The organism is Motilimonas cestriensis (assembly GCF_021295315.1).
GTDB classification, from domain to species: domain Bacteria; phylum Pseudomonadota; class Gammaproteobacteria; order Enterobacterales; family CBDFNC01; genus Motilimonas; species Motilimonas cestriensis.
Window position 1 is genome coordinate 1 of the sequence record NZ_JAIMJA010000003.1, and the last position, 115,343, is coordinate 115,343.

Genomic DNA, 115,343 nt, shown 5'->3' on the forward strand with positions numbered 1-115,343 from the left:
AACAGCCAGCGGATGCATTCATACCTAAATTATCAAAGTCCTAATGAATTTGAACGTATGGATAAGTCGGTAAAAGAAGTAGCTTAACGAACTTAACTAGGGTGACCGAATTCAGTTGACCAGGTCAGATTGATATTAATTGTTGTTTGATTTTTTTGTGATTTTAACATGGAATGATAAAAAGCAAATCCTAGGGGAGGCGTTTTGTAAAATAAAAAGTTAGGGGACCCATTCAATCTTGTGCAAGCTTGCATCATCTAAAGGAAGGCGGCTCACATGATGTTCTTCTTTGGAGCATATTCTGGATATATCCACGAAAAAAATTGGCTAGGCTATGACAATTTCGGAATTTAGCTAAAAACTCGGCGAGCGAGTACTCGGCGAATAATCGAGCAAGTTAAGTATTCTTTATTAAGCTTAGAGTAGTGTAGGCAGAGTGGGCTTTGAGATTTGATGCAAGATGGCTCGATGGATCAGGCTCAGCCTGTTGAACGATTTTTTTCGACTTCGACCCCCTTGTTGGCGATTGTTTTCTCCTTGTCTGCCTGTTTATTTACGTATCTATCATTCTTATCTTTAGCTGCTGTGCAACAATCTCAGTCAGAGGAGGATCAGTCATATTTGTTGGCCGAGCAATTGCGACAAAGCTCTGATCATTTAACCTTAATGGCAAGAAGTTACGCGGTAACTGGGCAGCGAAAATTTGACAATTATTACCAGAATATTCTTGCTATTCGCGATGGATCAGCCCCTCTTCCTGCTAATTATCATTTGGCTTATTGGGACTTCTTGTTACCTCGATATGGCAAGGCCCCTTCCTACCAAGGCGAGGTAACGTCATTTCAGCAGGGCCTGCAGCCTTTGCATTTAAGTCAGGATGAATCCGGCTTGCTGTTGTCAGCTGAGAAGGCATCGAATGATTTAAGTAAAATAGAGCTGCAAGCTCTGCGGTTGACCCGCTTGGCACTTACTGAGGTTGACTTTGAGCACTCACCTTCGCGTTTGAAAGCTATTGAACTGCTTTATAGCAACCAGTACTTTATTGCCAAGGCAAAAATAATGGCGCAAATAAACCAATTCTACTTTTTAAATCAGTCATTAACCGATGCAAATCAAGCCGCGAAACTATCACGTCATTATATTTACTCTGGGTTGGCGGTTAGCTCGTTTTTGGGGTTGATTTTGGTGCTTGTGTATAGCCTGTATCGCACTAACCAAAGTCGTAAGCACTTCGCGGTGCGGTTTCAGAATGAGGTGGCGCTTCGTACTCGTGAGATATTTGAAAAGCAGGAGCAGCTAAAAGCGGTAATAAAAGAGATGGAGCTAACCAAGCAGCAATTGGTGGAGTCGGAGAAAATGGCTTCATTAGGGAACTTGGTTTGTGGTGTCGCCCATGAAGTGAATACACCTTTAGGTATTTGTGTCACGCTCGCTTCGTACATGCAAGAAGAGTCAAATAAGCTACTAACTCATTTTGAATCGGGCAACATTAAGCGTTCTACTTTTGTCGACTTTTGCCAACAAAGCCGTGAAAATTATCAGATCTTACTCGAAAATTTACAGCGGGCGGCGGCTCTGGTGAAAAGCTTTAAGCAAATTGCTGTTGATCAGCAAGCTGAAGAAGCCAGAACCATCCGAATCAGCGCTTATCTTAAAGATGTGTTATTGAGTTTAGAGCCTGAATTGAATAAAGGTGACGTGCTGGTGAGTGTATCCGCGCCTGATGATGAGCCTGAGGTTTTTACTTTTCCGGGAGTGATCGCACAAATAGCGACGCACTTAGCTTTAAATGCCTTTATTCATGGTTTTGCTCGAGGCGCTCAAAGTGGCCATGTGGATTTTTCACTTGTTTATGATAAACAGCAGGTTAATTTGACGGTGAGTGATGACGGTAGGGGGATTGATACTGCCATTATCGGTAAAATTTTTGAGCCCTTTTTCACCACTGACCGAGGGCTGGGCGGTGCAGGGTTGGGTTTAAGTATTGTTTATAATTTGGTGGTACATAAGCTAAATGGCCATATTCAATGTGAGTCTGAAACCGGCCATGGGGCTGAGTTTATGATTGAGTTTCCCATTCAATCTCAGAGCGCTCAATAGCTTGAGCCAAGTTGCTCCTTTATTTCCAAAGTGCGAGGAGTGCGGTCATGCTGCACGGCTCATGATTGGTTGTGTTATGGCAGATAATTAGCTATAACCTTCGCAATTAGTTTGTAATAAAAAAGTAAGTATTATGAAAAGTGCATCGACACATAAACCTCGCCCGATGGTTGACCTGATTGTCAGTATCATCATTCCGTCTTTTATTTTAATGAAATTAAGTGGTGACAGTGAGTTGGGCGCGAGTGGTGGCCTAGTCGCTGCGTTGGCCTTTCCACTTGGTTGGGGTCTGTTTGAATTAATTAAATATCGTAAGTTTAATTTTATCGCGCTGTTAGGGTTGCTGAGTGTGTCGCTAACTGGCGGTATTGGCTTATTTGAACTAGATACAAAATGGCTAGCGATTAAAGAAGCGGCCATTCCTGCGATTATCGGTATCGCGGTGTTGGTGTCTACTTTTACCCCTTACCCTTTAGTTAGAGCCTTGCTGTTTAATCCTGATGTAATGGATGTGGAAAAAATTAAGCAGAAATTAGTTGAGCATAACAGCACCGCCGCCTTTGAAAAGCGCTTAATGAAAGCCACTTATTTGGTCGCTGGCTCTTTCGTTTTTTCTGCCACAATGAATTACGTGTTGGCTAAGTGGTTGGTAACGAGTCCTGCGGGGACGCCTGAATTTAATGAGCAATTGGGACAATTAACCTTATACAGTTACCCTATGATTGCGTTGCCATCTATGTTGATGTTGTTAGGGGTTTTTTATTACTTGTGGCGCGCTATTCGTGATTTGACTGGGCTAACCTTGGAAGATGTGATGGCGACCAAAAAGTAATTTGTTATGTTTTTCTGTACAGAATGGCTGTCATTAGACGGCCATTTTTTTATTCAGGAGTTGTGGTTTTAGCTGTTGGCTTTATTAAAATAATGGCTAATTAGCTGATGAAATCGCCCGATATGGATTGGTTTTTCACCGTGATATTGGTGCAAGAAATAAAACTGCCATGCTCTACCTTGAAGCTCTGGTAGCACCCTTTTTAGCCTTTCGTTACTTAGTTCTTCAGTTGCTAAAAACGCAGGAAACAGCGCCACGCCCATATCATGTTGGACCATTTCTAATACCGTATTTAGAGTATTGGTTTTTGCGTAATGTGCGATTTTGAGTCGTTGTTCATTGTTTTGTTTGTTATCAAATAACCGCAGTTCATCATGTTGCCAAGGTGTAGCAATAAATCGGTGCGAAGTTAATTGCTCGAGGTTGGTTAAGTTTCCGTGTTGTTTGAGGTAGCGTGGTGAAGCGCAGAATATTTCAGCAACTTTGCCTATCGACAATGCGCGGTAGTTGCTGTCTTTTAAATCACCACCAAAAATGGCGACATCTAGGTTGTGCTCCCTCAGATCTTGCCACTTTCCGGTCACGATAATTTCGGGGCTTAGCTTTGGAAACTCCACACATAACTGCTGCAATGCGGGAATAACGATATGTTGTTCAAAAAAGGGCGGTACCGATACTTTAAACTGGCCGCTGGGCTGTGCTTTTGCGCTATTCAGCTCGGTTAACGTGAGGCTTAATTGTTGGCTCAGCAGCTCACTGCGGGCGAGCAATGTTTCTCCCACTGCGGTGAGTGTTACACCACGGGTGTTGCGCGCTAATAGCTGCTGCCCCGTGGCTTGCTCAAGGCGTTTTATTTGCTGGCTAATAGCAGATTTGCTCATACCGAGTTTTTTTGCTGCGGCGGTAAAAGAGCGCTTATTCGCCACTTCTACAAAAATTAACAGCAGCGGGGCTAGCTTTACACTGTTCATATTTTTAAACAATCAGTTTATTTTTGGTCTGTTGTTAAATTTTTATCACAATAATAAGCTGTGTCAACTGAATCGGGTCGTGCAAATAAGTGGCTCACAGTTAATGAGTTAATCACAATAAGGAGAAAGCAAATGACAAGTTTAGTGATTGTCGATCTAACACCATTAGATAAGGTACAACTCGCGCAATATAGTGAACAAGCGGCGGTCATCGTGGCTGAATTTGGCGGTCAGTTCATTGCCAAAGGGGAAGTAGAGGTGTTGCATGGCGATGCCACTCACTCAAAAAAAGCGGTGATCCAGTTTCCCGATAAAGTCACGGCGAAAAGCTGGTATAACAGTGCGGCATATCAAGCCATTATTCCGCTACGCGAACAGGGCATGCAAAGCCAGTTTCATCTGGTCTAGGTAGTTGTTTCTCAATTTATTAGAGATAAAAAATAGGCTAGGGCGTGTTGCTTTGTACAACACGCCTGTTGCTAGGGGGTTAGACCCATCGCTTATCGCAGTATGCGTTTCAATTAATGGCCATCAGAAAGTAAATCAGGGTTTACAACTAGATTTCGCACGCCGTGAGCGTGATCTTCATTAAAGTCATTACCTTTAAGCCATTGTGCTACGGTGGCGATGTTTACCTTAGCAACTTGTGGGCGAACGCTCCATGTTACTTGAAATGGCGAGCCTTTTTCGTTGTAGCTAGGGCCAGTGGTAGAGCCTGCATATTGGATTGCTTCGCCTGTATTGGTTGGAATATTGATTGCCTGGTAAAGGCCATCTTTTAGACCGTATTCAGTTTGCTTAACGAAATCGAGTGCATTTTTGTCATTGACCACTACGTACACTTGGGTTTCTACACGTAGCTGTGGGTTGCCTATCGCATCATTTAAACATGAGCCAAGGGTTGGCCCCGGTTTTACTTGCGCAGTTGAGTGTACGAAATGCACTTCGATGGTATCGCCTGACTGCAGTTTATTGTGCTCTCCTGCGCCCACTTCTTGGTTAAAAGGCGCTAGCTCTGCAGCAGTTAGCTTACCAGTGTATACATAACCACTGTTGTAACCATGGCCGTCACCATTACCTGCGTATTTGTTGAATTCGCCGCCTTTGTGCTCAGCATTTTTATGAAAATGAATATTACATAAGTTCATTGCTGTGTAAGGCGGTGCCATGCCAAATTCTCTGGTATTGGTACCCGCTAAAGTATCAATGTCGCGCGGTGCTTGCGGGCCATAGCCTTTATCTTTGGTGCTCTCTGCTAGCGCGGCGCGTTGCTGTGCTATCACGCTGTCTGCTACGGCGTGGTGGGAGTCGTTGGCGGCAAGTGCCAACGCGGGCATGATTGCAATACCAGTAAATAACATCAGGATATTTTTGTTCATTATTAACTTCCATTTATGGTTAGAGAAAGGGGTGAGAGATGCCAACGATGTATTTAGCTTATTCGAAAATGATAACTTTTGTATTTTTTATTAGTTTTTTTAACCCCCTTTTTGTGACCATTGCGTTAATAGAGTCAGTTCTATGCAGCGGCTTAGACCCATAATTAGCAATAGAATCAATATATTGAGATTTTTTCTCTGACCCTTTTTTTAATTAATTGAATAAGTGAAATTCAATAAGGACTATTGATGACAACGGCAACTAAAAATAGCATTGAAGTATTACTCGGCTCACTACAGGCAACAGAATTTAAACCTGATATTCCCTTTGAACTGGGGGGAGACCAACCTCTTGATATGATTGCGGCTTATAAGATGAGTGAGCCAGAATCGCACTGGTTGTTTTTAACCACAGGTTTTAAAAAATACGGCTTTGAGCTTAGCTTCCGTGTTAAAAGTGATGATGAAGCAGCGCCAGTTTGGGCGGTAGAGTTTATTAAATCGCTGGCTAAGTTTGCTTTTAATCGTGACAACGGCTTTGTTGTTGGAGATATGGTGGCGATCAATCGTCCCTTGGTAAGCTTTGTTGATTGTTTCTTAGATACGGTGTTGTTTGTTGAAGACCCTGCTATTGAAGCGTTAGATAATGGCGATGACAAAATTGAATTTATTCAGGTCATGCCAATTACCGCCGATGAAGCCATGGCGGCGCGTAGTTGGACCATGGAAAAATTCATGCAAGTGCTGTCTTATCAAACCCCCGCTGGTTTAGTCGACCTAGGCCGTTTTAGTATTTTGAAAAATGAAAACATTGCGCAAGCCATACGTCGCGGTGCTGAAAATGATGGTTCAGACACGGAATGCGTTCCTTGTGGCAAAATCTTGTTTAATGTTAGCGATGCAAGCTCCGCTTATATTGAGATTGATGCGTTAGCTGCCGAGTATTTATTGGCTATTTTACCGGGGCGCATTCCACATGGTCGCAGTATTGAGGTGATTAGTCCTGAGCATAATGTGAAGTTAATGGCGGGTGATGAGGGCATGATCCGTGGTGTTAGTGACTCTTGGGTCGAAATCACCCTAACACCGAATATGTATAACCAAATGATGGAAAACCTACAGCTGAAGCGTAAGCGTTTCTTCTTTGACGAATTTGAAAATGTGTCGTTCTCGGTTAACGACTACTACATCAAAGATATGGAAAACCGTACTGTTGGCGTGAAACAGTGGCGCTAATTTAACCTCCCTTTTTTATGATACCCATTGTGTGTTTTGGCTGCATGCGCTTAGCGCAGCAGCCCTTTTTATAGGTAAGGAATAAGTAAATGAGAAATATAATGCTAGCAGGTGTATTAACTTGTGTGTCGATGACAAGTTGGGCGGGCGTAGCTGAAACGAAGGCGAAGCGCGGTGCTGATGAAGTTATCTCACAGTCAGCGAATAAAATGCAGCAAGCTTGTGGTAACACGGCTTTGACAGTAACGGTTAATTGGGATGAGTTTGATAGCATGCTTGCGGCGAACAAAGCACAACTGGCCGAGAAGAAATACCAAGATGCATGGGTACTTAATCATGCCGGTGAGCGCACCAGTGCTTTATTGGATTCGATTGCCGCTATTTGCAACGATGATGCGGATTATCAAGCAGAAATAGCCAAGTTAACAGCTGTTGTCGTGATGCCAAAAGGGGATTTTGCTGATACCAAAACAGATCTCGCCTTAGCGGATACCAGCTTAACCGTACAGTCAGGCCACTACATGCGCCGTACTGCGTCTGACTTTACGGCTCGAATTAAAGCCTTGTATTAGGGGCTGTTGATCTTTCGTGATTATTTTTGCAGCGAAATGTTAGCAAGATCATAACTGTGAACCGGGATGGCAAGTTGAACTTAGTCGCAGATTGACGTTTTTTGGCGTTTGCCTCACAGTAATGCTTCGATTAATGGCACCGGGTAAAGTATGAAAACAATCGGCATTATTGGCGGCATGAGCTGGGAGTCGACTCAGCTTTATTATCAGCAAATTAACCAACTGATCAAAACAGAGTTGGGTGGCTTACACTCGGCTAAGTTGGTTCTGTTCAGTGTGGATTTTGCGGAAATAGCAGCACTGCAACAGCAGGGGGATTGGTATCAAGCTGGCTTTATCTTAGCTGAGGCGGCTAAATCCCTTGAGATGGCTGGGGCTGACTTTATTGTCATTGCGACTAATACCATGCATAAAGTTGCCGATCAGGTGATGGCCAATATTAATTTACCCTTGTTACATATTGCCGATGCGACGGCAAAACAACTGCAACAAGCGAACATCACTAAAGTTGGTTTACTCGGTACTGCGTTTACCATGGAGCAAGACTTTTATAAAGGCCGCTTAGCTGACCGTTTTGATATTGACGTCGTTACGCCTAATGCGACGCAGCGCGCGATGATCCATAAAGTAATCTTTGAGCAACTTTGTTTAGGTCAGTTTAGCGCACAAGCTAAGGCTGATTTTTTAGCTGTGATGGCCGACTTACGTGAGCAGGGCGCGCAAGGAATCATCTTAGGCTGCACTGAAATTGCGTTATTGGTTAATCAATCAGATATGGAGTTGCCCTTATTTGACACCACGGCAATTCATTGTGAAGCGATTGTTGAGTTAGCCCTGCTTGCTTAAAGCTGTTCGAGAAACAGATCTCTTATTCAGTTCGGTATAAACTGAACCTATTAAACTCGAGTTTTGGGTAAGCAGAATAGTAAAAACATGCTTTATCCTCTCATAATCAGCTTAAGCAAAACTGAGGTTATTTAATAATGGAGATGAAAAATGAGTATTGGCCATCAAGAAGATGAGTTGCAAGGCACTTTTTATACTGAGCCTTTATCAGTTGATAGCGCGGTGATGACGTATATAAAGCAGGGCCAGATCATTTATGTTAACAGTACTCGGGTACCTGAGCAGTTTCGTGGTCAAGGTGTGGCTATGCAATTAATGGAAGCCATGGTTGCCTTTGCTCAAGAGCAGCAATTTAAAGTGGTGCCAGAGTGTAGCTATGTTGAGGTGATGTTTAAACGCCAGCCACATTGGCAGCACTTGCTAGCCGAGACAAGCAAATGAATGTTAGTGACGCGCTAGCATGAAAAAATACCACGTGCCAGGAGCCGAGACTAAACCTATTAATAAAGCCAAACTGCTTATTCTATTGGCGCTAGTGCCTTATTGTTTGTGGCTAGCTTTTGCTTATCGCTATCATTTTATTGATGGCGTTAATTTGGCTTTTCATGAGGCGGGACACCTGTTTTTTATCCCATTTGGCGATACCCTGCATTTATTAGGTGGCACGTTTTTACAGTTACTAGTACCTGCTTTATGTGCGGCTCATTTCTACCGTTTAAAGCAACGCTTTTCTGCGGCCTTATGTGGTATTTGGCTGGCTGAAAGTATGATGTATATGGCTGAATATATGGGCGATGCAAATGCCCGTGTATTGCCTTTAGTGGGTGGCGGTCGCCATGATTGGTATGCTTTGTTTGGTTCAGTTGGTTGGTTGAGCAAGGCAGAGAAAATAGCCGCATTTAGTCACTTTTTAGCAATTATTTTGTTACTTGTTTGTTGGATATGGGCGTTTAAACTGGTGCGACAGGGTGAAGAATAAACAATCGGCGCTCATCATTTGCAGGCCAACCTGGCGCGGTAAGCCTGCTGTGTTAGTTAAGCCGTTAGCATTCGCCACCACAATCCTGGCAAGCTTGTAAAGCCGGTGGTGTAGTATACGACTTGATTGTTTTTGACCACGAGAATAGTGGGGGTGACACTGATGTTCCAAGACTGTACAAGTGAGTTGTTAGGATCATTAAGCACGGTAAAATCATATTGATGGTGGTAGAGGTATTGGTTCATGCGATTGTCATCACCTGAGCCTAGGGCCACGGTCACCGTTGGGTAGTGCGTTGCCATGCTATTGACTGCTGGGCTGACGTAATTACATACGTGACACCAAGTGCCCCAAAAATACACCAGTACCGCTTGATCTTGGCTTAAGCTGGCAAGATCAATCGGCACTTTTTTTAGGCTGGTGCCAACTAACGGTGGCAGGTTGGTTCTATCTATATCTTTACTGCGCCACCAGTCTATTGCGCCACTTAATACTATCGCGACAACCAGTAACAACAGGGCCTGCTTGGCCCAGCTTAATAATCTTTTTACCACTAACTAATTACTCCTGCGCGGCTAATGCTTTTTCAACACCCGCTTTGAGTTGATCGTAATCGACTAAGCCGGGTACGATTTGGTCGGCAAACACTAAGCTTGGTGTGCCGCGTAGCCCGAGCGCGCGCATTAAATTCATATTGTTATTAATGGTGGTCGCGGTGGTCGCATCGGCTTTACCTAGCCATTGTTCTGTGCCTGTTGCCTTCGCTGCTTGGGCAATGCTGGCACTGTCCAAACGAGTAGGTTTTGCCATTAAGGTTTTCTTTAACTTAAGGTATTTTTCTGGCTCATGCTGCCATACGGTTTGCGCTAAATCTACTGCTTCTTTCGAGCTTTCGCCCAGTAAAGGCACCATTTTTATCTTGATTTGTAGCTCGGGAAATTCTTCTACCAGTTTGGCTAAATGAGGCTCGATGCGTTTGCAGTATGGGCAGTTAAAGTCGGTGAAATAAGTCATCACTAGTTTCGGGTTTTCGGCGCCAAACCAAGGGTCGTTGGGACTTTCGAAAATGGCTTTCGCTTGTTTTTCAAGTAACCCTACTTGAGACGCTTTGGCTTGCTCTTCTTCATATTGCTGTAACGCCACTACGGCTTCTTTTAAGATCTCTGGGTCTTCAACTAACGCTTGTTTGATCAATACCTTAAGTTCGGCCTGCTGCTCGGGTGTAAAGCTTGATGGTGCGGCAAAGGCCAACGGGCTTGCGAGCATTAAGGCGGCAAGGGGTAACAGTTTCATATGTTTATTCCTATTGAGTAAGAGAGGTGGCAGATGCGCGATTAATGGCGCTGATAACATCTTCACTATTGAGTATCACTGGTAAGGCAATACCTTCAGGTGCATTGGGCCCGTAAACAATGTTAAAAGGCACGCCATAGCGACCATTTTGTTGTAAGTAATCACTAATATGCGGTGCAGGTTTGGTCCAGTCGCCTTTCATTAAATAAATATTCGGTTGCTGCAAGGCATCATAGACCGGCTGCTGTAGTAGCACGCCAACTTTGTTGGCTTTACAGGTGATGCACCAGTCGGCAGTAATATCAACAAACACGGTTTTACCTTGCGCTACTTGTTGGTCAATATCTTGTTGATCTAACATGTGCCAAGCCAGTTCGGGGTTTAACGGCGAAGCCCATTGCTCACTGGTTAGTGCAGCCGTAATGCCAATTGCGCCTAAGCCAATAAAGCTCAAACTAATACAAATCAAGGCTATTTTAGCGCCGTATTTTTGTTTGATTAGGATACAAAGGCCAATAGCAAGGACGCCAAAGATCACCCATAACCAGCCGCCGACAAAACTGTGCAATAAGCTAATTAACCAAATCGAGGTGGCAAGCAGCAACACCGAGAAGAAAATTTTAATCTGTTGCATCCAGCGGCCCGGGCGTGGCAAATAACGAGCCAGCTGTGGAGCCGTGGCGATTACCAACCAAGGCAGGGCCATGCCGACTCCCAAGGCGGTGAAGATAATAAACAGACTTAAGGTATTGGCACCCAATGCAAAGGCAACAGCGGTGCCTAAAAAGGGCGCGCTACATGGCGTTGCTAATAGGGTGGCAAACATGCCTTGCACATAGTGGCCGAGATAAGAATGACCACCGCTAGTGGCGAGCTTAGTTTGTAGCGCGCTGGGCAGTTGAATTTCAAATAAGCCCAGCATGTTTAATGCAAATAGCGTGGTAATTAACGCCATAAAGCCAATAAACCAAGGTTGCTGAAACTGAATGCCCCAGCCAATGCTTTGGCCACTGACCTTTAATAACAATACCGCTAAAGCAAGCAACCAAAATGAGCTAATAATGCCAAAAGCAGAAGCAATAAACTGTTTTCTAATTTGCCCTTGGCTTTGATTTTTTGCCGTGAGCACGGTGCTGAGCTTCATTCCTAACACGGGTAAAACACAAGGCATAATGTTTAAGATCAAGCCACCTAGTAAGGCGATAAGCAGCATACTTGGCCAGCCAATGGTGTTTTGTTTAAAAGCACTGAAATCGATGTTGCCGGCTTGGGCGAGTTTACTTACTTCGATAGCCAACTCTTTGTCGGCTACCACTAAGGTTAATAACTGTTGCTCTAAGTTGACTTCGCCGAGCCAACCTTTAACGGATATTAGCCCTTTTAACTGGTTTTGTTCAGGTTGTAGCTGTTCAATTTTGAAGTAAGTGTCGGGGTCGCCAATGATAAAAACATCGGGTTTGTCCCAAGTTTTACCGGTAATCGTAAAGCTGATCTGTTGCTGAGCCTGATCCCAAGTTAACTGACTTAGCTGGGCTTGTTGTGGCTGAGTTTGCGGCACTTGTACCATGGCTTTATTGTACAAATACATGGCATTACTATCGCCGGTCAGGTCTGTAGCATTAAAGTCGAGCGCTAACTCATAGTCTGTTAGCACACACACAGTGGTGCAGCTTGAAAGGGTAAACTTACCGCGCAGTTGAGTTTCACGGTCTAATTGCGCCAACTGGATCTGTAATGGAAAGGTGACTTCATCTTGATAGCCTAAGGTTTCTAGTCCTAATGTGTTAAAGCGCTTAGGGACGGGCCAAAACCAATCAACTTGTTTGACATTGCTTGATTGCTGCCAATCTACGCTAGGCGCTATGCCTCCTTCACCGGGCGCGCGCCAGTAGGTTTTCCAATCGCCATCGAGTTTCACTTGCAATATTGCTGCAAGGGTTTGGCTGGAAACATCCTTTTCACCAGTCAGGGTAAGCTGCACTTGTATTGGAGGATGCTGCGGATTGGTCAGCCAGCCAGTACTGGCGGCAGATAATGAAAAAGAACAAAGCAGAGATAAGCACAAGCTAACTAAGGTAAATATCCGAGATTTCAAGTGTGACTCCAACAAGTAACAATCACTTAATAAGACCGTGAAACGCTGCTTTTCTTTCAACCCCATTGAGAAAAATGGATTGAGTAGGTCAGGCATCGATGAGACTAATTAGCCCTTTCTAATGCTGAGTTATTCAAATTACAAGTAATTGGCCCGAAACTTACTTAGCTTTACATTACCTTCTTGCTGATTAAGCCAAATTTTAGATAAGCGAATAGTGTGCTTTTTCGCAACAATGTTGTGGATAGGCCAAACAAGGCCCTGTAAATAGCGCTGAACCCTGCAACTTAGGCTTTCTTGGGTGTAACAGGCTTTACGTTTTCATTTTGAAAACGAAATTTTACCGCTAACACACCCTATTTGGCTGCAATGGGCTTAAGCAGAGTGGGCATTTTCCTTAAGCCATTGCTTAATTTTCGTTACTTGGTCAGCTAAATCGGCTAACTCAGCTTCAGTGGCAAATTGTCCTTCTTTTGAGCCGTTCAGCTCTAGTTTTCTATTAAGTGCTGAAAATTCATTAAAACCAAAATTGGCACTGGCTGACTTCATACTATGAACTTCACGAACATATGTCTTTAAGTCATTGTCTTGTATGCTTTTTGGTAAGTTAATAAGTTGCTCATCTAGGCTGGTTATAAATGCGTCAATTAACATGTTAAAGTTGTTGCCCATGGCATTTTTAAGCATTTCAAAGGTACTTAATTCAACTAAATTGTCACTTTTTTTGGTGATCGTGTTGTTTTCCATCGTTAACTCCTGAATGTTCGATGTTGGCTCTAGATGATGTGGTTCAGGTTTAGTTTTACTAAGCCAGTAATTGAGTAAATTAGCCAGTGCTTGTTGCTCAAATGGCTTAGGTAGAAAGTCATCCATTCCCACGTTAAAACAGCGCTCTCGATCAGCGGGGAGCGCGTTGGCTGTTAACGCGATAATGGGGGTTGTTTTGCTTGGGTCTTCGGCTAAGATCCTTGCGGTCGCCTGATAGCCATCTAATATCGGCATCTGGCAGTCCATTAAAATTAACTGATAGTGGCCATTGCGCCATTTTTCTAACGCTTCTAAGCCATTATTGGCGATATCAACCGTTAAACCAAGTTGCTCCAACATGGCGGTCGCGACCAGTTGGTTAGTAACCACATCTTCGGCTAATAATATGTGTCCTGACAGTCGCTCTACTTTAGCGTGAGTACTATTGGCACTTGAAAATATTGGTTTTTGATTGTTGTTGCGACAAACCGAATCGATAGCTGAAAAAAGGATATTACGGATGACAGGTTTACTGAGAATTTTATTGGCTCTTGCTTGTTGTAATTTTTGGCTATCATCAAGGTGGCAAGATGAAGACAGGACGAGTATCGGAATGTCTCGGTATTTCTCTATGTTACGCACGCTTGTTACTAGCTCAGCGCCGTCCATTGCTGGCATTTTATAGTCAGAAATAAGCAATTGAAACGGTTTCGTGTTGGCTGATTTTGTTAGTCGATCTAAGGCAATGATAGGATCAGAGCAAAAGCTAATATTCATCTCAAGTGGCTGTAACATGCGCTTTAGTATGTCTAGGTTGAGTTGGTTATCATCCACTACCAACACTTTCTTGCCGTTTAGTGGCTGATGATTATTTAAGGCCTGAGTACTGTGGATCCCCAAAGGTAAACTTACGGTAAAAGTTGAGCCTTTACCTTCAACACTTTGTAGGTTGATTTGACCTCCCATTAACTCACAGAGCTGCTTACAAATAGCCAGTCCGAGTCCGGTGCCACCATATTTACGTGTAGTAGACGAGTCCGCTTGCGTGAAAGAAGAAAATAGGTGGGGTTGAATATGTTTAGGAATACCGATGCCCGTATCAATCACGGCTAAAGAAAAGATGTTGAGCCCATTTTGATCTTGTTCACTACTAACTTTGACACTGATACTACCTTGTTGAGTGAATTTAATTGCGTTTCCAATCAAGTTTACTAGCAGCTGGCGGATCCGCAACGCATCGCCAATCACTGTGGTTGGGCAGTTAATATCGTAATCCAGTAACAACTCAAGCCCTTTATCATCGGCTTGCAGTGATAATGATTGGCAGGTTTCATGGCATTCTTTTTCTAGATCAAAAGGCAGCTTATCTAAGCTAAGTTGACCGGCTTCAATTTTTGAAAAGTCGAGAATGTCGTTAATGATGATCAGCAGTGATGAACCCGATTGGTAAATAATATCGGCATATTCTTTTTGTCTGTCGTTTAAATCTGAATTTTGCAGTAGTTGTGTCATGCCGAGCACACCATTCATAGGTGTGCGAATTTCATGACTCATGGCCGCTAAAAACTCACTTTTGGCTTTGGCGCTGGCCTCTGCCTTTTTATTGGCCACCTCTAATTCTTGGGTGCGATCCAAAATTCTTTGATCTAAGGTTTGTTTTTCATGCTCAAGCTGGGCTTTTGAATGGGCTAAACCCTCTGCTAATTGGTTGAATGCTATGCCGAGTTTACCTAATTCATCTTGACCTAAATTGGGCAGGCGGTAGTCAAAGTTTCCGTTATCGAGCTGCTCGGTGCCTTGCTGTAAAATAGCTATTCGATTAAATAAGTAGCGCTGTAGCCCCCAATATAAAGCTATTATGAGCATTAGCGTCATTACGATAACCATGCCCAATAGTAATCTTTCGGAATAATTGATAGCGGCATTGAGCTGCGCTTTATCATGGACAAGATAGATATCCATCACTTGGTTTGCGACCTTTATTTGCTGGCTGACAACACGCATTTTGTCATTGGCTAAAAAGGGCTTACCCTCTTGCGAAGTGCTTGAGCTCACTATGACGATGTTATTTTTATTGGTTATCAGAGCATCAACGATTGCTGAGCCTTGGCTATTTTGTTCTTTTGTTAATTGCAATAGGGTCGCTTCACTGGCGGTTTGCCAATCAAATGATAATACGACCCAGCCAAGTTGGTCACCTTCTTGTATGACTGGTGCCATGATCCATTGTTGCAATCTATTTTGTTGTGGCAGCCAAGGATCAATACCTGGATTGCTGATAAGAGTTTGAGTGGACGAGGATCCCGGAAACAGAGGATGATTTAAGCTACTTTCACCTAGCCAGGTGAAAGTGTTAAAAGCGGAGCCAGAGCTATCTCTATCACTTGCGGCAAGAATATCTGCATCCATGTCTATCACTAAAATGTAAGTTAAGTAGGGGTAGAGGGCGACGATATTATTGAGTTGAGTGGCAATATCTTGTGGTTGATAGCGCTGCAGGACACCTTGTACGTCAGGGTTTTGCGCCGTGACAATAGCGTTATGGATCAAAAACTCGGCCCGATCGTTAAAGCGTGCCTCGGCCAAGTTTAAGTAACTGTGCAATAACCGTTGCACTTGCTCATTATCGATCTTTTTTACATTCTGAATAATATAAAAGCCCATAATAAGCATTACCGAAAGTACAATTGCACTGATCAGCAATAACAATTTAGTGACTAAAGACATATATTCCTTTTATTAACGGATAATAAAGTCGGTAGGAAGATCGAAAATGATCTATTTAATAAATAGTTAGAATCAGTGTAGTTGAGATTGGTGGTGCTGTGGAAGTGGGTTTTATATAAACAAAAAATAAATTTGAAGCGGCTCACTTGTCATAATTATTAACGTTCAAACAGGATGCGACCCTTATCCCCATAAGCGCGAATCCTTAACCGATCATGAGCAAGTGAGCTCTATTTATATTGCACAGAGAGTAACCGTAAAATCTCTCTGTCTGCCCAAATCCAGTGTAGCTGAGAAAAGTAGAATTTCAGTCGTTTTTATCGATGTTACACCAGCCTAATTATTCATATCACCTTGTTTTAATTGTGTTTGATGTTTTTTTATTAACTATATTTCATGCATAATTCATGCTGAGTCAATCTAGCACTCATTTTTTATTGCAAATGTATGACATTTGGCTGTTTATTTTGTCTACCGCTATCTGTGGGTAATTGCTGGAGTGGTGGCGCGGCATCAAGTAAACTAGCGGCCTAGTCAGGAATTTAAGGATACACGATGACGGAGCAGGTTGATAAAACAGCCCACGAAGACGCTAAGCAGGACGAAACGACGCACTTTGGCTACCAAACTATCGCTAAGACGGAAAAAGTCGAGAAAGTTGCTGAAGTTTTTCATTCAGTAGCGGCTAAATACGACGTAATGAATGATTTTATGTCTTTCGGTATTCATCGTATTTGGAAACGTTTTGCTATTGACTGTTCGGGTATTCGCCCCGGCCAAAAGGTACTGGATTTGGCTGGTGGTACCGGCGACTTAACCGCTAAATTCTCTCGAGTGGTGGGTGAGCAGGGCCATGTAGTACTCGCTGATATTAACGATTCCATGTTAAAGGTGGGTCGAGCTAAGTTACGCGACCTCGGTATTGAAGGTAATGTTGAATATGTACAAGCCAATGCCGAAGCGTTGCCTTTCCCTGATAACCATTTTGATTTGATCACCATTGCCTTTGGTTTGCGCAATGTCACTGATAAAGATAAAGCTATTCGCTCTATGTATCGGGTATTAAAGCCAGGTGGCCGACTCTTAGTGTTGGAATTCTCTAAGACAGATCAGCCAATGCTGAGTAAACTGTACGATTTTTATTCCTTTAATATTCTTCCTGCAATGGGCAAACTTGTGGCCAATGACGCTGAAAGTTATCGTTATTTAGCCGAAAGTATTCGCATGCATCCAGATCAAGAAACCTTGAAAGGCATGATGGAAGACGCCGGTTTTGAAGGGGTTGAATATTTTAATATGACCGGCGGTATTGTTGCACTGCACCGTGGTTATAAATTCTAGGAGTAAGCTATGCCTTTATTGAGCCTGATCAGCGCCGGCGTTGAAACCGGTATTAATTCGCTGCAATTATGGGATCGGCAAGGGCAAGCTCGACGTAAAAAACTCGCAGGTAAGGTATTTTCAATTGAATTGAAAGAGCTACCTTGTCCTTTCTACTTTGTTATTAACGCGCAACAAGTTGATGTGTTGGGTGAATATGAAGGTGAACCAGATGTACAGGTTAAACTTTCAGTAACGGCACTCGATGAGTTAAAGGACAGCGCTAAAACCACCTCGTTAATCAAACAAGAAAAGCTCGAAGTTGAGGGTGATATTCAGTTATTACAACAATTTGCGCAGTTGTTAACGGAAATGGATATCGATTGGGAAGACGAGTTATCACGTTATTTGGGCGATGTGTTAGCCCATAAGCTTTGTTACGGACTGTGGCAAGTTAAACGCTTAGCAGGCCAGCAACTTTGTCGATTGCAGCAAAATATTGGCGAAGTGATTACCGAAGAATACCGCTTAGCACCGGGACCACTCGAAGTGGCTTATTTTTGTGATGAAGTAAGCGCCCTTGAAAAACGCACTCATGCTGCCTTGGCACGGCTAGAGCAACTGGCAGAGCAAATAACTAAATGATGAAGTTCGCAGAGATTGGTCGTTTTTATGCGATCACCAAAACCTTTTTAAAATATGGTTTAGATGAGTTAGTGCCCTACGAACACTTACCTTTAGGCAGTCGCTTTGGCCGTAAAGCCTTATTTTGGATAGAAAATGAGTATCCTGAAATGGCGTTGCCAGAGCGTTGTCGCCTAGCGCTGCAAGAGCTCGGACCGGTTTACATCAAGCTGGGTCAAATGTTGTCTACTAGGCGTGATTTGTTGCCGCCTGAGTTTGCCGAGCAGTTGGCTTTATTACAAGATCAAGTGAAGCCCTTCTGCGGTGAGCTGGCCATTGAGCAAATTGAGCGCTATTTAGGTGACAAGGTTGAAAATATATTTGATGACTTTGACGTCACGCCGCTGGCTTCTGCCTCTATTGCTCAAGTGCATACCGCTACGCTAAAACAAGATGGTCGCGCTGTGGTGGTGAAAGTTATTCGCCCCGGCATCGGTCAAGTGATTCAAGCGGATGTGCAATTAATGAAACTGTTGGCGCAAATTGTGGCCAAATATGCACCTGAAGCAGATCGCTTACGTCCGGTTGAAGTGGTTGAAGAATACGAAAAAACCATTATTGATGAACTGGATTTGATGCGTGAAGGCGCTAATGCCATTCAGTTGCGGCGTAATTTTGAAGGCTCAAAGGAATTATACGTACCTGAAATTTATAGTGATTACTGCACTCATAAAGTGTTAGTGATGGAGCGTATTTACGGCATTCCGGTTTCTGATATCGCGGCACTTGAAGCGCAAGGCACCAATATGAAATTGTTGGCAGAGCGCGGTGTTGAAACTTTTTTTGCACAAGTGTTTCGTGACAGCTTTTTTCATGCCGATATGCATCCGGGTAATGTTTTTGTTTCGCGCGAACACCCTGAAGATCCGATGTGGATAGGCATTGATTGCGGCATTGTTGGTACGTTAAACAAAGAAGATCAGCGCTATTTAGCTGAAAACTTCTTGGCCTTTTTTAATCGAGATTACCGTAAAGTGGCGCAACTGCATGTGGATTCAGGTTGGGTGCCCATCGAAACCAAAGTGGAAGAATTTGAGTTTGCGATACGCGCTGTGTGTGAACCGATTTTTGAAAAACCGTTATCAGAAATCTCATTTGGTCATGTATTGCTTAATCTGTTTAATACCGCACGTCGTTTTAATATGAAAGTGCAGCCGCAGTTGGTATTGCTGCAAAAAACGTTATTGTATATCGAAGGTTTAGGGCGTCAGCTTTATCCTCAGCTCGATTTATGGAAAACCGCTAAACCGTTTCTTGAGAAATGGATGACGGAGCAGGTTGGCCCTAAGTCTGTGATTAACGCAGTGAAAGATAAAGCGCCATTTTGGGCGGAGAAATTACCTGAATTTCCTGAGCTAATTTATGACGGGCTAAAACAATTTAGAAACCAGCAACATCAATTAAACAAGATGCAGCAAGCTTTTCAGCAACATAGCCGAAACATGGCAAAAAGCCGCTTTTGGGGAATATTGGGCGGCGCATTATTAGTGGCTGGTGCTGTGCTATATGGTGAGCAAGATACGCTGGCAAAAGTAGCGGCCGTATTAGGGGCGCTGTCTTGTGTTAAAGCTTATTTACACACTGCAAAAGAGTAACATTGTTTGGTACTACTTTAGAGTAAACTAAGCATAAGAGAGCGTTATTGCTCAGTGGTTTTAAACTTATATTAATCATCTAACTTTTATAAACAGGATAACATTATGGGTGGCATTAGCATTTGGCAGTTACTGATCATTGCGGCAATTGTGATTTTATTATTCGGCACAAAAAAATTGCGTAACATGGGTGGCGATATTGGCGGCGCAGTAAAAGGGTTTAAAAAAGCCATGAGTGACGATGAAACGGCTGAAAGTACCAAAAACCTGGCTGATCCTGCACAGCAGAAAGCAGCAGACTTGGATCCAAAAGACGAAAAAAGCAAGCAAAAAGAGCAGGATTAACTCGCTATGTTTGATATCGGTTTTTGGGAAATCGTACTTATTTCGGTGATTGGTTTGATTGTATTGGGTCCTGAGCGTTTGCCTGTTGCGATACGAACGGTATTGAAATGGGTGCGCACCGTAAAGGGGACCGCCAACACAATGAAGAATGAGCTATCCCAAGAGCTGAAAATTCATGAACTACATGAAAATTTACGTAAGGCTGAGCAACAGGGCCTGAAAGATATTTCACCCGAGTTGCATGAATCGGTAGAAAGCTTAAAGCAAGCGGCTGAGTCGGTCACTCGACCTTATGCAAAAAAGCCAGCCTCTTCTGATTCTGAGTCGAGTACGGCAAGTAATGATGTCTCCCCGCCTGCTGACATCAAGGGCGACGAGCAGGAAAAGAAATAAATGTCTGAAGTAAAACCTGAGCAGTCTGCGGCGCCTTTAATTAGTCATTTAATGGAGTTACGTAACCGTTTATTACAAGCTGTAATGGCGGTGGCAGTAATTTTTCTTGGCTTAGTCTACTTTGCCAATGATATTTACTATTTTGTTGCTGAGCCGTTGACCAGTCGCCTCCCTGAAGGCACCAGTATGATTGCAACCGACGTCGCGACGCCTTTTTTCACCCCCATTAAATTAACCATAGTGCTAAGTATTTTCTTAGCGATGCCGTATTTGTTGTATCAAGCTTGGGGGTTTATTGCGCCAGGTTTGTATCAACATGAAAAAAGACTGATAGCTCCCTTAGTCTTTTTTAGTGCGGTGCTGTTTTATGGCGGTATTGCGTTTGCTTACTATGTGGTCTTTCCCCTTGCGTTTCAGTTTTTTACCTCGGTTGCGCCAGAAGGTGTCACCATTGCCACCGATATCAGTAGTTATTTAGACTTTGTCCTTAAACTGTTCTTTGCTTTTGGCTTGGCGTTTGAAATTCCCATTGCGACCTTATTGCTGTGCTGGACCGGCGCGACGACTCCGGCACAATTGAAAGCGAAGCGCCCATATATTGTGGTGGCGGCTTTTGTGATTGGCATGTTATTAACCCCGCCTGATATTATTTCACAGACTATGCTCGCCATTCCTATGTTGTTATTGTTTGAACTCGGCTTGCTGTTTTCTCGTTTCTACGTGAAAAAATCAACGGAAGATGAAGACGCGAGCGAAGTACAATGATCGATATCGGCATTAATTTAACCAATAAGCGCTTTGATAAAGATCGCGCGCAAGTTATCGCACAAGCCCAAGAAGCGGGCGTAACAGGTATGATGGTTACTGGTACTAATTTAGCCGAAAGCCAAGCTGCCGCTGAGCTCGCTGCGGAGTATCCGGATTATTTATATGCTACTGCGGGGGTGCATCCTCATGATGCAATAAGTGTGTCAGAATCAACTTGGGTATCGTTACGTAAATTATGGGCTTTGCCTCATGTTAAAGCCGTGGGAGAGTGCGGCTTAGACTACAACCGCGACTTCTCACCAAGACCAATACAAGATAACGTATTTGAGCAGCAGTTAGAGCTAGCTGTCGAGCTACAATTGCCGGTGTTTATGCATGAACGTGATGCTAGGGCGCGATTTATTGACATTCTTAAGCCTTATCGCGATCGCTTGCCTGCAGCAGTATTACACTGTTTTACCGGTGAGGTAGATGATTTAAAAGCTTACCTAGATCTTGATTTACACATTGGCATTACCGGCTGGATTTGCGATGAACGCCGTGGCCTACATTTACAGCAAGCGGTTAAGTTAATTCCTGATGACCGCTTGATGATTGAAACCGATAGCCCGTATTTACTGCCTCGAACCTTACGGCCTAAACCCAAGTCGAGCCGTAACTTACCGCAATATTTGCCTCATATTGCGCAAGCTATCGCTGATGCGCGTGGACAACGTTTAGCGGCATTGATTGAGCAAACGGCTGCGACCAGCCGTCGATTTTTTTCCCTTTAAGCTTATCGCTCTCAAGTTGAAATAAGGCAAGTGTAAACAAGCCCTAGTACTCTGATTTAAGCTTAAACTCGCCGACCTGAGAGCGCATGTTAACAGCGACCTCATTAAGTTGGCTCACCGATATTTCTAATTCTTGCGCCGCGGTACTGGCTGTTTTAGCGATATCGCTGATAGCAAGTATGCTTTGATTGATGGCTTCAGCAACGCTACTTTGTTCTTCGGCCGCTGTCGCGATGTGCGTGTTCATGTCGCTGATCACATCAACTGAGTTTACTATTTTAATTAAGGCGTCACCCGCTTGAATGGTATGCTCATTGGCATCTTTTACATCATGAGTGCCAAGCTCCATTGATGTCACGGCTTCTTTAACCCCTGATTGTAATTTTTCAATCATCGACTCAATTTCTAACGTCGATTTTTGTGTTCGTTGTGCCAAGGTTCTGACTTCATCGGCGACGACAGCAAACCCTCGACCCTGCTCACCGGCGCGGGCAGCTTCAATAGCGGCGTTAAGGGCTAGTAGGTTGGTTTGTTCGGCAATCCCTTTAATTACTTCAAGTACTTGCCCAATATTTTGACTCTCTACATTCAATCTGTTGATGACAACTGATGTTTGTTCAATTTGTGCTGATAGTTTTGACATACTTTGAATGGATTTTTGCACAATTTCGTTACCGGAAGTTGCTGTGCTATCAGCTTCTCTTGCCGAGTCTGCCGCCGAGTTGGCACTCTGAGCTACTTCTTGAACGGTGGCGGTCATTTGGTTCATCGCGGTGGCGGTTTGCTCAGTTTCGTTTTGTTGTAACGACATTCGTTCGTTAGTTTGTTGCGTAAAGCGGCTAAGTTCGTCACTTGACTCATTGATTGTCATAGCTGCTTGGTTAATGCCGTTTAAAATCTTGCCTAGGTGTTGGATTACGCCGGTCAGGCCTCTTGATATTTGGCCCAATTCATCATTGTTGTAAACTTTAAAATCTACCCTGAGATCAAGGTTTTCTCTTACAACTCTAAGTGTGCTGAGAATGTTGGTGATTGGTCTCATGACGCTGCGATTAACCCAAATACCCAATACAATGCTAGCTAGTAGCGCGCAAATCGTCAGTGCAACAAACCATTTAGTTGAGGTAGCGTAAGCCTGATGCGCCGCTCCTTTTTCTTCTTTTGCGACATTAAGCTGCAGGCTAATCAATTCAGAGATCTTACTGCTTATGGGATCGATAACTTTGTATAAAGGTATAATATCTTGAGTAAGCTGCCCTGAAATGTTGCCATTCAATGAGGCAATTTTACTGTTGAGGTTTGATATAGCGTTATTGGCAGGTGTAAATAACTCATCGGCTTCTTGTGTGAGTTGTTGCTCTTTGGATGTTAATGTTGTTGATAGGTATTTATCCCAGCGTTGTTTAATTGTTTGTGTTGCACTTTGTAAGGCGATAGCCGTTTCTTGTGCACTCATGCCTCCTGCATTGGCTTTATTAATTGCGTCGATAACAGAAACGGCGTATTCATCAGCAATGATTTTTAGGTCTTCGAGTGGGACAACTCTGTCCTCATATAAACTATTAAGGCTGTTATCTATTTTTCCCATCACGTTAACTGCTAATACGCTGATAGAAGCTAACAGTAATAATGGCACGAGTAAGGCTAATATCATTTTGTGCTTAATTTGTAGATCCATATACACTCTCTCTTACAGGCAAATTTCCTCTATTTACTGAGTATAGCGATGCTTGTTTTTTTTTATGGTGATGGGTGTCTATTTACCGTGGGTAGGTGGGGAAGGTCTTGGTTTGTAATGCTTAAGTTATTTATTTTTATTACTTTTTTAAATGATAATACGTCAATCATAATTTAGTCATTTTTACATGGCGCTAAATTTATCCAGTCTTGCTGTGGTTGGGCTTCGGCTAATTTAAACTTACTAATACTATCAAGGCGAAATGCTTGCGGGTGACCATTTTCTTCAGTTTCCAGCCACTCCCCTCGGTCAGATTTAATCCGCAAAGTATGAGGAACCACTAAATGGCAACTTTGATCTATCAGCACTAAATGTAGCGGTTGCTGCTTTAAGCATGCTAGCTCTAGGTAGTCATACTTATCACAGGCAATGGGCTGATAAGGGTTCAAATCACTCATTGGCTCTTCCTTTATCTCACAACTTAACGCTTTAGTAGGCTACAAGTATAGCGGCATATGAGGCCGAAAGGGTATATGCAGTTGCTGCTGGCATTAATTCTGCTTTTAGCTGCGATAGAGTATTTTAATAAGGTGATAACCAAATTTGGTTTTGATAGGGCCATGCACCTTGTAGAGTTCTTGCTTAAAGACAACATCATCAAAGGCTTTAACCATAGTGCCTTTACGGAATTCGCCTAAAAATCCTCCTTTTTTGCCTGAAGGGCAAACAGAGTGAAGTTTGGCGAGTTTGGCGAAATCGGCACCTTTATCGAGCTGTTGTTTCAGCTTTTCACATTTATCACGTTGCTTAACTAAGATATGGACGGCGCTGGCTTTCATGCTGGTGTTCCTGATATAAGTGGAAGTGTGCATGTTACCTTAGCTAGGTAGAGAGGAAAAGCTCACCTAAAGGGATAAGGGTAGGTGAGCTTAGTGATATTAATAAGATCAAGATAATAGCGCGGCGGTGATTTTTATTGGGTCGCGATAGCTAGTATCTCAATAGTGTGGGTTCTTTCTATTCCACTTCTAGTTCAAATGAGAAGAACTCGCTAGTACCGTCATCGTTATCGCTAACAAGTGCGCCAGAGATTTCCTCTTTGTCACTTTCTACAATAGCAATAGACTCAACTTTGGTGATGATTGGCTCACCTATTTCGTTTAGCAATGGTACAGAGGTAGCGGTTAAGTCAATGTTTTGCTGCTCTTTTTTGAATGCTTTTAATGGAATAAGGCCGATAAAGCTACCCAGAATTTCACCATCGTTATAAGCATCACCTGTTGCTTCAACTGAGGCTGTGTAGACAAGTGATTTACCTTCAACCCAGAATTCGCCACCAGATAGCCCAGCTTCAAAACCTGCCACGGTCGGTAGCGTTACGTTAAAGGTTTTTAGCTCAGTTACTTGAGTGGTTTTACCAACCATGTAATCAACTAGCTCAGCTTTATCTAGCATAAAGATCAAATTGCCGCCTGAGTTGCCACGGTTAAAGATGAACGCTTTGTCTTTGGCAATGGCTAAGCCTTCGATGTTCAACTCTTGGTCACCACTAAAACCACCTGCTTGGTATAATTGAGCGTATAAAGGCGCAAGTGATGTCTCAATCTGTTGCTTGGTGTTTTTGGCGATCATGTAACCCCATTCACGCACCTCCGCTTTGCTGCCTGAGCCCAAAACAAGGAACCAGTCTTTTAACTCGTGCTCTACCATTGCCATTGCTTCATAGTCAGGCTTAACTGCTTTGACAATGCGGCCGTCTTCGGTCATTGGATAGTCTTTGATTAGGTGTTTATCTTTAATATTAAAGCGTTGGTTGAGTTTAAATAACCAAGGTGAGTCATCACCTACCGCATATAGTGCTTTACCGTGAGAAACTAAACCAGAAGCAGAGGATAGTTCGGTATTGAGCACAGATGGGCCTAATTCTAGTGACAGGTTATCCATTGATTTGGCATTAACTTGTGCCATAGCACCTACTGCTAACATAGCAACAACAATCTTGTTAAACACTACAACTCCTTGATTAATATGAGGCGGAAAATTATTAAATAGCCTTTTGTGACACTTTTGTGACAAAATAAATTCTAAATTGAATGTATCTTCCCGTTGCCATAGGGTCAATTTCAATTTTACTAGAATGAGATCTATCGCATTCAAATGGGATTAAATTCCCAAATGTTGTCGGGGGTTTTTTCCCTTGAATAGCAGCAGTTTAAGTATGGAGCACGGCAAGTCATGGCAAGGGAGTTGTGGTCGTTGATAGTATTAGCTGGGTAGAAACGCGAGTGATTGATGCTTGTAACATTAATCCTATGGGCTGTCAGTTCACCACTGTGGTTGGATAAATTTAAGCCGCTTTTCATCTCTGCGCTGAAGTTTTCGAAAATACGTTAGCCGCTCAGTTTGCTTAGGTAACTCAGCTTTTTAGTCGGCGTATGATTTACTTATAGTCGTTTTAGTAGTAGGTAATCGCGTTGATATAGATCGTGATGAAAGCTAACCGTTTCACCACTTACGCTCACGGTCCAGTACATTAGAAATACATCGATGGGCCGTTTAATGTTAACTCGTGTCCGCTTTTCACTGGCGACAACATGGGCAATGTTTTGTGCTGACCAATTAGCATCATCATTGAGTAATAGTCGCGCTAGCTCCATGGGGTTTTCAACTCGAATACAACCATGGCTAAATGAGCGTTGTGCTGAGTTAAACAAACGTTTTTGCGGAGTATCGTGTAAAAAAACAGAGTGCCGATTAGGGAAAATAAACTTCACTTGTCCCAGGGCGTTATTTTTCCAAGGTTGCTGCACTAAGTGATAGGGAAAATTTCGTGCCGTATAGGCCTCCCAGTCAATTTCTGTTAACTCAACGGGACGGCTATTATTTTGCACCACTTGGTACTGCTGTTTTATTAGGTAATCAGGTTCATTAAGAATCTTATGCCACATTTCTTTTAAAATACTGCGCGGTACTGTCCAAGTCGGGTTGAACTCAAGATATTGCAGCTGCGATTTAAATACTGGAGTGGCATTGAGTGGAGTGCCTACCATTACTTTAGTTTGCCAGTTTAATTGACCGCTTTGATAAAAAAATAATTCAAATCCGGCTATATTGACGATGATAAACTCTTGGCTGAGATCAGTTGCCAGCCAGCGTGCTCGCTCTAAATTGATTTTGATCTTTTCCGCTCGCTGTTGATAGGGGATATTTAATGCCGCTAATGTCGCGGGGCCAATCACACCATCTGTGTCGAGATCATGGTGCTGCTGGAATTGCTTGATCGTTTCTACCCATGCAAGGTGATACGTTTGTTCACGTTCTAGGGAGCTTTCAAAGGCTTCATTAGTGATTTCGGGAAAGGAATAACCAAGTTGCTGCAAACGTTTTTTAAGCAGCGGGATGGCAGGGTGAAGCATTCCAGGCTTGATTGATTTTATGTCAATTGTGATCACTTCAAATGGATAGCGCTCAGCGATGGCACGGTAGCGTGCTAATGCCTGCTTAAGTTGACCGTATAAATCATATTGTGGGCGTTGCTGCTCGAATAGTTCGGCAATGGTTTGCAGTTGAATATGCTGCAATAGTTGCACCGAAGTCGCATTATGCTCAAGTGCGGCTGGATCATAATTCCAAGTAGGGTCAAGCTCTGCTGGGTTGAGTTTGCCATTATGGAGGTGATGGGCAAACGTCAGTACGGCATCGCTGAGCAATATATCAAATTGCGCTGCGCTGCTTTGGTCGTTGGGCTCGAGTGCTTGTTGATTCGCTTGTTGTAAATTTAAGTGCAAAGATTGCAGTGTGGCGAGATGATAGTCGTTAGGGTTTAACCCGTCTTGGTCAGCTTGCGCAAGTAGTTGGATCACTTGACCTGCGTATTGCTTATCGCGCCAGAGTATTTGGTATTGCTGTGTTTGATAAATAAAAGTGAGCAGGGGCATTTGACCGAGGGACTGGCCTAGCAGTTGGGGATTGGCGGCCTCTAACAAAGGGTTGATCAAACCAGCAATAGGTGTCGTCGGTATCTCGGTAGGTATTAAGGCTGCAGGTGTTTGATAGATTTGTTCTGTAGCCTCAACATGATTAGAAAAAACGAGAAAAGCCAAAATACTAAGTGACAGTTTTCTGCTGATACCTTTCATTGTTGACCTCGACAGCTGAAAAGATCTAAAACGCCTCGGTGACCGACAAGTACACAGCATCATCGTCATTAGATTTTGCGTAATCCACGCGTAAATTAATTCGTTGTGATTCTAACACCATGTAGCGAATTCCTACGCCATAGCTTGCAATAGCATCATGCTCACCAAGGCTGTTAATGGTTTTGGCATGCTCGCCAGCGCCAGCAAAACCAACAAATCCTAAGCTCTTCCAAGCACGCCATCGTAATTCAGCTTGGCTGGAAACACTGGTTTTATCAAGGTAGTTGGTGGCAGAAAATCCTCTTAGGCCGATGGTGCAGTAATCCCACAGCGGGGCATTACCTTTTTTGTTACAGCCTCTTGCTTCGAATGCAAAAATTAATGGCGTGAGTAATTGCTTATAAAAACGATAGCGTATTTGGTAGGACTGGTATGTATTGGTGCTACCAAGGGCTTGGTCGTTAAACATGGCGTCCAGTTCAAAGCGCTGACCATTATAAGCGTTGGTTTGATTATCGCGGCTGTCGTATTGTAGTAGTGCACCCGCTCCAATGGACTGCGTTTGTGATGCAAATAGCCAATCTTGGCGGTCTAATGAGGTAGAGAAAGTTTGCTCGTTCTCAATCCATTTTGCTTGTATGCCGAGGTACCAATTATCAGCAACACTTCGAAGTAATTGGGTTTTGGCAAAAATGCCGCTGATTTGCCAGCCCACTTTAAAAGGGACGTTGGCAATGTTTTCATCAAGTAGATCCAGTCGTAAATCTGCATAGGCTAAGGTGGCATTAAAACGCCACTTATCTTGTTGCCAATAATTCTGTTGATTGATGCCGACACCATAGCTTTTATTGTCTGTGTACATGCTAAAGAATTGTGTCACGTTGGGGGGTTGTTGTTGTTTTTCCTGTTCGGTTTGGCCGTAGTAATATGCTGCGACACCAACAATACCTGAGCCCAAGGTGGGATCTGACATCGGGATCGGAACCGCAACAAAATCCCCTTTTTGCACCTTGAATTTATACTCGGATGAACGGGTGTTTTCTGCCCATTCAGGTGTAAAGGAGTCGAGCCCGTAAGAATAGGTGTTACTGTTATCTTCGATACCCCAACAGGGGGCGGTGAAAACGAATAAAGTAATAAGTGTTAAGCGCAAGTCATGCCTCCTTTTAAAGCCGACAATATCTTGATAAAGAACAAGTACTAAGATATTGGAGCTCAGTGCAGCAGTATGATAACGGGTTCATCGACAAAAGACACAACATAAAGTAGTTCTGGCGCAGTGGATAAAAAATGGTTGCTGGGAATTTAGAGTAGGCTTGCGATTTTGCGATACAAGGCGATAGCTTGTTGCTCGGTAAGTGAGCCTTGTGCTGAGCTTTGGCCGGTTGATGCGCTGACCTTAACTGAATCACTGCCACTGCTTTCGCTTTGCTTATTTTGCTGAGCAAGACGCTCTGCTTGTTGTGATAGCTGTAAAAATTCTTTTTGTGGCGAGGGGGCTAAGGTTTCTGACGCAACTGCGTTGGCAGCATTAGGTTGCCCAATGGCTAGGGGGGTATTTAGGCTTGCTGTTCGTTCTATTTGCATCTTAACCTCCTCTAACAATTATAGTCCGAAATTGATAGTTGGCTAGAGGAGTGGTTGTTTTCTTAGCCTAAATAGGTTGAGATGAGCGGGATATTTTTATGGGCTGTTCTAAAGAGGATTAAGCCCCTTTAGAACAGCTATACCCAAGTTACCTCAAGATGCTTGTTCAGCGAGAATTTGCAGGCTGTTAGGCGCGACGCTGATTTGAGATAGAGTTATTCTACTTTGAAAATCAGTAACAAAGCATAACAGTCTACAAAACTCGCCCTTTGGGAGCGGCTCTGAATCCTGCATCTTAAGGTGTCTTGGGTATATGCATTAAAATTCGTATTGCAACGTAAACATCGGACCATGGAAATTAAAGTTCACATTTAAATCTGAAAGCTTCCCATCGACATCAACATCCACCTCGTAGTAGCTATAGCTTAAGCTAGCAGTAAAATTGTCGTTGAACTGATATTTCGCCCCACCATTAAAGTCTATCAAGCTGCCACTGATTTCATCGACTTTTAAGTAGAAGTATTGGCCGTGGCCAATCAAGCTCCATTGCTCGTTAATTTTATATTCAGCGACTAAGCCGATATCAGGTAATGGCGCTGTGGCATCTTTGTAAATACTGGTGTTTGGTGCAACGGTGACTGGACCACTACAGTTGTTATCGACACAGGCGCCTATTTCACCGCTAAATCCGATCTCCAACCACATAACATGGGCACCTAGCGTTGCAGTTAAGTCCCAATTGTTGTCTTCATAGAAGGTGTAACCGTAGCCTATACGCGCAATATCAATATTAAGGGTGGAATTGATTTTAGCACCCGCTTGGACTTGGTACTTTTGGTCGCCTCCTAAATCCGTTTCAAATGGTTTTGTCACCTTTTCTTTGGTGGCATTACGACGTAGGCTTTTCCAATCGAAGTAGACCGTATGTTTATCGTTGAAGGCGTAACTTAGATTTAGGTATGGCAGCAACTCTCTTTCCGAAAGTTCCAGATCTCGCTCAAAGTCGAGCTCGATGGATTTATCCGTTAAAGGAGAGGTGACATCCATGGTGGTGTTAGAGGTGGAATAAAATCCACCGACGGAAACTTGCCAATCACCGGCCGATGCTTGTGGAACAGCAACAAAAAGCGCAGAAGCGAGCAGTGTATGATGTAGTTTCATAGGTTTTCCTTAACTTAATTAAATTAAATCTCATTACTCACCGTGGTCTGATGGCCCTTGCGCTTGCTATGGCAGCTGCAAGCTAAGGTTACTAAATCATGATGTTGCTGGCATCTTTGTCATTCAATTGTTGTTGAACTTTGTGAGCTGTCATTGATCTTCGGGGTGTTGCAAGTAACGCTTGTTCGGAGTAGTTGCTTGGCGTATGCATCATAATGACGTAATTGACATAGTTGAGCTTTATTTGCACACTGAATTTTTAACGTTTTAAGCGAAGTTTATGTCAAAACAGCAAGGCAGTATTAGCGTTACTCAGGGTGCAGGCATGTTGTTGGCCACATTATTGGGCTCGGGGGTGTTATTGGTGCCGGCTTTGGTGGCTTCGGAATCTGGCGTGTATTCTTTGCTGGCCTGGCTACTAATGGCATTGGCTATTTTACCCATCGTATTTACCTTTGCTGTTTTGGGAAAGCGTTACCCCGATCAAGGCGGCACCGCGCATTTTGTAAAATTGGCTTTCGGTCGCAGAGCGTCGGCTAGTTTAGCTTGGTTATATGTGTCTATTGCACCGATAGGGCCGCCGGTGGTACTGATCACGGGGGCGGCATACCTTACCCAGCTGTTGGGCTTGTCTTTAAGCGTTGCCTTGCTGGTTGAGCTGTTAATGTTAGCGGTTATTTTGCTACTCAATGTGTTGAAGTTAACTACTTCGGTGCGCTTTCAAACCTTGCTTAGTTTTATTGTCACTGCGATCATTATTACCATTTGTAGCGTGGCACTGTGGCAGTCAGACCAGCCGTTACCTGCTGGAGAATTAGTGCCATGGCAAGTGGGGCAATCAATGGCAACGATCTTCTGGTGCTTTGTCGGCATTGAAGCTATTTGCCATGTTTCTAATGATTTTAAGCGGCCTGAAATTGATTTTCCACGCGCGGTATTACTGGGTGTGGTGATGGCTGGGGCTATCTATTTTGTGCTCAGTATTGCCGTGCTTAAGTATGGCGCTTATGGCTCTGAAGCCAAAAATTTGCTCTCAGTTTTGTTTGTTGCGCAATCCGCGTTGGGTTATTGGGGCCATAGGCTAATGGCTTTGGTGGGCTTTATTGCGTGTTTTTGTGCGGTTAATTTATATGTGTTGAGCTTTGCCAGAATGCTCGCAAGTATGGCTGAGCAAGGCCATGTACCAAAGCGGTTAGGGCAAACCAATGCTAATCTTAGCCCAGTACTAGCCGTGTTAGTGGTGGTGTTTGTTATCGCTTTTGTCTTGATTATTCGGGCATGGCTAGATTGGTCGTTTGCCAGTTTACTGGCGTATGCTAATGCTGTTTTTGTCTTGATTTATTTAGCGGCGGGGCTAGCGGCCATTAAATTATTATCAGGGATAGGGCGATATTGGGCTTGGTTCACCACCTTGTTTTGTGGTGGCGTTGCGTTGTTGATGGGCGTGGATGTGCTGTATGGTTTGGCCGTATTTTTTCTGACTTTTGTCGGTTACCACTTGCAGCAAAAGCGCCTCGCACGTAAACCGGCGACCGCCTTGTAATCACTGATAAAATCCTGCCTTTATGATAATGTGTCGGTATTATTTAGCGCTTTAGTAGCAACAGGAGTAGCCGCGTGTCGATTAATTTTGTAGGTGGATTTCCCCATCGTCGCCCTCGTCGTGTCCGTAAACATGATTTTTCTCGTCGTTTAGTCGCTGAGCACACCTTAAGTGTCAATGACTTGATTTACCCTATGTTCATTGTTGAAGGTAATAATCGCCGTGAAGCGGTGGAGTCGATGCCGGGTGTCAGCCGTGTTTCTATTGATTTATTGCTAGAAGAAGCCAAAGAGCTGGTGGCTTTAGGCGTACCTGCTATAGCGTTGTTTCCAGTTACCCCAGCTGAGCTAAAAAGCGAGTTAGCAGAAGAAGCGTATAACCCCAAAGGTTTAGTGCAAAAAGCCGTACGCGCTTTGAAAGACGCGTTCCCTGAATTAGGCGTTATCACCGACGGTGCCCTCGACCCTTTCACTATTCATGGTCAAGACGGCGTTATTGACGAGCAAGGTTATGTGCTCAATGATGTCACCACTGACATTTTAGTTAAACAAGCTTTATCTCATGCTGAAGCTGGGGCTGACGTTGTGGCGCCATCGGATATGATGGATGGTCGCATTGGTGCTATTCGTGAAGCACTAGAGGCCGCTGGCTTTGTTAATACCCAGATCATGGCCTATAGCGCCAAGTATGCCTCTCATTACTACGGTCCATTTCGTGATGCAATTGGCAGTGCTGGCAACCTAAAAGGTGGCAATAAGTCGACCTATCAAATGGACCCTGCCAACAGTAACGAAGCGCTGCAAGAAGTGGCGATGGACTTACAAGAAGGGGCTGATATGGTGATGGTTAAGCCGGGCATGCCGTATCTTGATATTGTACAGCGGGTAAAATCCGAGTTTGGTGTGCCTACTTTTGCTTATCAAGTCAGCGGTGAATATGCGATGCACAAGGCGGCCATTATCAATGGCTGGCTGAAAGAGCGTGAGTGTGTGCTGGAATCTCTGTTGTGTTTTAAACGCGCTGGCGCCGATGGCATTTTGACATACTTTGCTAAAGACGTAGCGACTTGGCTTAATGAAGCTAAAGTGACGAAAGAGGTTGGCGAATAAGCTAACCGATGAACTTAGCCCAAGTTGAAATTTTCTGCCGGGTGGCAGAATCTGGCTCGATTGCTGAAGCGGCGCGTTTGCTTAACAGTAACCGTACCCGCTTAAGCATGGCGTTAAAAAGCCTAGAGAAAGACTTGGGCGTTGAGTTATTTGTCCGCTCTGGTAATCGCTTGGAGCTAAGTGAGGCGGGCAAGACGATTTTGCGTGATTGCGAAAACTTAGTCTCTACCGCCGATCGTATAAAAAATATGTGTCGCGCGAAAGAGGACACCTTTGCCGCTGAAATCTGGATCGCCCGAGATGATTCATTGCCCGGGGATTTTTGGCGTGATACTTCTTTAGCGTTAAGTAAAAAATACCCTGCTACTTCATTCAGCCTAGTGCAAGCTTCTAGTGGTGATTTGGCGTCGATGATCGAGTTAAAGCAAGTGGATTACGCCTTTGGTATTGATTACGTGCTCGATGATATGCCGAGCTTAAAGTATCAGCGCTTAGGTAAAATCCGCATGATGTCGGTGTGCCGCAGTGAGCATAAGTTGGCAAAAATGCGCCGCGTAGAAGACTTCGATTTACGGCGCGAACTGCAAGTGTGTTTGGCTTATCTAAACTTAAAAGAAAACCCCGAATTAGCCCCCATGGCAAGCCGCTTTATCGGCTTTAACAGCTTTGAGCACATGCTGGATGCTATTTTGCGTGAGTCGGCTTGGGGCGTGCTACCCGAGCCTTTAATCAAGTCATACCTGCGCGAAGAGCAATTAGGGGTTATTCGTCACTCCTATGGTTTGGTACAAGAAGAGTTCTGTTTATTAACCCCCGATTTTAGCCAAACCCACCCAGCAATGGAGTGGTTAGCAGAGCAAGTTACGGAATACCTATTTTCTTACTAATTACACGAAACGCACGCATCTAATTGATTATATTTACTTATTTTATAAGTTTGAGCTGTGCCCTCTTTATTTCAATTCTGACACAATTAACCTTAATAAATCGCCCGTAAAAAATGCTGTCACTCAGCGTCAAATATATTGACTCTAATTTTTCCGGTTAAGTTATTGATTTATAATAATTAAATCCAATGCTGTGTTCTTCGTGTGGATTTTTGCTATTTCTCCTTTTGAAAAAAAACACATTTGCGCAGACACTCATGTCATCTTATGGTTTCGGGGGTTATATGAGTAACAGCGCAAATAAAGAGCGAAGTTTGCTGGTTTTATCGGCATGGTTGGCGGCTTTTTTTGCAATCTTGTCTATTGTGTTTGGTCTAATGCTAGGTTCTTTGGTTATTGCATTCGATGGTTTTTATTCCTTAGTCAGTGTTGCATTAACATTATTATCTGTACTAGCTGTCAGAATTATTGACGCTCCTCGAGACAAGGCTTTTCCTTTTGGCCGTGCCATCTTTGAACCTTTAGTCCTTATCATCAAGGGCAGTGTTATTTTTATCTTGTGTGCTTATGCTTTTTACGGCGCAATGGTTTCTCTTTTTGCTGGTGGTCGTTTAATTGATGTGAATATCTCGCTGCTAATTGGTGTGATTAACACGATAGGCTGTTTTGTGATTTTCGCTTATATGAGCCGAGCCTCTAAAGCAGAAGAGTCAGGTTTACTTGAAGCTGAAAATGCCCAGTGGAAAATGGATGGTTACCTGAGCTTAGCTGTGTTGATTGGCTTTGTTATCTCAGCTTTACTGCAGTCATCGCCCTTCGCTAAGTGGGCCGTTTACGCTGATCCGGTGATGATGTTAATGGTAAGTTGTTACTTTATACGTATGCCCCTGAATATGGTGCAAGGTGCGGTACGTGAAATATTGCACATGAAAGCGGACGATAGCTTAGAGAAACAAGTTGACCAATGTGTACTCAGTTTAGATGCAAAAAGCCCAGTGAAGTTTCGTTTGGCTGGTTTAACTAAAGTGGGACGTGAATTACATATTCAGCTTGAATTAGACGAGCATAAAACTAGCCCTGGTTTGCAGTTAAAGCACATCCAAACCGCTCAGCTAGAGCTTGAGAAAAAGTTAGAGCAGTTACCGTTTCGCGCTCAGTTGAACTTAGCGTTAACTTAACACTAAGTCAGAGCCAATAAAAAACCTGCCGCGGCAGGTTTTTTGGTTTTTGGATAAATCAAAGTAGATAGATTAAAGAGGCTGTTCAACTAATGTGAGTTGTAGCTCCGCTTTTAATTCTTGTTCTACTTCTATCTCTAGCTCTGCCGCGCGTAATGCGTGCTCTGCTAGCCAGCCAGAAGGTAAGCAAAGGGTCCACGCCCCATTATTGTTACTTAACGTGAAATCGGGGATAGAGCCTTTGGTGCGACGCATACAGAGAATAATAGCGAGCCTGAGTAATCGACATAAGCTCACCGCATGATTTAGGTCTAGGGCATTTTGCTGAGCAAACATATCAAGCGCTAACTTGCCCCTTTGGTTGAAGAGTAACGCTGCGAGTAACTGTTGCTGCGCAGGCGTAAAACCAGGTAGATCAATATTATCGATAATGTAAGCGGCATGCTGCGGCGCTTTTTTATATTCGATACACAAGCCGATCTCATACAAGGTGGCCGCGCTGGTCAACATAGGTAAGGCAACTTCATCGTCTAAATCGAGCGCTTCAGCCATCGCTTTATAAAGTAGCACAGCTGTTTTTTTAACATGAAGCGCTTGTTTTTGATCGATTTGATAACGACTCATTAGACTTTTTAAGGTGCGTTCACGCACGCCTTGGTACTGAGACTCACCGATCATCGAGTAGACTAAACCTTCACGCAGCGCGCCACCGGCTAATGTCATCGAATCAATATCAAGATATTCAAAAATGGCAATTAAAATGGCTAGCCCACTTGGAAATACCGCCAACCGCTCACTGGATAATCCTTGCAACTTTAGCTTGCTGAGTGAGCCGCATTCAATGCTTTGCTGCTTCAGCTCAAGTAGCTTGTCTAAGGTGACTTGTTCATTGAGCCCTTGCGCTTTTAAGATGTTTTGCAGTGACTGTACGGTGCCAGAAGCGCCAACACAGTTTTGCCAACCAAGATTAAGGTAATCTTGGGCAACGTCTTTTAACACTTGTTTAGCACCGTTGATAGCAGCGTTAAAGTTAGAGTCGTTTAATTGTTGATCGGGGAAGAAACGCTTTAGCCAAGTAACACAGCCAATATTGACACTGTTAAGTAGCAAGGCGTCACTAGCTGCACCTATCACCAGTTCGGTGCTGGCACCGCCAATATCAATCACTAGACGATTGCCCTCACCACAGCTAGTTTGCGCTACGCCTTGGTAGATGGTGGCCGCTTCTTCTAGTCCGGAAATAATATCAATTTTATGGTTGAGTATGGTTTCGGCTTGTTCAAGGAAGGTGTTCACGTTTTTGGCTAAACGTAAAGTGGCAGTACCGACAATACGAATATTTTCAGCTGGGATATCCTGCAGTTGCTCGGCAAATAAACTCAAGCATTGCCAACCTCTTACCATGGCGTCATGGCTAAGGTTAAAATCATCGTCTAGGCCTTCAGCTAAGCGTACTTTACGTTTTACTTTGGCTATAGTGCGAATGGCATCTTCGACTTCGCGAACCACCAACATGTGAAAACTATTTGAGCCAAGATCAATGGCTGCGTAAAGAGGAGATTTACTGCTCACTTTGTTCACCTACAAAATAGGCTGGCTTAAGCTTATAAGCCAGCAATGGGCAAACTCAGGGTTTAGGCCTTAGGTTTACCTTATGGTTTTCTGCGATGATTGTGCGGTCTACTGCCAGACTTGTCTCTAAATTTTTGCGTATTAGCTGATTTCACTTTATGAATACGCAATGGCGGTGGTAGATCGTCAATCAGTGCATCTTCATCAAATTCACTAACCGGAATTTCATCTTTAATGTATTCCTCAATGGCTGGTAAATTAAAAATGTATTCTTCGCAGGCTAAGCTGATAGCTAGGCCACTTTCACCTGCTCTACCAGTACGGCCAATACGGTGCACATAGTCTTCTGCATCATCAGGAAGATCATAATTAAAAACGTGCGTCACTAATGGAATATGTAAACCACGAGCAGCCACGTCTGTCGCCACTAAAAAGTCCAGCTCACCTTTGGTGAATTGGTCCAGAATTTTTAGGCGTTTTTTCTGTGGCACATCGCCAGTAAGTAGCCCAGCGCGATGACCATCGGCAGAAAGTTGGCCCCAAACTAGCTCACATTTATATTTAGTATTAGCGAAAACAATGGCTTTATCGGGCCATTCTTCTTCGACTAAGGTCATAAATAAACGCATTTTTTGATCATTTGACGGGCGGAAAAGTTCCTGTTTAATCCGCGTACCAGTCATTTGCTCTGCTTCTACTTGCACGTGAATAGGATCATTCATGTGTTCAAAAGCAAGTTCTTGTACGCGGAACGACAGCGTAGCAGAGAACAGCATGTTCAAACGTTGTTTTGGCTCCGGCATACGGCGGAACAAATAACGAATATCTTTAATGAAACCTAAATCAAACATACGATCAGCTTCATCTAACACAACACATTGAATTGCGTTGAGAGAGAAGACGCCTTGTTTGAAGTAATCAATAATACGGCCGGTGGTGCCAATCAGCACATCCACACCTGCTTCAAGTTGTTGGCGTTGGCTTTCGTAGCCTTCTCCACCATAGATTAACCCCATACTGAGGTTGCAGGTTTTTGCCATTGATACTGCATCATTGTGAATTTGCACAGCAAGTTCACGGGTGGGGGCCATAATAATCGCGCGCGGCTGATTTTGTTTACGGCCCTCTGCTGCAGGGTTTTCTAACAGGTGATGGAAAACGGCCGATAAAAAAGCGATTGTTTTGCCGGTGCCTGTTTGTGCTTGTCCGGCAATGTCTTTACCTTCAAGCAGTACAGGCAGGCTAAGCGCCTGAATCGGGGTGCAATTGTGGAAGCCTTTAGCTTCTAATCCAGAAATAACTTCAGCGCGTAATGCAAAGTCTGAAAATTTCTGTTCTGTTAAGTGTGTTTTGCTCATGTGCGTTAGCATATCAGGTAAAGCTTGCAATAAGAAACAGGATCTATTCAAATAAGACGACTCTTTGTGGATAAAAATCCATCAGAAGCTAAATTTTTTTGGAGTAAGAAATGAGTGACAAGATAGTTCAACTAACGGATGCGGGTTTTGATGCGGATGTTGTAAATGCCAGCGGACCGGTATTGGTTGACTTTTGGGCCGAGTGGTGTGGCCCTTGTAAGATGATCGCACCGATCTTAGACGAGATTGCCACTGAGTATGAAGGCAAGCTGACAGTTGGTAAATTAAACATTGACCAAAACAGCGCAACTCCACCTAAGTTTGGTATTCGTGGCATCCCAACTCTGTTGTTATTTAAAGACGGTGCGGTAGCGGCAACCAAAGTGGGCGCGCTATCAAAAACTCAGTTAAAAGAGTTTCTTGACCAAAATATTTAGGGTTGATTAAGCCAGCTTGAAACACTGTAGTAGTTTGTTTTAAATATACTTAACAGTATTTTTAGTGTGATGTGGGGCACGGCGTGCCCCCTATTTTTGGCGAATTAGTAGACGCATTGCCGTTTTAGTGCTAATTTATTCAGCGTTAGAAAAATTCCAAACAGCTATTCTCATACGCAATAATCTGTTTATTAACCCCTTAATTCAAGTTTCTCACATTGAAAACCCCACAACTATGAATCTTACCGACTTAAAACATACCCCCGTACCTGAGTTAATTAAACTTGGTGAATCGATGGGGCTAGAAAACCTAGCTCGTTTACGTAAACAAGACATTATTTTCTCGATTCTCAAAGCGCATGCGAAAAGTGGCGAAGACATTTTTGGCGACGGTGTGTTAGAAATCTTGCAAGACGGCTTTGGCTTTTTGCGTAGTGCAGATAGCTCTTACCTTGCTGGCCCAGATGATATCTATGTTTCTCCTAGCCAAATTCGCCGTTTCAATCTGCGTACCGGTGACACGGTAGCAGGAAAAATCAGACCTCCAAAAGAAGGCGAGCGTTACTTTGCTCTGTTAAAAATTAACGAAGTAAACTATGACAAGCCTGAAAATGCCCGTAACAAGGTATTATTTGAAAACTTAACTCCAATCCATCCAAATAATCGTTTACGCATGGAACGTGGTAACGGCAGTACCGAAGATATCACCGCACGTATTCTTGATTTAGCATCGCCGATTGGTAAAGGTCAGCGTGGCTTAGTGGTTGCACCGCCAAAAGCGGGTAAAACCATGTTGCTACAAAACATTGCTCAGAGTATTGCTTTTAATCACCCTGACGCGGTGTTGATGGTACTTTTAATTGACGAACGTCCTGAAGAAGTAACTGAAATGCAACGCCTAGTGCGTGGTGAAGTTATTGCCTCTACGTTTGATGAACCAGCTAGCCGCCATGTACAAGTGGCTGAAATGGTTATTGAAAAAGCTAAACGCTTAGTTGAGCACAAAAAAGATGTGATCATCTTACTTGACTCGGTAACGCGTTTGGCTCGTGCTTATAACACCGTTATTCCAAGCTCAGGCAAGGTATTAACAGGTGGTGTTGATGCCAACGCATTACATCGTCCAAAGCGTTTCTTTGGTGCAGCACGTAATGTTGAAGAAGGCGGCAGTTTAACTATCATCGCCACAGCATTGATCGATACCGGCTCTAAAATGGATGAAGTTATCTACGAAGAGTTTAAAGGTACAGGTAACTTAGAGTTGCACTTGAACCGTAAAATTGCTGAAAAACGTGTTTACCCTGCCATTGATATTACTCGCAGTGGCACACGTCGTGAAGAGTTACTTACCACGTCTGATGAGCTGCAGAAAATGTGGATCCTACGCAAAATTGTTCACCCTATGGGTGAAACGGATGCAATGGAATTCCTCATTGATAAGCTTTCGATGACTAAATCTAATGATGAATTCTTTGATGCAATGAAGCGTCAGAAATCATAATAGTTGATCGGGAGGTTACCTTTGTGACCTCCCTTTTAAAATAGCCTTTCAACTTGGGGCAAAATTTGTAATTCGCCTATTTTAAGCGCACACTCAAACAGTAAATGCCAAAGTAGGATGTGTTTAATGGCCTTCGCCAAATGGATGCGGCTGGCGGTCTGGTTGTTTAGCTTCCCCGTAATTGCCCAATCCACCAACTTCACTGAAAATAACGACGAGACCTATGTTATTGATGAGCGTCACGTTGCGTTAATTGAACAAAGCTATCAGCTAAAAGATCGCTTTAACTCCCTGCTGCCCTTGTTATTGCAAGGTGATTTAGACACAGTAAATGCCAACCTGATTACCTTACCTCGCGCGCAATACGAATACTTACTGTTACTCATCTGCCAGCAAGCCATGTTGACAGAACATATCGATGAAAAAGTACGAAATTGGCTAGTTGAACTATCTCAATCTCGACCGCACGTATTACTCGAAAAACGCAATGACGACTTTATCGTTAGTGAGCCTGCTTTTGATTATCCTGCGCTTGCTCGAGCAGCATTGCGTGGCTGGCGAGTCAAAAACCAGCACTTAGAGTTTCAACGTCAGCTAAGCCAAGGTTTATTGGATGTTAAGGCTATTTTTAACAGTAATAACCCTTATATCGAAGACCAACAGGAGTCATTGGTAAAAGTGCTGCCAATGCAAAATCCGAAGCGCTTACAATGGTTAGAACGAGAGCTTGAGAGCAAACAAGTTTTCTTTCCTGACAACTTAGTGATTGCCAATATTGCCATGTTAAATAACAGTGAAGCTTTTTATCGTCGGCTCTGGCAGCGTCCTGTTGATCAACACAGCATGAAAGCGGCTTGGTGGGTTAAACATAATTATCCTTCCGAACAGGCATTTGAGCTGCTTTGGATTGCTGCGCAAAACGAAGAGCTAACCGAACATGCCTGGCAATTAATGGCAGAATTAAAGCCGATGCCACCCCAAGCCGAATCGTATTTGATGGCGGCTTTATCCAGTGAAGACATGGGCGAAGTGGCGGCGCAAGTGCTAGCGCAGCTCACCGATCATAATATTTTGTCTCGTCTTGTTGTGTTAGTGACCGAAGGCGACCCCAGCAATACCGATACCCAAAATGCTTGGCTAAGTCTATTTCTCAACACCTCCCCCGAAGCGAAGCGTCTTATTAAGCAGTTGTTTGAGTTAGATGAAATCCGCAAAAACTATGGTCCTGTACCACAGCGTTAAGGGCCAGCTTTTTCTTTTTCAACTAAAGAGACTATTTGCCCCGTTCAATCGTATTAAGCTGGTTACCCGAAGCATGATGGATGTATCTCCGATCGCATCTTGACGTTGCTTGGGTATAATACTCGTCTCTGACAAACAGGTTTGCCCCATATGAAATATAAAGACTTACGTGATTTTATTGCCTTATTAGAGCAACAAGGACTATTGAAGCGGATCAGCCAGCCCATCGATCCTAACCTTGAGATGACTGAAATAGCCGATCGTACGTTAAAAGGGGGTGGCCCAGCGTTATTGTTTGAAAATCCAATTGGTTACGATATGCCCGTGCTGGCGAATTTATTTGGCACCACCGAGCGCGTCGCCTTAGGCATGGGGCAAAAAGATGTTACCGCATTGCGTGATGTTGGCACTTGGCTGTCTTATCTAAAAGAGCCTGAGCCACCAAAAGGGCTAAGAGAGTTATGGGAGAAAATTCCCATTTTTAAGCAAGTGCTTAACATGCCAGTGAAAAAGCTCTCTAAAGCGCCTTGCCAACAAATCGTGTTATCGGGTGATGATGTCGACTTAAGCAAAATACCTGTGATGCGCTGTTGGCCGGGTGATGTCGCGCCGCTGGTCACTTGGGGCTTAACCATTACCCGAGGGCCAAATAAAAAACGTCAGAACTTAGGTATCTATCGCCAGCAAGTATTAGGTAAGAACAAACTGATCATGCGCTGGTTATCCCACCGTGGTGGCGCACTGGATTTTCGGGAATTTCAACAGCAAAACCCCGGGCAACCTTACCCCGTATCAGTGGCTTTAGGTGCTGATCCTGCCACCATCTTAGGTGCTGTGACGCCGGTGCCGGATACTTTAAGTGAATATGCCTTTGCTGGCTTGTTACGCGGTGGCCGCACCGAAGTAGTTAAAAGTATCTCTAACGATCTTGAAGTGCCCGCGAGTGCTGAAATAGTGCTTGAAGGGTACTTATACCCTGATGAAATGGCGCCGGAAGGACCGTATGGTGACCATACGGGTTACTACAATGAAGTGGATGAGTTCCCGGTCTTTACGGTTACTCATATCACCATGCGGGAAAATCCGATTTATCACAGTACTTATACTGGTCGTCCACCCGATGAGCCAGCGATTTTAGGGGTTGCACTGAATGAAGTGTTTGTTCCTATCATTCAAAAGCAATTTCCTGAAATTGTGGACTTTTATTTACCGCCTGAGGGGTGTTCGTACCGCATGGCGGTGGTGACAATTAAAAAGCAATATCCCGGTCACGCCAAGCGAGTGATGCTAGGGGTTTGGTCATTCTTGCGCCAGTTTATGTACACCAAGTTTGTGATTGTTTGTGATGATGATGTCAATGCGCGAGATTGGAACGATGTGATTTGGGCGATTACCACGCGAATGGATCCGACGCGCGACACCACCCTTATTGATCATACGCCGATTGATTATCTCGACTTCGCTTCACCTGTGTCTGGCCTAGGTTCAAAAATGGGCCTAGATGCCACCAATAAATGGCCCGGTGAAACCAATCGTGAATGGGGTGAGCCCATCGTGATGGATCCCGAAGTCACCAAACGCATTGACGATATCTGGCACGAGTTAGGAATAGACACGCCGTTAAAGCGTGACTAATTTACGGGATTGTTAAATGTTTAAAGCCAGATTGCTACCCGATGGGGTAGAATTTGATATCAACGAGCACGAAACCATCTTAGCGGCGGCCATTCGCCAGAAGATCCCGTTTCCCTATCGTTGCCGCACGGGTGGTTGCCAAAGTTGCCTGTGCCAACGCACTCAGGGTGAGGTGGAATACGGTGCCATGGAGCCTTGGCTAACAGATGCAGAGCAAGCCGAAGGCTGGACTTATGCATGTTTGGCTAAGCCATTAACGGATTTAGAAATAAAGCTTTAAGCTTTAGGAAAGGTTATGAAATCATATAGTTGTAAATTGGTAGAACTGTCACAATTCACTGACTTTGTTTATAAACTGGTATTAAAAACCACTGAGCCTGCGGAATTTATTGCTGGTCAATACCTAACCGTGGTGATGGGCGAGAAGGATAAGCGTCCATTTTCCCTTGCCAATAGCCCAACCACAGGCTTAATTGAGCTACACATCGGCGCGTCAGAGCACAACCCATATGCGATGGAAGTGATTGAGAAGGTAAAACAAACCGGTGAGCTAACGGTGGAAGTTGCAGCTGGTAAAGCATACTACCGTGAAGAGTCTAAGCGTCCTGCAATCTTAATCGCCGGCGGCACAGGCTTCTCTTACGTTAAATCTATTTTGGAATACAGCCTAACCACCGCCAATAAACAGCCGATATTTATTTACTGGGGCGCACAGCAGCCAGAGCATCTTTACTATCATCAAGAGCTAGCAGCATTAGCCGCGCAACATGAACATCTTACCTATATTCCTGTTGTTGAAAACGGCTCAGTAGCCGGTGGTAAAACCGGTCTGGTACATAAAGCAGTACTTGAAGATTTTGTCAGCCTAGAAGGTTACGACGTATATATTGCTGGCCGCTTTGAAATGTCGGGCGCAGCGCGTGAAGACTTCCGCCAACAAGGTATTGAAGAAGCCCATCTTTATGGTGATGCGTTTGAGTTTATAAAATAACTTAAACCAAACCTAGCTAATTAAGCCAAGTGTGCCGTCGGGTTTACTTGGCTTTTGTCATTTTAGTGTCATAAAAAGTAAACCTTAGTGTAAACATCCCTCCTTAGCATAGGCGCCATTTAGCAAACATAATAATTAGGGAAAATCATGAAATTTAAGGGCGTAACTACACTATTAGTCAGCAGCTTAGCGCTGGCTTATCCTGCTATCTCGGCTGCTAAGTCTGACGCTGCCATGGCGTCAGCGCCACAGCCAACATTGATTGCCCGTCATGCATCGGGGATTTTTGATGCCAGCGCGGCAGAAATTGTCAGTTTTGATAAACGTAGCCAGCAAATTTTTGTGGTTAATGCCAAAAGTGGCGCCATTGATGTGTTAGATGCCAGTACGCTCTCTAGCAACACAAAGGTCGAAAATGACATCACATTAAACAACCTGCCAAAAGTGACCACGCTAGATGTTAAGCATGATGTCGCTAATAAGTTAGCAGGCGCTGCAAACAGTGTGGCTGTTTCAGGTGATTTACTCGCAGTCGCGATTGAAGCGGGCGATGATAAAGGTAATAAGCGCCAAGGTCGTGGTTACGCGGCGTTTTATAAAATTGGCAGCGATAAAAAAATCACTTTTATTAAAGCGGTTAAAGTGGGTTTCTTACCTGATATGATCACCTTCACCCCAGATGGTAAAGCTGTTTTAGTGGCTAATGAGGGAGAGCCCTCTGGTGATTATAATGTCGATCCTGAAGGCTCGATCTCATTGATTCGAATTAAAGATGGCCAACCAGGCGAAGTTATTGAGCTGGCGTTTACTGACTTTAACCAAGGCGGCAAGCGTGCGAATGAAGTGCCGGCTGATTTACGCGTGTACGGTAAAAGCATGCAAGGCGTGGCATCGAGCTTGGCGCAAGATCTTGAGCCTGAATATATTACTGTAACCAAAGACAGCAGCACTGCTTTTGTCTCACTGCAAGAAAACAATGGTTTTGCCGTGGTTGATGTGGCTAATGGCAAGATTAAGCAGTTGGTTAGCTTAGGTTATAAAGACTATAGCCAAGCAGAAAATGCCCTTGATTTAAATGATCGCGATAATATTGAATCAATCAAAGGTACGGTTCTTGCTAATGGCAAAGCCAAAATCAATATCCAGCCTTGGCCGCATGTGGTGGGTATGTATCAACCCGATTCTGTGGCCAGCTACACCGTTAATGGCCAGCATTTTGTGGTGACCGCTAACGAAGGTGATGCGCGTGAATATTTCTTTGATGCCACTAAAGAAGCATGTGAAGCACAAGGCGGATTGGACTGGGATGAAGATGACGGTTGTTTATCATTCAACGAAGAAGTGCGCGTTGAAGACTTAGTTGGCAAAGAGCAGTTTACCCCTGAGCTAGCTAAAATGACGGGTGAAGAGCAGCTAGGTCGTTTGAAGATCACTAATACCTTAGGTAAAAATAGCCAAGGTCAATATGACACTTTCTATTCTTACGGCGCGCGTTCATTTTCAATTTGGACCGCCGATGGCAAGCAAGTATTCGACTCGGGCAGTGACTTTGAACGTATTACCGCAGAGCGTGTGGGTGAAAACTTTAATGCCAGTAATGATCGCGCGCAAAATCATAAGAAAAATGACCGCTCAAGTGCCAAAGGACCCGAGCCTGAAGCACTTACGTTAGGTGAAATTGATGGCCGCACTTATGCCTTTATTGGCTTAGAGCGCGTGGGTGGCTTTATGATTTATGATATCACCACACCGGCAGAGGCGAAATTTGTTAGCTATACCCTTAACCGTGACTTTACTAAGAATCCAACCAAAGAGGCGGCGGGCGATGTAGGTCCAGAAGGGATGGCGTTTGTTGCCAAGGCAGATAGCCCAACCGGTAAACCGCTACTGGTTATTGGCAATGAAGTAAGTGGTTCGACCTCTGTTTATGAACTGAGATAAGCTGCTGAATTTTCATATAAGCTTACTCATACTACAAAGCCATCCTCAATAGGATGGCTTTTTGTGATCTTAATTTGACTTTTTAACTCTCGCTCAAGACGAATTTATCCCCTATACCTTAAGGCACAAGTGAATAAAGGGATGTGCGCATTCTTGTTGCTCAGTTTTTACATAAAACTGACAGCCTGATGTTGTTGCTTAAGGTTTTCGATGAAAAAACTCATTTTTAACGGTCAGACCTATCCGCTCGATCCCGCACATTCGGTGCTGGATAACCTTCTTGCTGCTGGGGTAAATATTCCCCATTCTTGCCGCACTGGCATTTGTCAAAGCTGTATTTTACAAAAAATATCCGGAGACGTTGATAGTGAAGCTCAGCATGGCTTAAGGGAGGCGCTGGCAATGCAAGATTACTTTAAAACCTGCTGTGCTTTTTGTGATTCGGATATAGAGTTAACGTCTGGTAAGCGGGCGGACTTTTTGGGGCGAGCTGTGATTACGGAGAAGCGCTTACTCAATAACAGGGTATGCTTATTAGAGATAGAGCCTGCCAATCCTATTTATTATCATGCTGGGCAATTTTTAAATATTCGCCGTGACGATGGTGAAACGCGCAGCTATTCCATTGCTAGCCTCCCTTCGCGAGCGGGTGCGTTAGAGTTTCATATTGAACGAATGAAAAATGGCACCTTAAGTAACTGGTTATTTGATGAGGCAAAAGTAGGTGACTGTTTAGATATTCAAGGGCCTTATGGTCGTTCTTTTTATCGCACTACCCCCAATAACATGAACATCTTGTTGGTAGCTAATGACTGTGCTTTGGCACCTGCTTTAGGTGTGATCAGGGATGCACTCGACTCAGGTTTTAAGGGGCAAGTGTACCTTTATCATGGCAGTAGCAACCTTGATGGTTTGTATTTTCATGATCAGTTAATAACCATGGATGAAGCGGTTGATAATTTTCATTATCGGGCCTGTTTAGATGATTCGACCCAAGTGCGGGATGACCTGCCGACCGGTTATTATCAAGGCAACATGGCGGAATTAGCGTTGTCACGCTTTGCCCACTTGCAGGCATTCAAGGTGTTTTTGTTTGGTGAGCCGAAAATGGTCCGCAATACCAAAGAAGCTGTGATAAAAGCTGGCGCGCTGATTGAAAATGTATTTATTGATCCCTTTGATTATCGAGATTTGAGAAAAATTAAGCGGCCAACAAAGGCCGCTTAATTTAATTGAATCCGGTTGGATTAATGATTATCACATCCCATTTAGTAGCGAATAATGTCGCGCATTGGGTCATAGTCGCTGTTACTTAGACTACGACTATTTGGGTTGATGGCCGAGCAGTAGCCAATTAATGGCAAAGTAGTTGGCGAGCCCAAGCTATTAAAGAAATCTTCTACTGCTAACAACTCTGGCCCAGTTGCATTGGCTAATGCTTTTTTCACTACGGCTAGGGCTCGCGGGCGTACTAGACTAGCTGCAATTCGGTTGCGTTGGCCCCAACCAATAATGTAATCATCACACTTAGGGTCGGTTATGTCAGGCACCTCTAGGTAGGCAACATCGCGATCAATATTGAAATGTTTTTTCATCATGCTTTCTTCAAACAACATGGCAAAATCTTCTTCAGTTTTATAGTAAGCATATTGGTCATTAGCCCCTTCCTGCTCAAGTAAAAAACCGACCTCTGCGGCGGTGTAGGCTTCGATTTTTGCTTGTTGAGCCTTGTCTTTAGACTCTTCTCCGCCAAAGAGATTGAGAGAGATTGCCTGCATATCAGAATTGGTTAGCGTGTAGTTGTTAACAAATACTTGGTTGCTCATTTGTGGGATGGCGCGATCATGGTAGATCTCAGACAGCTTTTTGTCGGAAGGCGTCAAGGTGGAGATAAAAGTATTATGGAAAATATCGCGTGCATGAGCGAGTTCATGAAACAATAATCCAGTGAACTCAGGCAATGCCGAAGCTAAGCTGCGCTCAGTTTTATCACTTAATGACCCAGGTGAAGAGATAGTTTTATTGTTATAAACAAAACGCCCGGTGGTTAAAAATTGGAATTTTTTAGCATATGCTGCGCGGTAATCATCGTCTTGGTTAATGGTCGCTTTTTCGGCATTGGTTAACCATAAATAGTCTGGATCGAGGTAGATCGCACCCGAGTAGGGAGTGAAGTAAGATGGACGAACATCAGAACTAATCACAATGGCGCGCACACTTTGGAATAATGGCAAAATAGTCTTAGGCATGTTGTTATTCGTTAACATGTCTTGAAAGCGATTAATCATCCAATCATCAGATACGACTAGGCGATTCATTATGTCATCTATTGTGGGGTTGGGTGTTTCGCTGTAAATAAATGAAAGCTCATTAAGGGAGCAAGAGTCACCTCGGGTTTGTGCTTTAACACATTTAACTAGCACATCAGCATGGGGGCTGCTTGTTCGGGCTACTTTTAGCTCAGCCGTTGGAGCGATAGGATTTGTTGGCGTTCCGCCATCGACAGGCTTGCCGGATAAATTGATGGATTCACCGCCGCAGGCTGTGAGAGAGAGCGCTACTGCTAGTAGGCCATACTGATAAAGTTTCATTGCCACGGATCCCTGTAAATAATTCCTGATGAGAATATCACATTTTCAGGTTATTTGACTCCGTGTCAACTAAAGGTCATTGTTTTGATGAGGTTGAACAAGTTTAAGTGAGGAGGGTAATAAAAAAGCTTCGTCAAATTGACGAAGCTTTTGTGAAAATGAATATGACAGCGGATGAGTTAGCAGCCTGGGCCACATTCCATACACATTTGTGTCATTTCTGGGCCTAGGTGTAATTTCGAGTTGAGGTCACGCAATGCTGTTCTGACGCCTTCTTCGATTACCGGATGATAGAAAGGCATGTCGAGCATTTGTGCCACGGTCATTTTGCTTTGATGCGCCCAAGCCAGTAAGTGTGCTAAATGTTCGGCATTAGGTCCGGTCATTTCCGCTCCTAAAAAACGCCCTGTACCGTTTTCGCCGTATACTTTTAATAGGCCTTTGTTTATTAACATCACGCGGCTACGGCCTTGGTTTTCAAAGCTCACTTCACCGGTGGTAAAGCAGCCACAACTGCCTAGGCGCTTTTCAATCTCACGGTAGCTTTCCCCGATCATGGCAATTTGCGGATCGCTAAACACGGCAGCAATTGGCGTGCGACGAAGGCCGGCGCGAATATCTGGAAAAACACCGGCATTGTGGCCAGCAATTTTGCCTTGATCCGCTGCTTCATGTAGCAGTGGGATCTGGTTGCTAGAATCGCCAGCAATAAAGATATTGGCGATGGATGTTTGCATGGTGTACTTATCAGCAAGCGGTACGCCTTTTTCATCTAGTTGAATGTCGAGCTGATCCAGGCCAATTTTATCAACATTGGGGCGGCGGCCTGTGGCTGCAACTAGGTAATCAACTAAGGCTTCTTGCTCTACACCTTGCTTGTCAGTGTATTGAATATAAACCTTGTCCCCTTCGCGTCGCACGGTTGACACTTTCGCATCAGCATCAAGATAAAACTCATCAGCAAAGGTTTTGTATGCGTAGGCCATTACATCTGGGTCGGTTAATGGGCCCACTTGGCCACCGACGCCAAACATTAATACCTTCACGCCTAAGCGATGTAAGGCTTGGCCTAGCTCTAAGCCAATCACTCCGGGACCAAACACCGCTACCGACTCAGGCAAGTCATCCCAGTTGAATACATCATCGTTTACTACTAAGCGATCGCCCAAATCATTCCAAGGGGCAGGCCAGCTTGGGCGCGAGCCGGTCGCGATAACAATGCGTTTGGCTTGAATTTGTAAGTCATCGCCTACCTGTAAGGTGTTGCTGTCGATAAACTTAGCGTAGCCTTGAATTTTATCTGATTCAGGAATGCCATCAACGGATTCCAGTACAAAGCCAACAAAACGGTCGCGTTCGTCGCGTACGCGCTTCATCACTTCTTTACCATTAATCTCTGGTTTGCCTAAATGAACACCAAAAGCGGCAGATTTATCGTATTGGTGTGCATTTTCTGCTGCGGCGATCAATAGTTTACTCGGCATACAGCCAACCCGCGCACAGGTTGTGCCAAATGGGCCACCTTCAATAATCGCTACCGAATCGGTTGCTTCTTTTGCTGCGCGATAGGCCGCTAACCCTGCTGTGCCGCCACCAATTACTGCTACATCTAACTGTTTAATCTTCATAACAACCTCATAAGTGGAATTTGTTTGCCTGAATTCACTGCTGATTAAATAAAATCAGGGAAAAAAACTGGGAGAAAATAGGCGACCGAAGCCGCCCGATAATTAGGATAATTAAGCGAAGTAAGCCGCTAACTCCTCGCTACCACCGATATGCTTACCACCGATAAATACTTGTGGCACAGTGGTATTGCCGCTGATGGCTTTTAGGCTAACGCTGCTAGCATCTTTACCTAATACTATTTCTTCAAAGCCTAGCCCTTGCTCTTTTAATAGTGCTTTCGCTTTGGCACAGAAAGGACAGCCCGGTTTAGTAATAATGCTGATGGCTTCCGGTGCTTTGGCTTCGGCATTAATGTAGCTCAGCATAGTATCTGCATCAGATACTTTGAACGGGTCGCCTGGCTCATTTGGCTCGATAAACATTTTGTCGATGATGCCGTCTTTAACCAGCATCGAGTAACGCCAGCTGCGCTTACCAAAGCCAAGGTCATCTTTATCCACTAGCATGCCCATGCCTGCACTGAACTCACCGTTACCGTCTGGGATTACGCGGATGTTTTCTGCTTCTTGGTCGGCTAACCAAGCGTTCATTACAAAGGTATCGTTAACGCTGATACATACGATTTCATCTACGCCATTTTCTTTTAATACGTCCGCTAGCTCGTTGTAGCGTGGTAAATGCGTTGATGAACAAGTTGGCGTAAATGCACCTGGTAGTGCGAACACTGCCACTGTTTTGCCTTTGAAAATTTCGTCAGTAGTTACGTCAACCCAAGCATCGTTAGCGCGAGTATGGAATGTAACTTGAGGTACTGATTGGCCTTCTTTATTGTCTAACATGTCGTATTCCTTGTTGTTTATAAAAGGTTTGTCGTTTTGATGGGTTAAGTATGGGGTAACCTGGTGAAACTTAGAAATGGTTTAGAACAATAGTATTGATAGCTTTAAACTATTACTTTTTATTTTTTGATAGTTTTTGTTTCTATTTGGCTAGCAGCACGCAGTTACGATTGTGGCCCTTGGCTTGATACAGGGCGTCATCGGCTTGTTGGTAAATAGTTTCTTGGTCAATGTCTTGATCAAAGTGAATAATATTTACACCGACGGAGATAGTAATAATATCGTAAGGTTGATTACGCAGATGGGTAATTTGCAGTGCTTCAACCGATTCCTTTAGACGATAGGCAATGTCGGATATGTCGCTATCGAGCGCAGCACCCGAAACAATCACGCCAAACTCTTCACCACCAAGACGAAAGACATAATCACAGGCACGGTGAAGGTTGCTTTTTAGCGCCTTCGCCAGATCAATCAGTACTTGATCCCCTTTCGGGTGGCCATAAGTGTCATTAAAGGCTTTGAAGTTATCGACATCGATGATCATAAATCCAAACAGCTTCTTATCCCGTTTTGCTCTGGCTAATTCTTTTGGAAAAATCTCATTGAAATGGCGGCGGTTAAATAAACCCGTCAGTTCATCAATGCGGGTAATATTCTCAATGCGTTTTTTATCGGTGATGTCTTGTTGAATAACACTAAAACCGATCACTTGATGGCCACGCTTTAAAGGCGAAAGAAAGGTTTGGGTGGTGATCTTTTGGCCGCTGTGGTTGTGGTAGCTGAATTCGCCTTGCCAATGTCGCTGTTGTTGTATTGCTTTAAAAAAGCTGTCTTCAGTCTCTTCTGGGTTGGCGTTGCTATATAACAATCTAAAGTCACTGTTTAACAGTTTATATTTGGCCATGCCTATGGTCTGGCAAAAGGCGTCACTGACATCAATAATACTTTGGTTTGTGTCTATCTTTAAATTGAGTACATGGTGATCAATGATATCTAAGTAGTTGTTTATTTTTCTGTTTAGGGCGCTTAGCTTGCGGTTCCAGTAGATGAATAGGCTTAATAACACGGCCAGCGAGAACGCAATTGGCCATAGTTTGCGATAATCTCCTTCATAGAGATATTTGATATTAATCCAGCGATTGAATATTTCGTCGTGCTCAGTCGGTTTTATATCGCGAGTGGCAATGTCAAAAATGTCACGTAGCAGGGGTTCATCGTTGCGGGTGGCCACGCCAATGGACCATTCTAAGCCTGTGGCCCCGTTGATCTTAACATTGCTGATTTTACCTTGTTGGATCACATGGCTTACCGAAGCGACTGTATCTAAGAAGGCAAACAGTTCGCCACTGGACACCATCTCAATGCCTTTTTCAACATTACTGACTTCAATAATGTTGGCCCTGGGATACTTTTCCTTTACCGATTCAATCAGTGAATAACCCGCGACAACCCCGATAGGCTCTCCTTCTATTTGCCCTAAATTACCAATAAAGTAGGGCAGTTCTCGGGTAATAACCACCACTGGCAGCTTCATAAAGGCTTCACCAAAGTCCAAATACCTATCTCTGCCAGGCGTTTTGGCAGCGGCAGAAATGATGTCGCATTCCCGCTGCCTTGCTTTGGCTAAGGTTTGGGTCCAGCTGCGTGTTGGAATTAACTTAAACTGCTTACCTAGCTTTGCTTCATAAAGCTTCATCGTATCAGCTACTATGCCTTGGTGTTGCTGCTGTTGATCTATCCATTCAAAGGGGGCCCAGTTTGGGTCAACACACATGGTAATCCAAGGTTTATGACTAAGATAAGCTTGCTGCTCTAAGGTAAATAACTCGTTACTAAACTCAATATCTAAACCCGATTTTAAGCTATTCTCTATCAGCTGTGAGTTATCCTGTGTGGCATTGATACTGAGCCATTGTTTGCGCAGGGCGATGTGCTCCTCCGGTGTAATACTAATTAAGGCTTTATTGATAATGCCGGTTAGTAAGGGATCTTTGTGGCCAATGCCGACGCTGAAATGGTTTTTGAATGGGGTAAAACCGTGCAAGCTTAAGTTTGCCAACCCTTGCGCTTGGATGTGATAAAGGCTGACAAATAACGTACCTAAAGTGGCATCTACTTCGCCCGTGGCTGCTGCGACTAATCCAGCGCTCACATCTTTGTAACGCTTTATTTCTATTTCAGGGTAGCTTCTGGTTATATCAGCCTCATCCGAGTAGCCTTCGACAATGGCTAATGTTTTACCATTGAGCTGCTCTAAGGTGAAATAGGGATGTTTATTTTGACTAATAATAGCAACGGGTGAGCTAAGAAATGGCTGACTAAAGTTGAGGTAATGCTGGCGCTGCGGAGTGTTGATGATACCTGAAATAAGATCGCAATTGCCTGCTTGAGCTTCATCAAGAGTCGCCTGCCAGCTGTCTGTTGGTCTAAGTACGATATCCAGCTTTAAGCGTTTTCTGATCAGCTGAATGTAGTCAGCAAACAGCCCCTTATGGTGACCCTGTTGATCAATTTTATCGTAGGGCATCCAATCGGGATCGGCACATAATGAAAGAGTACTTAATTTGCTTAAGTAGTCTTGTTCAACTTGGGTTAAATTGAGGGCGTTGGCTTGGGATAGTTTATCAAATTCACCGAGCCACTTTTTTCTTAACGCGATAAGTTCACTTTCTTTAACTTCAGCCATCGCTTTATTGATGATGCTATGGAGTAATGGCCAATCTTCGCGAACACCTATGTGTAAGGTTTCAGCTTTACCGTTAGTAACATCAACGCTACCCGCGACAACTAGGCTTGCTAGTAAATGCTTTTCAACTAAATAGTTGATAGTGGCTAAATTATCGATGTAAGCATCTGCTTGATTGGTAGCTACTGCGCGTAAAGCTTCCACCGGAGAGGCGACGTTAAGTAGCTTAATATTGGGATAATGCTTGGCGATAAACATGGTGGAGTAATAGCCAGAGATAACCGCTAAGGTTTTATCCTGCAGGGCTGCTAAGTGAGATAAATGAGCGTTTTTTTGTTGGGTGACGATGACCGAATGAAGTTCAAAGTAAGGCTCAGTAAACAGTAGGAAGTCTTGCCGCTCAGGTAAATCGGCCACTACATGCATTAAATCGATTTCTTTCGCTTTGGCTTGTTCCAGCAATTGAAACCAGCTATAACCGTTGATGTAGTCGAACTTAACCCCAATTTTATCGGCGATGATATCTAGATAATCAATGGAATAGCCTGCTGGTGTTTGATTATCAACAAAGTCTAAGGGGGGCCAGTCTGTTTCGTTAGAAACTCGGATCACCGGATGTTCGGTAAGGAATGCTTCTTCTTCAGGTGTCAGTATCAAACCATTACCATAGCTAGCCGGGCTGGTGATAAAGCAGCAAACTAGCAAGGTGAACTGAGTGAACCTGACCAAGTAAAACAATAAATAAGCACCTTAGAAGGTAAAGTAAATATAAACCGTGCTGATTATTCAATATACAAACGATAAATGATATAGACCAAGTTCACACTTTATTGTGACAAGTAGATTAAGTATGGTGTGCTGGCGATTGGCGACAGATTAGATAGGGTAAAGTAATGTTAAAAGTAGCGATAAATGGCTTTGGTCGTATTGGGCGTAGTGTACTAAGAGCGTTATATGAAAATAATTACACCCAGCAAATTCAAATTGTCGCGATTAATGAATTAGCCACACCGGCAGCGATGGCGCACTTGCTGCAATATGACTCCAGTCATGGCCGTTTTGAGCAGTCAGTCGACTTTGATCAACAACATCTTTATGTTGCAGAGCATTCGATTGCCATTTTTCACCAAGGGGATATTCAATTACTGCCATGGCACGATTTAGACGTCGATATTGTGCTCGATTGTACCGGTAAATACGGTAGCCGCGCCGATGGCTTAGCGCACATTCATGCGGGTGCGGGTAAGGTGCTATTTTCCCATCCCGGCGCAGCAGACTTAGATCACACCATTATTTATGGCGTTAATCATCAAAGCTTAACCCAAGCCGATCGCATAGTGTCTAATGGCTCCTGTACCACAAACTGCATTGTGCCCGTGATTAATTTGCTGCATCAAGCCTTTGGCATTGAATCAGGCACTATCACCACTATTCATTCGGCAATGAACGACCAGCAAGTGATTGATGCTTACCACTCTGATTTGCGCCTCGCGCGTGCTGCTAGTAGCTCTATCATTCCTGTGAACACTAAGCTCGCACGCGGTATAGAGCGTATTTTGCCTGAATTTGCCGATAAATTTGAAGCGATTGCGGTGCGCGTACCCACCATTAACGTCACGGCGATGGATCTGAGTGTTAGCTTAAAAACACAAGTAGACGTTAACGCGGTAAATCAGCTGTTGCAGCAGCAAACCAGCTCGTTTTATAAAGGCATTGTTGATTATAGCGAAGCTGAGCTGGTCTCCGTTGACTTTAATCATGACTCTCACAGTGCCATTATTGATGGCACTCAAACTCGCGTAAGTAACGGTAATCTATTGAAAACATTGGTTTGGTGTGACAATGAATGGGGTTTTGCGAATCGTATGCTAGACACCGCGTTGGCGATGCATTTTTCGCCATTGAGTAATAGCCATGGCGAACCTTAACTTGGCCTAGGTTGGTAGTGGCAGTATAAGGTCTATCCCATAGGCTTGTTCTGACTGTCACTTCGGTTCATTTATACTCATTCGCTAACCTGTTTTACTGTTTCTGTTTGACTTGTGTGTAAGGCATAGGTGTAAGCTTAATTTATGGCTCATTCTTATCTGTCACAAGCGGGAGTTTAGAAATGAAAGTAACTCAGTTGGCGCGGCATCTTAATGTTACCCCCGACACGGTGCGCTATTACACTCGAATTAAATTGCTGCGGCCAAAAAAATCACCTGAAAATGGCTATAAAAATTACCCCACCAGTGAAATCAATCGGTTGCATTTTATCGTTTGTGCGCGGGATCTTGGGTTTTCTGTTGAAGATATTCAAGAAATTTTAGCCGAGTCTGATGCCGGTCATTCTGCTTGCCCACGGGTGCGCGATTTGATTGAGTTGCGGCTGCAGGAAACGCAAGTGCGGTTACAGCATATGCAGCAGCAATACGACCGCATGAAACTAGCGGTGTCGAGTTGGCATGATAAGCCAGATATGGCGCCTACTGATGACATGATTTGCCACTTGATTGAAAAGTTTGGCATGGCTCATTTTGTTGATTCGCAAGAGGCTTAATCATGGATAAATCAATAAACCAAGTAGAGCAGCCTGCGTTAGAGCAAGTGCTGCAAATTGAAGGCGCCAGTTGTGCTGGTTGTGTTAATAAAATTGAAAAGGCGCTTAATAACGTGCCCGGCGTGACTCAGGCGCAAATGAACTTTGCTGATCGCACCGCTTCTGTGTCAGGCGATGTTAAGTTAGAGGTGCTGATCCAGGCGGTAGAGCAGATAGGTTATCATGCAAAAATGGCCGCCACCGAAGATGAAGCGGATACGTTAACTGAGAAAGAGCAAGAAGAGCAAAACTATTACCAAACCTTGCTGCGCCATACTTGGATTGCATTAGGGGTCGGCGTGCCCTTGATGATTTATGGCTTAGTCGGCGGCACGATGACCGTGACCACAGTGACGGAGCAAGTGGTATGGGGCTTAGTTGGTTTAGTGACCTTAGCGGTAATGTATTTTTCCGGTAAGCACTTTTACTTTGGCGCTTGGCGCAGCTTTATCCACCACTCTGCCAACATGGATACCTTGATTGCGTTAGGCACCGGTACCGCGTGGCTCTACTCTATGCTGGTGGTGTTTGTACCTGACTTATTACCGTTAATGGCCCGCCATGTTTACTTTGAAGCAACGGCGATGATCATCGGCTTAATTAATTTGGGGCTAGCTTTTGAAGTCAAAGCCAGAGGTAAAACCTCACAGGCGATTAAGCGCTTAATTGGCCTGCAAGTGAAAACCGCGACGGTGATCCGGGATGAAGAAGAGGTCAATATTGCGATTGCCAAAGTGCAACTTGATGATGTTGTTAAAGTGCGGCCGGGCGAGCAAATTCCGGTTGACGGTGAGGTAATATCAGGTAGCAGTATGATTGATGAATCCATGCTAACGGGCGAGCCTGTGCCAGTCGAAAAACGCAAAGGTGATGAGGTGGCATCGGGCACGCTCAATAAAACGGGGTCGTTATTGTTTAAGGCGACCCGGGTTGGTAAAGATACGGCATTAGCGAAAATTATCAGCATGGTTAAACGAGCGCAAAACTCGAAACCTTCCATTGGTCGCCTAGCGGATGTTATTTCGGCCTATTTTGTTCCCACCATTATGATTATTTCGATTATCAGTGCGTTAGTTTGGCTTAACTTTGGCCCCGAGCCACAATTGGCGTTTGCGATTGCCGCAGCGACCACGGTACTGATTATTGCTTGCCCTTGTGCCCTAGGTTTAGCTACGCCGATGTCAGTGATGGTTGGGGTTGGTAAAGCAGCGGAAGCGGGCGTGTTAATCCGTAATGGTGAAGCGCTGCAAACGGCGTCGAAAATCACCACTATGGTGCTGGATAAAACCGGTACCATTACAGCAGGCTCACCGTCGGTGACCGATATTATTGTGCTTGATGACCGTGACGAATCTCGGGTGTTACAGCTAGCCGCCAGTATTGAATCTCACTCCGAGCACCCTTTGGCAATGGCGGTGGTGAGCAGTGCCAAAGAGCAATCTATTAACTTGGTTGAGGTAACTGAGTTTAATGCAATAGCGGGCCAAGGTGTTGAGGGGCTTTGCGAAGGCGAACACTTGTTGTTTGGTAATGAAAAACTGATGACACAGCAAGGCGTGGCGTTAGATCAAGCTGTTGAACAAGGGCAACAATTGGCGCAGCAGGCGAAAACGCCAATGTACTTTGCGATTAATAACCAGTTAGTGGCGGTGATTGCGGTGGCTGATGCGATTAAAGCCGATTCAAAGGCGGCTATTGCGAGGTTACAAAGCAACGGCATCAAAGTGGTGATGTTGACCGGTGATAATCGCGATACCGCGGTAGCAGTGGCAAAACAAGTGGGGGTCGATGAATTTTATGCCGAAGTGCAGCCACAAGATAAGGCCGCGCAGGTAGAGGTGTTTCAGCAAGCCGGTGAAATTGTCGGTATGGTCGGCGATGGCATTAATGATGCGCCGGCATTAGCGCTAGCCGATGTTGGCTTTGCCATTGGCACCGGCACCGATGTTGCGATAGAGAGTGGCGACATTACCTTGATGCGAGGCTCTTTACATGGCTTGGCTGATGCCATTGCGGTGAGTAAGGCAACCTTAACCAATATAAAGCAGAACTTATTGGGTGCGTTTGTTTATAACGTGGCGGGGGTGCCCATCGCGGCGGGGCTGCTCTATCCTTTCTTTGGTATTTTGTTAAGTCCGGTGATAGCCGGGGCTGCCATGGCATTTTCCTCGTTGACCGTGGTGAGTAATGCTAATCGATTACGTTGGTTTAAAGCGAAGCAGCATTAGGAGCAAGACATGATAGTGATTAATTTACTTGGCTTGGTACTCATAGGTTTTATTGTTTGGTGGTTTTGGCTATATCAGCCGCCTAAGCAGCGTACAAATAAGGGTAATATTGAGATTGAAGTCAAAGACGGTGTCTACACGCCCGCACAAGTTAAGGTGCTGGCAGGGCAACCCTTTACGTTGCGCTTTATCCGTCGAGACCCGTCACTTTGCGCCGAGGTAGTACAAATACCGACGTTGTCAGTGAGTGATAATTTACCCACCAATCAGCCCCATGATATTTCATTGCCCGAGTTAGCGGTGGGCAAATATGAATTCCATTGCCAAATGAAGATGTATCGCGGTGTTATTCATGTGGTAGAAGATGAGTAATAGGGTTGTCTTTTTGGCAGGATTGTTGTGAGTTGTATCAAGTGAAAAAGGGGGGCCAAAAGCGGTCTCCCTTTTTTATATTACGATTAATCTTGGTTAAGCGTTGATCTGCTCTTGATGGACTTTTTTAAATTTAAATAACTGGGTGACGCTTTCTAGCTCACCTGCAAGCTGCGCTAAATTACTACTGGCTTCAGATGTTTGTTGTGCCCCTTGGCTGCTTTGCTCTGCTGCCACGCCAATATTACTGATGCTGCGGGCAATGTCGGCAGTGACTTGCGATTGCTGCTCGGCAGCGACGGCGGTTTGCATGGCATGCTCATTAATTTGGTTCATGGTTTTAGCCACTTCACTTAATGCCTGCTGCATCTCTTTGGCTTTACTAAAGGTATGTTCTGACTGGCTGGCACTGGCGCGCATTGAACCCGAAACACTGGACGCTTGATTGTTTAACTCGCCAATAACCACTTCGATATCTTTGGTTGAAATTTGCACTTTTTTCGCCAACTCTCTCACCTCATCGGCCACCACCGAGAAGCCTCGGCCTTGTTCGCCCGCTCTGGCTGCTTCAATTGCCGCATTGAGCGCAAGTAGGTTGGTTTGCTCGGCGATGGTTTGGATCACTTCCAGTACTTGGCCAATTTTTTGGCTGTGTAAATTGAGATGCTCCATATCATCGGCAGTCTCGGTATTTAGTTTTAATGAGTCAGCCATCGAGGTGAGTGTGTCATTAATCGCTTGATCGACCTCATTGAGGTGGCGGTTAATAGCACTAATTTCTTCTGCTGCTAAATTAGCATGATGGTTTATCTCATTGGCTGCAGCATTCATCTCTTCCATTGCAGTGGCCATCATTTCGATTTCTTTGGTTTGCTCTGCTGCTGAAATGCGAGTTTGATTAGAGACTACCGATGTTTCTTCAGCTTTTTCAGACATAGTTTGACTCGCTGCAGCAATTTTACTTAATAGGTCAGACAGGTTTTGCTGCATTTTCCCCAAGCCGGAATAAACGCTGCTATCTTGCGGGTTAAAGGTAAAATTATAAGTAAGATCGCCATTTGATATATTGCTGGTTAAGTGCAACATATCACTGGGTTCGCCGCCCAAAGGTTGGGTGATGCTGCGTGTGGTTAACCAAGCAACCAATAAAATAAGTATGCTTGAAAGGCCCATAATGTAATAAGTACTGTTAGTGAGTTTCGCTACCGCAGCCATGGCTTCTGCTTCATCGATCTCTGCTAGTAAGGCCCACTGGATGTCTCCAAATTTTACGTTACCGTAAGCAGATAAGACGGGGTGTTGATTGTAATCTTGGATCACTGCGAAACCTTGTTCTCCGCGAAAGCTGGCTTGGGTTGCTGCGGTGTTAACGCCATTGTTGGCAACGGTTCCAGCAAATGACGCTTTAATGCTGCGGTTTGTAGGATCGAGGAAAGAATCGGATCGCATTAAGTTATCTGGCCCAACAAGATAGGTTTCTCCTGTGTCACCTAGCCCTTCACGCAACTGCATGATGCTATTTATCTCGTCAATGGAAAGCTGTAATGCAAGTACATAAGGCTGGTTGTTAAGGGTTACTTGGGTGGCAATAAAAGAAGCTGGGTCATTATTACTTGGCAAGTAAGGAGCAAAGTCTGCAATTTGTAAACCTTGCTGCTGGATAGATTTGTTAAAAACCTTTGCCAAGCCTGATGTTTTATAAGGACCTGTGAGTATATTGCTCTGGTAGTCGGCTTCTTTAGTTACGGAATAAAAAACTTGTCCCTGCTGATCAATGAGGAATAAATCGTAGTACTGCTTTTTTAAAGTAAAGGTATTCAGTAACTCGTGGTAGCGGTCAATGTACGCCTGCGCATCTTGCCCTTTATTTTCTTTTTGTAAGTTATTCAATAAGCTAGTGAGCACAGCAAGATCGCTTTGTTTGTCTTGGAAGTAGTTTTGCAATTGAGCTTGTTTAATTTTCCATAATCCAGAAAGCTGCTCATAAGCCTGTGTTTGTAAAGCTTTTGCAGCAATTTGCTCTACGATTAGGCTACTAACAATAGCGGGTATTAAGCCAATGGCGATAAAGAGTAAGCCGAGTTTATACTTGAGTTGCATAATTACGTCCCAAATTGCTCAAACTCTTGTAACTTTAGTATCAAAATTGTTCTTTGTTTCGCTTAATTCGATTAATTTATGCTGAAATATATAAAGTTATTGAATAATAATGAGTTAAATATAATTTTTTATAGCTTAATCATCGTCGGCGATGGTTGTATTTACCTTTCTGTGCTGTTTATGCCTTTTTGTGAGGTGTGCATTTTTTCTGTGTATATCGTTTCCATTGATTTTATCTTATCCCGTGGCAATTGACTGATTTGTGGCTGTGAGAGATCGGCTATTGCGAGTGTGATTTTTTACCTTTTATTCCTAGGGTTATCTCGTTTTGTGCAGATGGTTATTGCTGTGGTTGTTTTTTAAGTGGTTGTTTTTTAATTACTTATTATTGTTTATTCATTGAGTAATTATGACGCTTCCATTTTTGTTCGGTATTTATAGGTATTTTAACTAGGGTTTTCCCTTATATTTAATCTCGCAGGAAGCAAAAAGATGTTTAACAGGATGTTGAACGTCGATGTCAGACAGGATGTTTGACAATCAAGGAAGAAGTAAGGACAACTGCAGGATGCAGTAAAGGACACCTCCAGGATGGAGAGAGAAAACAAATCAGGATGATTTGTTAGGTTATGGATAACCGAAAAATGCAACCAAAGGATAGGCTGCTAACATAGTCAAAGTGCAGGGAGCACCATACATCACGGAGCAGATGTTGTGACTATCAGGGGCGATGTTGAAAAACATCGCCCCTTTTCTTTGGAGCCATAAATATGCACCTTTGATACTAAAGCTGCATGGTTGGCGCAAATTAATCTTTGCTATACATGCTTTCGGTCATGTTAGCGTAAGCGGCTGTGAATGCAGCTTCCTGAAATTTTTTCAGGCCCGTTACGGCAAAGTCGATAGCAATTGGGTTACGCTTTATTTGTTCTTTGATAGTGTTACCGTTAATAAACTCAACGGTTAAGCCATCAATAAGTTGGATCGCTGCTTCAATTTTAAAACCAACTGCGCCGCCAGCAAACTTGCCTTTTTGTGGGCGGGACTTAATTACTACTTTTTCGATTTTGTAGTCTTCCACTAGTTTAGCGAAATCAAACTGAAACTTTTTAAATAGCGCCTGATCGGCATCGTCTTTTAGTAAAAATTTACGTGTGCGACATTCCGGTAGCTCAAATAGCCCCTTATCGAGTGCCAATAGTGAAATAACAGCTTCGCTGCCCTGAATTTCAACGCCACAAACTCTCATTTGGATACCCCTTAATAATTTTCGCGTTCATTATACTCAATTATCATGCAAATGCGCGATTTCAGCTGGACTGTTACCTTGTTTTTAATAGGCATGGAAAACGTATAAATCTAAGGGTAGATAAGGTAGGTAATAAGGAGAGTTGAAAATAGATAAAAATAACAGTTGCAAATGATAATTGATATCATTAGTATCTATCTCGTTGTCCAAGCACTCCTAAAGCAACGAGCTGATAATGGCTTAATGCGCTAGGCAAATGGCACGACATTGCTCACATTGCTTCCAGTTTGCCGACTATTCTTATAGTCGGCTTTTTTTTACTTAAATTTCAATCATAAAGAAAGTATGTAAGGCTATTTACTTTGCAAATGATATTCATTATCATTTCTTTGTTGGCACGGCAGATTCTTTTAACAAACATCTAACACAGGTTTTTGTACCGTTTTCTGTTTAGTGCAAGCACGACATTGCTCACATTGCTTTTTCTCAGCGTTTCGTTGAGTTTGGGGGCTACTTGCATGATGGCTTCTGTCATTCACTATCCAGCCATAGTGTAAGTAGTGCCCACCTCTTTTCTTTCTGACATTTATTCCACGATATATCTCACTTTAAAACCGCCTTCACTTTAGATTTTTCAGCTGAATTTTAATGAGTTTTACAGAGTTTGAAAAAATTCAAGAAATCTTTTCCACAATTATCATATCTGTATACTCTATTTTAGGTACCGGCTTAATTGGTTATTCTTCTTTTATATCAATCTATTATAGTTATTGGTTAGCGCTATATTATGTAAATGTTACAGATGAGACGTTTTTGTGAACAGAGATATCCACAGGCTATCGTTGTTTAGGATAAAAAAAATAGGTTCAAACATAGAGCCTAGGCGGGGCTTGTGGCATCCTAGCGACATCATTTTTCAATAGACGCTTTTTATGCCGCAGATACCTGAAAATCCTTTCATCCTTGTTGATGGTTCTTCTTACCTTTATCGCGCTTTTTATGCGCCGCCTCATTTAACAAATTCAGCCGGTGAACCAACCGGGGCGGTATATGGTGTAGTGAATATGCTGCGCAGTTTATTGAACCAATTTTCACCTAGTCATATTGCGGTTGTTTTTGATGCAAAAGGTAAAACATTTCGCGATGAAATGTTTGCCGAATATAAGGCGCAGCGGCCATCGATGCCAGATGATCTGCGCTCTCAAGTTGAGCCTTTGCATGACATTATTCGCGCTTTAGGCCTGCCTATTATCATCCACGAAGGGGTCGAAGCGGACGATGTGATTGGTACGCTGGCGCGTCAAGCCAGTGCTCAAGGCATCAATACCTTGATCAGTACCGGTGATAAAGACATGGCGCAATTGGTGGATGAGCATGTGCTACTGATTAATACCATGACCAATACCGTGCTTGATCGTGACGGTGTAGTGGAAAAATTTGGCGTCGGCCCTGATTTGATCATCGACTATCTCGCGTTGATGGGTGATAAAGTCGATAACATACCCGGGGTGCCGGGTGTAGGTGAGAAGACAGCAATAGCCATGCTGCAAGGCATTGGTAGCATGGATGAAATTTATGAACGCTTAGATGAGTTGCCCGCTCTGGGCTTTCGCGGCTCAAAATCGATGCCAGAGAAAATGCGTGCAAATGAAGCTGAAGCACGTATGTCTTATACCTTAGCAACCATTAAAACGGATGTTGAACTGGCTGAGCGTTATGAAGATCTCAGTGCCAAGCCTGCCGATAAAGATAAATTGATTGAGCTTTACGGAAAAATGGAATTTAAGCGCTGGTTAGCGGAAGTGCTTGATGGTCCTGTGGTATCTAATTCGGCAACGCCAGCAGAAGTTGAAGAGTTGGTCGCTGCAGCTACTTTAGATAGCTCAAAATACGAAACAATTTTAACTCAAGCTCAGCTTGATACATGGCTAACTAAATTACAGCAAGCCCCCCTGTTTGCGTTTGATACAGAAACCACCAGTGTTAACTACATGCTCGCTGAGCTAGTGGGTTTTTCGTTTGCTGTCGCGCCCGGCGATGCGGCCTACCTTCCGGTGGCACATGATTATCCCGATGCGCCAGAGCAGTTAACACTGGATCAGGTGTTGTCGCAACTCAAGCCCATTTTGGAAGATGCAAGTAAAGCCAAAGTGCTGCAAAACTTAAAATACGATGCCAGTGTGTTGGCGCGATATGATGTGACTTTACGCGGTGCTGATTTTGACACTATGTTGGAATCTTATGTATTTAACAGTGTGTCTAATCGCCATGATATGGATAGCCTTGCACTGAAATATTTAGGCCATAAAGCCATTAGCTTTGAAGATGTAGCGGGCAAGGGCGCGAAACAGCTCACTTTTAATCAGGTGCCATTGGAAACCGCTGCGGTGTATGCTGCAGAGGATGCTGATGTTACTTTACAGTTACACCAAACCTTATGGCCTAAGTTAGAGCAGCAGCCATCACTGGCCAAACTATTTCATGAGGTGGAATTACCTCTGGCCAATGTGCTATCGACCATTGAGCGCACGGGGGTGTTGATTGATTCTGATTTATTAAACAAGCAAAGCCATGAATTAGGTGAAAAAATTATCGCCCTTGAAGCCAAGGCCCATGCTATTGCCGAGCAACAGTTTAACTTAGGCTCGCCGAAACAGCTACAAGAAATTTTATTTGAGAAAATGAAATTACCTGTCGTGAAAAAAACCCCAAAAGGGGCGCCTTCTACGGCGGAAGAAGTATTGCAAGAGCTCGCATACGACTACCCACTGCCAGCGGTTATTTTAGAGTATCGCAGCTTAAGTAAACTGAAATCTACTTATGCTGACAAGTTACCTAAAATGGTCAATTCTGCAACGGGACGAGTACATACGTCTTACCATCAAGCAATCACCGCGACTGGCCGTTTATCGTCGAGCGATCCTAACTTACAAAATATTCCGATTCGTAATGAAGAAGGTCGCCGCATTCGTGAAGCCTTTATTGCTAAGCCTGGCTTTAAGGTGGTGGCAATCGATTACAGTCAAATTGAACTGCGGATCATGGCGCACTTATCCCAAGATGCTGGCCTGCTAACCGCTTTTGCCGATGGTAAAGATATTCATAAAGCAACCGCTGCCGAGGTGTTTTCGGTGTCGTTAGATGATGTAACTACTGAACAGCGTCGCAGTGCTAAAGCGATTAACTTTGGCTTAATCTATGGCATGAGTGCATTTGGTTTAGCTAAGCAGCTAAATATCGGTCGCGCCGAAGCGCAAACGTACATGGATCTCTATTTTGAACGCTACCCTGGCGTCTTACGTTATATGGAAACCACGCGCGCCAATGCGATGGAAGATGGTTTTGTTGAAACCTTATTAGGTCGACGCTTACATTTACCTGATATTAAAGCGCGTAATGCCATGCGTAAAAAAGCCGCTGAACGGGCGGCAATTAATGCGCCAATGCAAGGGACTGCGGCTGATATTATCAAGTTAGCCATGATCCACGTCGCCGACTGGATTGAGCAGCAGTCTGACAACTCGATTCAAATGATCATGCAAGTACACGATGAATTGGTGTTTGAAATTGCCGAAGATAAATTGGAGCAATATGTGCCAGCGCTGCAACAGCTGATGGAGCAAGCCATGACACTGGATGTACCTTTAATCGCTGAGGCGGGTATTGGTAATAACTGGAACCAAGCACACTAATAATCGCTCAGTTCGCTAACTTTGCTTGGCGAACTTGAGGTTGTGGCGTCAAGAGAACGGAATTTACTGTTTTAGATCAAATGATGTAAATAAATTACAAATTAGCACTTCAATTACTCAATCCCTTTATCTATAGTTTCAGTTGTAGGGTACAGAGGGAAAGGTAGCCAATCTAAGATGCTTATCTAAGATTTTATCTTTCAGACCTTTTATTTCACTTATTGAATAAAGCTATTTTAAGCGCCTTGGTAATTTACCAAGGCTTTTTTTTGTCTTAATATAAGTTTTTACTACACTAAAGCAGACTATTTGTTTACTCAGAACAGTGCTAAATAGACAGTTTTGTTACAAAACTACAGCCTTATCTAAACAAGGCTGGCGATTATAGGTGGATGCAAAACCAGTGATGCTGGGTTTATTCTGCGTCTTCGAGCTCTGGGTCTGCCTCTTCAATGGCTGGGCAGTACCATTGGTTTAGTTTAATCATTAATTTCTCTAAGCCGATACCTTTGGTTGAAGAAAATGCTTCGACTTCTACATCACCTTCAAACGTTTTAGCTTCTTCACGCATCCGGTTTAACGTGGTTTTTCTTACGCCTTGTTTCAGCTTATCGGCTTTGGTTAACAAACAAAGTACTGGTAAGTTACTATCAACAGCCCAGTAAATTAAATCTTGGTCAGAATCTTTAAAAGGGTGGCGAATATCCATTAACACCACTAAACCTTTAAGTGACTCGCGTTTTTGTAAGTACTCCCCCAGTGCTTTTTGCCAGTTTTTTTTCATATCTTCTGGTACTTTCGCGTAACCGTAGCCGGGTAAGTCGATAATACGTTTGTTTTCAGCTAGTTCGAAGACGTTAATTAACTGAGTACGGCCCGGAGTTTTACTGGTGCGCGCTAAGGTTTTCTGTCTGGTTAGGGTGTTCAGCGCGCTGGATTTACCTGCGTTAGAGCGACCAGCAAAGGCGACCTCGATACCAATATCGTCGGGCATTTGGCGAATATCAGGCGCACTTGTAATAAAGTGGGCAAGGTTGTAGTTCATGGTTTGCTTGGTCAAAATGCTTACTCCAGCGGGAAAGTTTTACGTATTGATTACTTTTTTTTAAAATTGTGTAAAATATGCGTGTTCATAAAAATAATGATTGTAGCATGCACGGATAAGCATGTGATCTGGAAGCTTAATAATAAAATTGGATTGCCATGAAAAACATAGCGCTAGCTCTAGTAGCAATGATCGGGTTCAGCGGTGCCGCTTTAGCACAAGGTGATGCTGCTGCAGGAGAAACTAAATCAGCAACATGTGTTGCTTGTCACGGGGCTGATGGTAACTCACCAACAGATATGTACCCTAAATTGGCAGGCCAGCATCCCAAGTACCTTGAAAAGCAGCTTAAAGAATTTAAGCTGGCAATGGAAACGGGCGGTGAAAAAGGCCGTAATAACGCCATTATGGGTGGTATGGTTGCTGGCTTAACCGAGCAAGATATGGCTGACTTAGCTGCTTATTATGGCGGTAAAAGTATGTCTCCAGCGACCACGCCTGAAGAGGTAGTTGAAGCAGGACAAAAATTATACATGGGCGGTGATGCTGCTCGTGGTATTCCTGCTTGTACTGCTTGTCATGGCCCTCGTGGTGAAGGTACTGAATTGTCTGGTTTCCCGAAAATTTCAAGCCAGCATCCTGCTTATATCAAATCACAGCTTGAGCTATTTCGCAGTGGTGAGCGTAATAACGATATGAATGGTATGATGGGCGACATCGCGAAAAAGTTAACAGACGAAGATATTGCTATCTTGTCTAAATATATCGCAGGTCTGCACTAGGCAATTGTCACGGGCCAAGTGATTGGCCGTTAGTGAATGCAATTAGCCGCACTATTAACTGTACCAGCCTTGTTGCTTGTACAGTTTTTTGTGTTTCTGGGGTTTAATATTTTTGAATTGAGTTTGCGTTGCTTAAGGTTTTCTATTTGTTACTTTTTAGTAGATGCAAAACCTGTTTAAAGTCGGTGTTATTTTGTTTCAGCAAAACGAGAAGGTAGCTTACGACTGCCATATTAGCTTTTATAGCCAATAAAACCATGTGTTGGATTGCCAAGCAATGCAACTAACCAGCTAGAATTTTATGATGCAGCCGTGATGCTGTTTCAAAGTAGAGAATAAAATATGTCACGTCAGAAGAAGACCCGTAAAGTAAACGCTAATGGCCCAAAAATGGGTGAGCGAATTAAAGTCAATCAAGAAGAAGCAAGGTTACAAAAGAAGCTGCAAAAGCGTAAAGGATTAAAAGCTGGTAACCGTAACGCAGAAGAGAAGAAAGCGGTCACATCCGCTCAAACAAAAGAGCCAATCGACCCTCGTGCCGGCAGTAAAAAGCCAATTGCTTTAACGCCTGAGCAAGCCGTTGAGTTAGCGCCAGTAAAACTAGCTCAGCATCAACCAAAAGCAAAATTGGTCAAAGCTAAGCCTAAAACAGCCCTTTCTCCTGAGAAAGAGCTGGCTAGACTTGAAGCTGACGAACGCTTAGGTAGCTTGCTTGATAAAATAGACGAAGGTGAAAAAGTCAGTAGCAAAGATCTGGCTTGGGTAAACCAGCAAATGGAGCGTCACCAAGTGCTACTAAAGCAACTTGGCTTGCTAGACGAAGATGACTCATCGCGGGATGAAGATGAAATGTTAGATGCGTTCAGCAATTTAGATGATAGCTGGCTGCAAGATGTTAAAAATGAAAGAGAAAAGGACTAAATAATGTTGTGGTGGATCCTTGCTGGTATTGGCTTAATCGTCATCATTGGTTTATCAGCTTATGCCGGTATTTTATTACGCAAAGTAAAAGATCAGCAGTTAGCCTTAGCTAAGGCTGTTGAAAAACGAAATAACACGTTAATGGACAGTATTACCTTAATCGCTAAGGCCATGGTGCAAGGGCAGTGTAATTTGTCAGAAGGCGCTATTAGATTGACCGTATTACTTGGCGAGTTGAAGTTAGCCAAGCCGATCGATTTTGATCAGCAGTATCCAGCGTTAAATAAGTTGTACCAAGTGGTTAAAGACATGCCAACCCATGAAGTACGTAAAGAGCGCAGTAAAAAAGAAATTCGCCAACTTGATGAAAAGCGCGAAAAAGCTGAGCAGCGCTTAGAGCAAGAGATTATGGCTGAGATGCAGCAGCTGCAAGAGTGGCAGCTACCCTAGCAAGCTATCGTGGTTTTCAAAAAGATAAAAACGGCAGTGGGGCTCTCACTGCCGTTTTTGTATCTGTATTCGCCATCACATAAAGGCTGACAGGATCTAGCTTCAGTAATTTATCTCTAAAGAGATAGGCCTTATCTACACTTTTTTGTTCTTGCTCAGCTTTGCGTTTAAGTGGCTATGCCATACTTTGTCACAGTTTTGCTAATAGGATGTAACAAGTGGAAAAATTGGTTTGGGATCAAGGGATCATCGAGAAATATAACTATAGCGGTCCGAGGTACACCTCATACCCAACAGCGCTCGAGTTTGATGAAGCATTTAGCCATGATGATTTATTACTCGCGGCGCAGCGCTATCCTACACGCCACTTATCCTTGTATGTGCATATCCCGTTTTGCCATAAGCTTTGCTACTACTGTGGTTGCAACAAGGTCATTACACGTCACCAACATAAGGCCGATCAATACTTAGACTATCTTGAAAAAGAAATTCGTTTTCAAGCTCAGTACTTTAAAGATAGAAAGATCAGTCAGCTACACTGGGGGGGCGGTACGCCAACGTTTTTAAACCCAGCACAAATTAAACGATTGATGGCAATATTGCGTAGTGAATTTACCTTTTTGCCTGACGCCGAAATGAGTATTGAAGTTGATCCTCGCGAAATTGAGTTGACCACCATTGATCTGTTAGCGCAACAAGGCTTTAATCGCCTGAGTTTAGGTATTCAAGACTTTGATAAAAAAGTACAGCAAGCCGTAAACCGTGAGCAAGACGAAGGCTTTATTTTTCAGTTGCTCGAACGTGCCAAAGCGAATGGCTTTCGCTCAACCAATTTAGATTTGATTTATGGTTTGCCTTATCAAACCAAAGAGAGCTTTGCGCGCACATTAACTAAAGTGATGGAAATTGAGCCTGCGCGCCTGACCACCTTTAATTATGCTCACTTGCCGAGTCGTTTTGCGGCGCAGCGCAAGTTAAAAGAAGCCGATATGCCCAGTGCGCAAGAGAAACTGGACATGTTGCAATACACTATCGAATACCTAACAGGGCAAGGTTATGTTTTTATTGGCATGGACCACTTTGCCAAGCCTGATGATGAGCTTGCTCAAGCACAAAAGTCGGGTGTCTTGCATCGTAACTTTCAAGGTTATACCACCCAAGGCGATGCTGATTTATTGGGATTAGGCGTTTCATCAATCAGCCAAGTGGGCGACTGTTACTCACAAAATCAAAAAGACTTAAAGGCTTATTATCAGCAACTTGATGAACAGCAGCAGGCACAATGGAAAGGGGTTGCCCTGAGCCAAGATGATTTAATTCGTCGCGCGGTGATCAAACAATTGATATGTAATTTTAGTTTGTCGTTTGCCAGTATTGAACAAGAGTTTGCTATTGAGTTTAATACCTATTTTGCTAACGATATCGCGTTGCTAGCGCCGTTTATTGCCGACCAGTTAGTGTCGCTGAGTCGAGATTCCATTAAAGTTGAACCGAAGGGCATGTTACTTATTCGCAATATTTGCATGTGTTTTGACCTTTATTTACGTCAGCGTGCTCGTCAGCAACAATTTTCTCGTGTTATCTAATCTGTAGACTATACCCAATCAACTTGAAGATGCATGTTTCAGAGCCAGTTTTCTGGCTCTTATTTTTATCAAACAAAGCAATGCTTTCGTGCACTTTTATAGGCAAAGCCGTAAAATTGTTCCCTCGCTATCATTTTCTCATTGAGCGCAATTGTGATTAAAAAATACTGCCGTTCGCTTTTTCCTAATAACCAAATTGATTCTGTTTCATTGGCTTTATTGTTTAGTTGCTTTGTCGTCGGGGTGGCTGGCTCATTCACTATTCCGACCATGAGTCTGTTTATGAACGATGAAGTTGGCGTGCGTCCGGCGTTGCTCGGTGGCTTTTTTGCAGCGCTGGCTATTTCTGGTGTGTTAGTAAGCCAAGGTATTGCATACTGGTCTGATAGTGGTATAGACCGGAAAAAGCTGATCCTCATATGTAACTTAATGGGGGTGATCGGCTTTTCCATTTTTGCTTTTAGTCGTGACTATTATGTGTTGCTTGCCAGTGCGATGTTATTTATGAGCACCTCTTCGGCCGCACTGCCACAAATGTTTGCTTTAGCGCGAGAAATTCTCGATCGCCGCAAACAAAATGCCGAAAAATTTAGCTCAGTATTAAGAGCGCAAATAGCCCTAGCTTGGGTAGCGGGTCCGCCTTTAGCTTTTTTTATTGCCGATGGTTTTGGTTTTCGTTTCCTATTCTTACTCGCCGCCTTGATGTATGTCTTGTTGACATTGGTGGTGTTAGCTCGTTTACCTAGCCTTGAGCCTGTGCCCCCTAGTAGCCATACAAGCGATAAAAAAATAAGTTTATGGCGTGATAAAGACTTGCTGTTGTTATCGGCTTCTTTTGTATTCATGTATGCCGCAAACAACATGTACTTAATTAGTATGCCGCTTTATATCGCTAAAGAGTTACAGTTGGCGCCTGAGTTAGCAGGCATGATGATGGGTGGTGCGGCGCTACTTGAAATTCCAGTTATGTTGATGGCGGGAACCTACGCATTACGTTTTGGCAAGCATAAGCTAATTTGTTGCTCGGTGTTGGCGGGCACGGCTTTTTATATTGGCATTTTGCTAAATGAAAGCTTATGGGGATTTATCGCCTTACAGTGTTTTAATGGCATTTTTGTGGGGGTGACTTCAGCACTTGGAATTTCTTATTTTCAAGATCTAAAGCCAGATAAAATCGGCCAAGTAACCACACTTTATGCTAATTCTATTAAAACAGGTGGTGTTTTAAGTGGTGTGATGGCGGGTTTTATTGCTGATAGTTTTGGGTTCTACTCTGTTTTTATAGCTTGTACCTTGTTAACCTTGCTGGCGTTTTTCACTGTATTAAGGGTTAGGCATGTTTAAACACCTTGTGATCGATATGCAGTCTATTGTATGTTGCGCCCTCGCCTGACAGGAAATATGCCATGCCAATTCTAGACAATAAGGATCTCGTTCACTCTGCCTATTTAGAGTTTACCCGCCAAAGCTGGGCTGAGTTGCGAGATAACGTTCCACTAACTTTGTCTGAGCAAGACTTGGCTAAGCTGAAAGGGATTAATGAAGATATTTCACTGCAAGAAGTAGTGGATATTTATTTACCTTTATCGCGATTACTGAATCTTTATGTTGAAGCGAGACAAAAGCGCAGCACGGTACAGGGGCAATTTCTTGGCGTAACCGATTTCCACGTGCCCTATATTATTGGTATTGCCGGTAGTGTGGCCGTTGGGAAAAGTACCACTGCACGTATTTTGCAGGCTTTGTTATCGTGTTGGAGTGATCACCCTAAAGTCGCGTTGGTGACCACTGATGGTTTCTTGCACTCAAACCAAGAGTTAGAGCAGCGTGGCCTGATGACAAAAAAAGGCTTTCCTGCCAGTTATGATATTCGCAGCTTAGTTAAGTTTGTGTCTGACATTAAATCTGGTCAGCCTAAAGTGACCGCGCCGGTTTACTCGCATTTACAGTACGATATTATTCCGGATGAATATCAGGTAGTTGAGCAGCCAGATATTTTAATTTTGGAAGGGCTTAACGTGTTGCAAAGTGGCATGGATTATCCTGACCAGCTGCACCGCGTGTTTGTGTCTGATTTTGTGGATTTTTCTTTGTTTGTGCACGCTGAACAAAAGCAGTTAAAAGACTGGTACATACAGCGATTTTTGAAATTTAGAAGCGGTGCCTTTACTGATCCTAAGGCATACTTCCATCATTATTCTAACCTTTCTGAATCGGAAGCCACCAAAACAGCGAGTCGGATTTGGGATGAAATCAACGGCGTTAACTTAGTTGAAAACATTAGTCCTACCCGTGAACGCGCCAATTTGATTTTGACTAAAGGCGAAGGTCATCAAGTAGAGAAAATCTGGCTGCGTAAATAGCCTGAGCTGAACGTGAGCCAGGCACCATTCTAGTGGAAAAGTGCTTTTATCACTGCACAGTTTTGACTTTTAACCCCTCTCCCTACCTTGCTGCTTGGTCGCTTTCTTGGTCTAATATTGCGCTTAATTGTCATTAAAAAGTAAACCTGTTTTAGGTATGCTGCATGTTTAATGGTGATATTGTGCCGTATAGCAACGGTTATTGTTTAGACCGCAGGGAAGGTTGCCGTGAGTAATTCAGTTCAGTTTTTGGTTGATGCCAATGGTGTGCGTCAAGCAGTCGTGATTCCGATTGATTTGTACAACGAGCTGATTACCTTAAAGCAAGAAATTAAAACGCTTAAACCCGCACAGCAAGAAAGCTATCACTTCCAGAGTAAAGAGGCACTGGCCAATGGCTATCCGAAAGGCCCTGTGACTAAGCCGAGTTTTGTCGTGTTACGTGGCTCTACCGCTAACTTTTCAAATGTTGGCTCGTTACGACCCGCCATTAAAAAATTACGTGATGAGCTGCTCGCTCAGGGCACGGTGGTGCAACAAGGTGAGTTGTTATTGTTTGATAAAGAAGTGGAGTTTACTAGCCCCAGCATGGCGGCTTGTTTTATTGCCGGTAACGCGCGCAGTGGGTTAGACGCTTGGGTTAATAGCCAAGGTAAAACATTAAAGCAATCAGGCTACGGCAAAAAGTAAGTTTTTAAGGTAACCTTTTACTGTTTACAGCGTTGGAGTAGCTCTGCGAGTGCGCATTGGTAATGGGCTTTTGCCGTCTCTGGCGCCAGCCAATCAAACCAGCAAACACCAAGATACAGGCTATTCACTTGATAAACAAAGTAATCCAAATCAAGGTCTGGTTTAAAAAAATTGAGGTTAATTGCTTGCTGGGCGCATTGCTTAAGGTGATCGCCCCAAGTTTGCTGTTGTATTTTTAGCTCGTTTTCTATTGCTCCGCCGATATCATCAAAACCCACCACCGCGCCAATAAAAAAGCAGCCACCGCTGAATCTATGGTTCCATTGGTACCAGTGTTCACAAATACTGATTAAGCGCTCGATAGGGTGCTCTAAGTGTCTTGTCGGTTTTATCACCCGTTCATTAAACACCAGTTGTGCGTATTGCAGCAGATCGAGTTGCAGTTTTTGTTTCGATTGAAAGTGGGCATAAACACCGCTTTTTGACATGCCGCGCGCTTTAGCTAGATTGCCTATAGTTAAGCAATTAAGCCCCTGTTGACTCGCGAGATCCAGCGCGGTGCGCAAAATGGCCATTCGAGTAACGGTGCCTTTTTTCATCTTTGCTCCTTTGCCGAGCGCGTATTTTGTGGTGGCTTAGTCGTATCGGCTTGAATCACTTGGCGATTATTAAGTAATAGTGCGTTCGTGCGCTTTTTTCAATAAGGCTTTGCAGTTTACATTTTGATTAACTGCGATGGCAGGGGCGCTTAGCGTGTTTGCGAAAGCAGTACTTCAGGGGGGAAGATGATATCGATTTTTAGGCCCGGCTGATTGTCACTTAAATGGATTTGGCCTTGGTGCAAGCTAACAATGGCTTTTACAATTGATAGCCCCATGCCAAAACCGCTACTGTTGCGGCTCTTGTCTAAGCGGTATAAGCGTCTAAATACCCGATCAAATTCTTCTTCAGGGATGCCGTTGCCATTATCCGCTATGGTAATGCCGTTACTCGCAATAGTTATGTCGACTTGGGTGCCATCGGGGCCATACTTAACGGCGTTGTCGACGAGGTTATAAATCGCCCTAAACAATAAATTAGGATCACCAGTGAGCTGGCAAGTGTCGTGGACTGTCAGGGTGATTTTTTGCTCTTTATCTTCAGCAATAGGTTGGATCAAATCTTGTACATCTTGGCATATCGAGGCTAAATCACAGGTTTTATGTTCGGTGCCAGAGACGCCTTTCTCTAATCGCGACAGCTCTAACATGGCATTAAAGGTATCCATGATGTGATCAAGCTCTTGCAATAATAAGTTGCGCCACTCTAAGTCTTCGTCTGTTAACGATTGCTGGCTAAGGCTATCTTCCACACGGATCCGAAGGCGCGACAGTGGGGTGCGCAAATCATGGGCAATGTTATCGGTCACACTGGATACCGAGCCGATTAGCTCATCTATTTCATCTAGCATCTGATTAATTTGCATGGCGATGTGATCAAATTCATCGGATTCATCGCTGATTGGTAAGCGCGCTTGTAAGCGACCTGCTTTTACTTCTGCGGTTAAGCGGTTAATTTGCCTAACGCGGTGTAACACGCGGGAGTTAAAGATAAACCCGACCACTAAGGTAAAAATCATCCCTGCGCCGAGGGCGCTTAAGCTGGCGGTGCTAAAGCTTTGGTCTAAAGCATCTTGGCTGTCATCTATCAGGCCAACCAGTAAGGTGCCAAAGGGGGTTTTTAACCGAGTTGCCATCACTTTTTTAAGTTCCATTTCACCTAAGTAATTGGTGGCAAGAATGGGAAAGTGTAAAACCGCAGGGTAGTGGGGAATATTTTGCGGCAAATGGTTAAGGTTGCCAAATACTTGGTTGTTGCGCCTTAAGGCGAGCACCATGTTGTTGGTTTGTGAGGCGCGCTCTACCACAGATTGAATAAAGCTTTGCGTGGTCATACTGTTAGCATTTGCTAGCGAAATAAATCCTTCAGCGGCTAATGTTAACCTTTGATTTTGCTCTCTTTGTTGCCCAGCAATAGAAAAATGGTAAACCATCGCCAAGATACCACCACTGATAAAAAGTACCAGTAGGGTAAAGGCAAGGGTGAAGCGCCAAATAGAGGTGCGAGTAAAAATGCTAAGGTGCTCGGACAACATAGCCAGCACCGCGAACCGTATGGATCAGTTGGCTTTCACCTTCCTCTTCTAGTTTTTTACGTAATTTGGCGACATGCACGTCGATCACGTTGGTTTTCGGGTCAAAGTGATAGTCCCACACCGATTCAAATAACAAGGTGCGTGAGACTACTTGCTCTTGATGTTCGAGCAAATAGCGCAGCAGTTGAAACTCTTTTGGCTGCAGTTTTACTTCACGCTGACCACGCATCACTTTATGGCCAACTAAGTCCATCACCAGATCTTCGATGCTTAATTCTGTAATTTGTTGCGGCTGATGTTGCTTGCGTTGCATCAAGATTTCAGCGCGAACTAATAACTCTTGAAATGAAAAAGGCTTGGTTAAGTAATCATCACTGCCGGCTTTTAGCCCTTTAATACGCTCATCGACATGGCTTAAGGCACTTAAAAATATCACCGGAGTTTGATTGCCTGTGGCACGTAATGCCGACAGTAATTTAAGCCCATCCATTTTCGGTAACATGCGATCAAGTACAATTAAATCATAATCTTGTGTGGTGGCAAGAAACAAGCCATCGGGACCTTCAATAGCGGTATCAACAGTGTGGCCTTGTTCTTGAAAGCCTTTTTGAATGTATTCTAAGGTGGTGATGTCGTCTTCTACTGTGAGGATTTTCATTTAGGTCCTTGGTTTGCTACACGCTATTTACGGTAAACAGGGATGAGGTCTTGGGTTGAAATATCGACTAACCAGTTTTGTTTACCCTCTGGCGTGGCAAGCTCAATCTCAAACAAATTGATGCCCTTTTTGTTTTCTAGCTCGGCATCAACAAGAAAACCGGGATGCTGTGATTGCACGATTTCCAGTGCTTTTATCATCGAGAAGCCTGTTTCTTGAATTTCTTCAATGGCTGTTATGTTTTGGTTATCATTAAACCAGCCTGTCATGGCGGTTTCTTTACCACTAATAAATAGGGTAGTTTGAGCATCATATACCAAGTGGCGCTTTACATTGTTGGCAAGATCGATCACCTCGACTTGATAAACTAAAACGCCTTGTTGATCGTCCAGCTCAAAGTTGGTGATGACGCCAGTATATTGTTCGGTCACTTTTTCTAGAATCTGTTTTGGCCCTTGTTGGTGGCGTTGTTCTATCAATTGTGCGACCGCTTCGCTTTCGTGAGATTCAGCAAGCGCGCCCGCGCTGAGCAATAATGCTGGGCCTAATAAACATGCTGCAAGAAGGTTGTGTTTCATGGTCTTGCTCTCTTGGTAATGGCTAACTATATGGCATTGTAGCTAAAAATGAGTAAAGCTTGGCTATTCGTTATATTAATGATATTTCATCTAAAGAGATGGGGGCTTTTTCACAGAGTTCAATATGCCCAATCAATTTGAAGATGCACGTTTCAAGCATCCACGGGTTGGTTGGATATATACTCAAACCAGCAGGGCGAGCACATGAGTGTTTAATATTTAAATAACGAGTTCAGGCAAGTAACATTTTCTCATACGAAGCGCCTTGAAATCATCCTCAATAGCTGTTGATGGCTTAACTGCCGCTTCCATGCGGCAGATATTCGTCTACGAAAACGTCACTATCGCTGAAAAAGTATTCATGCGTCTGCCTTGCCCAAACAAGCATTTTGAACTGACTTAGTTATATAAAAAAACCAGCTTAATTTGATAGAAAAAGCAGTAATTCCAGTGCTATTTGTTATATTATTACGTTCCAATTTTTAGAGCTAGTCATCCATGTTAGTGATCTTAAGTATTATTGCCTTATTTATGGGGCCACTTATTTGCCAATCAATACAGCAGCGTAAAGGTTGGTTTTCGCTATTGGATGCGTTTATCTTTGTCACCATTAGTGGCTTAGTGCTGTTTCATATTCTACCAGAAGCCTTATATCACGGCGGCTTGGTGTCACTTGTGTTTGTTGCCTTGGGGTTATTTGGCCCCGGACTGGTCGAAAAGTATTTCCATAGTATCGCCAATCAAGCCCATAACTACACCTTATTATTTGGTGTTGGTGGCTTAGTGTTACATGCGGTGACCGATGGTGGTGCGTTAGTGGTGGATGAATCTCATACCGCTTGGTTATTGGCGTTAGGGGTTATTTTGCACCGTTTGCCTGTTGGTTTGACGGTGTGGTGGTTGCTGCGGCCACAATATGGTCGAATATTGCCTTTTGCAGTATTAACGGCGATGTCTTTGGCCACGTTAGCGGGCAGTTTTTTTGGTAGTCAGGTTATTCCGCACTTGAGCAATGAATGGCTGGCTTGGTTCCAAGCGCTGGTGACGGGGTCGATTTTACACGTGGTATTTCATCGTCCTTATCAAGACAAAAGTCAAGCCACAGACCAAGTATTAGAAAAGCGCATGGCGGGCTTAGGAACCTTGTTTGGCTTGGTTTGCTTAGCGGCGGTGTTATTACCACACTGGCTTGGTTACGTTGCTCATAATCATGTGCACATGGATTCTATTTGGGATCGTGCCCAAATGTGGAAGGGGGAAAGCCTCAGTGGCCATGGTCATGAAACCGCATTGGCGTTACAGCGATTTATTAGCCTTGCGTTGCATAGTTCACCCGCGTTGTTATTAGCTTATGCCATTACCTATTTACTCAATTATTTACGTATGCCAGCCCGCTGGTTAACCCAGCTTAATCGTCATCCTGGTTCGACTGACAGTATTAAAGGGGCATTTTTAGGTCTGTCGGTACCTATTTGTGTGCCCGATGCGGCGCGAATGTATCAGAATTTGCAGGCGCAGGGCTCTAGCCAAACTTTTGCTTTGTCTTTTTTAATTGCCGCGCCAATCTTGAGTTTTGATGCATTATTGCTTTCGTGGCCACTACTGGGCTCTCAGTGGGTGATGCTGCGGTTAGTATTAGCGGTGCTGTTGATCCTGATTATTGGTGTATTAGTCGGACGCTGGCTGCAAAAGCAGGAAGACATATCTCACTCTCAAGCTGTTATGGAAGTGAATCAAGCACAGGGCTCTCGTTTGTTAGGGGCGATCAAACATAGCTATGAACACTTAATTGACCATACCGCGCCTTGGATCATTGTGGGTTGGATTGTGGCCGCTACATTGGCTCCTACCCCGGGGTGGCAGATGTTCGCCGAACACTTATGGTTGCAAATTTTGCTGGTTATTGTTTTGGCCTTACCGATGCATTTATGTGCCACTGGGCTAACACCTATTGCTGCTGTTTTATTGTTGATGGGTGTGTCACCGGGAGCGGTGCTTGCGTTGTTATTAGTAGGCCCGACGATTAATTTGTCGCTGTTTAGCTTCATTGAAAAACTACAAGGCAAGCGCGTGGCGATTACCTTGTTTGGGTCCATTGCGGCTTTTGCTTTTATGGCTGGCTGGGTGTTGAATCAATACGCAGAAGTGACCGTGCTGCCTTGGTTAGAGCATGATCACAGTTGGGCGCAGGATTGGTTGGAATATATTAGTTTGGCGGTAATATGCGTGTTGTTTGCTGTGTCTTTATTTAAGCGCGGCGCAAGAGCCTTTCTAGCGGAGTTATTACCTGCTAGTTTATTGAAAAAACACCAACACGAGCATACTCATCACCATGAACATCACCACCATTAAGTTTATCGTTGTTGCTATCGCGTTAAGCCTATTTTCCCCTTTGTCCTTGGCCAGCAAGGTCGATAAGGTGTTGGTGATAAAAAGCGCGCGCACCCTATATTTATTAGATAACGGTCGAATTCTACAAAAGTACGATATCTCCCTTGGTAAGCGCCCTGAAGGACATAAGAAATGGGAAGGGGATAAACGTACGCCAGAGGGCCGTTACACTCTCGATTATCGCAATCCAGAGAGTAACTTTTTCCGCTCTATCCATATCAACTACCCTAATGAGCAAGATTTGGCTTATGCCAATCAGAAGGGTTATGAGCCCGGCGGCGCCATATTTATTCACGGTTTGCCTAATGGTAAGGGTCACCTTGAGCACAAATATAAAGGCCGCGATTGGACTGATGGCTGCATTGCAGTGCTTAATGATCACATGGAAGAAATATGGCAGTTAGTTCCAGATGGGACTGAAATTGAAATTAGGCCTTAACGGTTGCTAAAACAGTTCTCCTTGCGGTGGCGTTTGTTCGCCGCTTTTATTCTCTGCGGCTAAAGCCCGCTCAGCTCTAATCTTTCTGATCATTCTTTGGCGGCACAAGCGGATCACATTCCGCTGTTCAGTTGGACTTAATTGCAGCCAACCAAACCTTTCTTCACGGCTGCGCATGCAACCCATGCAATAGCCTCGGTTATCTGTCTGACAGATCCCGCGACAAGGGCTTTGTAGCTGAAAAAACTCTAACTGTTCCATGTCCTGAAGATAGCAGTCTTTGCTGAAAAAATGAACGTTGAGTTGATTTGGGAGCACAAAAAAGTGCCCACACAGGGCACTTGATGTTATTTAATGAAAGCTGTATTCAGAAAAGCAGAATTACTTTTTAATACCTTCGATATGAAACTCAAGCTCAACCGTTGCCGATTGTGGGCCTAGGTCCATTGGAATACCGTAATCTTTCATGGTGATAGTCGTTGCACCTTCAAAGCCAGCGCGGTAGCCACCCCAAGGGTCTTTACCTTCGCCCACTTTAGTTACGTCAATTACTATATCTTTGGTTACGCCACGAAGCGTAAATTGGCCATGTAGTTTACCGGTTTGACCGTCTGTTGAGTCAAACTTAGTGCTAACAAACTTAGCTTCAGGGTATTTATCAACTTCTAAAAAGTCTTTGCTACGAATGTGCTTATCGCGCTCTGCGTGGTTAGAGTTAACGCTTTTAGTGTCGATCGTCACTGCAATCTTAGCTGCGCTTGGATCCGCTTGGTCATAGCTAAAGTCGCCAGTGAAAGTATCAAAGCGACCCACTACCCAGCTGTAACCTAAGTGATTTACTTTAAAGTTGACTGAAGCATGGGCACCACGGGTATCGATTGCATAGTCTGCTGCTAATACAGGCGTTGCAGCAGTAAATAATCCAGCCGTTAAAATGGCAGCAGTAAGATGTTTTTTCATTATTATTTCCTTGTTGGTGTAGAGTTCACCGGTTTTAGCATCCGGTTGAGGGTAGCGTCTTTATCAATAAAATGGTGTTTTAAAGCGGCCAGTGCGTGGCCAGCGCTAAGAACAATTAAGCTCCAAGCCAAAATCTCATGTATATCACCTGCTATTTCTTCTTGTTGCGGCAAACCCGATAGCAGGGCGGGTACATCGAACCAACCGAACACAGAAATAGCACGCCCGTCTGCGGTAGAAATAAGGTAACCTGAGATCATTAGTACAAACAGCATAGCGTATAACGCAAAATGGCCCAGTTTAGCGACGGTTTTCTCCCAAGCTTGATGGTTGGATAAGCCATGGGGTTTGGGATTGATCAGGCGCCAAATAATGCGAAACACCATTAATGCAAATAAACATAGACCAAAACTTTTGTGCAGCATAGGCGCAGTTTGATACCAGTCAGAATAGTAGCCTAAATCGACCATCCAGTAGCCAAGTGCAAACAAACTGAACACAGCCAATGCCACTAACCAGTGCATCACGATGCTCACTAATCCATAACCTTGAGTTGAATTTTTTAACACTGGGCTGTCCCATTTATCAAATAATAACGATTCAGATTTATATCATGGCTGAATTTATTTTAGAACAAAAGCAGAATATTTCGTGTGAACAATTCTAAAAAGTAGGACTGTTATTCAGGCTGTTGGTTTTCGGTGGCGAGATGAAAGATGAAAAATTTTTAATCGAGAAGTATTGCTATGGCCCGTTCTGGCGAGTTTGCTCTAAGCAATAAGCTGCAGTGATGAGGCTGAATGCTAACGGCGTTTAGTTTACCCAGAAGTGAAGGTTTTATGTTTGCAGTGATACTAGGGCAAGAGTGACGCAACAGTGCAATGATTAGATATTGATTAGCAGTCATTTAGTGAGTTGCTTACTTGATACAGGGGGTTCTGTGTATAAGGAGGGAAATTTGCCGGCTTCAGGGCGGCCAAACATTGAAGCCGGCTTAACAACCTATTACTTTGTTTAGGAGTTCAAACATAATCAAAGTGTAAAGTTATCTGTTACATTTCTTATGAGTGCTTGAATGAGCAAAAGTTCAAAATATTTTAAATAAAATTACATGAAATCACGCTGGTTTACTGATGAAAGGCTTTCAGGTGGCGGAGGATTGTTTGTAACTGTTTGTATCATAAGACTAATGCTCATTTTCTCTAGGCGTGAAAGTAGATGTTACTCCGATGTTATTACTCTATTAATGAGCACTCTGAGCATAAGTGTTCTGTTACAGAAAGGTATTTTTTTACCCCTGCCTAAACACCTCGAATGGTGTGACTTTTTTCCTAAAAGTTAAGTGAATCATAATCTTGTTAAAATCATTTATAACTTAGATGCAGCAATGCAGATTTAACTGCTATCTTTGATAAACGAAATGATTGTAAGAGGGAATTATGTCTAGGACTTTAAACATTACTAATGGTGATTGCGCAGCAGATGCAATGCGACATGCTGGCATTATCGGTGATTATTTACCTTGGCGTGACTTATTACATGAGGGGCCGGTTCCTCATGGTTTATCCCTTGAAGCTTTATCTGGCGTACGTGCAGAGTATATCGCACAAATGGGGTGGGGGGATTATGACCAAGTGCTAAACAGCTTTCGTACCCGGGATCAACGACTGCAGCGCCTGAACTATTACAAAAAAATTATCCTTTGGTTTGAGTTTGATCTATACGATCAACTACAAATGCTACAGATATTAGACTGGTTTAACAAACAACCCCAGCTAACCGTTGATATTGGCGTTATTTGCGTCGATAAGTATTTATCAGAATGCTCAGATGCAGAGCTGGTTTGTTTACTTAATGAAGAGCAGCCTTTAAGCAATCAAATGTTAGATGTTGCCAGTTATGGCTGGCAGGTGTTTACACAAGAAAATCCTACGCTGTTATCTTCTTTGTTAAACCTCGATACCAGTGTGCTGCCTTACCTTAATGGTGCCGTAAAGCGCTTATTGCAAGAGTACCCTTCTACCTTTAATGGATTGGGGTTGGCACAGCAAATAGCTTTAACCTACATCCAGCAGGGTCGATCGGATCCAAAAGAGCTGTTTAGCCTTTATCAAGTTGAAGAAGCAAGACGGTTTATGGCTGATAATGTATTTTTTCAGCGTTTATTATCGTTAAATGCAGCCAGAGTCATTCATTGGCCTAAGCCAAGCTGGGAGTGCCCTGTTGCTATTACTGAGTTAGGTGAGCAGGTGCTCACGGGGGGGCGACATTTATTAGATATCATTACGCTTGATTATTGGGTAGGCGGGGTGCATTTAACCCCGGATAATATTTGGTTGTGGGATGATAAACTCGCACACTTAACTCGGCGTAGCACTTCACAACAACCTAGTTTTTAGTTGCGCTACCAGCTCGTAAACCTGAAGGGGCTAAACCTGCTTTTTAAACACTTCAATTTTAAAGTCTAAGTCTAAGGTGAGCGACTGACTGCTAAGTTGTTGCTTTTGCGTTGCTGTTAATTTGTAAGCAAAAGGGGTCATTTCTAATAGGTTAGCAATGTCTTGGCTGTGTGTTAACGTAATCGGGTAAGTCAGCGCAACTTGTTCTACCACCATTAACCCCTCTATTTCCGAAGGTGCGTCGCTATGGGGTTGCGGTGTATCGTAAATAGCTTGTTTTAACTGAAATAAATGCCTTGGTCCTGGGCTTACGCTGATAACACAGCCGTCATTCTTTAACACTCGTTGTAGTTCGTTGGCATCCGAAGGGGCGTAAATGCGAGTAATACAATCAAATTGCTGTCCCGCAAAAGGCAAGTCGAAGGCACTGGCAATGCAAAATTGAATTGATTTGGCACGCTTAGCGGCATAACGAATCGCTGATTTTGAAATATCCAATCCGTGCCAACTAATATTGGCTTGAGTATTAGCTGTGAAATACTGGCAGTAATAACCTTCACCACAACCAAGGTCTAGAGCATGAATATGCTCTTGTTTAGCGGCCATTTGTTGCTTTATTAATAGCGCAACTTGCTCCGCCAAAGGTTGATAGAACCCCTTATTTAAAAAATCACGACGCGCTTGCATCATCATTTTATTATCGCCAGGGTCGATAGAGTTCTTTTTTTGCACCGGTAATAAATTTAAGTACCCTTCTTTGGCAAAATCAAAGCAGTGGTTTTGCGGGCAACGTGCGCTGCTGTTATCGCGAGAAAGTGGTGCTTGGCATAACGGGCAAATAAAAAGCATGACACAGACCTAGTTAAATCGGCATATTATAAAGATTTCTGCCCCTTAAGCCAGTGGTTCCTATGGTCGTTAGGCAGTGTTATTGGGGCCGAAAAGACAGTATAAAGGAGTGACTGAACGAGCAATAATGTTATGATTAGGCTTTAGTTTTTACTTGCTAGGCAGTTTTATGGCGACGATTTGGTACTTGGAATCTTTACATCCCGATGAGCTGAAATCAAAATCAGCCCCTGCAGACTTGCCGTTAAATTTAATTGAAGTCGAAGTCGCAGAATATCAATACAATCGTTTTTTATACCAGTTGGTGGGGGCGGCGTGGCAGTGGACTGATAAGTTAAGTTGGAGCGATGCTGATTGGCGTGAACATGTTGAGTCGGACCAATTAAGAACTTGGGTACTGTATTATGCCGGCTCACCAGCAGGGTATTTTGAGCTACATAAAGAAGGGGAAGACGTTGAAATTCGGTATTTTGGTCTTTCACCACGATTTATTGGTAAAGGCATTGGTGGCTATTTACTTAGCGAAGCTATTGGTCAAGCTTGGGCTTGGCAGGCCAAAAGAGTATGGGTACACACTTGTGATTCAGACCACCCAGGAGCATTGAAAAATTATCAAGCTCGCGGGCTGACTTTATATAAAACAGACATTGAGTCGTAAATGATAAGCTAGGCACTGTATTACGTATGATAAAGAAGAATAAGGATATTCAATTGTCACGTTTAGTTGTGTTATTACTGATAGTTAGTTGTGGTTTTATCAGCCTCTCGGCCCAAGCTAAATACAGTGAATTTATGCCAGTTGGCGACCCCGATCAGGCAACACCCGCGCAAGTGGATGGCGAAGTGTTTGTTAGTTTACACCAAGTGGTCAGCGACTCCCCTTTTGTCGCTAGAATTAATTTTGTCGGTGATGAAAGTCTTGCCATGGAAATGATGTTTGCCTTGGTCGAGAGCGCGTCTGGCAAAGTGACTTGGTTACAACAGCGTCGTACCAGTCAATATATGTTCGAGGCATCTCACCCTACGTTGGCCTTTGATGCTCAGCGCTATCAGTTAAAAGCATATCGGGTGATCAGGCCGATTTTACTCGCAGACTTGACTGAGCAAGTTGGCCGGCCGATTACGCGAGAAAAAGCCAAGGCTAATGTTAAAATCCCTTTGAATACCGATTCATGTCAGATAAAGCGGCAGCCGCAGCAAACGTTTTGGCAGTTGGCTAAAGCGTATGCCAAGCAGCAGCAATTGAATATCTACGACAGCATACTCAGCCTTTTTTACAGTAATTTGTCTTCTTTTTCGGCTAATAACATTCAGCGATTAGTGGGCACATCGCTAGCGTGCCCAACTGAGCGCCAACGCAATTGGTGGGTTGAGCAAGGGCGCTCAGGCGCTATTTATCAAGCCTTGTTGCAAGGTGAGCCTTATGATGAGGTGATTAGCCTTAATGAATTACCGCAATAACTTACTAAGATAAACAGAGACCGTTTAAGGTTTAATGCAGGGTAATTATGTCTATCATCTTACAGGAATTACAAAAACATATTCAGGCTGAGCTGGCTATTATTGATGGCCTGTTAAGTGAAAACCCTAAAGATGCCTTAGCTCGAGTGTTGTCACTGGTTGAAGATGTGCGCCAAACTCGAGATGATCAGGGCTATGTCACTGTGTTACTAAAAATGGCGGAAGCCTACTGGCATACCATGGATTATCAAGCGGGTTTAAGGGTATGCAGCCGCATTGAGTCTCTGCTTACTCCCGAGCTAGAATTTCAGTTTTTAACTCAATTGCTACATCGTATGGCTACTTTAAATTGGGGGTTAGCACGCTATCGTTCGGCGCAACATTTTTGGAATCAAGCGCTCGAAAAATCGATTCTACACAATGAGTTTGAGTTGCAGCTTGAGGCTTTGATTGGCTTAGGTAATGTGTGGCGTATTACGGGTAATTTGGTTCACTCAGAATCAGCCTTGCAATTTGCCCTTGATGCGTCGATTTTACGTGATTATAAATGGATCGCAGGTAAAGCTTCTATTTTGCTGGCTTGGTCGTTGTTTTTGCAAAAAAAATACGCCGAGATGTTGCCTATATTAGCACGCTGTAATGAATTTTTAGCAGATTGCCCAGATCAAACATGGCATGCAGAAATTCATGATTTTAGAGGTTTGGCCTTACTTTATTCTGGTCAGGTTGAGGAAGCCGCCAGTGAAATAAAGCAGGCTTTGCAAATAGCGACGGATAATAATTTAGCTTGGATGTCTGCTCACGCTTCTGTTTCCAGTGCTCGGGTGGCAAAAAAACAAGGGCAGTTGCGACAGGCTAACGACTACTTAGAGGTGGCGGAGCGGTTAGCGCAAGATTTTGACCAAGGTGAATTACTGTCGCAGATTTGTTTGGAGCGAACCGAAATTTGTCGACGTTTAGGCCAAGACCAGCAAGCTTTACAGCATTACCGTGATTATCGCCGTTATGAGCTGAATTTAATTAGAGAGCAGTCATTGTCAAAAGGCAGTGATGAATTTCTGTCTTCGCGTGGCCAACTAGATCTGCGCTCTAAACAGCTAATTAAGAGAATGAATGTCGGCGACTTTGTTAGTCAAATTCAGCACTATCCGCAAATGCGACATCGTGGTGCCTGGCTGTTTAGTTGCCGAACACGATTGGATGAGCCTGATCTGGTGGTGTTTGAAATTGTGTTTGCCAGCGAGCAACAGTGTGAACATGCCTTGCCGTTATTGCATAGCTTGTTGCAAGAAAGGGACCGAGGCGTGATTTGGACAGCGCAAAGCATGGCATTATTAATGGCTGCAAATTTGTTTGAACGTGAGCCGTTACGCCAGCATATCGAGCAGCTGCTTGCGGCATACCCATGGTGGCGAACCACCAAAGGTGAAACTGCAGCGACCGTCACTATGTTTAATGTGTCTGACTTTCTAAGTTTGGCTGCACCAGCGCAAGGGGGTGGGCAATGACTGTTATGAATGTGCTAAACCAAGCGAGCCAAGCATTAGTTGAAGGTGATAAAGCAAGAGCCATTGCGCTGTGTCAGCAATACATTGATGAAAATACCAACGATGCTAAGAAAAGTTCCTTAGGGTTACGGATTTTATCCGATATATATTTTGGCTCAGGAAAAATTGAAACCGCCATTCATTTATTGGAAGCAGCGCAAGCCAAATTAATCCATTCAGCAGACCAAGGTGAGTTGTTGGTAGTGCAGAATAGTTTAGCCCAGCGCTATGCCGATGATATTCGTTTTGAAGATGCCATGAACACATGGCTGGCTATGGCTGCTGAGGCGGCAAACATGGGGGATATTGATCATTTTATTGAAGGGTTGATTGGCATTGCACAGTTACTTGAAGTGGTTAGCGATCATCAACGCGCTTTACAGTTTTACAATAAAGCCAGAGATCATTACGAAGGTATTCAATCGAGCCAGCTAAAATTAAGAATTAATTTGTGTGAGGTGTCGTGTTTGATAGCACTTACCTTATATGAAGATGCTCGCCAGCTACTGGCTGATTGTGAAACCCAAGCACTGCTAGATGGTGAATTTGCCGACGCTTACATGGCTGAGCTATTTGTGTATCACAGTCAAATTTGCCGGGCTATGGGGCAAATAGATGGTGCGATAAACTTATTGGAAAAAGCCAGAGTGTCCAGCGAACGTCACAAGCTAAAGTGGATTAGCAATAAAATTAGCCTAGAATTGGGGCTTTGTTATAGCTTGATTGCACGCGCGGATGACGCCATATTGCTGCTCAAGCAAACCCTAACTGATATCGCTGATCTGAGCTTGCCGATGCTCAGGAGTGAGTTGTATGAGGCATTAAGCCATGCTTATGATGCAAATGGTGAATACCTGCAGGCTCTGGCTTGTGAAGAACAAGCGCATGCCATTGCCATCGAGCTATTAAGTAAGGTGCCGGTTAGTGAATTAGGGCTACATTGCTTACGCCGTTTTAAACGCTGGGAGCCGAAACTAGATTTTGAAAAAACGCGACTCGAAAATGCAGCGTTAAAAAATCAAGCCTTGAGCCAACAAGAGGTAGTGAGCAAGCTAGAAAAAGACGTATATATTGATCCCCTAACGCGGCTGTATAATCGCCGTTGGTTGGATGTCACTTTTAGTACCCGTAAAGGACCTTATGCCATATTGGTCGCCGATGCGGATCATTTTAAGTCAGTAAACGATGAATTTAGTCATCAGGTGGGTGACGTGGTTTTGCAGGAACTCGCCTTTATTTTGCAGCAAAGTGTACGCTCAGGTGATTTTGTCGCTCGATATGGTGGTGAAGAGTTTGTCATCTTGTTAGTCGAAACACAGGCCGATAAGGTCGTCAGAACTGCTGACCGGATCCGCAATCAAGTAGAGCAGCATCATTGGCAAGACATTATGCCGGGTAGGCAAATGACCATCAGTATCGGAATGGCAATTAAAACTGAACAAGAAGCTGTTGATTCGGTATTTGAACGTGCCGATAAAGCCTTGTATCAATCAAAACATAATGGTCGCAATCGAGTGACTTTTGGTAAAAAAAAGGAAGATTGATTTATTAGGACAAAAAAAATGGGACCTCAGAAGGATGGGCCCCATATGACAAAAGGATGCAAAGGGTTGAGTGAGTAAAAGGATATCGAGTCCCTTACTCAGTTAAGTTATAACTGTCCTCTCATTTCGATACAACTCGTGATTATCAGCCTAAATGGTCGGCAAAACCGAGGTCGTTCTTTGAACACCATAAGATAAGTCTATAGCACTGTTTTTACTTGGTTTTTATTTATTTTAATCGAGTTTAAGCTGATTTAACTAACAAAAGTCGCTTATGATTGCTTATGGTTTTCTGTTTCCTAATTGATTTGGGTTTGCCTATATAGCGCAATTTGTGGCGATATAGCGCTATATTCTGAGTTCAATTTCTTATAAACTGCTCGTTTTTGTTACTCTATAACACTTATGAGCATGCCTTCTATTTTATCTCGATTACCCCGATTTCATCTTGTGGCCATATTTATTATTGCGACACTGTTTCTTCTATTCGTCATTGCTTGGCCTAGTGATAAGCCGTCTCTAACTACTGAGCCAATGGTTAAGCCTATTGCGCTTGATATGGACCGTATTTTACAGCAACAAACCGATACGGTGGCGCAAGATCCGAATGAAGTGATAAAAGCCCATGCTGAATTTCCTGATATGTCGGGCGTGTCAGAGCATTTTGTTACGCTGCAGCCGGGTGACACGGTAGGAAAATTTTTAAGCGAGCTTAATGTATATAGTGCTTTACCTGAGCTATTAGTGGCAGATGAAAAAGACTTGCGCCTAGGTAATGTAATGCCAGGGCAAACTCTCAACATCACCTTAGATGCGGAAGGTCGACTGTCTAAGTTAGTACTTGGCATCGACATTGCGAACAAGCTCACTTTTACTGCGACTGATGATGGTTATAGCGCAGAATTATTTACTGAGCCGGGCGAGTGGTCTGAGCGAGTGATTGCGGGTGATATTCATGGCTCTTTTAACATTAGCGCAAACAAAAACTCTCTCAGTATGAGCAGTATTACTCATATTGCTAAACTGCTTGAAAATCGTCTCAAGTTTAGAAACCTGCGTGCGGGCGACAAGTATTACGTAGTTGTAAACGAGCAGCGAGTTAAGGGTGAGTTTTACCAGGATGAAGTGTTAGGTGTGATAATTAAAAGCCGTAGCAACACTTACAGCGCTTTCTTACATGACGATGGCAACTATTACGATCAGGCTGGGAGTGGTTTGAATAAGGCTTATCGTAAAAGCCCACTTAACGGTAAGTTTCGCCTGAGCTCGCATTTTAATTTAAAACGTAAGCATCCAGTAACCGGTAAAATTCGTCCTCACTATGGCACGGATTGGGCTGCACCGATTGGTACGCCAGTATATTCGATTGGTGATGGTGTGGTTGAGCGAGTAGAAAATCACCCCTTGGCAGGTAAATATTTAGTCTTAAAGCACGGTCGTCAGTACACCACGCGCTATTTGCATTTAAGTAAGATATTGGTGCGTAAAGGTGAGCGTGTATCTATGGGGCAATTAGTTGCTAAAACGGGTAACACAGGGCGTTCAACAGGCGCGCATCTGCATTTCGAATTTCACATTAATGGCCGACGAGTTAATCCCCTTAAAGTGAAATTGCCTTACTCGACAGAAATGGATGCCGCTAATCTTAAGCGTTTTAAAGCGAATGTCTTGAAGATGAAAAAACAGATGGGCGTATAGCTCGCAGCCTTATTATGCGGCTGTCATGTCGCCAGTAGCAAAAAGGCCGCTCACAATGTGAGCGGCCTTTTTGATAGCACTATAAAACAAAAAGTTTATGGCGCTACACGTTCAACTCGTTTCAGCCAGCCTTCAGGTGCTTGGCTATGGCCTTTTTGCATGTCGGTATACAATTTGTAAATACGCTGCACATGCTCGCCTACCTCGCCATTGCCAACGGTCACAATACGGCCATCTTCAAAAATATAAGAGCCAACGGCAGAGACTACGGCAGCGGTGCCAAAACCACCTGCTTCAATAATTTCACCTGACTCTATATCAGCAATAAACTGATCTAACATGATGGTTTCTTGGCGCACCTCACAACCCAACTGCTCGCCTAATTCCATGATGGATTGCGAGGTGATGGATTTTAAAATTGTGTCGGTAAAGGTCGGGATGATCACCGTGCCATCTTTCAGAATATGAAAGTGATTCATTGCTCCGGCTTCTTCAATTTGCTGGTTATTGGCATCGAGGTATAACACTTGTGATGCACCAAATTTGGCGGCGGCTTGGCCTGCTCGCAAAGATGCCGCATAGTTTCCTGCTGCTTTTGATGCCCCCGTGCCACCTGAAACTGCGCGATGGAAGGTTTTACTAATCAGTAAGCGAATGCCCTTGTTTACACCTGCAGCGTAGTAAGCACCACTAGGGCTTAACACTACGCAGAAAGTGTAGCTTTTGCTGGCGCCAATGGAGAGACGGTCTTCTGTGGCAAAAATAAAGGGGCGAATATACAAACATGCGCCTTGTTGCATCGGAAACCATAGCCGGTCGACGTCGATTAAGGCATTAATGGCATCGATTTGCATCTGTTCATCGAGATGGGGAATGCAAAGGATATCGGCAGATCGATTCATCCGCTCGGCATTTTTATTAATACGGAATGTGTAAATTTCGCCATCTTCATGCATAAAGGCTTTAGCGCCTTCAAATATCGACTGACCATAATGCAGAGCCATCGCGCCGGGCGCCATTTCAAATGGCCCGTAAGGCACAATGCGCGGATCGCGCCATTCGCCATCACGATAATCCATAAGAAACATGTGTTCGGTTCTAAGATTGCCAAAGCCAACGTTTTCTTCTGGCTTAAATGGCTCGGTGCGGCGCTCCGTCGCAGGTTTTAAGTTATAAGTTATATCCATGCATACCACCTTGATTACTGAATGAGCAGACTAGGGAGCGACTAGCGTAAAGTCAAGAGGGCACCAGCACCATTTTCTAATCATTCTTTGTTCTGCTAAAGGCGAGTAGGCTGATCATGGTTAACGATCGACGCTACTCGAATTGGGCTATTATGAAATTGGCGTTAGAACGCCAGTCCTTGCAGTTTTCCTGCTTTCAGTTCGGCGCGGCTGGTGGCCGTTTCGCCTTGTAATTTTTGTTCATCGGCTTCCACTTCGGCTTCCTTACCGACATAGTCGCTCAGGCTGGAGTCTAATAATGCGGCTTCAATCCACTGGCTTAGTTCAGCTGTTTGTTCTTGTAGTGCGTCTTCATTAGCGGAAAATTGCTCGCCTTTACCGATATCATGTAACCCCGCAATAGCGCCGCTAACAAAGCAACTCACGCGATTACTGGCAAAGTGCAGTGAATTTTTGTTGTTCGCTTGGCTTTTGTCAATCACGCTTAATAAGTAAGCGGCGTTAACTAAGCGTTGCAAAGCATCTGCATCATTGGCGGGGATACGCGATTTGTCTTGATGGTAATCAAGCCACAGGCAAAACATAGTACCGGCATTAAAGTCAGCATCGGTAATTAAAGCACGACGCTCAACCAGAGTGGTTTCAGCTAAGGCGGCATGGCCAAACATCACTTGTGATACTTGGTGGAAATACAGTAGCAATGCGGTGTCGAGAGCTAAGGTTATGCTATTTTCATCAGCTTGTTCAGCATCTGCAAACCATTGCGTTAAGCTGGTTTGATCTTTTTGTAAGCGAGACTTAGCAATTTTGTTTTCATTGGCGCAAGCAGTTAAATAACTTAATTCTAGGGCAACGGATAAGCAATTAGCGGCCAGTGTTAAGCTATTTTCGAGTTGGTAATGTTGCTTTTTTTCTGGCTTAGCGATGTGATGTAACCATGCTAGGGTGCTTTGCGGCGTAAGTTCAATTGCCCACTGTTCTGGCGCTAGCTTATGCTGATTGAGTTGCTGATTAAAAAAAGCCACTTCGTTATGGCTTTGTTGTGCGATGCGATGGGCTAAACCTAAACGTGTGCCACTTAAAGTAGGGTAGGTAGTGGCAAATTGAGTTAAATCGGGAAAGCTAAACATGAGTGCAGTGCCTATAGAAGATAAATACCGCGCTAGCATAGCGCGGCTGATTTATTCGGTACAGCTTAGCTAACAATTTTATACTTCTTCTGGTGCTTGCGGCGGGTTTGCTCGGCTATTACGCTTGGCCTTAATCAATTTACGTTTTCGGCTATAGAAGTGCGCATGTACACCTTGGCGCATAAATTTAAAACTGTTTTCCAGCAAATCGACGCCAACCAGTATCAGTAATACCAGTAGTGTGATAATCAGTGCTTGGCGTTCAAAGCCAATACCGATCATTAAGCCTATAGCTGCCAGCATCCAAATACTGGCAGCAGAGGTGACGCCCATCACTTGACCATCGCGTGACATCATTACACCTGCGCCTAAAAAGCCTACACCGGTAATGATTTGACCATAAACTCGCGCTTGATCTAAAGAATGAGGCGACAACGATATGCCTACTTTTAAAAAGCTGTAAGTGCCGAGTACAATTAAACAGGCAGTACGAATGCCAACAGGTTTGCCGCGATATTGACGTTCAAATCCGATTAAGCCAGCGCAAATAACGCAAAATAGTATGCCGTGCCAATCAAATGGGTAAATATTTAGCATAGTGTTGAACATGGTTACTCCTCTGTTTAGGGGCGCAATATGCGACTAACCGAAGTGTGAAACAAGTATTTATTGAGTGAATTATTTTTGTGCTGAAATGAAAAATATCCGCTCAGTTAAAGTGACGGTACTGTGTGAGTTGGTTATAAGATATTAGAATATAAAATTAGCAAGACTGATTATTTCTGATATAAAGAGAAGAGTAAATTCAGCGTAGTATGGATACGCATTTAACAATATTAGGAAAATGTGATGAGCAAGTTGTTTGACGATAATTCTTTAACGATAGGTAACACTCCTTTAGTGCGTCTAAACCGTGTCACTAAAGGGAATGTTTACGCCAAAGTTGAAAGCCGTAACCCTAGCTTTACTGTTAAATGTCGTATTGGTGCCAACATGATTTGGGACGCCGAGCAAAAAGGTAAGTTAAAAGCAGGCCAAGAGTTAATTGAGCCAACCAGTGGTAATACCGGTATTGCACTGGCATTTGTGGCGGCGTCGCGTGGCTACAAACTAACCTTAACCATGCCTAGCTCAATGAGTTTAGAGCGCCGCAAGCTACTAAAAGCCTTGGGCGCAAACTTAGTGCTAACTGAAGCGGCAAAAGGCATGAAAGGCGCGATTGATAAAGCCAATGAAATCGCCGCCAGTGATCCGGAAAAATATGTGTTACTGCAGCAATTTGAAAATCCAGCAAACCCAGCCATCCACACCATGACTACTGGCCCTGAAATTTGGGATGCCACCCAAGGTGAAGTGGATGTGTTTGTTGCTGGTGTCGGCACCGGCGGAACCATTACTGGCGTGAGTCGTTATATTAAACAACAACGTGGAAAGAATATTATCTCGGTTGCGGTTGAGCCGGAAGATTCACCGGTGATCAGTCAAACCTTAGCGGGTGAAGATGTGAAACCAGGACCGCATAAAATCCAAGGTATCGGTGCGGGCTTTATTCCTAAAAACTTAGACTTACGCGTAATTGACCGTGTTGAAACGGTTGGCAATGATGAGTCTATTGAAATGGCGCGTCGCTTAATGAAAGAAGAGGGTATTTTAGCGGGTATTTCTTCTGGCGCGGCAGTGGTTGCTGCGGCGCGATTAGCTGAACTTGAAGAGTTTAAAGATAAAGTGATAGTGGTTATTTTGCCAAGCTCGGGTGAGCGTTACCTAAGTAGTGCGCTGTTTGAAGGTATTTTTGATGAGCAAGATTTAGTGCAGTAATTGTTACTACCAACTTGATATAAAGGCCGCATTAACGATGCGGCTTTTTTTGTTTCGCATTATTACTTAACCTAAACACTGAATTCGGTATCTTGAGATTGTTTGGGATACATCCCTATACGTTTTGTGTTTACATCTCTGAAAACGAAATTTTGCGGTAAAAATAGACTACTTGTTATTGCAACAGACCTAAATAGAAATGAGGTTACTTAATCGTTAAGCTCAATATATTCTCGGCTTTGTTTTGATAGCTCTAAAGCGCGTTGCCAGGCTTGTATCGTTTTATCCGGTGTTTGATGGTTAAATGCGATATAAAGCTCAACCTCATAAAGGTCTATGTTGGTTAATTGGATTGCGTCGGTTGGCGTGGCATTTTGAATCAATAAATCCCACAAGGTTTTGGGACTACAGCTAATTAAAGTAACCCGTTTTTTCAATAGCTGGTTAATGGTGCTGTTGGGGGTGTTGGTTAGTTTGATGTGGTTAAAGCCGAGTTTTTCGAGGGCGGCTTGTTCTGGATAGCCACGAGTGACAGCAATATGGATGTCTTTATCCAGCAGGTTAATATTGTCATACTTATTTTGATCTGATTTGTGCTGACATAGTGAGACTTTATCTCGGGTTAATGGGCCTACCCACTTAAATAATGCTTCTCGTGCCGGCGTGCGTGCGGTTAGAAATAAGGCGCTGTTCGGCTCTCGTAACACCTTTTGGTAAGCTCTGGCCCAAGGTTTTATGCGTATGGTATCTGGTTGGCCTAATAATCGTTGCATTTTTCTCACTAAATCAACTGATTCTCCGAGTATTTCAAATTGATCATCAATCGCAAAGGGAGGGAAGTGTTCGGTATAAAAATCTATCTTAGGTGTTTGGTGTTCGGGTGGTAAGTTGGCATGGGCAAGTTGAAAGAATAAAACGGGTAGCATTAATATTACCCAACTTATCCTCGCGATATACTTCATTATCTTTACCCTTGCCAAACTACTTAAGGATAATAAAAGTATAAAAATACGCTTAAATTAACAATCATTAATGTTAAAAAATGTGGCTAGGCAAGTTAATCAATATTAATTAAGCCTAAAAAAATAGCACGCAGCCCATTAATTGGGCTGCGTGCAGTCGATTAACGCCAAGCTTTAAAGCAGTTGATCAAACCATTGGTTGACGCGTCATGAGCGCTAACACTTTCGTCACCTTGCAACTCAGGTAAAATTTGGCTCGCCAACTGCTTACCTAATTCAACCCCCCATTGGTCAAAGCTGAACACATTCCAGATAATGCCTTGAACAAAAATTTTGTGTTCGTACATGGCGATCAATTGACCAAGAACACTTGGTGTGACCTTTTTTACCATGATTGAGTTAGTTGGCTTATTACCTTCAAATACCTTAAAAGGCACAAGATGCGTTACTTCGTCTAATGATTTTCCTGCAGCAATAAATTCAGCCTCTACTTGTGCTTGGCTTTTGCCAAAGGCAAGGGCTTCGGTTTGAGCGAAGAAGTTAGATAGCAATTTAACGTGGTGATCGCCAGCAGGGTTATGGCTTTGTGCCGGGGCGATAAAGTCACACGGGATCAACTTAGTGCCTTGGTGAATCAATTGATAAAACGCGTGTTGGCCGTTAGTGCCTGGCTCACCCCAAATAATAGGGCCGGTTTGGTAGTCAATTGGATTGCCTGCGCGGTCGCAGTTCTTACCGTTTGATTCCATGTTGCCTTGTTGGAAATAAGCAGCAAAGCGATGCATGTATTGATCGTAAGGTAAAATCGCTTCGGATTCGGCGCCGTAAAAGTTGTTATACCAAACACCAAGCAAAGCTAAAATAACCGGGATGTTTTGCTCGAAATCTGTGTTCAAGAAATGTTGGTCCATTTCATGAGCCCCGTCCAGCAGTTGCTCGAAGTTATCGTAGCCAATAGTTAGTGCAATGGATAAGCCAATGGCTGACCAAAGTGAGTAACGACCGCCAACCCAATCCCAAAACTCAAACATATTGTCGGTATCAATGCCGAACTCTGCGACTGATTTTGCGTTGGTTGAAAGCGCGGCAAAGTGCTTAGCGACAAATTCAGGTTGTTTAGCAGCAGCTAAAAACCAATCGCGCGCACTGTGGGCGTTAGTCATGGTTTCTTGGGTAGTAAAGGTTTTTGATGCAATCAAAAACAGGGTGGTTTCAGGGTTTACTTTTTTCAGCGTTTCGGTGATATGAGTGCCGTCAACATTAGAGACAAAATGCGCATTAATCCCTTCTACTTTATAAGCGTTGAGGGCTTCGGTGACCATGTAAGGGCCTAAATCAGAACCGCCGATGCCAATATTTACTATGTCGGTGATAGGTTTGCCGGTGTAGCCTAGCCACTCGCCGGAATGGATTTTATGACAAAACGCCTGCATTTTAGCGAGCACGGCGTTGATTTCTGGCATCACATCCTTGCCATCCACTTTTATTTCACTGTTGCTGCGATTACGCAGGGCCACGTGTAATACCGCGCGATTTTCGGTTTGGTTAATTTTGTCACCGTTAAACATGGCGTGGATTGCGCTTTTCAAATCAACTTCATGTGCGAGTTCGTTCAGCAGCGCTAGGGTTTCTGAGGTGACTAAATTTTTTGAGTAATCCAGCAGTAATTCGTCATTGAGTTGACAAGACAGCTGCTTAAATCGATCGGGGTTTTGGGCAAACTCTTGCGCCAACGAAATGTTGTTTTGTTCGAAGTGGGCCTGCAGCTTTTGCCAAGCTTGTGTTTCAGTTGGATTAACAGTGTTAAGCATAAAGTGGTTACCTGGATTTTAAGAAAATAAAGAAATAATAGTCACTTATCAGAATAGTAGAGTGTAATTATGACAAAAAAGTAAAAAACTTATCTTGGCCCACGTTCTAGTAGAGAGCAATACGGCTTATTTTGCAGTTGTTTGGATATAAAACTTTGATCTGCTTCACACTAAGTTTTTGGTTTCACTAAGCTACTGATTTTAATTAATTGTTTTTTGTTACAAAGGGTTTCAAACCATTACAACAATGTAATGGTGCGATATTTGTTGATATTTTACGCGCTGACAATAAAACCACCTAGGTGGCTAATTTGACAGTTAATCTTTACTTTCGGGCGCATTTTTTGTGTTTGATCATGTGCTTTCAGATACATTGTTTCTGATAATGATCAGGTGGTTTCGCATATCCGCAACTTTGATAACTTCAGGCGATTGACCAAACTGTTGCGTGCTCAGCTGAATAACGATGTCGAGTTCGCTCTGGTTGCGTGGTAATAAATTAATGATTAACGTATCGTTAAACTTAGATCTGAGGTTTTGATAGAACTTAGCCTGAAAGATGAAATCAGGACTGCCAAAATCGCTAAATAAATCACATAAAACGACATCGGCAGGGGCTAAATCGGCGATAGCGACACTGGCATCGGCGGCTAAAACCTCTACTTGGCAGTGGCTTGGGTTGAAATAGTCATTAAACCAATCAATCACTTGCTGGCTTTGTTCAATACAGGTGTATTTTAGGTCTGGTTGTTTTTCACAGAGATAGCGGATCAGGCTGCCACCGCCTAAGCCTAACTCAGTAATAGACTCAAAATGGTGGGGTAAATGTGGCAGCAAAGTATGATGATAGCCAAACATCAGTTTACTGGGCTCTGCTTTGCTCATAATACTTTGCACCACGGTATCAAGGGTTAGCCACAAATAATCATGGTCTTCAAACAATACCCATTGCTTATCATCTTGATGCACTAAATGGCGTACCTGAGCTTGGCTGAGGCGGTTGATCAGGTCGTAGTCGGACAGCAAGTGCGGCTCCTTATGCCAAGTGGTGAGAGTCTTATTTTATAACTTATTGTTTATAAAGTTTAATTATTAATGGGTCAGGCTGAATATGCAATGCTAGAAATTAGCTAATTGAGCGGATATTGAATATTGCTGAAAGACTAGGCAATATAAGCCTTAGTAGCGAAAGGAGACATTGCTTGTATCATATTTTTGAACCCACCACCGAAACGGAACTTGATGACTATTTTCATTTCCGTTGGTCGATCTTAAATGCGCCTTTACAGTTGCCGATTGGCTCTGAAAAGGATGGCTATGATCCCCATGCTTTGCATCGGATGATCCGAGATCGTGACGGTAAGCCACTGGCAGTTGGACGGGTATATGTGACCGATGCCGATGAAGCGCAAATTCGTTACATGGCCGTAGAGCCTTCGCACCGTGGAAAAGGGATTGGTGCATTATTGCTAAAAGCCCTCGAACAAGCTGCGCGTGATGAAGGGGCGAAACGTATTGTGTTGCTGTCTCGAATTAAGGCTATCTCTTTCTTTGAAAAATTTGGCTATGTTGCTGCGCAGCGTGAACCCCATCGTATGGAAGGCACGCAACTACTGCAAATGATTAAGCAGCTCGCCCCCGCGAAAAGTTTGCTGCGGGTGCCTGAATTATGCTTAGCATTAGAGCGGGTTTGGGCTGAGCAAATTCCCATTAGTGAAAAAATGGGCATTACTGTTTATCAATACACGGGCGAGCGCTTTGAAACGCGCGCCAGTTTACATGCCAATGTAAACACTAAACATGCCATGTTTGCCGGTAGTATTTATAGCCAAGCCACGTTAACGGCATGGGGACTCTGTTGGTTAAAAATGAAAGAGCAGGGTTTTGACGGTGAAATTGTGGTGGCGAAAGGTGAGATTGCTTACCGCCAGCCTGTGACAGAACTGCCAAGAGCGGTGATCCTAAAAGATCATATTGAGGGCAGTTTTGCAGGCCTAAAAAAAGGCTGCAAGGTAAAGGTCAAAATGTCGGTGAGCATTATCAGTGGTGAGCAAAACGCGGCAGATTTTGAAGGCTTGTTTATTATTTTACCGAGAGAGTCCCAGTCTGAGCCGCCTCCTTTAAGTGATATTTACTCAGTGGCCAATGAGTAATTGATAGCTAAAGCCAAACAGATCTTAATCTAACCTAATCACTCGTTTTTCGGGGGCGCTATCCATTATTTTACCTTCCACGTTAACCGGTGTGCTGGGGATTAATCGTTGTAGCATGTCGGGATTCAAGTAATCTTCGTTTAGCTTGCCTTTAATTCTTATCTTATCGGCTTTCATGCCCTGATACAGGGCTTCGTTGACGATTAATTCAAAGCTTGCCTGCTGCGACCATTGCGGTGGAATGGTTAATAAATGGCGCTGCTTAATCAATTGCGCTTGCTCTAAACGCAGGCTGATCCCACGAACAGAAAGGGGTAGCTCATCGGCGTAAGAAAGCAGGTTTAAATTAAATAGATCGAGCTTGTCGATGACTAAGCTATTGAGCGGCAGCAACCGATCCTTTGGCTCGGCCAGATCGTCATTACTCTTGGCTAGCCATTCTGGTTGGATCCCTATATCCAGATCGCGAGCGGTGAGGTGGCTGACATGAAGGTCGGGGTAGCGCTGTAAGCTAATATCAAATAGCGCAGAAAAATGGCCATCAAAGCTATTCCCTTGTACCTGATAAAACGCCCATTTGCCATCTTTCACGCGGCTGTTGAGGGTTAAGTCGGTAATACTGGTACCCGCGTAATAGAGCTCACGCATGTTGAGGTTAAATAGACTATTCAGTTGATCCACTTGGCTTAAATCGAGCCATTGGCCCGCGCTTAAAATGGGCAAATTTTTCAGGTTGAGGTTGAGTTTATTAAACGTCAGCGGGAGTTTTTTGTCGTAGCTGGTAAAGCTAATCTCGCTTAATGCCAGTTGCTCAATCAAAATGCTGTCGAATAAAGGGGATTCGACGGGCTGGTTTACTCCTTGGTCAGATTCTGTGTCGATTGTCAGCTGCGGTGAATTGGCTTGGAAGTTTTGTAGCCAGCCTTCGCTGTACTCTAAGTTTAAATCGCTCAGCGAAAATTGTTTCACCTTGAGTGCTAAAGGTGGCGTCACATTCATAGCTAGCTCACCTACTAACTTACCTTTCAAATGATTCGCACTAAATTGGTCAATTTCTAGCTGTTGGTTTTGCAGTTGGGCTGAAACAAAAATATCGTTCACCTCAAAGGCGTTGATAGCGATCCGATTAATTGCTAACTCAAGATCAAGTACTGCTGTGGTGGTGAGAAGTTGATGATCTTGAACTAATTGCCATCGATGTAAATTCATCGTCAGGTCGTCTAGCATCACTGCTGGGCTTTGACTTAGAGACACCGCTAAATTCAGATGATTAATGTTGAATTGTTTTATTTGTAATGAAGCAATGGGCAGTGGTTCAGCGTTGCCCGGCTCAATCGTCGCAGGCTCAACGTTATCACCTTGTAAATGCAGTAGTAAGTTGTCGCTAATGGATAATGTTGGCCGCTCCAAAATCACTTGTTCGATAACCAGCTCGCGACTAAACCAACCCGAGCTACTTAACTGTAACCAAATTTGCTCAATTTCAGCAATTGGCTGATCAGTTGTTTGTTGTGGCATCGCTAGCTTGATGTTAGTTAGCGTGAGTTGAGTGGGCTGGGTTATATTCCACTGAATATCTTGTATATCCAACTCAAAACCTAAGTTGGTTAGCGCCCACTGCTTAATGTCAGCGCGGTAATCATTAGCATTAAACATCAACGCGGCGAGGCTAATAATCACTAATAGCACCAGTAATAGACCAGCAACAATGCGTACCATTAGGCGTGCAGTGGGGTTCATGATAGTGAGTTCCTTATCTCGCTCTGCGATGAAACTAAATATACCCAAGTTACCTCAAGATGCTTGTTCAGCGAGAATTTGTAGGCTGTTAGGCGCGACGCTGATTTGAGGCATAGTTATTCTACATTGAAAATCAGCAACAAAGCATAACAGCCTACAAAACTCGCCCTTTGGGAGTCGCTCATTATGTTCATTTTTTCGTTAAAAAGCATCGAAAGGGCTGACCATTCCTTCAGCTTTTTGCCTCAAACTGAACATAATGAGCGGCTCTGAATCCCGCATCTTGAGGTATCTTGGGTATAATACTTAATAAACATTACCTTGTCGTGATTATGCCGCCACGGTGCGGCGCAGCTAACAATTTTTCAAGCGTTGGAATAAATTTCTTTCTGTCCCAGCCAGCGTTTGACTATTTTATCAACAGTTTCTGGATATTGCTGCATAACATGCTGAGCTAATTGTTGCACTTGTGGAATTAAACGCTGATCGCGACTTAAGTCAGCAATACGCAAGTCAGCTAAACCCGTTTGCTTACTGCCGAGCAATTCACCTGGGCCGCGGATTTCTAAATCTTTTTGCGCAATATAAAAGCCGTCAGTGGATTCTCTTAATACCCCTAGTCGTTTGCTTGCAGTGATCGACAATGGATTATGATATAGCAGTACACAGTGGCTAGCAGTGGCACCACGACCGACGCGGCCCCTTAACTGGTGTAATTGCGCTAGTCCAAGACGTTCCGGGTTTTCTATGATCATCAAACTGGCATTGGGCACATCTACACCGACCTCTATTACTGTAGTGGCAACCAATAGGTCGAGCTCTGCTGCCTTAAAAGCGTCCATCACGTATTGTTTTTCGGCTGGTTTCATACGGCCATGCACCAGACCAATACGCAATTGTGGCAGCATCAGTTGTAAATCATTGGCGGTGACCTCGGCTGCTTGGCATTCAAGGGCTTCTGATTCTTCAATTAAAGTGCATACCCAATAAGCTTGGCGCTGTTCATTTTCACAGGCTTGGCGGACGCGCTCGATCACTTGTTCGCGGCGTGTATCGGGGATCGCTACCGTGGATACTGGCGTTCTTCCTGGTGGTAATTCATCGATGATAGAGGTATCTAAATCGGCGTAAGCCGTCATCGCTAAGGTGCGAGGAATGGGCGTGGCGGTCATGATCAATTGGTGCGGCGCATAAGGACCAAAGGTGCCTTTTTCACGCAGTGCTAAGCGTTGATGCACGCCAAAACGGTGTTGTTCATCAATGATCATTAAGGCTAAATTAAAGAATTCAACTTCAGCTTGAAACAGTGCGTGAGTGCCCACTATCATTTTGCTTTTGCCATTGGCAAAGTTAGTAAGTTGCTGCTCGCGCTGTTTACCTTTTACCTTTCCGGCTAACCAGCCGACTTGAATGCCTAATGGCTCAAGCCATTGGCTAAACACTTTGGCGTGTTGCTCGGCTAATAATTCAGTGGGGGCCATTAAGGCCACTTGATAACCTGACTCAATTACTTGCAGCGCGGCAAGGGCGGCAACCAAGGTTTTGCCTGAGCCAACGTCACCTTGCACCAAGCGCATCATGGGTACGCTTTTATGTAAATCTTGGCTGATCTCATTGACCACGCGTTGCTGTGCGTGAGTGGGTGAGAAGGGCAGTTGTGCCAATAGCTGCGCCACCATTGGCCCAGCATGCTGAATAGAGGCGGCCTGATTTTGACTCGATTTTTGTCGCAGTAATAACATGCTGAGGTTATGGGCCAGTAACTCTTCGATGATAAGGCGCTGCTGCGCCGGGTGCTCTCCGGCATCCATCAAGTCTTGATCGGCATCGGCCGGAGGTTGATGTAGGTAAACTAATGCGTCTTGTAAAGAAAAAGCATAATGATTGAGCTTAGGAGGCAGCACTTCTTCTATACTGTGCTGCTTTAATAATTCAACGGCTTGATAGGTTAGGCTGCGAAAAGTGTTTTGCTTGAGTCCTTCTGTTGTTGGATAAACAGGAGTAAGTGCTTCTTCACATTCAAGTTGTTCGGGATCGTTTAACACCTGATATTCGGGGTGAGTGATCTCATAACCAAACTTGCCGCGACGAAACTCACCATAACAACGCAGCCATTTTCCTTCACTAAGGGCGTTTTTTTGGCCTGCGTTAAAGTGGAAAAATCGCAGTGTTACGCTGCCGGTACCGTCACTAATTTTACAGGTAAGAATACGACGGCTGCCAAAGCTGACTTGGCTACTTTTTATCTCGCCTAAAATGGCGCCATGTAACCCCGGTAGCATATCTTGAATGGCATATACGCGGGTGCGGTCTTCATAGCGAAGTGGTAGGTGAAAGAGAATATCCTGGACATTAGACAGTCCTAATTTAGTGAGTTTTTCAGCAAGTTTGCTGCCCACTCCCTTTAATGTCGTGAGAGGTAACTTTTCTAGTTTCACCGTCTGCGTTCCAAATACCTGTAAATATAAACAGATAATACTAGAACATCCGCTATAACGTTATAGAAAAGCATAAAAACCACAAAGATAGCGCTATCAGTTTATATAAAGATTACCATTCACGACTTAAAGCGTCTGCTAAGAGCTTACTGATAGCGTTATCTTTGGGCCTTTATTTATGATTTTTAATTTATTTAATTATTTGTTTTTAAATGGTTATTTTTATTTTTTTAAGAAATTGACGTGAATGGCTTGGTGGTTAACGTAATTGCAGCATAAAGCCATAGACGTATTTTGCTCAACTCTGCTAATCTAGCTACACAGTTTAGGAAATAACTTGTTTCCTCTGAAGTTTTTTGAATATTTGCGGGTGTAGATGGAGCTCTTTGAGCTCTACTAAGACAAGGTTAGCAGATGCTAACTGAAGTAAAAAAGGGAGCTATTTAGCTCCCTTTTTTACGTTTAAAACTTGGGTTAATTTACTTAGACCAAATTAGTTTTACGGTTAAATAATCAACTAGACAACAGCCCTAATCTATTCCGCTTTTAGGCTAAGCCTAAACGTCTTTAGTTTGCTCAGTTCTTCCTCACTTAAGCTTGATGGATCCAAAGCCAATATACTGTTTTTCAGTGCCTCAATGGCTGATTGGTCAAACTTGGCAAAGCCACTGCTTTGTTCAACGCTAATGTCTACATTCCCCATCAGATCGTTATTTACCATCACAGTTACGGATGCGCCTGGATAGCTATGTCGCGCTTTCCAGTGTTGATAAATGCTTTCTTGCATCGCTTGTTGGCAATGCGCTAAGTCTTTACAGGTTGTCATTGCTAAAGCGGCAGGACTGGCTATCAGTGCGGTCAAGATAGCTATTATCATCGTTTTTTTCATTTTCATTTTCATTTCCTATCCTATTACTCTATAGCGCCTAACGGTAAGGCTACTTTGGTCTTCGATAGTATGATCGCCATAACAAAGTCCATTATTTCTAGTCGATCGCAGCAACGAATATGAAGTTGATCATAGGTTAATTTATTCATTTTTGTTACAACATGATTGGGATTAGAAAGTATAAAAAATAAACAATAATAATTTAATCGGGTTTGTTGTTGTTTCGTGATGATTTTTCGGCGAATTGTTGAGCATCAAGAAAAGATAGAGGTTTATTGTTATCGCAGTCCATAAGGCGATAACGCAATAGTAAAAACCAGCAACGCGTAAAAATGCGTTGCTTCGAAATGAGTTAATCACGAAAGACTGACACACCTTTGCTAAATCTGGTGGTCGTTATTTTTAATGGGTCATCCACGCGACTATTACCATGATGCCATGGCTACGTATTGCTACAGCTTTGGCATTTAATCACTCGTTGTAATATCAGGAGATAAAGAGTGCTAGGATTACTTAAAACATGGATGATGCCAAAAAACACCTCGATGCCAGCCAGTATGTCGAGAAAATTATCGTCAGAGCAGCAGCTAAAGCAGTTGGGGATAAAAGCCGATAAAAGTTTGCTTTGTTTGCCTGATGTCAGTGAATGTCAATTTAGGTCCGTTTCAGACATTGTGCATCGTTTGCAAAGCTTAATGTTATTAACCGCCCATGCCGAAGAGCTGCCTAGTGCAGTGATAGATGCCTTGTATTTACGAACGGGAGCGCAGCATAGCTTTACCCTCAATGAACAGCATTGGCTGGCTAAAACGCATCTAACGCCAGCTGAAAAACAAATTTGTATGTGGCGCTATGAATCAATCAAATTATTGCTGTGGGCGATAGGCCATCTAGCTGAGCTAGGGAAGGTGACAGAAGGCGCTAATATTATCGAGCTGTCGCGTCTGATCCAATGGCAAAACTATGATGAACTGTTGGCAGGTGCAAGACCATTAAATCCAGTTGCACTACTTGATACGGCTGATCTGTATCATCGGATGTCTCATCTTGGCAGACATCAACCTCGCGCGTTACCGGCCAATATTAACTTGTTAATTGTAAATGAGCGATATGCTTGTTTAAGTTGGCTGATAGGTGAGTCTGAATGGGATGAGTAGCCATTGATAACAAGAGGTTAGGCGTTACGTTTAACGCAATTGTGGTGTTTAGAGTTGTGTTTAGATCATACTCTTGCTCTAATCTCTTGTTTAATCGTTAAATCCACAGGGATAGTTTATGAAGTACCTACTTTTAGCAGCAGCGATGCTTTCGTTTGCTGTTGTGGCTGAGCAGGTTAGCGAAACAGAGCAAGATCAAGCAAACAGCGCGCTTGAAAAACGCTTAGATGATGAGCGAAAAACCTATGATAATCCATTTGTAATTACACCTCATAAACCAACCTACCTTTTACTTGGCAACTATAACGATAAACTCTCTGCTGAACATTATGCTAATTATGGAGAGCTACAAGACGTTGAGGTTAAGTTTCAATTTAGCTTTAAAATGCCAGTTTGGAGCGCGCAATCTCAGTACGGTCCTTCCTTGCTATTCGCCTATAGCCAAGCTTCTTATTGGCAGGCCTACAATAAAGCGGAGTCATCACCATTTCGTGAGACTAATTATGAGCCTGAAGCATTTTTGTCTTGGCGGCCCAATTATGAGCTTGGTGCTGGCTGGAGTGTTCAGGTCGCGCAAATTGGTTTTGTGCATCAGTCTAATGGCCGCAGTGAGCCTTTGTCCCGCAGTTGGAATAGAATCAAGGCCAGCGTTACTTTAGAGCGAGGCAATTTAGGTCTCGCTATAGTGCCATGGCTACGAATTCCAGAAGACCGAGAAGAAGATAATAACCATGACATTACAGACTATTTAGGCCATGGCAAAGTACTAGCAGCCTATAAATGGGGTGGCCAAACATTTTCCTTGATGAGCCGTAACAACATTGAAAGTGGTTTTTCTAAAGGAGCTATTGAAGGTAGCTGGAGCTTCCCGCTGAGTACTCGAGTGAAGGGATATGTCCAGTTTTTTTCTGGTTATGGCGGCAACTTGATTGAGTATGACCATTACAACAACACAGTAGGCATCGGCATCGCGTTGACAGATTGGCTTTAAGCTACCCCACAGACAAATAGCACGCGATGGCGTGCTATCTTCCACCTTGTATTTCCCCTCCTGATTTTTTTGTACTTAGACTTAGGCTAGATTTCGCTGGTTTTTTGAACTAGTATTACATCGTTGACAACCAAGGTTGTCTAATATTGAATATAGTAATTAATCAGGCTATTTCAGGTAAGAAATATGACAGAGCGCATAATTAGTCACTTAATTCAACAACAGCACCAGCTTATTGATGCCAAAATGTCGCAATTAGCGCGCGCTCGTGGTTGTGAAATGACGCCCGCGCAGCAGACTATTTTTAGGTTGGCAAGCCAGCAAATCGTCACCTTATCTGAACTGGCACAACATCTAGCCATTAGTCGGCAAGCCGTGCAAAAAACGGTTGCGGTATTGGTTGATAAAAAGTGGCTGAAACTGGTGCCGAACCCGGGTAATCGAGCCGCTAAAATTGTCATTATTACTGAGCAAGGTCAAATCGTCCGCCAGCAACAGCAACAGGTTGTTCGTGAAGTTGAACTACACTTGTATCAACAGTTAGGCGAAGAGAAGGCTAAGTTGTTGCAGCAATTATTAAACGAAGAGTGGCAGCTTGACAATGTTGGTTGACGTATTGGAAGCAAGTTTTACACCGTTAATGATTGTTTAATTAAGGTTTAACAGGAGAGAAGCTGTTATGTATCAATTAGCCAATATTTGCCCTTTGGCGGATTTACAGACTTATATAAATCAAGTAACCCGCTTACCTCTACTTAGTGCCGAGCAAGAGCATGAATTGGCCGTTAGGCTGTCTAAAGAGCAAGATCTTGAGGCAGCAAGAGCGCTAATTATGTCAAATTTACGTTTTGTGGTGATGATTGCACGTGGCTATCAGGGCTATGGCTTACCGCAAGCTGACTTAGTTCAAGAAGGTAATATTGGTTTAATGAAGGCGGTAAAGCGTTTTGATCCTAAAATGGGTGTGCGTTTAATGTCGTTTGCTGTTTATTGGATAAAAGCTGAAATTCATGAATATGTTTTTCGCAACTGGCGCATTATTAAATCCGTTACGACGAAAGCACAAAAAAAGCTGTTCTTTAATCTGCGTAAGTTCAAGCGTGACTTACATTGGTTTAATGCCGATGAAGTGGAAGAGGTCGCTGATGCCTTGCAAGTCACGCCAGCGCAAGTGAGAGAAATGGAAATGCGCTTGTCGAGTCAAGATATGTCATTGCTACTTAGCGATGAAGACGAAGAGACGCGCTACCTTGGCGTCTCTGAATCCTCTCTACCTGCTGCTGATGCTTCGCCAGAGTTGCAGTTGATTCACCGGGATCAACATCAGCAAGGGCAAGAAAAGTTATATCAAAAATTGGCCCAGTTAGATGACCGTAGTCGGGATATTATAGAATCGCGCTGGCTCAGTGAAAACAAGGCGACTCTTCACCAGTTAGCCGAAAAGTATGGCATATCATATGAACGGGTTCGCCAACTAGAGGGGCAAGCGATGGCTAAATTACGTGCTCATATTTTGGCGTAGTTACTATACTTATATGAGAGTACTTAAGTGTAACGGTACCAAAGTGTAAGAGTGCTTAACACGTAAATGTGCTTTTCGCATCACTAGCCCAATTTGATGCTTATTTTATTCATAAGGAGGTGGTAAAGAAGGAGGCCGTATGTACATTCAACGTTTGAGCAATTACTTAAATCAAGCTCATATCAATTATCAGGTGCTACAGCATTCACCCGCTTACAAAGCCAAAGAAATAGCCGAAATGACCCACATTAGCGGCATGGACTTTGCCAAAACGCTTATTATCAATGTAGATGGCATTAGCATGATGCTAGTGTTGCCAGGTACCTATCGCTGGGATCCTGTTAGCTTTGCGAACATGATGGGAGCTCAGACGGTGGAATTGGTGCCAGAGGAAGAGTTAGCGCTGTTATTCCCTAACTGTGAAGTAGGGGCAATGCCACCTTTTGGTAACTTGTATGGTATAGCGGTGTATATTGCACGTGAGCTCACCTTGCGACAGCATATTATGTTTAACGCGGGCAACCATCACGAAGTGTGGCAAATGGATTATTATGATTATCATGAGCTTGTTGCCCCTAGAGTCATTACTGAGGGATATTTACGTAAGAACCCGTCGCGGCCAGTTCATGTTCATCATGGGGGGTTTAGTCACTAGTGAGTTGTGGTCAGTCAGAAGTGCCAATAAAAAAGCCAGCGTTAAACTGAGCGCTGGCTTTGTTTTACGACCATTAATTGGTTGATTAATCGTTATCGATTTCCGTCCAAGCGGTTTTACTCATCTGCACTTTTTGCCACCAGTCTTCTGATGCGACAATTTGTCCTTCATCATCAATCTCAGGGTAAGGCAGATCTTTTTGGCGACATAATTTAGCAAAAATAGGGTGGCCGCCTTCAAACATAATACGGTCACGCTCTTGTTTTTCAATGTGATCAGTTTTTGGTTGGTACATGCCAGCAAGCTCACGTTGGCGCTGCGCTTCATATAGCATCAATGCTGTGGCAACCGACACGTTTAACGACTGACACATACCGACCATAGGTATAATCACATCTTGGTCTGCTAACGCGAGAGCTTCGGCTGTGATGCCGTCTTTTTCTTGACCCATTAAAATAGCGGTTGGCTTAGTATAATCAATTTGACGAAAATCGACGGCAGTGTCAGACAAGTTGGTAGCAATCACTTGCATGCCTTGCGCTTTCATTACTTTAATCGCATCGGTGATACTGTCGTGCGCCTTTACTTGTACCCAGTTTTGGCTGCCCGTTGCCGTATGACCCGATAAACGCATTTTCGGGTGATCCCAAATAGCGTGTACTTCGCTGATGCCAACCGCATCACAAGTGCGTACGATGGCGGCTAGGTTATGTAACTTATGAACCTTTTCCATACATACGGTGAGGTCGGTTTGACGATGCTGGAGCATCTGGTCAATGCGGGTAAAACGCTCTGGAGTCATACTTGTTCTCTAATTAGTGCTTTTTAACTGGGCGGTTACGATTACGAGCCACCTTAGTCACGTCAGGTAAGACGCGGATCTTACGCATAATGTTGGCTAGATGGATGCGGTTCTTAGTAGTGATCAACAAATCGACCACGTAAACCCGGCCATCTTTTTCATCGGTATTAATATTATGAATATTCGAGCCGGTAGCGGCGACCGCATTGGTTAAGTCAGCCAATACACCTTGGTGGTTGATTAATTCAACACGGATTTCGGTGCGATACTCATGATCAGTATCTAGACTCATGTCCCACTCAACCGCCATATATTTATCCACCTCATTAAGATGGTTTTGAATATTGCGACAAGTATCTAAGTGGATAACAAGACCCTTACCTGGGCTAATATGGGCAATGATAGGATCGCCGGGTATTGGGCGACAACAGTTTGCATACGTTACCAGCATGCCATCAGCGCCTTTCACTGGCATTTTGCCATGCTCGGTATCTGCCAGAGTGAGTTCATCGACATTACCTAGCAAGCGACGGGCAATAACGATGCTCATGGCATTGCCCAAACCAATATCAGCAAGTAAATCTTCAATGCATTCTTGTTTGGTATCTTGCAATACCTTGGCTATATTTTGCGGATCGATATCAGCAAGATTTTTATCCCCTAATGCGTGATTAAGCAAACGGCGACCTAAGCCTACCGACTCATCAAAACGTAGGTTTTTCAGCATCTGACGAATCGTATTACGCGCTTTACCGGTGACCACATAATTGAGCCAAGCCGCATTGGGCCTAGCGCCCGGCGCGGTAATAATCTCTATCGCTTGGCCATTTTTTAGTTTACGACTAAGCGGGTAAGGTTGACGGTCTACCCGTGCCCCGACACAAGCATTACCAACGTCAGTATGCACGGCATAAGCAAAATCAACTGGCGTCGCGCCGAGTGGTAATTCAATAATGCGGCCTTCAGGTGTAAAGACATAAATTTCGTCAGGAAACAGCTCGGTTTTCACGCTTTCAACAAACTCAAACGAGCTACCCGCGCTTTGCTGTAGCTCGATCAAGCTTTGCATCCAACGACGAGCGCGCACTTGGGCTGTTGTGCCTGAAGCTTCACCGTTTTGCTTATATGACCAATGTGCAGCCACCCCTTTGTCGGCCATTTGATCCATATCTTCGGTGCGGATCTGGATCTCGACTGGCACGCCATGAGGGCCGACTAAGGAAGTATGCAATGATTGATAGCCATTGGCTTTTGGAATAGCAATATAATCTTTAAAGCGACCAGGGCGCGGCTTAAACAAGCTGTGCATTTGGCCTAATACGCGGTAGCAAGTATCAAGGGAGTCCACCATGATACGAAAAGCGTAAATATCCATCACTTCATGGAATTGCAGCTCTTTACTGCGCATCTTATTGTAAATGCTAAATAAGTTTTTCTCACGGCCAAGCACTTGTGCTTGAATACCGACATCTTCTAGGCGGCCTGCTACTTCAGAATGAATATTATCCATGACCTCGCGGCGATTACCGCGAGCACGGCGTACCGATTCTTTTAGTACGCGATAACGCATTGGGTAAAGCGCTTGAAAGCCAAGCTCTTCCAACTCGTTCTTAATATTGTGAATACCTAAACGGTTGGCGATGGGGGCAAATACTTCAAGGGTTTCATTGGCGATGCGGCGACGTTTATCGGGGCGCAGTGCGCCAAGGGTACGCATATTATGAGTGCGGTCGGCAAGCTTGATTAACACTACGCGAATATCTTGCACCATGGCCATAACCATTTTGCGAAAGTTCTCGGCTTGCGCTTCTTTGCGATCGCGAAATTTTAGCTTGTCTAACTTACTAACCCCTTCCACTAACTCAGCAATGGTGTCGCCAAACATGGCGGCTAAGTCATCTTGGGTGGTTTCAGTATCTTCTATTACGTCATGTAACAGCGCTGCGGCCAAGGTTTCATAATCAAGGCGCATTTCAGCCAGAATATAGGACACTGCAACAGGATGGGTAATATAAGGCTCACCACTAGAACGAAATTGACCTTCGTGCGCATCCCTTGCCACGATATAAACTTGTTTTAGTTTTTCTTGTTGCTCCGGCGGCAAATAGGTTGCGGCCAGTGTTTGTAAGCTTTCAAAGATATACAAACTCGTCCCCGATAGTGCAAAGGTAATTAGGTTGAAGATACTAAAATCTGAGTGGAATAGTGAGCTTTTTGATCAAAAAAGCACCCATGGCGGGTGCTTTATAGAGAAAGGTGCTTAACCGCGACCTTCTGCAATCGCTGCAACCGCTGCCATTTCAGCTGCGTCTTGTTCTTGTTGCTCTTGGCGATCTTGCATATCCATTGTGCTAGAAGTCACTAGGCCTTCTTCAATTTCACGTAAAGCGATCACTGTCGGCTTATCATTTTCACTGTCAACTAAAGGCTCTTTACCTTGTACCGCGATTTGACGAGCGCGACGAGCCGCAACAAGGATCAAATCAAAACGGTTTCCAATTTTATCTACAGCATCTTCTACAGTTACGCGTGCCATCTAAGGACTCCGTGGATTAAAAAAAACGACGCAAAATTATACAAGCTTAAACGAGCCAGATCCAGATCCTTTTTCGCCTAAACGTGTCACTAAATTGTGTATTAGCTTAACACATTAAGCCAGTAACTCTGAAATCATGTTTCTATGTAATGCGCTCTGGCGGGTTTGCGCTAAGCGTTGGCCTTTAATAATAGTATCAAACTCGGCGAGGGCTTGGTCAAAGTCATCATTAATGATTAAAAAATCATACTCATCATAGTGAGACATTTCCGACTTGGCTTGTGCCATGCGCTTGTTAATGGTTTCTTCACTGTCTTGACCACGTTGGTATAGGCGTTGTTCTAGCGCTTCGCGACTGGGCGGTAAAATAAAAATGCCTTTTGCTTCGGGCATCAGTGCTTTCACCTGACGAGCGCCTTGCCAATCAATGTCTAAGAATATATCAATACCTTGATTCAAGCTGTCTTCAATGGCGAGGCGTGAAGTACCATAAAAGTTGCCGAACACTTCTGCCCATTCAAAAAAGGCATTGTCAGCGATCATCCCTTTAAATTCGGCTTGATCGACAAAATGATAATGCTCGCCGTTTACTTCGCCTGGACGTGGGTCTCGAGTAGTGTGAGAGACAGACACTTGCAGCTGTTTGCGATCGGAAATGTTTAGTAATGCATTGATCAGACTTGATTTACCAGCTCCACTGGGAGCGGAAACAATATATAAAGTACCTTTAAGTGACATGGTAATACTCTGCAAGGGCCATAAAGACGGCTAAATGTAACAAATAAATGAGCACGGAAAAAGCTTAGCTTTAAGTGCAATGATATTTGTTGGCCATTGGTTTTTGCTTGTTGCAGGTTATTGAGCCAAACTTTGATAAAACAGTTAATTATGCCTGTTTGTTTGTTTTAAAAGTAGGTAACCTAAACAGTGCTATGTAACGTCACCTTAGATGTAAGTGATTGTAAATTAATCAGTACATCATTGTGGTCTTTGAATTTATCCAACGACAGTGGAGTGACATATGAAGACAAAAGAATCGTTAAAAGCAGTTAATGAAAAGTTTGAATCCCTAAAAAGTAGCTTAGCCGAAGAAGCGGGCAAACTGAAAGAAAGCGGCCAGCAGTCATGGCGCGATACTCAACAGCATCTCGATAATATGTCAGATAAGTTGAAAACAGCCTATGAATCGTTAGAGTCAAACTACGATGAGACCAAGCTACAGGGTCACCTTGCGGTAATGGAAGCGCGGGATAAATGGGAAGAGTTAGGTAAAGTGGTTGAGCAATATTATCAGCACTCTAAAGATGTAAAAGACAAGGGTGAACAAGCATTAGATGAAGCTCAGCTGCAATCCCACTTATTAAAATTAGAGACTCGCGATGCTATCGAGGCTAAAAGCAAGGCGGTTCGCCAGCAATACAACGAATCACGCACTGAGCTAGAAAATTTGACTGCTAAATCGATCAAAGAAATAGATAGCTCGTTTGAAACCTTAAAATCAAAATTTACCAGCTAATCGTATTCAAGGGCTGCCGTCTTGACAGAATACTTAGACTAAGCCTCAAATAAATGTTCTACATCGCCGGGCTTCATTGGCTTGGCGATGTAGTAACCTTGACCGTACTCACAGCCTATTTCGACTAATTTTTTATGTTGCTGTATGGTTTCTATCCCCTCAATGATCACTTGAAAGCCTAAGTCATTACTTAAATCGCGAACCGCCCTCATCAGTGATAAATCTTTTTTCGAGCTTAACATTCGACTAGTAAAAGAACGGTCAACCTTAATAAAATCAATCGGGTAGTCAAATAAGGCATTCAGGGAACTGAAGCCCGTGCCAAAATCATCCATACCAATTAAAATGCCCGCAGCTCGCAGCTTGTCTAAGGCCTCAAAGGAAGACTGATTTTGCCGCACAAACTCTTTTTCACTGAATTCAAATACTAAGTTTTTTGGCGATACCTTAGCTTGGTGAATAATTTCCAGAAGTCGATTGACCGACTCCGTACTGAGTAAGTGTTTCGGCGATAAATTCACTGCGACACGAATGTGCTCGGGGTGCAGGGCCAGTTGTTGCCACTGATATAACTGCTTACATGATTGACGTAAGATATCCAAATCGAGTTGTATGATCAGGCCTGACTTTTCAGCAAAGGGAATAAAATCGAGGGCTTTTCGTAAGGTATGCTTGCGGTCACTCCAGCGAGCAACCACTTCAAAACCCATCAGGGAGTTATCTTGCAATCGTATCATCGGTTGATAGTGCGGGATGATATCGCCATGAGATAACGCATCAAGTAAGTCTTGGCTCAATTTTGCGTTGTCTTTATTAAGGCCATTGTCTTGGTGAAAACTCACATGAGATTTGCGATGTTTAGCTACGTACATGGCGTTGTCTGCATCTTCCATGATTTGTTCAACACTGGTGTACTCATTATTCACTTGTGTTATGCCAAGGCTACATTTGCAGGTGAGCAATTCGTGACCAAGTGACATGGGGGATTCAAAGGCGGCGACGATACGTTGGGATATTTCTAAAATATCTTCTTTTTCACCGATTTTATCGAGCAAAATAACAAATTCATCACCACCGAATCGCGCTAGAACGTCATTTTGGCGAATGCAGCCTTCTAATAATCGAGCGCTGTTTATCAGCACTTGGTCGCCTGTGTGATGACCGTAGTAATCGTTAATATTTTTGAACTTGTCGAGGTCAATGAATATGACCGCAAAGGTTTCATCATAGTGACGCTGTACACGTTTAAAGGCGACCGTTAATTTTTCAATAAACAACGCTCTGTTGCCTAACTGCGTTAAAGGATCATGAAAGGCGCCGTAAGTGAGCTTCTCTCTAATGCTTTGATATTGTTTTAGTTCTTGTTCTAGTTTTCGATTCGATTGGCTGAGTTGCTTAATTTTACTTTGTATTTGTCGATCAAATCGCAAATTTTCTTGCAAGGAATATTGTGTTAACTGGCGCTGCAAAGTTAACGCTGACAAATGTGCGCAATACACCACTAAATTTTGTATTTCTCTTTGCATGCCAAAGGTATGGGATTGGCTACAGATAGCCAGAACGCCCAATAATTTACCGTCATAAAGAATGGGGGCGCCAAACCAAGAGTGTTTAAGGGTATGGTGGGGTTGCTCATGCTTATGAACATGTTGTAAGTGGGCAAAGTTTAAAGGTGTTAGAAAGCGAGCCCTGCCATTTTCAATCACTAGCTCAGCTAGCGTGAGATATAACGGTGCGTTAAGGGTTTTGGTGCTGGCATAGAACATATTGGGTTCAGCATCATTTAATAAAATCACATAATTTTCAACGTCAGGCAGGTAAGCACGTAGGGTTAGTCTCAGTTTTTCAGATAGCTTATCAATCGCTGAATTACTGACCGCTTGCAAGGTGAGGTCTTGATAGGCTGAGGGACTAATTAATTGGTATTGGCCGTTGGCTAGCAATGCATTGAGGCGTGCTT

General features: G+C 43.7%; 100 protein-coding genes (1 of these 100 running past the window's edge). 55 read left to right on the forward strand and 45 right to left on the reverse strand.

Annotated features, from left to right (window positions below; genetic code table 11):
- Nucleotides 1–468: 468 nt before the first annotated feature.
- Both K6Y31_RS03415 and K6Y31_RS03420 read left to right on the forward strand, forming a co-directional pair.
- Entirely contained in the window at nt 469–2,100 is a 1,632-nt protein-coding gene (locus K6Y31_RS03415; RefSeq protein WP_233051448.1) for a sensor histidine kinase, read from the forward strand.
- 133 nt (nt 2,101–2,233) lie between these two features.
- Complete coding sequence (locus tag K6Y31_RS03420) at nt 2,234–2,932, forward strand: VC0807 family protein (RefSeq protein WP_233051449.1); 699 nt, start codon at nt 2,234–2,236, stop codon at nt 2,930–2,932.
- A 68-nt stretch (nt 2,933–3,000) separates the two neighbouring features.
- Here the strand turns inward: K6Y31_RS03420 and K6Y31_RS03425 are convergent, their stop codons facing one another.
- Nucleotides 3,001–3,903 carry a LysR family transcriptional regulator gene (locus tag K6Y31_RS03425; RefSeq protein ID WP_233051450.1) on the reverse strand — a complete coding sequence of 301 codons (903 nt, stop codon included), beginning with the start codon at nt 3,901–3,903 and terminating at the stop codon, nt 3,001–3,003.
- Between the two features lie 132 nt (nt 3,904–4,035).
- Here K6Y31_RS03425 and K6Y31_RS03430 point away from each other — a divergent pair, with 132 nt between their 5' ends.
- Nucleotides 4,036–4,311: a DUF1330 domain-containing protein gene (locus K6Y31_RS03430; RefSeq protein WP_233051451.1), complete on the forward strand. Its 276-nt coding sequence runs from the start codon at nt 4,036–4,038 to the stop codon at nt 4,309–4,311.
- Nucleotides 4,312–4,424: 113 nt separating this feature from the next.
- Here the strand turns inward: K6Y31_RS03430 and K6Y31_RS03435 are convergent, their stop codons facing one another.
- Complete coding sequence (locus K6Y31_RS03435) at nt 4,425–5,282, reverse strand: delta-class carbonic anhydrase (protein ID WP_233051452.1); 858 nt, start codon at nt 5,280–5,282, stop codon at nt 4,425–4,427.
- A 249-nt stretch (nt 5,283–5,531) separates the two neighbouring features.
- On the opposite strand from K6Y31_RS03435, the gene K6Y31_RS03440 reads away from it, so the two are divergent.
- From K6Y31_RS03440 to K6Y31_RS03460, 5 genes are all read left to right on the forward strand, one after another.
- Nucleotides 5,532–6,518: a suppressor of fused domain protein gene (locus tag K6Y31_RS03440; protein WP_233051453.1), complete on the forward strand. Its 987-nt coding sequence runs from the start codon at nt 5,532–5,534 to the stop codon at nt 6,516–6,518.
- Between the two features lie 89 nt (nt 6,519–6,607).
- Nucleotides 6,608–7,090: a hypothetical protein gene (locus K6Y31_RS03445; protein WP_233051454.1), complete on the forward strand. Its 483-nt coding sequence runs from the start codon at nt 6,608–6,610 to the stop codon at nt 7,088–7,090.
- A gap of 150 nt (nt 7,091–7,240) precedes the next feature.
- Nucleotides 7,241–7,936: an aspartate/glutamate racemase family protein gene (locus K6Y31_RS03450; RefSeq protein WP_233051455.1), complete on the forward strand. Its 696-nt coding sequence runs from the start codon at nt 7,241–7,243 to the stop codon at nt 7,934–7,936.
- Nucleotides 7,937–8,086: 150 nt separating this feature from the next.
- Nucleotides 8,087–8,377: a GNAT family N-acetyltransferase gene (locus K6Y31_RS03455; protein ID WP_233051456.1), complete on the forward strand. Its 291-nt coding sequence runs from the start codon at nt 8,087–8,089 to the stop codon at nt 8,375–8,377.
- Nucleotides 8,378–8,396: 19 nt separating this feature from the next.
- Complete coding sequence (locus K6Y31_RS03460) at nt 8,397–8,915, forward strand: hypothetical protein (protein WP_233051457.1); 519 nt, start codon at nt 8,397–8,399, stop codon at nt 8,913–8,915.
- A gap of 56 nt (nt 8,916–8,971) precedes the next feature.
- Here K6Y31_RS03460 and K6Y31_RS03465 read toward each other — a convergent pair whose 3' ends face one another.
- From K6Y31_RS03465 to K6Y31_RS03480, 4 genes are all read right to left on the reverse strand, one after another.
- Nucleotides 8,972–9,469, reverse strand: a complete 498-nt coding sequence (locus K6Y31_RS03465; protein ID WP_233051458.1) for a protein disulfide oxidoreductase — start codon at nt 9,467–9,469, stop codon at nt 8,972–8,974.
- A gap of 7 nt (nt 9,470–9,476) precedes the next feature.
- The gene (locus K6Y31_RS03470) at nt 9,477–10,208 is read right to left on the reverse strand and encodes a DsbA family protein (protein WP_233051459.1); all 732 of its coding nucleotides are present in this window, start codon (nt 10,206–10,208) and stop codon (nt 9,477–9,479) included.
- Nucleotides 10,209–10,218: 10 nt separating this feature from the next.
- Nucleotides 10,219–12,369 (reverse strand): protein-disulfide reductase DsbD family protein, encoded by a 2,151-nt coding sequence (locus tag K6Y31_RS03475; protein WP_233051678.1) that lies wholly within the window; start codon nt 12,367–12,369, stop codon nt 10,219–10,221.
- 309 nt (nt 12,370–12,678) lie between these two features.
- Complete coding sequence (locus K6Y31_RS03480) at nt 12,679–15,777, reverse strand: response regulator (RefSeq protein ID WP_233051460.1); 3,099 nt, start codon at nt 15,775–15,777, stop codon at nt 12,679–12,681.
- Between the two features lie 555 nt (nt 15,778–16,332).
- On the opposite strand from K6Y31_RS03480, the gene ubiE reads away from it, so the two are divergent.
- The 7 genes from ubiE (at nt 16,333) to K6Y31_RS03515 (ending at nt 21,655) form a co-directional block, all read left to right on the forward strand.
- Nucleotides 16,333–17,118, forward strand: a complete 786-nt coding sequence (gene ubiE / locus K6Y31_RS03485; protein ID WP_233051461.1) for a bifunctional demethylmenaquinone methyltransferase/2-methoxy-6-polyprenyl-1,4-benzoquinol methylase UbiE — start codon at nt 16,333–16,335, stop codon at nt 17,116–17,118.
- A gap of 9 nt (nt 17,119–17,127) precedes the next feature.
- On the forward strand, nt 17,128–17,742 hold the full coding sequence (locus K6Y31_RS03490) for a ubiquinone biosynthesis accessory factor UbiJ (protein ID WP_233051462.1): 615 nt from the start codon (nt 17,128–17,130) through the stop codon (nt 17,740–17,742).
- Nucleotides 17,742–19,376 carry a ubiquinone biosynthesis regulatory protein kinase UbiB gene (ubiB, locus tag K6Y31_RS03495; protein ID WP_233051679.1) on the forward strand — a complete coding sequence of 545 codons (1,635 nt, stop codon included), beginning with the start codon at nt 17,742–17,744 and terminating at the stop codon, nt 19,374–19,376. The genes K6Y31_RS03490 and ubiB overlap by 1 nt, the downstream gene beginning before the upstream one ends.
- A gap of 105 nt (nt 19,377–19,481) precedes the next feature.
- On the forward strand, nt 19,482–19,721 hold the full coding sequence (gene tatA, locus K6Y31_RS03500; RefSeq protein WP_233051463.1) for a Sec-independent protein translocase subunit TatA: 240 nt from the start codon (nt 19,482–19,484) through the stop codon (nt 19,719–19,721).
- 6 nt (nt 19,722–19,727) lie between these two features.
- Nucleotides 19,728–20,114 carry a Sec-independent protein translocase protein TatB gene (gene tatB / locus K6Y31_RS03505; RefSeq protein WP_233051464.1) on the forward strand — a complete coding sequence of 129 codons (387 nt, stop codon included), beginning with the start codon at nt 19,728–19,730 and terminating at the stop codon, nt 20,112–20,114.
- Nucleotides 20,115–20,879: a twin-arginine translocase subunit TatC gene (tatC, locus tag K6Y31_RS03510; protein WP_233051465.1), complete on the forward strand. Its 765-nt coding sequence runs from the start codon at nt 20,115–20,117 to the stop codon at nt 20,877–20,879.
- Nucleotides 20,876–21,655 (forward strand): TatD family hydrolase, encoded by a 780-nt coding sequence (locus K6Y31_RS03515; protein WP_233051466.1) that lies wholly within the window; start codon nt 20,876–20,878, stop codon nt 21,653–21,655. Before tatC ends, K6Y31_RS03515 begins: the two co-directional genes overlap by 4 nt.
- A 43-nt stretch (nt 21,656–21,698) precedes the next feature.
- Here K6Y31_RS03515 and K6Y31_RS03520 read toward each other — a convergent pair whose 3' ends face one another.
- The 8 genes from K6Y31_RS03520 to K6Y31_RS03555 form a co-directional block, all read right to left on the reverse strand.
- Nucleotides 21,699–23,333, reverse strand: coding sequence for a methyl-accepting chemotaxis protein (locus tag K6Y31_RS03520; protein ID WP_233051467.1), 1,635 nt, complete (start codon nt 23,331–23,333; stop codon nt 21,699–21,701).
- 173 nt (nt 23,334–23,506) lie between these two features.
- Entirely contained in the window at nt 23,507–23,791 is a 285-nt protein-coding gene (locus K6Y31_RS03525) for a Rho-binding antiterminator (RefSeq protein ID WP_233051468.1), read from the reverse strand.
- 105 nt (nt 23,792–23,896) lie between these two features.
- Nucleotides 23,897–24,172 (reverse strand): peptidylprolyl isomerase, encoded by a 276-nt coding sequence (locus K6Y31_RS03530; RefSeq protein ID WP_233051469.1) that lies wholly within the window; start codon nt 24,170–24,172, stop codon nt 23,897–23,899.
- Between the two features lie 178 nt (nt 24,173–24,350).
- The gene (locus tag K6Y31_RS03535) at nt 24,351–25,343 is read right to left on the reverse strand and encodes a DUF6929 family protein (protein ID WP_233051470.1); all 993 of its coding nucleotides are present in this window, start codon (nt 25,341–25,343) and stop codon (nt 24,351–24,353) included.
- A gap of 434 nt (nt 25,344–25,777) precedes the next feature.
- A complete protein-coding gene (locus K6Y31_RS03540) occupies nt 25,778–27,472 on the reverse strand; it encodes a L,D-transpeptidase family protein (protein WP_233051471.1) in 1,695 nt (564 codons plus the stop codon).
- 25 nt (nt 27,473–27,497) lie between these two features.
- Nucleotides 27,498–28,625 (reverse strand): BamA/TamA family outer membrane protein, encoded by a 1,128-nt coding sequence (locus K6Y31_RS03545; protein WP_233051472.1) that lies wholly within the window; start codon nt 28,623–28,625, stop codon nt 27,498–27,500.
- Nucleotides 28,626–28,777: 152 nt separating this feature from the next.
- On the reverse strand, nt 28,778–29,059 hold the full coding sequence (locus K6Y31_RS03550; protein ID WP_233051473.1) for a hypothetical protein: 282 nt from the start codon (nt 29,057–29,059) through the stop codon (nt 28,778–28,780).
- A 318-nt stretch (nt 29,060–29,377) separates the two neighbouring features.
- The gene (locus K6Y31_RS03555; protein WP_233051474.1) at nt 29,378–30,220 is read right to left on the reverse strand and encodes a DUF481 domain-containing protein; all 843 of its coding nucleotides are present in this window, start codon (nt 30,218–30,220) and stop codon (nt 29,378–29,380) included.
- A gap of 280 nt (nt 30,221–30,500) precedes the next feature.
- Here K6Y31_RS03555 and yjeH point away from each other — a divergent pair, with 280 nt between their 5' ends.
- The 4 genes from yjeH to K6Y31_RS03575 all read left to right on the forward strand — a co-directional run bounded on the left by yjeH (nt 30,501) and on the right by K6Y31_RS03575 (nt 34,937).
- A complete protein-coding gene (gene yjeH / locus K6Y31_RS03560) occupies nt 30,501–31,763 on the forward strand; it encodes an L-methionine/branched-chain amino acid transporter (RefSeq protein ID WP_233051475.1) in 1,263 nt (420 codons plus the stop codon).
- An 80-nt stretch (nt 31,764–31,843) separates the two neighbouring features.
- Nucleotides 31,844–32,872 carry a porphobilinogen synthase gene (hemB, locus tag K6Y31_RS03565; RefSeq protein ID WP_427901892.1) on the forward strand — a complete coding sequence of 343 codons (1,029 nt, stop codon included), beginning with the start codon at nt 31,844–31,846 and terminating at the stop codon, nt 32,870–32,872.
- 8 nt (nt 32,873–32,880) lie between these two features.
- Nucleotides 32,881–33,759: a LysR family transcriptional regulator gene (locus tag K6Y31_RS03570; protein WP_233051477.1), complete on the forward strand. Its 879-nt coding sequence runs from the start codon at nt 32,881–32,883 to the stop codon at nt 33,757–33,759.
- A gap of 284 nt (nt 33,760–34,043) precedes the next feature.
- Entirely contained in the window at nt 34,044–34,937 is an 894-nt protein-coding gene (locus K6Y31_RS03575) for a cation diffusion facilitator family transporter (protein ID WP_233051478.1), read from the forward strand.
- 72 nt (nt 34,938–35,009) lie between these two features.
- Here K6Y31_RS03575 and gppA read toward each other — a convergent pair whose 3' ends face one another.
- Nucleotides 35,010–36,509, reverse strand: a complete 1,500-nt coding sequence (gene gppA, locus K6Y31_RS03580) for a guanosine-5'-triphosphate,3'-diphosphate diphosphatase (RefSeq protein WP_345790232.1) — start codon at nt 36,507–36,509, stop codon at nt 35,010–35,012.
- Between the two features lie 80 nt (nt 36,510–36,589).
- Entirely contained in the window at nt 36,590–37,867 is a 1,278-nt protein-coding gene (rhlB, locus tag K6Y31_RS03585; RefSeq protein ID WP_233051479.1) for an ATP-dependent RNA helicase RhlB, read from the reverse strand.
- Nucleotides 37,868–37,977: 110 nt separating this feature from the next.
- Between rhlB and trxA the strand changes: the two genes are divergently transcribed.
- The 8 genes from trxA to K6Y31_RS03625 all read left to right on the forward strand — a co-directional run bounded on the left by trxA (nt 37,978) and on the right by K6Y31_RS03625 (nt 46,841).
- Nucleotides 37,978–38,304 carry a thioredoxin TrxA gene (trxA, locus tag K6Y31_RS03590; RefSeq protein ID WP_233051480.1) on the forward strand — a complete coding sequence of 109 codons (327 nt, stop codon included), beginning with the start codon at nt 37,978–37,980 and terminating at the stop codon, nt 38,302–38,304.
- 235 nt (nt 38,305–38,539) lie between these two features.
- Nucleotides 38,540–39,805, forward strand: a complete 1,266-nt coding sequence (gene rho / locus K6Y31_RS03595; RefSeq protein ID WP_233051481.1) for a transcription termination factor Rho — start codon at nt 38,540–38,542, stop codon at nt 39,803–39,805.
- A gap of 126 nt (nt 39,806–39,931) precedes the next feature.
- A complete protein-coding gene (locus K6Y31_RS03600; RefSeq protein WP_233051482.1) occupies nt 39,932–41,047 on the forward strand; it encodes a hypothetical protein in 1,116 nt (371 codons plus the stop codon).
- Between the two features lie 150 nt (nt 41,048–41,197).
- Nucleotides 41,198–42,682, forward strand: coding sequence for a 4-hydroxy-3-polyprenylbenzoate decarboxylase (ubiD, locus tag K6Y31_RS03605; RefSeq protein ID WP_233051483.1), 1,485 nt, complete (start codon nt 41,198–41,200; stop codon nt 42,680–42,682).
- Nucleotides 42,683–42,698: 16 nt separating this feature from the next.
- Complete coding sequence (locus K6Y31_RS03610) at nt 42,699–42,962, forward strand: 2Fe-2S iron-sulfur cluster-binding protein (protein ID WP_233051484.1); 264 nt, start codon at nt 42,699–42,701, stop codon at nt 42,960–42,962.
- Between the two features lie 15 nt (nt 42,963–42,977).
- The gene (fre, locus tag K6Y31_RS03615; RefSeq protein ID WP_233051485.1) at nt 42,978–43,673 is read left to right on the forward strand and encodes an NAD(P)H-flavin reductase; all 696 of its coding nucleotides are present in this window, start codon (nt 42,978–42,980) and stop codon (nt 43,671–43,673) included.
- A gap of 147 nt (nt 43,674–43,820) precedes the next feature.
- Nucleotides 43,821–45,614 (forward strand): choice-of-anchor I family protein, encoded by a 1,794-nt coding sequence (locus tag K6Y31_RS03620; RefSeq protein WP_233051486.1) that lies wholly within the window; start codon nt 43,821–43,823, stop codon nt 45,612–45,614.
- A 210-nt stretch (nt 45,615–45,824) separates the two neighbouring features.
- Complete coding sequence (locus K6Y31_RS03625; RefSeq protein ID WP_233051487.1) at nt 45,825–46,841, forward strand: FAD-binding oxidoreductase; 1,017 nt, start codon at nt 45,825–45,827, stop codon at nt 46,839–46,841.
- 41 nt (nt 46,842–46,882) lie between these two features.
- Here the strand turns inward: K6Y31_RS03625 and K6Y31_RS03630 are convergent, their stop codons facing one another.
- The 4 genes from K6Y31_RS03630 to K6Y31_RS03645 all read right to left on the reverse strand — a co-directional run bounded on the left by K6Y31_RS03630 (nt 46,883) and on the right by K6Y31_RS03645 (nt 54,097).
- A complete protein-coding gene (locus K6Y31_RS03630; RefSeq protein ID WP_233051488.1) occupies nt 46,883–48,205 on the reverse strand; it encodes a hypothetical protein in 1,323 nt (440 codons plus the stop codon).
- A 179-nt stretch (nt 48,206–48,384) separates the two neighbouring features.
- Entirely contained in the window at nt 48,385–49,833 is a 1,449-nt protein-coding gene (locus tag K6Y31_RS03635) for a dihydrolipoyl dehydrogenase (protein WP_233051489.1), read from the reverse strand.
- A gap of 111 nt (nt 49,834–49,944) precedes the next feature.
- On the reverse strand, nt 49,945–50,673 hold the full coding sequence (locus tag K6Y31_RS03640) for a glutathione peroxidase (RefSeq protein ID WP_233051490.1): 729 nt from the start codon (nt 50,671–50,673) through the stop codon (nt 49,945–49,947).
- Between the two features lie 142 nt (nt 50,674–50,815).
- Nucleotides 50,816–54,097 carry a transporter substrate-binding domain-containing protein gene (locus K6Y31_RS03645; protein WP_233051491.1) on the reverse strand — a complete coding sequence of 1,094 codons (3,282 nt, stop codon included), beginning with the start codon at nt 54,095–54,097 and terminating at the stop codon, nt 50,816–50,818.
- A 155-nt stretch (nt 54,098–54,252) separates the two neighbouring features.
- Here K6Y31_RS03645 and epd point away from each other — a divergent pair, with 155 nt between their 5' ends.
- The 4 genes from epd (at nt 54,253) to K6Y31_RS03665 (ending at nt 58,540) form a co-directional block, all read left to right on the forward strand.
- Nucleotides 54,253–55,287 carry an erythrose-4-phosphate dehydrogenase gene (epd, locus tag K6Y31_RS03650; protein ID WP_233051492.1) on the forward strand — a complete coding sequence of 345 codons (1,035 nt, stop codon included), beginning with the start codon at nt 54,253–54,255 and terminating at the stop codon, nt 55,285–55,287.
- 182 nt (nt 55,288–55,469) lie between these two features.
- Nucleotides 55,470–55,901: a MerR family transcriptional regulator gene (locus K6Y31_RS03655; RefSeq protein ID WP_233051493.1), complete on the forward strand. Its 432-nt coding sequence runs from the start codon at nt 55,470–55,472 to the stop codon at nt 55,899–55,901.
- Between the two features lie 2 nt (nt 55,902–55,903).
- Nucleotides 55,904–58,168, forward strand: coding sequence for a heavy metal translocating P-type ATPase (locus K6Y31_RS03660; protein WP_233051494.1), 2,265 nt, complete (start codon nt 55,904–55,906; stop codon nt 58,166–58,168).
- Between the two features lie 9 nt (nt 58,169–58,177).
- The gene (locus K6Y31_RS03665) at nt 58,178–58,540 is read left to right on the forward strand and encodes a cupredoxin domain-containing protein (protein WP_233051495.1); all 363 of its coding nucleotides are present in this window, start codon (nt 58,178–58,180) and stop codon (nt 58,538–58,540) included.
- A 96-nt stretch (nt 58,541–58,636) separates the two neighbouring features.
- Here K6Y31_RS03665 and K6Y31_RS03670 read toward each other — a convergent pair whose 3' ends face one another.
- Together K6Y31_RS03670 and K6Y31_RS03675 are read right to left on the reverse strand one after the other, a co-directional pair.
- The gene (locus tag K6Y31_RS03670) at nt 58,637–60,640 is read right to left on the reverse strand and encodes a methyl-accepting chemotaxis protein (protein ID WP_233051496.1); all 2,004 of its coding nucleotides are present in this window, start codon (nt 60,638–60,640) and stop codon (nt 58,637–58,639) included.
- An 808-nt stretch (nt 60,641–61,448) separates the two neighbouring features.
- Nucleotides 61,449–61,889 carry a DUF3010 family protein gene (locus tag K6Y31_RS03675; protein ID WP_232801583.1) on the reverse strand — a complete coding sequence of 147 codons (441 nt, stop codon included), beginning with the start codon at nt 61,887–61,889 and terminating at the stop codon, nt 61,449–61,451.
- 932 nt (nt 61,890–62,821) lie between these two features.
- Between K6Y31_RS03675 and polA the strand changes: the two genes are divergently transcribed.
- Nucleotides 62,822–65,581, forward strand: coding sequence for a DNA polymerase I (gene polA / locus K6Y31_RS03680; protein WP_233051497.1), 2,760 nt, complete (start codon nt 62,822–62,824; stop codon nt 65,579–65,581).
- Between the two features lie 415 nt (nt 65,582–65,996).
- Here the strand turns inward: polA and yihA are convergent, their stop codons facing one another.
- On the reverse strand, nt 65,997–66,641 hold the full coding sequence (gene yihA, locus K6Y31_RS03685) for a ribosome biogenesis GTP-binding protein YihA/YsxC (protein ID WP_345790233.1): 645 nt from the start codon (nt 66,639–66,641) through the stop codon (nt 65,997–65,999).
- A gap of 143 nt (nt 66,642–66,784) precedes the next feature.
- On the opposite strand from yihA, the gene K6Y31_RS03690 reads away from it, so the two are divergent.
- The 7 genes from K6Y31_RS03690 (at nt 66,785) to K6Y31_RS22265 (ending at nt 73,418) form a co-directional block, all read left to right on the forward strand.
- Complete coding sequence (locus K6Y31_RS03690) at nt 66,785–67,408, forward strand: c-type cytochrome (RefSeq protein ID WP_232801585.1); 624 nt, start codon at nt 66,785–66,787, stop codon at nt 67,406–67,408.
- A 342-nt stretch (nt 67,409–67,750) separates the two neighbouring features.
- On the forward strand, nt 67,751–68,329 hold the full coding sequence (gene yihI, locus K6Y31_RS03695; RefSeq protein ID WP_233051498.1) for a Der GTPase-activating protein YihI: 579 nt from the start codon (nt 67,751–67,753) through the stop codon (nt 68,327–68,329).
- 3 nt (nt 68,330–68,332) lie between these two features.
- Complete coding sequence (locus K6Y31_RS03700) at nt 68,333–68,779, forward strand: DUF2489 domain-containing protein (RefSeq protein WP_232801587.1); 447 nt, start codon at nt 68,333–68,335, stop codon at nt 68,777–68,779.
- A gap of 245 nt (nt 68,780–69,024) precedes the next feature.
- A complete protein-coding gene (gene hemN / locus K6Y31_RS03705; RefSeq protein ID WP_233051682.1) occupies nt 69,025–70,365 on the forward strand; it encodes an oxygen-independent coproporphyrinogen III oxidase in 1,341 nt (446 codons plus the stop codon).
- Nucleotides 70,366–70,518: 153 nt separating this feature from the next.
- Entirely contained in the window at nt 70,519–71,709 is a 1,191-nt protein-coding gene (locus K6Y31_RS03710; RefSeq protein ID WP_233051499.1) for a sugar efflux transporter, read from the forward strand.
- Between the two features lie 62 nt (nt 71,710–71,771).
- Nucleotides 71,772–72,728, forward strand: a complete 957-nt coding sequence (gene coaA, locus K6Y31_RS03715; protein WP_233051500.1) for a type I pantothenate kinase — start codon at nt 71,772–71,774, stop codon at nt 72,726–72,728.
- A 228-nt stretch (nt 72,729–72,956) separates the two neighbouring features.
- Nucleotides 72,957–73,418, forward strand: a complete 462-nt coding sequence (locus tag K6Y31_RS22265) for a DUF4357 domain-containing protein (RefSeq protein ID WP_233051501.1) — start codon at nt 72,957–72,959, stop codon at nt 73,416–73,418.
- 17 nt (nt 73,419–73,435) lie between these two features.
- Here K6Y31_RS22265 and K6Y31_RS03725 read toward each other — a convergent pair whose 3' ends face one another.
- The 4 genes from K6Y31_RS03725 to K6Y31_RS03740 all read right to left on the reverse strand — a co-directional run bounded on the left by K6Y31_RS03725 (nt 73,436) and on the right by K6Y31_RS03740 (nt 76,788).
- A complete protein-coding gene (locus K6Y31_RS03725; RefSeq protein WP_233051502.1) occupies nt 73,436–74,017 on the reverse strand; it encodes a TetR/AcrR family transcriptional regulator in 582 nt (193 codons plus the stop codon).
- Nucleotides 74,018–74,166: 149 nt separating this feature from the next.
- The gene (locus tag K6Y31_RS03730) at nt 74,167–75,552 is read right to left on the reverse strand and encodes a sensor histidine kinase (protein WP_233051503.1); all 1,386 of its coding nucleotides are present in this window, start codon (nt 75,550–75,552) and stop codon (nt 74,167–74,169) included.
- A complete protein-coding gene (locus K6Y31_RS03735) occupies nt 75,533–76,210 on the reverse strand; it encodes a winged helix-turn-helix domain-containing protein (RefSeq protein ID WP_233051504.1) in 678 nt (225 codons plus the stop codon). The genes K6Y31_RS03730 and K6Y31_RS03735 overlap by 20 nt, the downstream gene beginning before the upstream one ends.
- A 23-nt stretch (nt 76,211–76,233) precedes the next feature.
- Nucleotides 76,234–76,788, reverse strand: coding sequence for a PepSY domain-containing protein (locus tag K6Y31_RS03740; RefSeq protein ID WP_233051505.1), 555 nt, complete (start codon nt 76,786–76,788; stop codon nt 76,234–76,236).
- 498 nt (nt 76,789–77,286) lie between these two features.
- On the opposite strand from K6Y31_RS03740, the gene K6Y31_RS03745 reads away from it, so the two are divergent.
- Both K6Y31_RS03745 and K6Y31_RS03750 read left to right on the forward strand, forming a co-directional pair.
- Nucleotides 77,287–79,140 carry a permease gene (locus tag K6Y31_RS03745; RefSeq protein WP_233051506.1) on the forward strand — a complete coding sequence of 618 codons (1,854 nt, stop codon included), beginning with the start codon at nt 77,287–77,289 and terminating at the stop codon, nt 79,138–79,140.
- Complete coding sequence (locus K6Y31_RS03750) at nt 79,121–79,618, forward strand: L,D-transpeptidase family protein (RefSeq protein ID WP_233051507.1); 498 nt, start codon at nt 79,121–79,123, stop codon at nt 79,616–79,618. Before K6Y31_RS03745 ends, K6Y31_RS03750 begins: the two co-directional genes overlap by 20 nt.
- A 6-nt stretch (nt 79,619–79,624) precedes the next feature.
- Here the strand turns inward: K6Y31_RS03750 and K6Y31_RS03755 are convergent, their stop codons facing one another.
- The 3 genes from K6Y31_RS03755 to K6Y31_RS03765 form a co-directional block, all read right to left on the reverse strand.
- Nucleotides 79,625–79,879 carry a DUF1289 domain-containing protein gene (locus tag K6Y31_RS03755; RefSeq protein ID WP_233051508.1) on the reverse strand — a complete coding sequence of 85 codons (255 nt, stop codon included), beginning with the start codon at nt 79,877–79,879 and terminating at the stop codon, nt 79,625–79,627.
- A gap of 120 nt (nt 79,880–79,999) precedes the next feature.
- Nucleotides 80,000–80,578: a YceI family protein gene (locus K6Y31_RS03760; protein ID WP_233051509.1), complete on the reverse strand. Its 579-nt coding sequence runs from the start codon at nt 80,576–80,578 to the stop codon at nt 80,000–80,002.
- 2 nt (nt 80,579–80,580) lie between these two features.
- Complete coding sequence (locus K6Y31_RS03765; RefSeq protein WP_233051510.1) at nt 80,581–81,147, reverse strand: cytochrome b; 567 nt, start codon at nt 81,145–81,147, stop codon at nt 80,581–80,583.
- A gap of 870 nt (nt 81,148–82,017) precedes the next feature.
- Here K6Y31_RS03765 and K6Y31_RS03770 point away from each other — a divergent pair.
- A complete protein-coding gene (locus tag K6Y31_RS03770; RefSeq protein WP_233051511.1) occupies nt 82,018–82,977 on the forward strand; it encodes a hypothetical protein in 960 nt (319 codons plus the stop codon).
- A 30-nt stretch (nt 82,978–83,007) separates the two neighbouring features.
- Here the strand turns inward: K6Y31_RS03770 and rlmA are convergent, their stop codons facing one another.
- Nucleotides 83,008–83,826, reverse strand: a complete 819-nt coding sequence (rlmA, locus tag K6Y31_RS03775; protein WP_233051512.1) for a 23S rRNA (guanine(745)-N(1))-methyltransferase — start codon at nt 83,824–83,826, stop codon at nt 83,008–83,010.
- 169 nt (nt 83,827–83,995) lie between these two features.
- On the opposite strand from rlmA, the gene K6Y31_RS03780 reads away from it, so the two are divergent.
- From K6Y31_RS03780 to K6Y31_RS03800, 5 genes are all read left to right on the forward strand, one after another.
- Nucleotides 83,996–84,484 carry a GNAT family N-acetyltransferase gene (locus K6Y31_RS03780; RefSeq protein ID WP_233051513.1) on the forward strand — a complete coding sequence of 163 codons (489 nt, stop codon included), beginning with the start codon at nt 83,996–83,998 and terminating at the stop codon, nt 84,482–84,484.
- 53 nt (nt 84,485–84,537) lie between these two features.
- Complete coding sequence (locus K6Y31_RS03785; protein WP_233051514.1) at nt 84,538–85,287, forward strand: hypothetical protein; 750 nt, start codon at nt 84,538–84,540, stop codon at nt 85,285–85,287.
- A 47-nt stretch (nt 85,288–85,334) separates the two neighbouring features.
- A complete protein-coding gene (locus tag K6Y31_RS03790) occupies nt 85,335–86,795 on the forward strand; it encodes a tetratricopeptide repeat protein (protein ID WP_233051515.1) in 1,461 nt (486 codons plus the stop codon).
- Nucleotides 86,792–88,378 carry a GGDEF domain-containing protein gene (locus K6Y31_RS03795; RefSeq protein WP_233051516.1) on the forward strand — a complete coding sequence of 529 codons (1,587 nt, stop codon included), beginning with the start codon at nt 86,792–86,794 and terminating at the stop codon, nt 88,376–88,378. The genes K6Y31_RS03790 and K6Y31_RS03795 overlap by 4 nt, the downstream gene beginning before the upstream one ends.
- Before the next feature lie 450 nt (nt 88,379–88,828).
- Nucleotides 88,829–90,076: a peptidoglycan DD-metalloendopeptidase family protein gene (locus tag K6Y31_RS03800; protein WP_233051517.1), complete on the forward strand. Its 1,248-nt coding sequence runs from the start codon at nt 88,829–88,831 to the stop codon at nt 90,074–90,076.
- A gap of 95 nt (nt 90,077–90,171) precedes the next feature.
- Here the strand turns inward: K6Y31_RS03800 and K6Y31_RS03805 are convergent, their stop codons facing one another.
- The 3 genes from K6Y31_RS03805 to K6Y31_RS03815 all read right to left on the reverse strand — a co-directional run bounded on the left by K6Y31_RS03805 (nt 90,172) and on the right by K6Y31_RS03815 (nt 93,002).
- The gene (locus K6Y31_RS03805; protein WP_233051518.1) at nt 90,172–91,263 is read right to left on the reverse strand and encodes a branched-chain amino acid aminotransferase; all 1,092 of its coding nucleotides are present in this window, start codon (nt 91,261–91,263) and stop codon (nt 90,172–90,174) included.
- A 164-nt stretch (nt 91,264–91,427) separates the two neighbouring features.
- On the reverse strand, nt 91,428–92,393 hold the full coding sequence (locus tag K6Y31_RS03810; RefSeq protein ID WP_233051519.1) for a hypothetical protein: 966 nt from the start codon (nt 92,391–92,393) through the stop codon (nt 91,428–91,430).
- A gap of 78 nt (nt 92,394–92,471) precedes the next feature.
- Nucleotides 92,472–93,002 carry an MgtC/SapB family protein gene (locus tag K6Y31_RS03815; RefSeq protein ID WP_233051520.1) on the reverse strand — a complete coding sequence of 177 codons (531 nt, stop codon included), beginning with the start codon at nt 93,000–93,002 and terminating at the stop codon, nt 92,472–92,474.
- A gap of 240 nt (nt 93,003–93,242) precedes the next feature.
- Between K6Y31_RS03815 and cysK the strand changes: the two genes are divergently transcribed.
- Nucleotides 93,243–94,211: a cysteine synthase A gene (gene cysK, locus K6Y31_RS03820; protein WP_233051521.1), complete on the forward strand. Its 969-nt coding sequence runs from the start codon at nt 93,243–93,245 to the stop codon at nt 94,209–94,211.
- 209 nt (nt 94,212–94,420) lie between these two features.
- On the opposite strand, the gene K6Y31_RS03825 is transcribed toward cysK, so the two are convergent.
- From K6Y31_RS03825 to K6Y31_RS03835, 3 genes are all read right to left on the reverse strand, one after another.
- Nucleotides 94,421–95,137 carry a substrate-binding periplasmic protein gene (locus K6Y31_RS03825; protein WP_233051522.1) on the reverse strand — a complete coding sequence of 239 codons (717 nt, stop codon included), beginning with the start codon at nt 95,135–95,137 and terminating at the stop codon, nt 94,421–94,423.
- Between the two features lie 197 nt (nt 95,138–95,334).
- Nucleotides 95,335–96,984 carry a glucose-6-phosphate isomerase gene (gene pgi, locus K6Y31_RS03830; protein ID WP_233051523.1) on the reverse strand — a complete coding sequence of 550 codons (1,650 nt, stop codon included), beginning with the start codon at nt 96,982–96,984 and terminating at the stop codon, nt 95,335–95,337.
- A gap of 354 nt (nt 96,985–97,338) precedes the next feature.
- Nucleotides 97,339–98,010: a spermidine synthase gene (locus K6Y31_RS03835; RefSeq protein WP_233051524.1), complete on the reverse strand. Its 672-nt coding sequence runs from the start codon at nt 98,008–98,010 to the stop codon at nt 97,339–97,341.
- 176 nt (nt 98,011–98,186) lie between these two features.
- Here K6Y31_RS03835 and K6Y31_RS03840 point away from each other — a divergent pair, with 176 nt between their 5' ends.
- Nucleotides 98,187–99,137 carry a bifunctional GNAT family N-acetyltransferase/hotdog fold thioesterase gene (locus K6Y31_RS03840; protein ID WP_233051525.1) on the forward strand — a complete coding sequence of 317 codons (951 nt, stop codon included), beginning with the start codon at nt 98,187–98,189 and terminating at the stop codon, nt 99,135–99,137.
- A 24-nt stretch (nt 99,138–99,161) separates the two neighbouring features.
- On the opposite strand, the gene K6Y31_RS03845 is transcribed toward K6Y31_RS03840, so the two are convergent.
- From K6Y31_RS03845 to K6Y31_RS03855, 3 genes are all read right to left on the reverse strand, one after another.
- The gene (locus K6Y31_RS03845; RefSeq protein WP_233051526.1) at nt 99,162–100,877 is read right to left on the reverse strand and encodes an AsmA family protein; all 1,716 of its coding nucleotides are present in this window, start codon (nt 100,875–100,877) and stop codon (nt 99,162–99,164) included.
- A 365-nt stretch (nt 100,878–101,242) separates the two neighbouring features.
- A complete protein-coding gene (recG, locus tag K6Y31_RS03850) occupies nt 101,243–103,315 on the reverse strand; it encodes an ATP-dependent DNA helicase RecG (RefSeq protein ID WP_233051527.1) in 2,073 nt (690 codons plus the stop codon).
- 535 nt (nt 103,316–103,850) lie between these two features.
- On the reverse strand, nt 103,851–104,210 hold the full coding sequence (locus K6Y31_RS03855) for a TonB C-terminal domain-containing protein (RefSeq protein WP_233051528.1): 360 nt from the start codon (nt 104,208–104,210) through the stop codon (nt 103,851–103,853).
- Nucleotides 104,211–104,704: 494 nt separating this feature from the next.
- Between K6Y31_RS03855 and K6Y31_RS03860 the strand changes: the two genes are divergently transcribed.
- From K6Y31_RS03860 to K6Y31_RS03880, 5 genes are all read left to right on the forward strand, one after another.
- On the forward strand, nt 104,705–105,361 hold the full coding sequence (locus tag K6Y31_RS03860) for a DUF4272 domain-containing protein (protein WP_233051529.1): 657 nt from the start codon (nt 104,705–104,707) through the stop codon (nt 105,359–105,361).
- A gap of 118 nt (nt 105,362–105,479) precedes the next feature.
- Entirely contained in the window at nt 105,480–106,352 is an 873-nt protein-coding gene (locus tag K6Y31_RS03865; RefSeq protein WP_233051530.1) for a phospholipase A, read from the forward strand.
- A 186-nt stretch (nt 106,353–106,538) separates the two neighbouring features.
- Entirely contained in the window at nt 106,539–106,964 is a 426-nt protein-coding gene (locus K6Y31_RS03870) for a MarR family winged helix-turn-helix transcriptional regulator (protein ID WP_233051531.1), read from the forward strand.
- A 67-nt stretch (nt 106,965–107,031) separates the two neighbouring features.
- Complete coding sequence (rpoH, locus tag K6Y31_RS03875; RefSeq protein WP_233051532.1) at nt 107,032–107,874, forward strand: RNA polymerase sigma factor RpoH; 843 nt, start codon at nt 107,032–107,034, stop codon at nt 107,872–107,874.
- Between the two features lie 139 nt (nt 107,875–108,013).
- Nucleotides 108,014–108,529 (forward strand): aminoacyl-tRNA deacylase, encoded by a 516-nt coding sequence (locus K6Y31_RS03880; RefSeq protein ID WP_233051533.1) that lies wholly within the window; start codon nt 108,014–108,016, stop codon nt 108,527–108,529.
- Between the two features lie 85 nt (nt 108,530–108,614).
- Here the strand turns inward: K6Y31_RS03880 and trmH are convergent, their stop codons facing one another.
- From trmH to gmk, 4 genes are all read right to left on the reverse strand, one after another.
- Complete coding sequence (gene trmH, locus K6Y31_RS03885; RefSeq protein ID WP_233051534.1) at nt 108,615–109,331, reverse strand: tRNA (guanosine(18)-2'-O)-methyltransferase TrmH; 717 nt, start codon at nt 109,329–109,331, stop codon at nt 108,615–108,617.
- Between the two features lie 13 nt (nt 109,332–109,344).
- Nucleotides 109,345–111,477: a bifunctional GTP diphosphokinase/guanosine-3',5'-bis pyrophosphate 3'-pyrophosphohydrolase gene (gene spoT / locus K6Y31_RS03890; protein ID WP_233051535.1), complete on the reverse strand. Its 2,133-nt coding sequence runs from the start codon at nt 111,475–111,477 to the stop codon at nt 109,345–109,347.
- A gap of 114 nt (nt 111,478–111,591) precedes the next feature.
- On the reverse strand, nt 111,592–111,867 hold the full coding sequence (gene rpoZ, locus K6Y31_RS03895) for a DNA-directed RNA polymerase subunit omega (protein ID WP_232801629.1): 276 nt from the start codon (nt 111,865–111,867) through the stop codon (nt 111,592–111,594).
- Nucleotides 111,868–111,981: 114 nt separating this feature from the next.
- Nucleotides 111,982–112,605, reverse strand: a complete 624-nt coding sequence (gene gmk / locus K6Y31_RS03900) for a guanylate kinase (protein ID WP_233051536.1) — start codon at nt 112,603–112,605, stop codon at nt 111,982–111,984.
- Nucleotides 112,606–112,888: 283 nt separating this feature from the next.
- Between gmk and K6Y31_RS03905 the strand changes: the two genes are divergently transcribed.
- Nucleotides 112,889–113,383, forward strand: a complete 495-nt coding sequence (locus tag K6Y31_RS03905; RefSeq protein ID WP_233051537.1) for a hypothetical protein — start codon at nt 112,889–112,891, stop codon at nt 113,381–113,383.
- A gap of 38 nt (nt 113,384–113,421) precedes the next feature.
- Here K6Y31_RS03905 and K6Y31_RS03910 read toward each other — a convergent pair whose 3' ends face one another.
- On the reverse strand, nt 113,422–115,343 hold the 3' portion of the coding sequence (locus K6Y31_RS03910; protein ID WP_233051538.1) for a sensor domain-containing phosphodiesterase. 478 nt of this gene lie beyond the right edge of the window; the window shows 1,922 of its 2,400 coding nt (coding positions 479–2,400); its start codon lies off the right edge, out of view; the stop codon is at nt 113,422–113,424.

Excerpts from the sequence above, each read along its gene's own strand:
- K6Y31_RS03555 (WP_233051474.1), bottom strand. The coding sequence starts at position 30,220 with ATGAAACTACATCATACACTGCTCGCTTCTGCGCTTTTTGTTGCTGTT.
- rpoZ (WP_232801629.1), bottom strand. The coding sequence starts at position 111,867 with ATGGCACGCGTAACTGTAGAAGATGCTGTAGATAAAATTGGAAACCGT.
- K6Y31_RS03475 (WP_233051678.1), bottom strand. The coding sequence starts at position 12,369 with ATGGGGTTGAAAGAAAAGCAGCGTTTCACGGTCTTATTAAGTGATTGT.
- K6Y31_RS03880 (WP_233051533.1), top strand. The coding sequence starts at position 108,014 with ATGTACATTCAACGTTTGAGCAATTACTTAAATCAAGCTCATATCAAT.
- K6Y31_RS03770 (WP_233051511.1), top strand. The coding sequence starts at position 82,018 with ATGTCTAGGACTTTAAACATTACTAATGGTGATTGCGCAGCAGATGCA.
- fre (WP_233051485.1), top strand. The coding sequence starts at position 42,978 with ATGAAATCATATAGTTGTAAATTGGTAGAACTGTCACAATTCACTGAC.
- K6Y31_RS03625 (WP_233051487.1), top strand. The coding sequence starts at position 45,825 with ATGAAAAAACTCATTTTTAACGGTCAGACCTATCCGCTCGATCCCGCA.
- rlmA (WP_233051512.1), bottom strand. The coding sequence starts at position 83,826 with ATGCTTTTTATTTGCCCGTTATGCCAAGCACCACTTTCTCGCGATAAC.
- K6Y31_RS03455 (WP_233051456.1), top strand. The coding sequence starts at position 8,087 with ATGAGTATTGGCCATCAAGAAGATGAGTTGCAAGGCACTTTTTATACT.
- K6Y31_RS03870 (WP_233051531.1), top strand. The coding sequence starts at position 106,539 with ATGACAGAGCGCATAATTAGTCACTTAATTCAACAACAGCACCAGCTT.
- K6Y31_RS03805 (WP_233051518.1), bottom strand. The coding sequence starts at position 91,263 with ATGGATATAACTTATAACTTAAAACCTGCGACGGAGCGCCGCACCGAG.
- epd (WP_233051492.1), top strand. The coding sequence starts at position 54,253 with ATGTTAAAAGTAGCGATAAATGGCTTTGGTCGTATTGGGCGTAGTGTA.
- tatA (WP_233051463.1), top strand. The coding sequence starts at position 19,482 with ATGGGTGGCATTAGCATTTGGCAGTTACTGATCATTGCGGCAATTGTG.
- K6Y31_RS03855 (WP_233051528.1), bottom strand. The coding sequence starts at position 104,210 with ATGAAAATGAAAAAAACGATGATAATAGCTATCTTGACCGCACTGATA.
- K6Y31_RS03610 (WP_233051484.1), top strand. The coding sequence starts at position 42,699 with ATGTTTAAAGCCAGATTGCTACCCGATGGGGTAGAATTTGATATCAAC.
- coaA (WP_233051500.1), top strand. The coding sequence starts at position 71,772 with ATGCCAATTCTAGACAATAAGGATCTCGTTCACTCTGCCTATTTAGAG.
- K6Y31_RS03865 (WP_233051530.1), top strand. The coding sequence starts at position 105,480 with ATGAAGTACCTACTTTTAGCAGCAGCGATGCTTTCGTTTGCTGTTGTG.
- K6Y31_RS03730 (WP_233051503.1), bottom strand. The coding sequence starts at position 75,552 with ATGTTGTCCGAGCACCTTAGCATTTTTACTCGCACCTCTATTTGGCGC.
- K6Y31_RS03655 (WP_233051493.1), top strand. The coding sequence starts at position 55,470 with ATGAAAGTAACTCAGTTGGCGCGGCATCTTAATGTTACCCCCGACACG.
- rho (WP_233051481.1), top strand. The coding sequence starts at position 38,540 with ATGAATCTTACCGACTTAAAACATACCCCCGTACCTGAGTTAATTAAA.
- K6Y31_RS03620 (WP_233051486.1), top strand. The coding sequence starts at position 43,821 with ATGAAATTTAAGGGCGTAACTACACTATTAGTCAGCAGCTTAGCGCTG.
- K6Y31_RS03745 (WP_233051506.1), top strand. The coding sequence starts at position 77,287 with ATGTTAGTGATCTTAAGTATTATTGCCTTATTTATGGGGCCACTTATT.
- K6Y31_RS03525 (WP_233051468.1), bottom strand. The coding sequence starts at position 23,791 with ATGAGTGATTTGAACCCTTATCAGCCCATTGCCTGTGATAAGTATGAC.
- K6Y31_RS03700 (WP_232801587.1), top strand. The coding sequence starts at position 68,333 with ATGTTGTGGTGGATCCTTGCTGGTATTGGCTTAATCGTCATCATTGGT.
- K6Y31_RS03635 (WP_233051489.1), bottom strand. The coding sequence starts at position 49,833 with ATGAAGATTAAACAGTTAGATGTAGCAGTAATTGGTGGCGGCACAGCA.
- tatB (WP_233051464.1), top strand. The coding sequence starts at position 19,728 with ATGTTTGATATCGGTTTTTGGGAAATCGTACTTATTTCGGTGATTGGT.
- K6Y31_RS03660 (WP_233051494.1), top strand. The coding sequence starts at position 55,904 with ATGGATAAATCAATAAACCAAGTAGAGCAGCCTGCGTTAGAGCAAGTG.
- tatC (WP_233051465.1), top strand. The coding sequence starts at position 20,115 with ATGTCTGAAGTAAAACCTGAGCAGTCTGCGGCGCCTTTAATTAGTCAT.
- K6Y31_RS03670 (WP_233051496.1), bottom strand. The coding sequence starts at position 60,640 with ATGCAACTCAAGTATAAACTCGGCTTACTCTTTATCGCCATTGGCTTA.
- K6Y31_RS03425 (WP_233051450.1), bottom strand. The coding sequence starts at position 3,903 with ATGAACAGTGTAAAGCTAGCCCCGCTGCTGTTAATTTTTGTAGAAGTG.
- K6Y31_RS03755 (WP_233051508.1), bottom strand. The coding sequence starts at position 79,879 with ATGGAACAGTTAGAGTTTTTTCAGCTACAAAGCCCTTGTCGCGGGATC.
- ubiB (WP_233051679.1), top strand. The coding sequence starts at position 17,742 with ATGAAGTTCGCAGAGATTGGTCGTTTTTATGCGATCACCAAAACCTTT.
- K6Y31_RS03725 (WP_233051502.1), bottom strand. The coding sequence starts at position 74,017 with ATGAAAAAAGGCACCGTTACTCGAATGGCCATTTTGCGCACCGCGCTG.
- K6Y31_RS03600 (WP_233051482.1), top strand. The coding sequence starts at position 39,932 with ATGGCCTTCGCCAAATGGATGCGGCTGGCGGTCTGGTTGTTTAGCTTC.
- K6Y31_RS03530 (WP_233051469.1), bottom strand. The coding sequence starts at position 24,172 with ATGAAAGCCAGCGCCGTCCATATCTTAGTTAAGCAACGTGATAAATGT.
- K6Y31_RS03460 (WP_233051457.1), top strand. The coding sequence starts at position 8,397 with ATGAAAAAATACCACGTGCCAGGAGCCGAGACTAAACCTATTAATAAA.
- K6Y31_RS03440 (WP_233051453.1), top strand. The coding sequence starts at position 5,532 with ATGACAACGGCAACTAAAAATAGCATTGAAGTATTACTCGGCTCACTA.
- K6Y31_RS03480 (WP_233051460.1), bottom strand. The coding sequence starts at position 15,777 with ATGTCTTTAGTCACTAAATTGTTATTGCTGATCAGTGCAATTGTACTT.
- K6Y31_RS03735 (WP_233051504.1), bottom strand. The coding sequence starts at position 76,210 with ATGAAAATCCTCACAGTAGAAGACGACATCACCACCTTAGAATACATT.
- K6Y31_RS03550 (WP_233051473.1), bottom strand. The coding sequence starts at position 29,059 with ATGCAAATAGAACGAACAGCAAGCCTAAATACCCCCCTAGCCATTGGG.
- K6Y31_RS03750 (WP_233051507.1), top strand. The coding sequence starts at position 79,121 with ATGAACATCACCACCATTAAGTTTATCGTTGTTGCTATCGCGTTAAGC.
- cysK (WP_233051521.1), top strand. The coding sequence starts at position 93,243 with ATGAGCAAGTTGTTTGACGATAATTCTTTAACGATAGGTAACACTCCT.
- K6Y31_RS03520 (WP_233051467.1), bottom strand. The coding sequence starts at position 23,333 with ATGGATCTACAAATTAAGCACAAAATGATATTAGCCTTACTCGTGCCA.
- K6Y31_RS03665 (WP_233051495.1), top strand. The coding sequence starts at position 58,178 with ATGATAGTGATTAATTTACTTGGCTTGGTACTCATAGGTTTTATTGTT.
- K6Y31_RS03430 (WP_233051451.1), top strand. The coding sequence starts at position 4,036 with ATGACAAGTTTAGTGATTGTCGATCTAACACCATTAGATAAGGTACAA.
- polA (WP_233051497.1), top strand. The coding sequence starts at position 62,822 with ATGCCGCAGATACCTGAAAATCCTTTCATCCTTGTTGATGGTTCTTCT.
- K6Y31_RS03795 (WP_233051516.1), top strand. The coding sequence starts at position 86,792 with ATGACTGTTATGAATGTGCTAAACCAAGCGAGCCAAGCATTAGTTGAA.
- K6Y31_RS03760 (WP_233051509.1), bottom strand. The coding sequence starts at position 80,578 with ATGAAAAAACATCTTACTGCTGCCATTTTAACGGCTGGATTATTTACT.
- K6Y31_RS03445 (WP_233051454.1), top strand. The coding sequence starts at position 6,608 with ATGAGAAATATAATGCTAGCAGGTGTATTAACTTGTGTGTCGATGACA.
- K6Y31_RS03470 (WP_233051459.1), bottom strand. The coding sequence starts at position 10,208 with ATGAAACTGTTACCCCTTGCCGCCTTAATGCTCGCAAGCCCGTTGGCC.
- K6Y31_RS03490 (WP_233051462.1), top strand. The coding sequence starts at position 17,128 with ATGCCTTTATTGAGCCTGATCAGCGCCGGCGTTGAAACCGGTATTAAT.
- rpoH (WP_233051532.1), top strand. The coding sequence starts at position 107,032 with ATGTATCAATTAGCCAATATTTGCCCTTTGGCGGATTTACAGACTTAT.
- K6Y31_RS03815 (WP_233051520.1), bottom strand. The coding sequence starts at position 93,002 with ATGTTCAACACTATGCTAAATATTTACCCATTTGATTGGCACGGCATA.
- K6Y31_RS03435 (WP_233051452.1), bottom strand. The coding sequence starts at position 5,282 with ATGAACAAAAATATCCTGATGTTATTTACTGGTATTGCAATCATGCCC.
- ubiD (WP_233051483.1), top strand. The coding sequence starts at position 41,198 with ATGAAATATAAAGACTTACGTGATTTTATTGCCTTATTAGAGCAACAA.
- trmH (WP_233051534.1), bottom strand. The coding sequence starts at position 109,331 with ATGACTCCAGAGCGTTTTACCCGCATTGACCAGATGCTCCAGCATCGT.
- K6Y31_RS03450 (WP_233051455.1), top strand. The coding sequence starts at position 7,241 with ATGAAAACAATCGGCATTATTGGCGGCATGAGCTGGGAGTCGACTCAG.
- K6Y31_RS03640 (WP_233051490.1), bottom strand. The coding sequence starts at position 50,673 with ATGTTAGACAATAAAGAAGGCCAATCAGTACCTCAAGTTACATTCCAT.
- K6Y31_RS03740 (WP_233051505.1), bottom strand. The coding sequence starts at position 76,788 with ATGAAACACAACCTTCTTGCAGCATGTTTATTAGGCCCAGCATTATTG.
- K6Y31_RS03905 (WP_233051537.1), top strand. The coding sequence starts at position 112,889 with ATGAAGACAAAAGAATCGTTAAAAGCAGTTAATGAAAAGTTTGAATCC.
- K6Y31_RS03845 (WP_233051526.1), bottom strand. The coding sequence starts at position 100,877 with ATGAACCCCACTGCACGCCTAATGGTACGCATTGTTGCTGGTCTATTA.
- K6Y31_RS03570 (WP_233051477.1), top strand. The coding sequence starts at position 32,881 with ATGAACTTAGCCCAAGTTGAAATTTTCTGCCGGGTGGCAGAATCTGGC.
- K6Y31_RS03515 (WP_233051466.1), top strand. The coding sequence starts at position 20,876 with ATGATCGATATCGGCATTAATTTAACCAATAAGCGCTTTGATAAAGAT.
- K6Y31_RS03790 (WP_233051515.1), top strand. The coding sequence starts at position 85,335 with ATGTCTATCATCTTACAGGAATTACAAAAACATATTCAGGCTGAGCTG.
- K6Y31_RS03690 (WP_232801585.1), top strand. The coding sequence starts at position 66,785 with ATGAAAAACATAGCGCTAGCTCTAGTAGCAATGATCGGGTTCAGCGGT.
- yjeH (WP_233051475.1), top strand. The coding sequence starts at position 30,501 with ATGTCAAAACAGCAAGGCAGTATTAGCGTTACTCAGGGTGCAGGCATG.
- K6Y31_RS03575 (WP_233051478.1), top strand. The coding sequence starts at position 34,044 with ATGAGTAACAGCGCAAATAAAGAGCGAAGTTTGCTGGTTTTATCGGCA.
- pgi (WP_233051523.1), bottom strand. The coding sequence starts at position 96,984 with ATGCTTAACACTGTTAATCCAACTGAAACACAAGCTTGGCAAAAGCTG.
- trxA (WP_233051480.1), top strand. The coding sequence starts at position 37,978 with ATGAGTGACAAGATAGTTCAACTAACGGATGCGGGTTTTGATGCGGAT.
- K6Y31_RS03415 (WP_233051448.1), top strand. The coding sequence starts at position 469 with ATGGATCAGGCTCAGCCTGTTGAACGATTTTTTTCGACTTCGACCCCC.
- K6Y31_RS03780 (WP_233051513.1), top strand. The coding sequence starts at position 83,996 with ATGGCGACGATTTGGTACTTGGAATCTTTACATCCCGATGAGCTGAAA.
- gmk (WP_233051536.1), bottom strand. The coding sequence starts at position 112,605 with ATGTCACTTAAAGGTACTTTATATATTGTTTCCGCTCCCAGTGGAGCT.
- K6Y31_RS03630 (WP_233051488.1), bottom strand. The coding sequence starts at position 48,205 with ATGAAACTTTATCAGTATGGCCTACTAGCAGTAGCGCTCTCTCTCACA.
- yihI (WP_233051498.1), top strand. The coding sequence starts at position 67,751 with ATGTCACGTCAGAAGAAGACCCGTAAAGTAAACGCTAATGGCCCAAAA.
- K6Y31_RS03675 (WP_232801583.1), bottom strand. The coding sequence starts at position 61,889 with ATGAGAGTTTGTGGCGTTGAAATTCAGGGCAGCGAAGCTGTTATTTCA.
- ubiE (WP_233051461.1), top strand. The coding sequence starts at position 16,333 with ATGACGGAGCAGGTTGATAAAACAGCCCACGAAGACGCTAAGCAGGAC.
- K6Y31_RS03825 (WP_233051522.1), bottom strand. The coding sequence starts at position 95,137 with ATGCTACCCGTTTTATTCTTTCAACTTGCCCATGCCAACTTACCACCC.
- K6Y31_RS03540 (WP_233051471.1), bottom strand. The coding sequence starts at position 27,472 with ATGAAAGGTATCAGCAGAAAACTGTCACTTAGTATTTTGGCTTTTCTC.
- rhlB (WP_233051479.1), bottom strand. The coding sequence starts at position 37,867 with ATGAGCAAAACACACTTAACAGAACAGAAATTTTCAGACTTTGCATTA.
- K6Y31_RS03810 (WP_233051519.1), bottom strand. The coding sequence starts at position 92,393 with ATGTTTAGCTTTCCCGATTTAACTCAATTTGCCACTACCTACCCTACT.
- K6Y31_RS03420 (WP_233051449.1), top strand. The coding sequence starts at position 2,234 with ATGAAAAGTGCATCGACACATAAACCTCGCCCGATGGTTGACCTGATT.